The organism is Nocardioides alpinus (genome assembly GCF_900112035.1).
GTDB lineage: Bacteria > Actinomycetota > Actinomycetes > Propionibacteriales > Nocardioidaceae > Nocardioides > Nocardioides alpinus.
Genome location: NZ_FOKC01000003.1, coordinates 226805 through 338028, shown reverse-complemented (window position 1 = coordinate 338028; position 111224 = coordinate 226805). Strand labels below are relative to the sequence as shown.

114 protein-coding genes (2 of these 114 running past the window's edge) are annotated in these 111224 nt (G+C 71.2%); 69 read left to right on the top strand and 45 right to left on the bottom strand.

The genetic code is table 11. The features are described 5' to 3' along the window. Positions 1-501, bottom strand: the 5' portion of a protein-coding gene (locus BM127_RS09365) for a TetR/AcrR family transcriptional regulator (protein ID WP_198554419.1). The gene continues 105 nt to the left of window position 1, outside the view; 501 of the gene's 606 nt are visible here — the first part of the coding sequence; the start codon lies at positions 499-501; its stop codon lies beyond the left edge, outside the window. Positions 502-713: 212 nt separating this feature from the next. Here BM127_RS09365 and BM127_RS09360 point away from each other — a divergent pair, with 212 nt between their 5' ends. The 11 genes from BM127_RS09360 to BM127_RS22535 all read left to right on the top strand — a co-directional run bounded on the left by BM127_RS09360 (position 714) and on the right by BM127_RS22535 (position 13190). Continuing rightward, the gene (locus BM127_RS09360) at positions 714-1769 is read left to right on the top strand and encodes a quinone oxidoreductase family protein (RefSeq protein ID WP_091197732.1); all 1056 of its coding nucleotides are present in this window, start codon (positions 714-716) and stop codon (positions 1767-1769) included. Beyond that, positions 1769-4087: a CocE/NonD family hydrolase gene (locus BM127_RS09355; RefSeq protein WP_091198000.1), complete on the top strand. Its 2319-nt coding sequence runs from the start codon at positions 1769-1771 to the stop codon at positions 4085-4087. The genes BM127_RS09360 and BM127_RS09355 overlap by 1 nt, the downstream gene beginning before the upstream one ends. Beyond that, a complete protein-coding gene (locus BM127_RS09350; protein WP_091197729.1) occupies positions 4084-5385 on the top strand; it encodes an acyl-CoA dehydrogenase family protein in 1302 nt (433 codons plus the stop codon). The genes BM127_RS09355 and BM127_RS09350 overlap by 4 nt, the downstream gene beginning before the upstream one ends. An 81-nt stretch (positions 5386-5466) precedes the next feature. Then, the gene (locus tag BM127_RS09345) at positions 5467-6450 is read left to right on the top strand and encodes an ABC transporter substrate-binding protein (protein WP_091197727.1); all 984 of its coding nucleotides are present in this window, start codon (positions 5467-5469) and stop codon (positions 6448-6450) included. Further along, complete coding sequence (locus tag BM127_RS09340) at positions 6431-7228, top strand: ABC transporter permease (RefSeq protein WP_091197724.1); 798 nt, start codon at positions 6431-6433, stop codon at positions 7226-7228. Before BM127_RS09345 ends, BM127_RS09340 begins: the two co-directional genes overlap by 20 nt. Further along, entirely contained in the window at positions 7225-8010 is a 786-nt protein-coding gene (locus BM127_RS09335) for an ABC transporter permease (protein ID WP_091197720.1), read from the top strand. The genes BM127_RS09340 and BM127_RS09335 overlap by 4 nt, the downstream gene beginning before the upstream one ends. Further along, positions 8007-8852: an ABC transporter ATP-binding protein gene (locus tag BM127_RS09330; protein WP_091197717.1), complete on the top strand. Its 846-nt coding sequence runs from the start codon at positions 8007-8009 to the stop codon at positions 8850-8852. Before BM127_RS09335 ends, BM127_RS09330 begins: the two co-directional genes overlap by 4 nt. Beyond that, the gene (locus BM127_RS09325) at positions 8849-10585 is read left to right on the top strand and encodes a CocE/NonD family hydrolase (protein WP_091197716.1); all 1737 of its coding nucleotides are present in this window, start codon (positions 8849-8851) and stop codon (positions 10583-10585) included. The genes BM127_RS09330 and BM127_RS09325 overlap by 4 nt, the downstream gene beginning before the upstream one ends. A 32-nt stretch (positions 10586-10617) precedes the next feature. Further along, positions 10618-11142 (top strand): nuclear transport factor 2 family protein, encoded by a 525-nt coding sequence (locus BM127_RS09320; RefSeq protein ID WP_091197713.1) that lies wholly within the window; start codon positions 10618-10620, stop codon positions 11140-11142. Between the two features lie 7 nt (positions 11143-11149). Then, positions 11150-12031 (top strand): NmrA family NAD(P)-binding protein, encoded by an 882-nt coding sequence (locus BM127_RS09315; protein ID WP_091197709.1) that lies wholly within the window; start codon positions 11150-11152, stop codon positions 12029-12031. Then, positions 12024-13190: a flavin reductase family protein gene (locus tag BM127_RS22535; RefSeq protein WP_091197706.1), complete on the top strand. Its 1167-nt coding sequence runs from the start codon at positions 12024-12026 to the stop codon at positions 13188-13190. The genes BM127_RS09315 and BM127_RS22535 overlap by 8 nt, the downstream gene beginning before the upstream one ends. Before the next feature lie 8 nt (positions 13191-13198). Here BM127_RS22535 and BM127_RS09305 read toward each other — a convergent pair whose 3' ends face one another. Next, entirely contained in the window at positions 13199-13945 is a 747-nt protein-coding gene (locus BM127_RS09305) for a FadR/GntR family transcriptional regulator (RefSeq protein ID WP_091197703.1), read from the bottom strand. 93 nt (positions 13946-14038) lie between these two features. Between BM127_RS09305 and BM127_RS09300 the strand changes: the two genes are divergently transcribed. The 5 genes from BM127_RS09300 to BM127_RS09280 are packed head-to-tail and all read left to right on the top strand — an operon-like array spanning position 14039 to position 19235. Continuing rightward, positions 14039-14911, top strand: a complete 873-nt coding sequence (locus BM127_RS09300; protein WP_091197701.1) for a fumarylacetoacetate hydrolase family protein — start codon at positions 14039-14041, stop codon at positions 14909-14911. A gap of 5 nt (positions 14912-14916) precedes the next feature. Further along, positions 14917-16527: a bifunctional 3-(3-hydroxy-phenyl)propionate/3-hydroxycinnamic acid hydroxylase MhpA gene (gene mhpA / locus BM127_RS09295; RefSeq protein ID WP_091197699.1), complete on the top strand. Its 1611-nt coding sequence runs from the start codon at positions 14917-14919 to the stop codon at positions 16525-16527. Then, positions 16524-16886: a cupin domain-containing protein gene (locus BM127_RS09290; protein ID WP_198554420.1), complete on the top strand. Its 363-nt coding sequence runs from the start codon at positions 16524-16526 to the stop codon at positions 16884-16886. The genes mhpA and BM127_RS09290 overlap by 4 nt, the downstream gene beginning before the upstream one ends. Then, positions 16883-18040, top strand: coding sequence for a DUF3500 domain-containing protein (locus tag BM127_RS09285; protein WP_091197697.1), 1158 nt, complete (start codon positions 16883-16885; stop codon positions 18038-18040). Before BM127_RS09290 ends, BM127_RS09285 begins: the two co-directional genes overlap by 4 nt. Continuing rightward, positions 18033-19235: a CaiB/BaiF CoA transferase family protein gene (locus BM127_RS09280; RefSeq protein ID WP_091197694.1), complete on the top strand. Its 1203-nt coding sequence runs from the start codon at positions 18033-18035 to the stop codon at positions 19233-19235. Before BM127_RS09285 ends, BM127_RS09280 begins: the two co-directional genes overlap by 8 nt. Before the next feature lie 523 nt (positions 19236-19758). On the opposite strand, the gene BM127_RS09270 is transcribed toward BM127_RS09280, so the two are convergent. The 4 genes from BM127_RS09270 to BM127_RS22530 form a co-directional block, all read right to left on the bottom strand. Continuing rightward, positions 19759-20070: an STAS domain-containing protein gene (locus BM127_RS09270; RefSeq protein WP_157829617.1), complete on the bottom strand. Its 312-nt coding sequence runs from the start codon at positions 20068-20070 to the stop codon at positions 19759-19761. Positions 20071-20307: 237 nt separating this feature from the next. Beyond that, entirely contained in the window at positions 20308-20643 is a 336-nt protein-coding gene (locus tag BM127_RS09265; RefSeq protein WP_139227700.1) for a hypothetical protein, read from the bottom strand. A gap of 129 nt (positions 20644-20772) precedes the next feature. Next, positions 20773-21666 carry an endonuclease/exonuclease/phosphatase family protein gene (locus BM127_RS09260; RefSeq protein ID WP_101228957.1) on the bottom strand — a complete coding sequence of 298 codons (894 nt, stop codon included), beginning with the start codon at positions 21664-21666 and terminating at the stop codon, positions 20773-20775. Positions 21667-21688: 22 nt separating this feature from the next. Next, complete coding sequence (locus BM127_RS22530) at positions 21689-23305, bottom strand: phosphatidylinositol-specific phospholipase C/glycerophosphodiester phosphodiesterase family protein (RefSeq protein ID WP_091197682.1); 1617 nt, start codon at positions 23303-23305, stop codon at positions 21689-21691. A gap of 213 nt (positions 23306-23518) precedes the next feature. Between BM127_RS22530 and BM127_RS09250 the strand changes: the two genes are divergently transcribed. From BM127_RS09250 to BM127_RS09230, 5 genes are all read left to right on the top strand, one after another. Beyond that, positions 23519-24541, top strand: a complete 1023-nt coding sequence (locus BM127_RS09250) for a GNAT family N-acetyltransferase (protein ID WP_175507363.1) — start codon at positions 23519-23521, stop codon at positions 24539-24541. Between the two features lie 48 nt (positions 24542-24589). After that, on the top strand, positions 24590-25348 hold the full coding sequence (locus BM127_RS09245; protein WP_091197994.1) for an alpha/beta hydrolase: 759 nt from the start codon (positions 24590-24592) through the stop codon (positions 25346-25348). Between the two features lie 67 nt (positions 25349-25415). Next, on the top strand, positions 25416-26504 hold the full coding sequence (locus tag BM127_RS09240) for a ferredoxin reductase (protein ID WP_091197677.1): 1089 nt from the start codon (positions 25416-25418) through the stop codon (positions 26502-26504). 55 nt (positions 26505-26559) lie between these two features. Further along, complete coding sequence (locus BM127_RS09235) at positions 26560-27777, top strand: fatty acid desaturase family protein (RefSeq protein ID WP_091197675.1); 1218 nt, start codon at positions 26560-26562, stop codon at positions 27775-27777. Next, on the top strand, positions 27777-28241 hold the full coding sequence (locus BM127_RS09230; RefSeq protein WP_091197673.1) for a hypothetical protein: 465 nt from the start codon (positions 27777-27779) through the stop codon (positions 28239-28241). Before BM127_RS09235 ends, BM127_RS09230 begins: the two co-directional genes overlap by 1 nt. Here BM127_RS09230 and BM127_RS09225 read toward each other — a convergent pair. Both BM127_RS09225 and BM127_RS09220 read right to left on the bottom strand, forming a co-directional pair. Then, entirely contained in the window at positions 28219-28992 is a 774-nt protein-coding gene (locus BM127_RS09225) for a dienelactone hydrolase family protein (RefSeq protein ID WP_091197670.1), read from the bottom strand. The two genes, BM127_RS09230 and BM127_RS09225, sit on opposite strands and share 23 nt — an antisense overlap. 37 nt (positions 28993-29029) lie before the next feature. Further along, a complete protein-coding gene (locus tag BM127_RS09220) occupies positions 29030-29908 on the bottom strand; it encodes an EamA family transporter (protein WP_091197992.1) in 879 nt (292 codons plus the stop codon). A gap of 83 nt (positions 29909-29991) precedes the next feature. On the opposite strand from BM127_RS09220, the gene BM127_RS09215 reads away from it, so the two are divergent. Then, positions 29992-30855 (top strand): LysR family transcriptional regulator, encoded by an 864-nt coding sequence (locus tag BM127_RS09215; protein WP_091197668.1) that lies wholly within the window; start codon positions 29992-29994, stop codon positions 30853-30855. A gap of 3 nt (positions 30856-30858) precedes the next feature. On the opposite strand, the gene BM127_RS09210 is transcribed toward BM127_RS09215, so the two are convergent. Further along, entirely contained in the window at positions 30859-31659 is an 801-nt protein-coding gene (locus BM127_RS09210; RefSeq protein ID WP_091197666.1) for an IclR family transcriptional regulator, read from the bottom strand. Between the two features lie 173 nt (positions 31660-31832). Here BM127_RS09210 and kduI point away from each other — a divergent pair, with 173 nt between their 5' ends. The 10 genes from kduI to BM127_RS09160 all read left to right on the top strand — a co-directional run bounded on the left by kduI (position 31833) and on the right by BM127_RS09160 (position 47752). Beyond that, positions 31833-32648, top strand: a complete 816-nt coding sequence (gene kduI, locus BM127_RS09205) for a 5-dehydro-4-deoxy-D-glucuronate isomerase (RefSeq protein WP_175507367.1) — start codon at positions 31833-31835, stop codon at positions 32646-32648. Next, positions 32645-33400 (top strand): 2-dehydro-3-deoxy-D-gluconate 5-dehydrogenase KduD, encoded by a 756-nt coding sequence (kduD, locus tag BM127_RS09200; protein WP_091197660.1) that lies wholly within the window; start codon positions 32645-32647, stop codon positions 33398-33400. Before kduI ends, kduD begins: the two co-directional genes overlap by 4 nt. A 145-nt stretch (positions 33401-33545) precedes the next feature. Beyond that, the gene (locus BM127_RS09195) at positions 33546-34631 is read left to right on the top strand and encodes a sugar ABC transporter substrate-binding protein (RefSeq protein ID WP_091197658.1); all 1086 of its coding nucleotides are present in this window, start codon (positions 33546-33548) and stop codon (positions 34629-34631) included. Between the two features lie 68 nt (positions 34632-34699). Continuing rightward, on the top strand, positions 34700-35647 hold the full coding sequence (locus tag BM127_RS09190) for an ABC transporter permease (protein ID WP_091197655.1): 948 nt from the start codon (positions 34700-34702) through the stop codon (positions 35645-35647). Beyond that, a complete protein-coding gene (locus BM127_RS09185; RefSeq protein ID WP_091197652.1) occupies positions 35644-37206 on the top strand; it encodes a sugar ABC transporter ATP-binding protein in 1563 nt (520 codons plus the stop codon). The genes BM127_RS09190 and BM127_RS09185 overlap by 4 nt, the downstream gene beginning before the upstream one ends. A 3-nt stretch (positions 37207-37209) precedes the next feature. Next, the gene (locus BM127_RS09180; protein ID WP_231263347.1) at positions 37210-38217 is read left to right on the top strand and encodes an ABC transporter permease; all 1008 of its coding nucleotides are present in this window, start codon (positions 37210-37212) and stop codon (positions 38215-38217) included. A gap of 92 nt (positions 38218-38309) precedes the next feature. Then, the gene (locus BM127_RS09175) at positions 38310-39800 is read left to right on the top strand and encodes an aldehyde dehydrogenase family protein (protein ID WP_091197648.1); all 1491 of its coding nucleotides are present in this window, start codon (positions 38310-38312) and stop codon (positions 39798-39800) included. Next, a complete protein-coding gene (eda, locus tag BM127_RS09170; protein WP_091197646.1) occupies positions 39797-40465 on the top strand; it encodes a bifunctional 4-hydroxy-2-oxoglutarate aldolase/2-dehydro-3-deoxy-phosphogluconate aldolase in 669 nt (222 codons plus the stop codon). Before BM127_RS09175 ends, eda begins: the two co-directional genes overlap by 4 nt. Continuing rightward, positions 40462-41559 carry a sugar kinase gene (locus BM127_RS09165; protein ID WP_091197643.1) on the top strand — a complete coding sequence of 366 codons (1098 nt, stop codon included), beginning with the start codon at positions 40462-40464 and terminating at the stop codon, positions 41557-41559. The genes eda and BM127_RS09165 overlap by 4 nt, the downstream gene beginning before the upstream one ends. 241 nt (positions 41560-41800) lie before the next feature. Next, positions 41801-47752: a LamG-like jellyroll fold domain-containing protein gene (locus BM127_RS09160; protein ID WP_231263346.1), complete on the top strand. Its 5952-nt coding sequence runs from the start codon at positions 41801-41803 to the stop codon at positions 47750-47752. Between the two features lie 109 nt (positions 47753-47861). Here the strand turns inward: BM127_RS09160 and BM127_RS09155 are convergent, their stop codons facing one another. Next, a complete protein-coding gene (locus BM127_RS09155; RefSeq protein WP_091197637.1) occupies positions 47862-48083 on the bottom strand; it encodes a tautomerase family protein in 222 nt (73 codons plus the stop codon). A gap of 141 nt (positions 48084-48224) precedes the next feature. On the opposite strand from BM127_RS09155, the gene BM127_RS09150 reads away from it, so the two are divergent. Together BM127_RS09150 and BM127_RS09145 are read left to right on the top strand one after the other, a co-directional pair. Beyond that, positions 48225-48818 (top strand): DUF1775 domain-containing protein, encoded by a 594-nt coding sequence (locus BM127_RS09150; protein WP_091197634.1) that lies wholly within the window; start codon positions 48225-48227, stop codon positions 48816-48818. After that, positions 48815-50464 (top strand): copper resistance CopC/CopD family protein, encoded by a 1650-nt coding sequence (locus BM127_RS09145; protein ID WP_091197630.1) that lies wholly within the window; start codon positions 48815-48817, stop codon positions 50462-50464. Before BM127_RS09150 ends, BM127_RS09145 begins: the two co-directional genes overlap by 4 nt. On the opposite strand, the gene BM127_RS09140 is transcribed toward BM127_RS09145, so the two are convergent. The 6 genes from BM127_RS09140 to BM127_RS09120 form a co-directional block, all read right to left on the bottom strand. Beyond that, entirely contained in the window at positions 50461-50802 is a 342-nt protein-coding gene (locus tag BM127_RS09140; RefSeq protein WP_091197627.1) for a DUF2200 domain-containing protein, read from the bottom strand. The two genes, BM127_RS09145 and BM127_RS09140, sit on opposite strands and share 4 nt — an antisense overlap. 98 nt (positions 50803-50900) lie before the next feature. Continuing rightward, positions 50901-51062, bottom strand: coding sequence for a hypothetical protein (locus BM127_RS22225; protein WP_157829618.1), 162 nt, complete (start codon positions 51060-51062; stop codon positions 50901-50903). 7 nt (positions 51063-51069) lie between these two features. Continuing rightward, positions 51070-53757, bottom strand: coding sequence for an FAD/NAD(P)-binding protein (locus BM127_RS09135; RefSeq protein WP_091197624.1), 2688 nt, complete (start codon positions 53755-53757; stop codon positions 51070-51072). Positions 53758-53838: 81 nt separating this feature from the next. Next, complete coding sequence (locus BM127_RS09130) at positions 53839-54453, bottom strand: DUF305 domain-containing protein (RefSeq protein ID WP_091197621.1); 615 nt, start codon at positions 54451-54453, stop codon at positions 53839-53841. A gap of 72 nt (positions 54454-54525) precedes the next feature. Continuing rightward, positions 54526-54915, bottom strand: coding sequence for a DUF6153 family protein (locus tag BM127_RS09125; protein ID WP_091197618.1), 390 nt, complete (start codon positions 54913-54915; stop codon positions 54526-54528). A 4-nt stretch (positions 54916-54919) separates the two neighbouring features. Continuing rightward, positions 54920-55528 carry a GNAT family N-acetyltransferase gene (locus tag BM127_RS09120; protein WP_091197615.1) on the bottom strand — a complete coding sequence of 203 codons (609 nt, stop codon included), beginning with the start codon at positions 55526-55528 and terminating at the stop codon, positions 54920-54922. A gap of 48 nt (positions 55529-55576) precedes the next feature. Between BM127_RS09120 and BM127_RS09115 the strand changes: the two genes are divergently transcribed. After that, complete coding sequence (locus tag BM127_RS09115; protein WP_231263345.1) at positions 55577-56278, top strand: aspartate/glutamate racemase family protein; 702 nt, start codon at positions 55577-55579, stop codon at positions 56276-56278. On the opposite strand, the gene BM127_RS09110 is transcribed toward BM127_RS09115, so the two are convergent. Genes BM127_RS09110 through BM127_RS09100 form a run of 3 tightly spaced genes read right to left on the bottom strand, consistent with a single transcriptional unit; the run spans position 56271 to position 58865 of the window. Then, complete coding sequence (locus BM127_RS09110; protein ID WP_091197612.1) at positions 56271-57122, bottom strand: phosphotransferase family protein; 852 nt, start codon at positions 57120-57122, stop codon at positions 56271-56273. The genes BM127_RS09115 and BM127_RS09110 overlap by 8 nt on opposite strands. Positions 57123-57147: 25 nt before the next feature. Next, on the bottom strand, positions 57148-58188 hold the full coding sequence (locus tag BM127_RS09105) for a 1-aminocyclopropane-1-carboxylate deaminase (protein WP_091197610.1): 1041 nt from the start codon (positions 58186-58188) through the stop codon (positions 57148-57150). Then, on the bottom strand, positions 58185-58865 hold the full coding sequence (locus BM127_RS09100) for a GntR family transcriptional regulator (RefSeq protein WP_091197608.1): 681 nt from the start codon (positions 58863-58865) through the stop codon (positions 58185-58187). The genes BM127_RS09105 and BM127_RS09100 overlap by 4 nt, the downstream gene beginning before the upstream one ends. Positions 58866-59045: 180 nt before the next feature. Between BM127_RS09100 and BM127_RS09095 the strand changes: the two genes are divergently transcribed. Further along, on the top strand, positions 59046-59972 hold the full coding sequence (locus BM127_RS09095; protein WP_231263344.1) for a cation diffusion facilitator family transporter: 927 nt from the start codon (positions 59046-59048) through the stop codon (positions 59970-59972). A gap of 7 nt (positions 59973-59979) precedes the next feature. Beyond that, positions 59980-61002, top strand: coding sequence for an LLM class flavin-dependent oxidoreductase (locus tag BM127_RS09090; RefSeq protein ID WP_091197601.1), 1023 nt, complete (start codon positions 59980-59982; stop codon positions 61000-61002). Between the two features lie 7 nt (positions 61003-61009). Here the strand turns inward: BM127_RS09090 and BM127_RS09085 are convergent, their stop codons facing one another. Then, positions 61010-61996 carry a TIGR03557 family F420-dependent LLM class oxidoreductase gene (locus BM127_RS09085; protein WP_091197598.1) on the bottom strand — a complete coding sequence of 329 codons (987 nt, stop codon included), beginning with the start codon at positions 61994-61996 and terminating at the stop codon, positions 61010-61012. 107 nt (positions 61997-62103) lie between these two features. On the opposite strand from BM127_RS09085, the gene BM127_RS09080 reads away from it, so the two are divergent. Both BM127_RS09080 and BM127_RS09075 read left to right on the top strand, forming a co-directional pair. After that, positions 62104-62328 carry a hypothetical protein gene (locus BM127_RS09080; RefSeq protein WP_091197596.1) on the top strand — a complete coding sequence of 75 codons (225 nt, stop codon included), beginning with the start codon at positions 62104-62106 and terminating at the stop codon, positions 62326-62328. Beyond that, complete coding sequence (locus BM127_RS09075) at positions 62325-62981, top strand: SDR family oxidoreductase (protein ID WP_091197593.1); 657 nt, start codon at positions 62325-62327, stop codon at positions 62979-62981. Before BM127_RS09080 ends, BM127_RS09075 begins: the two co-directional genes overlap by 4 nt. A 4-nt stretch (positions 62982-62985) precedes the next feature. Here BM127_RS09075 and BM127_RS09070 read toward each other — a convergent pair whose 3' ends face one another. From BM127_RS09070 to paaZ, 3 genes are read right to left on the bottom strand one after another with little or no spacing between them, the layout of a single operon-like run. After that, on the bottom strand, positions 62986-63201 hold the full coding sequence (locus tag BM127_RS09070; protein ID WP_091197592.1) for a PLDc N-terminal domain-containing protein: 216 nt from the start codon (positions 63199-63201) through the stop codon (positions 62986-62988). Between the two features lie 28 nt (positions 63202-63229). Further along, entirely contained in the window at positions 63230-63529 is a 300-nt protein-coding gene (locus BM127_RS09065) for a hypothetical protein (protein WP_091197590.1), read from the bottom strand. A gap of 16 nt (positions 63530-63545) precedes the next feature. Then, a complete protein-coding gene (paaZ, locus tag BM127_RS09060) occupies positions 63546-65576 on the bottom strand; it encodes a phenylacetic acid degradation bifunctional protein PaaZ (RefSeq protein ID WP_091197587.1) in 2031 nt (676 codons plus the stop codon). Positions 65577-65699: 123 nt separating this feature from the next. On the opposite strand from paaZ, the gene paaA reads away from it, so the two are divergent. From paaA to paaI, 6 genes are all read left to right on the top strand, one after another. Then, positions 65700-66659: a 1,2-phenylacetyl-CoA epoxidase subunit PaaA gene (paaA, locus tag BM127_RS09055; protein ID WP_091197585.1), complete on the top strand. Its 960-nt coding sequence runs from the start codon at positions 65700-65702 to the stop codon at positions 66657-66659. After that, positions 66656-67018, top strand: coding sequence for a 1,2-phenylacetyl-CoA epoxidase subunit PaaB (paaB, locus tag BM127_RS09050; RefSeq protein WP_091197583.1), 363 nt, complete (start codon positions 66656-66658; stop codon positions 67016-67018). The genes paaA and paaB overlap by 4 nt, the downstream gene beginning before the upstream one ends. A gap of 91 nt (positions 67019-67109) precedes the next feature. Next, positions 67110-68048, top strand: coding sequence for a 1,2-phenylacetyl-CoA epoxidase subunit PaaC (gene paaC / locus BM127_RS09045; protein WP_091197580.1), 939 nt, complete (start codon positions 67110-67112; stop codon positions 68046-68048). Continuing rightward, positions 68045-68563 carry a 1,2-phenylacetyl-CoA epoxidase subunit PaaD gene (paaD, locus tag BM127_RS09040; protein WP_231263343.1) on the top strand — a complete coding sequence of 173 codons (519 nt, stop codon included), beginning with the start codon at positions 68045-68047 and terminating at the stop codon, positions 68561-68563. The genes paaC and paaD overlap by 4 nt, the downstream gene beginning before the upstream one ends. 4 nt (positions 68564-68567) lie before the next feature. Next, positions 68568-69623: a 1,2-phenylacetyl-CoA epoxidase subunit PaaE gene (gene paaE / locus BM127_RS09035; RefSeq protein ID WP_091197577.1), complete on the top strand. Its 1056-nt coding sequence runs from the start codon at positions 68568-68570 to the stop codon at positions 69621-69623. Further along, positions 69616-70041 (top strand): hydroxyphenylacetyl-CoA thioesterase PaaI, encoded by a 426-nt coding sequence (paaI, locus tag BM127_RS09030; protein ID WP_091197575.1) that lies wholly within the window; start codon positions 69616-69618, stop codon positions 70039-70041. The genes paaE and paaI overlap by 8 nt, the downstream gene beginning before the upstream one ends. Here the strand turns inward: paaI and BM127_RS09025 are convergent. Further along, positions 69974-70630, bottom strand: a complete 657-nt coding sequence (locus tag BM127_RS09025; RefSeq protein ID WP_091197573.1) for a TetR/AcrR family transcriptional regulator — start codon at positions 70628-70630, stop codon at positions 69974-69976. The genes paaI and BM127_RS09025 overlap by 68 nt on opposite strands. A 71-nt stretch (positions 70631-70701) precedes the next feature. Between BM127_RS09025 and paaK the strand changes: the two genes are divergently transcribed. From paaK to BM127_RS09010, 3 genes are all read left to right on the top strand, one after another. Further along, a complete protein-coding gene (gene paaK / locus BM127_RS09020) occupies positions 70702-72009 on the top strand; it encodes a phenylacetate--CoA ligase PaaK (RefSeq protein ID WP_091197571.1) in 1308 nt (435 codons plus the stop codon). A 205-nt stretch (positions 72010-72214) separates the two neighbouring features. Further along, entirely contained in the window at positions 72215-74329 is a 2115-nt protein-coding gene (locus tag BM127_RS09015) for a DEAD/DEAH box helicase (RefSeq protein WP_091197568.1), read from the top strand. Between the two features lie 62 nt (positions 74330-74391). Next, positions 74392-74859: a DUF5709 domain-containing protein gene (locus BM127_RS09010; protein WP_091197565.1), complete on the top strand. Its 468-nt coding sequence runs from the start codon at positions 74392-74394 to the stop codon at positions 74857-74859. A 13-nt stretch (positions 74860-74872) separates the two neighbouring features. On the opposite strand, the gene BM127_RS09005 is transcribed toward BM127_RS09010, so the two are convergent. Then, the gene (locus BM127_RS09005) at positions 74873-75406 is read right to left on the bottom strand and encodes a cupin domain-containing protein (protein ID WP_091197562.1); all 534 of its coding nucleotides are present in this window, start codon (positions 75404-75406) and stop codon (positions 74873-74875) included. A gap of 35 nt (positions 75407-75441) precedes the next feature. Here BM127_RS09005 and BM127_RS09000 point away from each other — a divergent pair, with 35 nt between their 5' ends. The 4 genes from BM127_RS09000 to BM127_RS08985 all read left to right on the top strand — a co-directional run bounded on the left by BM127_RS09000 (position 75442) and on the right by BM127_RS08985 (position 80053). Next, on the top strand, positions 75442-76101 hold the full coding sequence (locus BM127_RS09000) for a TetR/AcrR family transcriptional regulator (RefSeq protein WP_091197560.1): 660 nt from the start codon (positions 75442-75444) through the stop codon (positions 76099-76101). 10 nt (positions 76102-76111) lie between these two features. Then, a complete protein-coding gene (locus tag BM127_RS08995; RefSeq protein ID WP_139227699.1) occupies positions 76112-76549 on the top strand; it encodes a hypothetical protein in 438 nt (145 codons plus the stop codon). A gap of 252 nt (positions 76550-76801) precedes the next feature. After that, positions 76802-78025, top strand: coding sequence for an HNH endonuclease signature motif containing protein (locus BM127_RS08990; protein WP_091197555.1), 1224 nt, complete (start codon positions 76802-76804; stop codon positions 78023-78025). A 582-nt stretch (positions 78026-78607) separates the two neighbouring features. Then, positions 78608-80053: a PD40 domain-containing protein gene (locus BM127_RS08985; RefSeq protein WP_175507362.1), complete on the top strand. Its 1446-nt coding sequence runs from the start codon at positions 78608-78610 to the stop codon at positions 80051-80053. Between the two features lie 52 nt (positions 80054-80105). Here BM127_RS08985 and BM127_RS08980 read toward each other — a convergent pair whose 3' ends face one another. From BM127_RS08980 to BM127_RS08960, 5 genes are read right to left on the bottom strand one after another with little or no spacing between them, the layout of a single operon-like run. Then, on the bottom strand, positions 80106-80849 hold the full coding sequence (locus BM127_RS08980) for an SDR family oxidoreductase (RefSeq protein ID WP_091197551.1): 744 nt from the start codon (positions 80847-80849) through the stop codon (positions 80106-80108). A gap of 21 nt (positions 80850-80870) precedes the next feature. Next, positions 80871-81539: a histidine phosphatase family protein gene (locus tag BM127_RS08975; RefSeq protein ID WP_091197547.1), complete on the bottom strand. Its 669-nt coding sequence runs from the start codon at positions 81537-81539 to the stop codon at positions 80871-80873. Beyond that, complete coding sequence (locus BM127_RS08970; protein WP_091197544.1) at positions 81536-82621, bottom strand: phosphotransferase family protein; 1086 nt, start codon at positions 82619-82621, stop codon at positions 81536-81538. Before BM127_RS08970 ends, BM127_RS08975 begins: the two co-directional genes overlap by 4 nt. Beyond that, complete coding sequence (locus tag BM127_RS08965; RefSeq protein WP_091197541.1) at positions 82618-83424, bottom strand: SDR family NAD(P)-dependent oxidoreductase; 807 nt, start codon at positions 83422-83424, stop codon at positions 82618-82620. The genes BM127_RS08970 and BM127_RS08965 overlap by 4 nt, the downstream gene beginning before the upstream one ends. Then, a complete protein-coding gene (locus BM127_RS08960; RefSeq protein WP_091197537.1) occupies positions 83421-84674 on the bottom strand; it encodes an acyl-CoA dehydrogenase family protein in 1254 nt (417 codons plus the stop codon). Before BM127_RS08960 ends, BM127_RS08965 begins: the two co-directional genes overlap by 4 nt. A gap of 40 nt (positions 84675-84714) precedes the next feature. Here BM127_RS08960 and BM127_RS08955 point away from each other — a divergent pair, with 40 nt between their 5' ends. Next, on the top strand, positions 84715-85323 hold the full coding sequence (locus tag BM127_RS08955) for a TetR/AcrR family transcriptional regulator (protein WP_231263342.1): 609 nt from the start codon (positions 84715-84717) through the stop codon (positions 85321-85323). Here BM127_RS08955 and BM127_RS08950 read toward each other — a convergent pair. Next, positions 85313-86890, bottom strand: coding sequence for an MXAN_6640 family putative metalloprotease (locus BM127_RS08950; protein WP_139227698.1), 1578 nt, complete (start codon positions 86888-86890; stop codon positions 85313-85315). The genes BM127_RS08955 and BM127_RS08950 overlap by 11 nt on opposite strands. A 73-nt stretch (positions 86891-86963) precedes the next feature. Next, entirely contained in the window at positions 86964-87359 is a 396-nt protein-coding gene (locus BM127_RS08945; RefSeq protein ID WP_091197532.1) for an FAD synthase family protein, read from the bottom strand. A gap of 53 nt (positions 87360-87412) precedes the next feature. Here BM127_RS08945 and BM127_RS08940 point away from each other — a divergent pair, with 53 nt between their 5' ends. After that, the gene (locus tag BM127_RS08940; RefSeq protein WP_231263341.1) at positions 87413-88687 is read left to right on the top strand and encodes a DUF445 domain-containing protein; all 1275 of its coding nucleotides are present in this window, start codon (positions 87413-87415) and stop codon (positions 88685-88687) included. Between the two features lie 4 nt (positions 88688-88691). Here BM127_RS08940 and BM127_RS08935 read toward each other — a convergent pair whose 3' ends face one another. Then, positions 88692-89891 (bottom strand): phospholipase D-like domain-containing protein, encoded by a 1200-nt coding sequence (locus BM127_RS08935; RefSeq protein ID WP_091197527.1) that lies wholly within the window; start codon positions 89889-89891, stop codon positions 88692-88694. Between the two features lie 81 nt (positions 89892-89972). Between BM127_RS08935 and BM127_RS08930 the strand changes: the two genes are divergently transcribed. Then, positions 89973-90230, top strand: coding sequence for an RNA-binding S4 domain-containing protein (locus BM127_RS08930; RefSeq protein ID WP_091197525.1), 258 nt, complete (start codon positions 89973-89975; stop codon positions 90228-90230). Between the two features lie 6 nt (positions 90231-90236). Here BM127_RS08930 and BM127_RS08925 read toward each other — a convergent pair whose 3' ends face one another. Then, positions 90237-91055 (bottom strand): ABC transporter permease, encoded by an 819-nt coding sequence (locus BM127_RS08925; RefSeq protein ID WP_091197522.1) that lies wholly within the window; start codon positions 91053-91055, stop codon positions 90237-90239. Beyond that, on the bottom strand, positions 91052-91948 hold the full coding sequence (locus tag BM127_RS08920; RefSeq protein WP_091197519.1) for an ABC transporter ATP-binding protein: 897 nt from the start codon (positions 91946-91948) through the stop codon (positions 91052-91054). Before BM127_RS08920 ends, BM127_RS08925 begins: the two co-directional genes overlap by 4 nt. A 138-nt stretch (positions 91949-92086) precedes the next feature. Here BM127_RS08920 and BM127_RS08915 point away from each other — a divergent pair, with 138 nt between their 5' ends. Next, a complete protein-coding gene (locus tag BM127_RS08915; protein ID WP_091197516.1) occupies positions 92087-93265 on the top strand; it encodes a sensor histidine kinase in 1179 nt (392 codons plus the stop codon). Beyond that, positions 93262-93963: a response regulator transcription factor gene (locus BM127_RS08910; RefSeq protein WP_231263340.1), complete on the top strand. Its 702-nt coding sequence runs from the start codon at positions 93262-93264 to the stop codon at positions 93961-93963. The genes BM127_RS08915 and BM127_RS08910 overlap by 4 nt, the downstream gene beginning before the upstream one ends. Before the next feature lie 7 nt (positions 93964-93970). On the opposite strand, the gene BM127_RS08905 is transcribed toward BM127_RS08910, so the two are convergent. The 3 genes from BM127_RS08905 to BM127_RS08895 form a co-directional block, all read right to left on the bottom strand. Further along, on the bottom strand, positions 93971-94312 hold the full coding sequence (locus BM127_RS08905; RefSeq protein WP_091197981.1) for an FKBP-type peptidyl-prolyl cis-trans isomerase: 342 nt from the start codon (positions 94310-94312) through the stop codon (positions 93971-93973). Between the two features lie 53 nt (positions 94313-94365). Further along, positions 94366-94797, bottom strand: a complete 432-nt coding sequence (locus tag BM127_RS08900; protein ID WP_091197978.1) for a CBS domain-containing protein — start codon at positions 94795-94797, stop codon at positions 94366-94368. Positions 94798-94886: 89 nt separating this feature from the next. Then, the gene (locus BM127_RS08895; protein WP_091197976.1) at positions 94887-95786 is read right to left on the bottom strand and encodes an inositol monophosphatase family protein; all 900 of its coding nucleotides are present in this window, start codon (positions 95784-95786) and stop codon (positions 94887-94889) included. Positions 95787-95827: 41 nt separating this feature from the next. On the opposite strand from BM127_RS08895, the gene BM127_RS08890 reads away from it, so the two are divergent. Then, the gene (locus BM127_RS08890) at positions 95828-96289 is read left to right on the top strand and encodes a DUF2231 domain-containing protein (RefSeq protein ID WP_091197507.1); all 462 of its coding nucleotides are present in this window, start codon (positions 95828-95830) and stop codon (positions 96287-96289) included. A gap of 37 nt (positions 96290-96326) precedes the next feature. Here the strand turns inward: BM127_RS08890 and rsgA are convergent, their stop codons facing one another. From rsgA to BM127_RS08870, 4 genes are read right to left on the bottom strand one after another with little or no spacing between them, the layout of a single operon-like run. Next, positions 96327-97334, bottom strand: a complete 1008-nt coding sequence (gene rsgA, locus BM127_RS08885; RefSeq protein WP_091197505.1) for a ribosome small subunit-dependent GTPase A — start codon at positions 97332-97334, stop codon at positions 96327-96329. Next, complete coding sequence (aroA, locus tag BM127_RS08880) at positions 97331-98626, bottom strand: 3-phosphoshikimate 1-carboxyvinyltransferase (RefSeq protein WP_091197502.1); 1296 nt, start codon at positions 98624-98626, stop codon at positions 97331-97333. The genes rsgA and aroA overlap by 4 nt, the downstream gene beginning before the upstream one ends. A gap of 18 nt (positions 98627-98644) precedes the next feature. Beyond that, positions 98645-99175 carry a DoxX family membrane protein gene (locus tag BM127_RS08875; protein ID WP_091197499.1) on the bottom strand — a complete coding sequence of 177 codons (531 nt, stop codon included), beginning with the start codon at positions 99173-99175 and terminating at the stop codon, positions 98645-98647. Between the two features lie 57 nt (positions 99176-99232). Continuing rightward, positions 99233-101098 (bottom strand): sigma-70 family RNA polymerase sigma factor, encoded by a 1866-nt coding sequence (locus tag BM127_RS08870; RefSeq protein ID WP_175507361.1) that lies wholly within the window; start codon positions 101096-101098, stop codon positions 99233-99235. A gap of 177 nt (positions 101099-101275) precedes the next feature. On the opposite strand from BM127_RS08870, the gene BM127_RS08865 reads away from it, so the two are divergent. The 9 genes from BM127_RS08865 (at position 101276) to BM127_RS08830 (ending at position 108063) form a co-directional block, all read left to right on the top strand. After that, positions 101276-102034, top strand: a complete 759-nt coding sequence (locus BM127_RS08865) for a hypothetical protein (RefSeq protein WP_157829547.1) — start codon at positions 101276-101278, stop codon at positions 102032-102034. A 133-nt stretch (positions 102035-102167) separates the two neighbouring features. Further along, entirely contained in the window at positions 102168-102905 is a 738-nt protein-coding gene (locus BM127_RS08860; protein ID WP_091197490.1) for an SOS response-associated peptidase, read from the top strand. Then, positions 102902-103564, top strand: a complete 663-nt coding sequence (locus BM127_RS08855) for an alpha/beta hydrolase family protein (RefSeq protein WP_091197487.1) — start codon at positions 102902-102904, stop codon at positions 103562-103564. The genes BM127_RS08860 and BM127_RS08855 overlap by 4 nt, the downstream gene beginning before the upstream one ends. A gap of 96 nt (positions 103565-103660) precedes the next feature. After that, entirely contained in the window at positions 103661-104347 is a 687-nt protein-coding gene (locus tag BM127_RS08850) for a sigma-70 family RNA polymerase sigma factor (RefSeq protein WP_091197974.1), read from the top strand. Then, a complete protein-coding gene (gene rsrA, locus BM127_RS08845) occupies positions 104344-104616 on the top strand; it encodes a mycothiol system anti-sigma-R factor (protein ID WP_231263339.1) in 273 nt (90 codons plus the stop codon). Before BM127_RS08850 ends, rsrA begins: the two co-directional genes overlap by 4 nt. 77 nt (positions 104617-104693) lie before the next feature. Continuing rightward, a complete protein-coding gene (locus BM127_RS23150; protein ID WP_369759046.1) occupies positions 104694-104768 on the top strand; it encodes a 50S ribosomal protein bL37 in 75 nt (24 codons plus the stop codon). Positions 104769-104874: 106 nt separating this feature from the next. Continuing rightward, a complete protein-coding gene (locus BM127_RS08840; RefSeq protein WP_091197481.1) occupies positions 104875-105885 on the top strand; it encodes a glycosyltransferase family protein in 1011 nt (336 codons plus the stop codon). Next, positions 105882-107156 (top strand): glycosyltransferase, encoded by a 1275-nt coding sequence (locus BM127_RS08835; protein WP_091197972.1) that lies wholly within the window; start codon positions 105882-105884, stop codon positions 107154-107156. The genes BM127_RS08840 and BM127_RS08835 overlap by 4 nt, the downstream gene beginning before the upstream one ends. Further along, positions 107149-108063 carry a WcbI family polysaccharide biosynthesis putative acetyltransferase gene (locus BM127_RS08830; protein WP_091197478.1) on the top strand — a complete coding sequence of 305 codons (915 nt, stop codon included), beginning with the start codon at positions 107149-107151 and terminating at the stop codon, positions 108061-108063. The genes BM127_RS08835 and BM127_RS08830 overlap by 8 nt, the downstream gene beginning before the upstream one ends. Positions 108064-108110: 47 nt before the next feature. On the opposite strand, the gene BM127_RS08825 is transcribed toward BM127_RS08830, so the two are convergent. Beyond that, positions 108111-108497: a thioesterase family protein gene (locus BM127_RS08825; protein ID WP_175507360.1), complete on the bottom strand. Its 387-nt coding sequence runs from the start codon at positions 108495-108497 to the stop codon at positions 108111-108113. A gap of 100 nt (positions 108498-108597) precedes the next feature. Between BM127_RS08825 and BM127_RS08820 the strand changes: the two genes are divergently transcribed. Then, the gene (locus BM127_RS08820) at positions 108598-109128 is read left to right on the top strand and encodes a SigE family RNA polymerase sigma factor (RefSeq protein ID WP_231263338.1); all 531 of its coding nucleotides are present in this window, start codon (positions 108598-108600) and stop codon (positions 109126-109128) included. Then, positions 109125-110570: a hypothetical protein gene (locus BM127_RS08815; protein WP_091197473.1), complete on the top strand. Its 1446-nt coding sequence runs from the start codon at positions 109125-109127 to the stop codon at positions 110568-110570. The genes BM127_RS08820 and BM127_RS08815 overlap by 4 nt, the downstream gene beginning before the upstream one ends. Here BM127_RS08815 and BM127_RS08810 read toward each other — a convergent pair. Both BM127_RS08810 and BM127_RS08805 read right to left on the bottom strand, forming a co-directional pair. Next, positions 110567-111046: a GNAT family N-acetyltransferase gene (locus tag BM127_RS08810; protein ID WP_091197470.1), complete on the bottom strand. Its 480-nt coding sequence runs from the start codon at positions 111044-111046 to the stop codon at positions 110567-110569. The genes BM127_RS08815 and BM127_RS08810 overlap by 4 nt on opposite strands. 5 nt (positions 111047-111051) lie before the next feature. Beyond that, positions 111052-111224: the final stretch of an acetolactate synthase gene (locus BM127_RS08805; RefSeq protein WP_091197468.1), read on the bottom strand. 1498 nt of this gene lie beyond the right edge of the window; 173 of the gene's 1671 nt are visible here — the last part of the coding sequence; the start codon falls outside the window, past its right edge — the gene reads right to left on this strand; the stop codon is at positions 111052-111054.

Here is a 111224-nt window from a genome sequence, read left to right as displayed (position 1 = left end):
CTGAGGCAGGTCCCCGCGGATGGCCAGTTCGTGGCGGCCGAGGTCGAAGGGGAGGGCTAGGACGGCGGTCGGGATGTCGGCCGTGCCGAGCTCGCCGCGGGCGCGGGCGCTGTGGATCGCTGGCTCGACCAGGTGCGCGCCCCACTGAGAGATGAGCTCGCCGATCGAGGCGGCCGAGTTCTCGTCCAGCTCGGCGAGGAGTCCGAGCATGGTGGCGCGGCCGGTGCCGAAGTTCTCCCGCATGGCGTGCAGTAGGGCCTTGAGGTCTTCGGCCAGGTCGCCGTGGTCCGGCGTCGTCACCACCTCCGTTCCGGTGGTCATGACCGCGGCCAGGACCATCTCCGCCCTGGTCGCCCAGCGCCGGTAGAGCACGGGCTTGCTCGTGCCTGCCCGAGCGGCAACGCCGTCGTAGGTGATCCCCGAGTAACCGCGATCGGCGAGCTCTGCGAGGACGGCTGATGCGATTGCACGCTCCAGCACCGCTCCGTGCCGACGACTCATGAAACTCCCTCGTTAGAAACGTTGCGTATCTTGCGCGACGACCTTACGGTGTGACGTAAGACACGCAGCGTATCCAATGAGCGTGCCGGACGCCAGCCGGGTCGGGCGATAAACCACCCGACTATTTTCACCCAAAACCTTGACAGTGACCGCCGTCACTGCCCAAGATTCAAACACCCGAAACATCCGGGTAGTTTCTGAAGGAGGTCGTCGTGAGTGAGTCCCCCGCCACCACCGCGGCCTTCATCGACGCGCCTGGAGCCGAGCCGCGATTGGGAGAGCTTGTCCTCCCGGCGCGTGCCGCCGGCACGACGCTGGTCGAGGTCGTCGCCGCACCGCTGAACCCTCTCGACCTCGCCATCGCGTCCGGCAGCTTCCACTCGATGCGCCACGAAACGGCGTACGTGCCGGGCAGCGAGTGCGTCGGCACCGTGCTCGAGTCCGACCGCCACGCTGTGGGAACCCTCGTCTACGCCGAGTGCCACGCGTCCCCCGCTCGCCCCGGCGCGCTGGCGACCCACGTCATGGTGGATGACGCCAACGTCCTGGTCCTGCCCAACGGCCCCGACCCCGTCCGGGCGGCAGCCGTCGGCAACGCCGGTGTCGCCGCCTACCTGCCGCTGATCGAGCGGGCGTCGCTGATGGCGGGGGAGCGGGTGCTCGTCCTCGGCGCCACCGGCGCCGTCGGACAGCTGGCCGTCCAGATCGCCCGCCTCAAGGGCGCGGGCCGGGTCGTCGGTGTGGGCCGCAACCCGCAGGCCCTCGAGCACCTGCGTGCGATCGGCGCCGACGCGACCGTCGACCTGCGACCCGACGAGAGCGCCGAGGAGCTGACCGTCAGGTTGGGAGACGAGATCGGCACCGCCGACGTCGTCCTCGACGGCCTGTACGGCACCCCGCTCGAGGCCGCACTGCAGGTCTGCGCCCCCGGCGCCCGCATCGTCAACATCGGCAACATGGCCGGCCCCACCGCCCACGTGCCGGCCGGACTGCTCCGCGGCAAGCAGCTGACGCTCACCGGCTTCGCCGGACTGCACACCTCGCTCGCCGACAAGGAGCCCGCCCTGCGGTGGCTCTGGTCCGTTCTCGCCGCCGGCGACCTCCACGTCCAGGTGCAGATGCGCCCCCTCGACGAGCTCCCCGAGGCCTGGCGCGCACAAGCAGCCTCACCCCACGCGAAGTGCGTCCTCCTCCCCGGAGACCACACCGATCGAACCACCACCCCTGCCCGTCGGGACGTCCCGGCCAGCCTTGGAAGCGAGAAGTGATGAGCACCCACCAGTCAGCCACCGAGCAGCTCACCGGAGTCTTCGCCGGCCCGATCTGTGGCCTGAGGTACGAGACGCCCACCGAGTCCGGTCTCACCAACGACCGCGGCGAGTTCCACTACCGCGAGGGCGAGGCCGTCACCTTCTTCGTCGGAAACCTGGTCCTCGGAGCCGTGGCGGCAGCCCCCCGGCTCACCCTCGCCCACCTGGTTCCCCGCGTGGACGGCAACATCGACAAGCTCCACGACCCGATCGTCACCAACCTCGCCCGCTTCGTGCAGACCCTCGACGAGGAGGGCAACGGTGAGGGCGGCGTGCGCATCTCGCCGGTCGTCCACGAAGTCATCGGCGTCAACGCCCTGAACTTCAACCAGGCCGACACCGACGCAGCCGACGTCGTGGCCACTGATGGCGGGGGAGGAGATGCCAAGCAGATGGTCGGTTTCTCGGGGGACAACACCATGACCTTCGCGAGCGACGCGCTGGTCGCCGGCTTGCTCGAGAAGCTCAACGCCACCGAAGGCGTCTTCACCGCCAACCAGCCGCGCACCCTGCGCGACGCCGCCGCTGCCCGCAACGAGCTGCGACGCAACATCCGCGGCATCGTCAAGATGACCGACGTCGAGATCCCGCTCCGGGACGGGTCGTACGTCCTCGCCGACGTGTTCCGCCCGGCCGACGACGGCCAGCACCCCGTCGTCATGAACAAGGGCTTCTACGGCAAGAGCTTCGACCACGGCGTCATCGCCGACGACGCGAGCGCAGCCCAGAAGGAGAAGCTGGAGGACCGCTACTTCTCCGGCAACCCCGACGGCCTGCAGTACGAGAACCACGAGAGCGTGGACTCCGCGACCTGGGTCCCCGAGGGCTACGTCTGCATCCGCGTCGACTCACGGGGCGTGGGCCGCAGCCCCGGTCTCCAGGCGCCCTTCAGCGTCCAGCAGGCCGAGGACTACTACGACGCCATCGAGTGGGCCGGCACCCAGCCCTGGTCCAACGGCCACGTGGGCCTGTGGGGCATGTCCTACCTCGCGATCACGCAGCACACCGTCGCCAGCCTCCAGCCCCCGCACCTCAAGGCCATGATCGCCCTCGGCACTGACGCCGACCTCTACAACGAGGCCTTCTACGGCGGCGGGCTGTTCGGTGAGGGCTTCTGGATGTGGTGGCGCAAGGCGATGGCCGGCCACAACTTCGTCGGCGAGCGCCAGGAGACCGACTGGTTGGAGCAGGTCCTCAAGACGCCCTTCAACGACCCGGAGGCCTACGGCCACAACGGCTCGGTCTTCATGCGCCCCCAGCTCGAGAAGGCCACCGCGCCCGTGTGGATCGTCGGCCCGCAGACCGGCGTCGTCATCCACCAGGCCGGCAGCAGCGAGACCTTCATCAACTCGTCCGGTGTCACCGACAAGAAGTTCGACTTCGTCGACGCCTGGTTCCCGCACAGCTACACGGCGAACACGGTCGCGGAGCACATGCAGTTCTTCGACCACTGGCTCAAGGGCGTCGACAACGGAGTCATGGACAGCGCCCCGATCCGGGTGCAGGTGCGCACCGGCAACGGCGGCCACTTCGTCTCGGAGGAGTCCGAGTGGCCCATCGCACGAACCGACTACCGGCGCTGGTACCTCGACGCGACTCCCGCCGAATGGGCGGGGGACGGTCGCCGCGCCGACTTCCTGCGTGTCAGTGCCTCGCCGCCCACCACCGCAGCCAGCACGACGTACGACGCCCACCTCGACGTCGGCCACCCCTCCATGGCGCCGGTCGGTCCCATCGGTGGCACACCCCGATGGTCCACGGGAGCGACGTTCATCAGCGAGCCGATGACCGAGGACATGGTCCTTGCCGGCTACGGCAAGGCCGGGCTCTGGGTCTCCTCCACCAGCTTCGACATGGACGTCTTCGTGTCCCTGCGCGTGATCGACGAGAACGACCGTGAGATCCGCTACGAGAGCCTCGTGCCTCCCGTGGACCCGTCCAACATCCACCCCGCCTGGACCGGACTGCTGAAGGTCTCGCACCGCGCGCTGGACGAATCGCGGTCCACCGACTACTGGCCGGTGCACACGCACCTCGAGGCCGACCACGCGCCGCTCGAAGCGGACGAGGTCGTGGCCATCGAGGTCGGGCTCCACCCGAGCAGTGCCCGGATTCCACGCGGTGCCCGTCTCCGCGTCGACATCCAGCCCTACACGCCGGCCGGCGTGCCCTCTCGGGCGTACGACACCAGCTACCACGTGGACGCCACCAACACCGTCCTCACCGGCCCCGACCACCCGAGCTACATCCAGCTGCCGATCGTGCCCGCGCGATGACCGCCTACCTGCAGGAGACGCCCACGATGACCGAGACCGACACCCGTGCCGAGCGGGTCGCCACGATCCTCGAGAAGGTCCGTGCCCTCGGACCCACCCTGCGTGATCGCGCCGTGGAGGCCGAGCGAGCGGGACGCCACTCCGACGAGACGATCGCCGACCTGCACGCCACTGGTGCGTTCGACATCGCGAGCCCCAGTGAGTACGGCGGCTACGAGCTGACCGTGCGCCAGCAGCTGGACGTGGTCGCCGAGGTCAGCAAGTGGGACGGCTCGGCCGGATGGATCGTATGGGGCGGCTGCTCGACGAACTGGCTGCCAGTCGGCACCGGCGCCAAGGTCGTGGAGGAGGTGTACGCCCCTGAGTGGGTCGGTCCCCGCGTCTCCGGCTCCAGCCACTTCCCGGCGTCGCGCGGAAAGGCCGTGCGCGTCGCCGACGGCTGGGTCCTCTCCGGCGGCCCGTGGACCTTCGCGACCGACTCCCTGTGGTCGCCGTTCACCAACCTGGGCTGCATCGCCGACGACGGCGAGGGCCCCTACCTCGTGGCCGTCCAGGTGCCGCGTGACGAGCTCCGGTTCCTCGACGACTGGCACGTCGCCGGCATGAAGGGGACGGGCAGCGTCTCGGTCGAGCTCAAGGGCGACGACCTGTTCGTCCCTGCCTACCGCGGCGTCGACTTCCGCGAGATTGCCGCCGGCACGCACGACAGCGGGCTCAGCGGGTCGCTGTGGCACGTCCCCTCCCTCGGCTGGGCCTTCAGCACGATGGCCGGGATGTCGATCGGCTTGGCGAAGGGCACACTGGAGCGCTTCCTCGAGCGATCCAAGGGCCGACCGATCCGCGGCACGACGTACAAGAACCAGCTCGACGCGCCCCTGACCCACCTGATGCTCGCCGAGGTCCACACCAAGATCCAGGCCGCGACCCTGATGGCGCAGGCCAACGCCGACGAGACCGACCGACTCGGCGAGCTCGCCGCCGCCGGCACCCCTGCGTCGCCCGAGCACATGCAGGACTTCATGGCCCGGGTGCTCCTCGAGACGTCGTACGCCGCCAAGTGCTGCGCCGAGGCCATCGAGCTCCTGCAGCGCAACTCCGGCTCGACCGCCATCCAGGACAGCGAGCCGATCCAGCGCGCTTGGCGCGACGCCCGCGTCATCACCCTGCACGGCGCCCTCAACCTCGAGGCGCTCTCGGAGAACTACGGCCGGCTCATGGCCGGAAGCGAACCGCACAAGGTTGCGGGGATCACCACCTTGGACCGCTTCGCGCCGGCACCGCTGGCACAGGTCCGCTGATCTCTCGGACACACCGCCCTCGTCGACCGACGAGGGCGTGGCTCGACGCACCCTCACACACCCACATGAGACGAGACACCCATGAAGATCCGCACCATCCTCAGTCCCGCCCTGGTGGCGATGCTCGCCTTGAGCACCGCGGCCTGTGGTGGTGGAAGTGACGACGAACCGGCAGCGGCAGCCGCAGCCGAGGGTGGCCTCACCAAGGTCAACCTCACGAGCCTGGCCATCGGCCAGGTGGCGCCCTTCGTGCTGGCCGAGAAGGAGGGCATCTTCGAGGACCACGGCATCGACCTCGAGATCTCCTTCGTCGAGCCCGCCGCCCTCGTGCCGACGCTGATGAGCGGCGACGCCGACCTCATCTGGGGCAACCCGCCGGCGCTGATGGCCGCCCGCGCCAACAACGTGCCGATCAAGTCCGTGACCACTGTCTCCACTGCCGGCGACGACCCGAGCACCTTCCCGATCCAGGTCATGGTCTCTCCGGACAGCGACATCAAGACGCTCGAGGACCTGGCCGGCAAGAAGATCGCGACCGCATCGCTGTTCCAGCTGCCCGACCTCGCGCTCATGGAGTCCCTGGACCAGGCCGGTGTGGACGCGTCGAGCGTCGAGTTCGTCGAGATCCCGTTCCCCAACATGGGCGAGACCCTCGCCGCCGGTCGCGTGGACGCCATCATCTCCACCGAGCCCTTCGTCACCATCCTGAAGGGCAGCGGCGCCGCAGTTCCCCTCGTGTCGGTTTCGGAGGGACTCCCCGCGACGACGCCGATCTCGGCCCTCCTCGCCTCGGAGAAGTGGATCTCCGACAACTCGGACGTGGTCGACGAGTTCCGTGCGGCGGTCGACGAGGCCACCGAGTATGCCCTCGCCCACGACGATGAGGTGCGCGCAGTGATCCCGACGATCACCGAGGTGCCCGAGGACCTCGCCGGCGTGATCTCGCTCGCCCCGATGGACACCACCGACGACGCCGCCGGCTGGGACGCATGGGCCGACCTGCTCGTCCAGGTCGGTGTCATCGACGAGAAGCCGGACTCAGCAGATGCCTTCCTTGCTGACTGACATCCCCCGGCCCGTCCGGCGCACGCTCCAGGCGTGCGCCGGGCTGGCCACCCTCGTCCTGCTGTTCGAGGGGATGCGAGCGGTGGGCCTGCTGCCCACCACCAGCGTCCCGTCGACCGGCGAGATCCTGGGCGCGCTGCGCACCTCGGTGGTCGACGGCGACATGGTGTCGGCGATCGGCTACACCGTCCTCGCCTGGCTCCTGGGCCTGCTGGTGGCCACCGCCATCGGCATCCCCAGCGGCATCGCCGTAGGACTCTCGCGCTGGGCGGACCGGGCGACCCGCAGTGCCGTCGAGATCCTGCGCCCCGTCCCCGCCGTGGCGCTCGTCCCCGTCGCCATCGTGCTCTTCGGCATCGAAGTGCCCATGCAGGTCTTCCTCATCGCCATCGCCTGCGTCTGGCCGCTCCTGCTCGGCGCCCGCGGCGGCGTGCGCGCCGTCGACCCGCTGCAGGTCGACACTGCCCGCTCCTTCGGGCTCGGCCAGCTCGCCATCATCCGACGGGTGGTCCTGCCCGCGACCGTCCCCGCGATGGTGACGGCGCTCCGGCTCAGCGCGAGCCTCGGCGTGGTCGTCGCCGTCGGAGCCCAGCTCATCTCGGGCAGCCCCGGACTCGGCAGCCTGCTGGTCAGCAGCCAGAACGCCGGCAAGAACGACGTCGTGTGGGCCTGTCTCCTGGTCACCGGGGCGCTCGGCGTCGTCATCAACCTGCTCCTTGCCTCCGCCGAGCGCGGCATCGCCGGCTGGCAGGCACTCTCGACGGAAGGACGACGATGAAGGCCCCGACGTTCCGCTCCGTCACCCACCGCTCCGTCGGCTGGATCTTCGTACTGGTGCTGATGGGCCTGTGGGAGATCGCCGGACGGCGCGACGCCAGCGGGCTCTTCCCTCCCTTGTCCGAGGTGCTGACCGAGACCCTCGAGGTGCTTCGGTCCGACGCCCTCACCAACGACATCCTCCCGTCGGTCGCCCGCGCGCTCGCCGGCTTCGTCCTCGGTTCGGCGGCCGGTATCGCGCTCGGGGTCGTGCTCGGCTGGTGGCGTGCCCTCGAGCCCTGGACCACCGCGCCGCTCGAGTTTCTCCGGGCTGTACCGGTGCCCGCCCTCGTCCCGCTCGCGGTCGCCCTCTACGGATCGACCGACCCGATGAAGGTCGGCATCATCGCGCTCGGCGCCTTCTGGCCCGTCCTGCTCAACACGGTGGACGGCATCAGGCGGGTCGACCCCGGCTACATCGAGAGCGCTCGGGTCTACACCTCTGGCTCCAGCTTCTCCATCCTGCGCCGCGTGGTCCTTCCCGCGGCGACGCCGCAGATCACGACCGGGCTCCGCATCGGCCTGGCCATCTCCCTGATCCTCATGGTGGTCAGCGAGATGTTCGGCGCCTCGTCCGGGCTCGGCTACCTGGTCCTGCAGTCCCAGCGCCTCTACGCCATGACCTCCATGTACGCCGGTGTGGTCATCCTCGCGCTGGTCGGTCTTCTGCTCACCGCGCTCTTCTCGGCCGTCGAGAAGCGCGCCATGTCCTGGTTCGACGGAATGAAGGGCCGCACCTCATGACCATCTCCACCACCACCTCACCTGCCCCGGTCCTGCTGTCGGCCGACGGGATCGGCAAGACGTACGTCGGCGAGAAGGGCGCCCAGGTCGAGGCCATCGGCGACGTGTCGTTCACCGTCGCCGAGGGCGAGTTCGTCGCCATCGTCGGACCGTCCGGCTGTGGCAAGACCACCCTGCTGCGCACCATCGCCGGCCTGCTGAAGCCGAGCCGCGGCGAGATCCGGTTCGACGACAAGGCCGTCCGCCGCGTCCCCGACGGCTTCGGCATCGTCTTCCAGGAGTACAACCGCAGCCTGTTCCCCTGGCTCACCGTCCGCAAGAACGTCGAGTTCGGGCTCAAGGACCTGCCCCGGCAGTTGCGCACCGAGAGGGCCGCGGAGGCGCTCGCGCGCGTCCACCTCGCCGGTGTGGAGGACCAGTACCCCTGGCAGTTGTCGGGTGGCATGCAGCAGCGGGTCGCGATCGCGCGTGCCCTGGCCACCCACCCGCGGGTGCTGCTCATGGACGAGCCCTTCGCCTCGGTTGACGCCCAGACCCGGATCAACCTCGAGCTGATGACCGCCGAGATCTCGGCGGAGCTCGGTCTGACGACCCTGCTGATCACCCACGACATCGACGAGGCGATCTTCCTCGCCGACCGCGTCTTCGTGCTCAGCGCCCGGCCGAGCCACGTGCTGATGGAGGTCGCCGTCGATCTCCCGAGGCCACGTGACGAGCTGGCCACCAAGGCCGACCCGCGCTTCCTCGACTACCGCCGCACGGTCTACGACGCGATCGTGCACCCCACCACTGACACCACTCCCATCGCCACCACCATCCCACGAGCAGAGGTCCTGACATGAGCCAGGTAGAGAAGCGCTACGAGCCGTCCCAGTACGCCGCCACCCCGGCGCACGGCATGACGACCGAGTTCAAGCCGGGGACGCAGACCCTGGCGCCTGGCTACCAGCTGGCCCCGATGTTCCTTCCGCTCTCGAGCGAGATCGTCTTCGAGAAGGACGTCGCAGTCACGCTGCGCGACGGCGTCACGATCTACGTCGACGTGTTCCGTCCTGCCGGCACGGAGCAGGTGCCCGTGATCGTCGCCTGGAGCCCCTACGGCAAGAGCCACGGATCCTCCCCGATGGTCCTCGGCCTGCTCGGCATGCTCGGGCTCGACAACTCGGCCCGCTCGGGCCTCGAGAAGTTCGAGGGTCCGGACCCGGCCTACTGGTGCGCCAAGGGCTACGCCGTCTGCAACCCCGACCCGCGCGGCATCGCCCACTCCGAGGGCGACAGCGCCATGTTCGGACGCCAGGAGGGGGAGGACTGCCACGACCTCATCGAGTGGCTGGCCGAGCAGGAGTGGAGCAACGGCAAGGTCGGGATGAGCGGCACGTCCTACCTCGCGGTCGCGCAGTGGTTCACCGCGGCAGAGCAGCCGCCGCACCTCGCCGCGATCAACCCGTGGGAGGGCTTCAGCGACATCTACCGCGACCTCGTGATGCGCGGCGGCATGCCGGACATCGGCTTCGGCGAGCGCCTGCAGAAGCAGAGCTACATGGGGCAGAACCAGCGTGAGGACATCCTGTCCGAGGTGGAGGAGCACCCCCTGGTCGACGACCTCTGGGAGGACAAGACCCCACGCTTCGAGCAGGTCACCGTCCCGGCATACGTCGTGGCCAGCTACTCCAACACCCTGCACACGGCCGGCACGTTCCGCGGCTGGCGAAGGATCGCCTCGACCGACAAGTGGCTGCGCGTCCACAGCACGCAGGAGTGGCCCGACTTCTACCGCGAGGAGAACGTCGAGGACCTGCGGCGCTTCTTCGACCGCTTCCTCAAGGGCGAGGACAACGGCTGGGAGCAGACCGCACGGGTCCGCTACAGCCTCCTCGACCTCGAGGGCGGCGACAGCGAGGGCCACGAGGCCACGGAGTTCCCGCCCACCGACGTGAGCTCGGTGAAGTACTACCTCGACGGCCGCACGCGGTCCCTCACCACCGACACGCCTGCGACGGAAGTGCCGGCCGAGTACGACGTCGCCATGGGCCCGGGACTGGTGTCGTTCACGACCCGATTCGCCGAGGAGACCGTGCTCGTCGGCTACCCCAAGGCGCACCTGTGGGTCGAGGCCAAGGGGTCCGACGACATGGAGCTGTTCGTCCTGCTCCAGAAGCTCGACGCCCAGGGCACCCCGCTCCAGGAGTTCACGGTGCCGAGCCGGAGCGCGGTCCTGCACGACCTCACCGAGAAGGGCTCGTCCGTGCTGCGCTACAAGGGCTCGAACGGGCGACTCCGGGTCTCGGCGCGACACCTGGACGATGCGCTGTCGACCGACGACGTCCCCGCGCACTCGTTCGACCGGGTCGAGAAGCTCGAGCCCGAGCAGGTCGTCGAGGTCGAGATCGACCTGCTGCCGATCGGGCTGGTCCTCCACGCGGGGGAGCAGGTCCGTGTGGTCATCAGCGCGCAGAACCCGCTAGGCCCGCACATGCCCATGACCCGCGACTACGTCGCCCAGAACAAGGGGCAGCACGTGATCCACACCGGCGGCTCCCGCCCCTCGTACGTGCAGCTGCCCGTTCGCTCCTGACACTCCCCGCCGACACAGACAAGGACACCCGCATGACCAGCAACGACGACAAGGCCGAGATCATCGAGGCGCTCAACATGTACGGCTTCGCGCTGGACGCCCGCGCCTGGGACCTGTTCGACCGCGTCTTCACCCAGGACGTGGAGGCCGTCTTCGGCCCGGCAGGCGCGGCGTGGGTCGGCCTCGACGTCTTCAAGAAGTCCTTCGCCGAGTTCCACGACACCCTCGACAGTCACGTCCACACGATGATGGGCCAGCTCGTCCACGTGGACGGCCACACCGCCAACGCCTTCAGCTACGGCAACTGGCTGCTCGTGCGCCACGCGGCCGAGGGCGGTTCGTCCTGGCTCGGCACGGGCTACTACGACGACGAGCTGGTCCGCACCCCGGACGGCTGGCGCATCAAGCGCCGGGTCTGCCGCCTGCTGTCCTGGAGCGGCAACCCGTCGGTCCCCGAGCCGCAGCGCGAGCACCAGCCCGACATGACCTCCAAGGGCCTGCACCAGTTCGCCGAGGAGGGCGACATCGCGTTCCTCCGGGCCGTCACGGGCAAGTAGCGCTGTCGTGATCCTCGTGACCGCCGCCAACGGCAACCAAGGCAAGCTGCTGGTGCCGCGACTGGTAGCTGCCGGCGCCGAGGTCCGTGCCTGGGTGCGCTCGGAGTCCTCGGCCGACGCGCTGCGGGCCGCCGGCGTCGCCGAGGTCGTGGTCGGCGACCTCTCGGCGCCGGGCGCGATCGCTGCGGCCGTCCGCGGCGCGGACTCCGTCTACTACGTGGGACCCGCGCTCCACCCCGACGAGACTGCGACGGGAGTCGCGGCAATCGACGCCGCCCGCGAGGCCGGCGTGCAGCACTTCGTCCTCAGTTCCGTCCTGCACCCGAACATCCCCGAGCTCGTCCAGCACCAGTCGAAGCTGGAGATCGAACAGCACCTGGTCTCGTCGGGACTGGAGTTCACCATCCTTCAGCCGGCCAACTACATGCTGCGGCACCGGCTGGTGCCGGCCTTCGAGCACGGCGTCTTTCGACTGTCTTGGTCCTTGGATCGACGGCAGTCCATGGTCGACGTGGACGACGTGGCAGAAGTGGCGGCTTCGGTCCTCCTCGACTGCCAGTCCCACGCCAGCGCCACGTACGAGCTGGTCGGTCCCGGGCGCTTCACGGCACACGACCTGGCGAGGATCATCGCCGAGGTGACCGGACGCGAGGTGGAGGCGGAGCAGATCGACCCCGACACCTTCCTGAAGGCGGCTCTAGGCGTCGAGAGCCTGGATGCGTTCCCCTACCAGGCGCGGGTGCTGCGGGCGATCGGTGCGAGGTACAGCAGCCATGACTTCGTCGGCAACCCCCACGTCCTGAGCTGGTTGCTCGGGCGCGAGCCCACGACCTTCGAGCAGTTCGTACGCCGCGAGCACGAGGCCTACCGAGGAGCAGCACATGTCTGAGAGGACCGACTCCATGTCACAGGCGATAGATCCCGCGCTCTTCCGAGAGACCCTGGGCCACTACCCGACCGGTGTCGCCGTGGTGACAGCAGTGGGGGAGGACGGCAGCCCGGACGGCATGGTCGTCGGGACCTTCTCCTCGGTCTCGCTCGACCCGCCCCTCATCGCCTTCTTCCCGGCCATCGGCTCGGGCAGCTTCACGCGGCTCAGGTCGGCGGAGACCTTCTGTGTCAATGTCCTGGCCTCGGACCAGGAGCCGCTGTGCCGGCAGATCGCGATGCGCCAGAAGGGCAAGTTCGACGGCGTGAAGTGGCGGCCGGGACCACTCGGCTCTCCCATCCTCGAGGACGCGGTGTCGTGGATCGAGTGCACCTTCGAGGACGTCCGCGAGGCGGGAGACCACTACATCGTCCTCGGCCGGGTCCACCACCTGGCCGTCGAGCGGTCGACTCTGCCGCTCCTGTTCTTCCAGGGCGGCTACGGCCGGTTCTCGACCGGCTCGTTCATCGCCGCCCCCGACCCCGAGCTGATCCAGGCCGCCCGGCTGGCGGAGACGGTCCGCTCCGAGGTCGAGAGCCTCAGCACGGAGTTCGGCGTCAACGTCAGCGTGCTCGCCAAGATCCGCAACGACGCCGTCCAGGTGCTTGCGGCCACTGGGGGAGACGTGGCCGAACCCGTCCCCCTCGGGCACCGCCAACCGATCATCCCCCCGCTCGGCGCCGTCTTCATGGTCGGCTCGACGACCGACGAGGTCGACGACTGGCTGGGCCGGGCGCCGAAGGACGGGACCGATCGGCGGGAGCGGTACGGCGTGCTGCTGGAGAAGGTGCGCGAGCGCGGCTACTCGCTGCTCGCCGCGGAGCCGGACGTGATGGAACGACACGAGCAGGCGCTGTCCGAGTTCGAGAAGTCCGACCGACTGCCTCGCCACGAGCGGGCCGTCCAGCAGGTGACGGCGGAGCTCGCCGACCTCTTCTGCCCCGACCTCGTGCCCGGCGAGACGTACGACGTCGCGTCGATCGTGGTCCTCGTGCCACAGGTCGAGGGCGTCCCCCCGATGGCCGTGCGTCTGACCGGCCTACCCCCTGCCGCGTCGACGACGCAGATCGAGGAGTGGGTGCGACGGCTCCACGAGGTGGCTGCCTCAGCCGGCGGGTGAGAGATCCGTCAGGGCACGAGTGCCGCATCGGGCGAGGACGGCCGATCGGGCGCCTCCTCGACCATGTCGGCACCCACGCTGATCCCGCGGTGCGCCTCGACGGCGTCGCGCGTGCGGTCGAGGTCGCCGGAGATGATCGCTTCCACGAGCTGCGTGTGCACTGCGACGCGGGACGCGAGGTACTCCTCCGCGTCCTCCTTCTCCTCCGTCTGCGCATGCACGGTCAGCTCGGCGACGCAGCGGATCGTGCCGACATACACCGCGCGCGCGAGCTCGTTGGGCGTGACGGCCGCGATGCGTTCGTGCAGGGTCCAGTTGGCCGCCATGAAGGCCGACCAGTCGTCGCCGTGGTCAGCCATGGACTGCATGCACCGGCGCAGGTCGACGACGTCCTCCGGCGTGTGGTGCCGGGCCGCGTCGAGCGCGATCAGCTCCTCCAGGGCCTCCCGCACCGCGATGGCGTCACTGACCGTCGACTGGCCGTCCGTCACCGTCAGCAGCGTGCGACGCAGCCGTACGACCGGGCTGATGGACGCGACGAACAGGCCGCCGCCCCGCCCGGGCCGGATCTCGACGGTGCCCCGCTCGGCGAGCAGCCGGGCCGTCTCGCCGATGGTCGCGCGGCCGTAGCCGGTCGCCTCGCGGAGCTCTTCCATGTTCGCGATGCGCTCACCGGTCTGCAGCCCGCGCTGGACGATCGACTGCTCGATCTCGGTCGCGAGCTGCTGGGCGCGAGCGGGCGGCTTGGAAAACATACGGGCAGTTTAGCGGCTTCCCTTGACAGACATGGGCAACGTGCCCAAGATCTAACTACCCGAACCATCCGGGTAGTTTATGGACGGAGAGACATGCGACTGACAGGCATCCGGCACGAGGGACGCGTGGTCGTCGCCGCCGTGACCGACGAGGGACTGCGGCTGCTGGCTGAGGTCGCTCAGTTCTGGCAGGACCCCTACCGGTTCACCAACCTCTCGTACGTCGCCACGTGCACGGTCGTGCCACGCGGCGGTGCAGAGCTGGTGCCGCCGGTACGCCCGGACGCCCGCATCCTCTGCGTGGGGCTCAACTACGCCGAGCATGCCGCAGAGGGCTCCTTCGCCTCGGTCGCACTGCCCGAACACCCCACCGTCTTCGGCAGATGGACACCGTCCCTGGCCGTCTCCGACCACGAGGTCGTCGTCCCCGTCGACGAGCCCGGCCTCGACTGGGAAGCAGAGCTCATGGCCGTCGTGGGCAAGCCGCTCTCGGTCGCCACCCTCGACGAGGCAGCCGACGGAGTCTTCGCCTACGCCTGCTTCAACGACATCACAGCCCGTCGCGCCCAGAAGCTCACCACCCAGTGGACGATCGGCAAGAACGTCGACGCCAGCGGCCCCATGTCGGACCTGGTGACCGTCGACGAGGCCGGCGACCCGTCCAGCGGCCTGCGGATCACCGCACGCGTCAACGGGGAGCTGACCCAGGACGGCCGCACCGACCAGATGATCTTCCGCGTGCCGGACCTGCTGGCCTTCCTCAGCCGTTCGTTCACGCTCCGCCCGGGGGACCTCGTCGCCACCGGCACTCCCAGCGGTGTCGGCTATGCGAGGACGCCGGCCTGGCTGCTGCACGACGGAGACAGCGTCGAGGTCGAGATCGAAGGCATCGGATCGGTCCGCTCCCACGTGGTGGCTCATGCGAGCGCAGCGCGTACGTCCGCTGAGCACGCCAAGGTCGGGTAGTCGCGGTGGCCGTTTACCAGGACCCCGAGGTCGACACGGTCGACTGCGTGGTCGTCGGCGCCGGCCCAGTGGGCCTGCTCACCGCCCTGCTGCTGGGCAGGGAGGGGTGGCGCGTCGTCGTCGTCGAGCGCTGGCCGGCGAGGTATCCCCTGCCGCGTGCCTGCACCATCGACCACGAAGCCCTCCGCATCCTCCAGTCCGCCGGAGTGATGTCGGAGCACGCCGACCTGTTCGAGCCCTCGAGGGGCGAGCGCGGTGGCTACCAGATGCGCAATGCCGACGGGGAGCTGCTCAAGGCCATCAACTGGAACCGGGCGGCAGAGTCGGGCTGGGCCAACACCAACGGGTTCTACCAGCCGGACCTCGAGGCGGCGCTCGAGCGCATGGTCGAGGACCTGCCCTGCGTCGACCTGCGGCGCGGCTGGACGGTCGCCGACGTCGACGACACCGGTGACCACGTCCTCGTCGAGATGTCCGGCACCGACGACGAGACCCGCCGAGAGACCGTCCGCGCGGACTGGGTCGTCGCCGCCGACGGCGCCAACAGCGTCGTACGCCAGCTGCTCGGCATCGAGAGCACCGACTCCGGCTTCGAGGCGGACTGGCTCGTCGTGGACTACCAGCCGCTGGTCGACCGTGACTGGGACGCCTTCGTCACCCAGCACTGCGACCCCGCCCAGCCGGCGACCGCGGTCAAGAGCGGCCCCGGGCGCCGACGCTTCGAGTTCATGCGTCGTGAGGACATGAGCCTGGACGAGCTGGGCCGCGCGGAGACCGCATGGCGGCTCATGGAGCCGTGGGACGTCACTCCCGACAACGCACTGCTCGAGCGCCACGCCGTCTACACGTTTCGTGGCCGCTGGGCCTCGGAGTGGAGCCGTGGACGCGTCTTCCTGGCGGGCGACGCGGCACACCTCATGCCGCCCTTCCTCGGACAGGGGCTCTGCGCCGGGCTCCGCGATGCGCGTGCCCTGACCTGGCGGCTGCTTCTGGTTCAGCGGGGCCTGGCCGATCGCCCGCTCCTGGATTCCTACGGTCCGGAGCGTCAGGAGCACGTTCGCGTGATCATCGACGAAGCCGTCACCGTCGGACGGGTGATCTGCGAGACCGATCCCGAGCGCGCAGCCCTGCGCGACGCTGAGATGCGAGCCGAGCTCACGGACCCCTCGGCGCTCACCGTCGAGCCTCCGCACCCGCGGCTCGGCGAGCCCTCCCTCACCATCCCCAGTGGCGGCGCCGAGGGCAGGCTCTCGCTGCAGGGGCGGGTGGAGGTCGACGGGCGGGCCGGGTTGTACGACGACCTCGTCGGCGCGGGCTGGCAGCTGATCGGTTGGGAGGCCGACCCCAGCGCCGGGCTGACCGCGGACGACCTGGCGTGGCTCACCAGCATCGGCGGCACCGTACGAGCCGTCGGTCCGGACGGACCGGTGCGTGACGTCGACGGGGCGTACGCCCGGTGGTTCGCCGAGCACGAGTGCTCGCTCCTCCTCGCCCGCCCCGACTTCTACGTCTTCGGCACCGGCACCCCGGCCGACGCCCCGCGGCTGCTCGCCGCGCTCCGCTCCATGCTCACTCCGATCCGCCACCAACACCCAGAGGACGTTCTGACGCCATGACCATGCGCATCACCCGGCTCGCCGACGCCGAGCCCTTCAGTCCCGTCGGCCACGAGGGAGTCGGACCCGTGCGCCTACAGGGTGGGGACTCGTTCCCGACGACCGAGTTCACCGTGGTCCTGTCCCACTACCTCCCCGGCGCCTCCGCAGCGCTGTCGCCCCAGGTGGCCGAGACCGTGTACGTCGTGCTCTCCGGCGCGCTCGTGATGGCGAGCGAGGGGGAGGAGGCATCGCTGGAGCGCCTCGATTCGGTGCACTTCACGCCGGGGACGAAGCGCACGGTGGAGAATCGCACGACCGAGCCGGCCAGCATGCTCGTCATCCGGTCGCTGCACGAACCCATGGAGGTGCCCGAGTGAGCGCGACGCACGACCACCCCGCACCTGCCGCGGGAGCGTCCGAGTCGGCGCGCCAGCACCCGCCGGCGCACCGATCCGTCCCGGGTGACTTCAATGCCACCCTGGTGACGTTTGCTGCCATGGCGCTCTACGACCACCTCGACGGTGAGCAGCGCACCCGTGCGGTCGTGCCCCTGGGCGACGACAACCGCACGCACTGGAACTTCCTGCCCGAGTCCGGGCGCCGCGGCGTGCCGCTGCGCGACATGAACGACACCCAGCGCTACCTCGCGCACCGACTGATCGCGCAGTGCCTCTCCGTCGAGGGCTACGCCCAGGTGGTCCAGGTCATGTCGCTCGAGCACGTCCTGCGCGAGCTCAACGCCCCGGTGTTCGGTCTCGCCGCGTCGCACTTCCGTGACCCCGAGGGCTATTTCCTCACCTTCTTCAACCAGCCGCAGCCGGACAGCGACTGGGGCTGGCGTCTCGTGGGCCACCACCTGTCCCTCAACTTCACCGTGGCGGGCCAGGACGTGATGGCTGCGACGCCGCTGCTGCTCGGGTCGGAGCCCGCGCGGCTCGGCCCGTTCCGCATCCTCGGTACGGAGGAGGACCTTGGCTTCGCGGTGCTGGGCCAGCTGGACGACGACCAGCGGGCCACGGCGACGATCCATGCCACGCCCCCGCCGGACTTCGCGAGCCGGTGCGTGCCCGTCCTCGGTGACGAGGAGTGGCCGGACGTCCATGGGGTGGGCCGACGCGACGCCCCCATCACCGATGCTGACCGCGAAGCGTTGAAGTGGGTGCGCAACCAGCCGCGCGGCCTGTCCCGCGCACGTATGGGTACTTCTCAGAAGGAGGCCTTCGACGAGCTGACCGAGTCGTTCGTCCTGAGGCTCAAGCCCGAGCAGGTGGGCCGGGAGATGGACCGGATTCGAAACGCCGGCCAGGACGACCTGCACTTCGTCTGGGCGGGCTCGCACCGCATCGACGAGCCGCACTACTTCCGGCTCGAAGGCCCCGTGACCCTCGTCGAGTTCGACAACACCGAGGACAACGCCAACCACGTGCACTGCGTGTGGCGCGACCCCACCAACGACTTCGGTGTCGACATCCTCGCCCAGCACCGAGCCGCCCAGCACGCAGGACCCGCCAGCTCGTCGCACGATGGCTAAGGCCCGTACGGGCGGCGCAGGACCACTTGCTGGAGTGCTCGTCGTCGACCTGTCCCGCGCCCTGGCCGGCCCCCACGCCGCGATGATGCTGGCCGACATGGGCGCCCGCGTCATCAAGGTGGAGTCACCGTCCGGCGACGACAGCCGCGGCTGGGGCCCTCCCTTCGTTTACCCCGGAGACGGACTGCCCGCGGAGGCGACGTACTTCCTCTCGGCCAACCGCAACAAGGAGTCCGTGGTCCTCGACCTGAAGACAGCGGCAGACGGCGCCGTCCTTGCGGACCTGGTCCGGCGCGCTGACGTGCTCGTCGAGAACTTCCGCCCAGGCGTCCTTGACCGGCTGGGTTTCGGGACCAACGAACTGTTCGAGCTCAACCCGGGCCTCGTCCTGCTGTCGATCACGGGCTTCGGCCACGACGGCCCCGAGGCGCCGCGGGCCGGATACGACCAGATCGCCCAGGGCGAGTCCGGCCTCATGTCCATGACCGGCGCCGGGCCCGACGACCCGCAGAAGATGGGCGTGCCCATCTGCGACCTGCTGGCCGGGATGAACGGAGTCTCGGGCGTTCTGGCGGCGCTCCTCGAGCGGGAGCGGACCGGGACCGGGCAGGTGGTGCGTACGTCTCTGCTCGCAGCCGGCATCTCGGTGCACGCCTACCAGGGGACGCGTTGGACCGTCGGGCGGGAGGTGCCGCAGGCCGGGGGCAACCACCATCCCTCGATCGCGCCGTACGGCATGTTCCGTTGTGCCGACGGTGCCGTGCAGCTGGCCGTGGGCAGCCCGCAGCTGTGGAAGCGGCTGTGCGATGCCTTCGGCCTCGACGCTGCCGATCCGCTCTTCGCGACGAACGACGACCGTGTCCGAAACGGGGCGGAGCTGGTGGCTGCGCTCGAGGTGGCCTTTGCCGACATCGCTAGTGCCGACCTGCTGTCGCGGCTGTCCGAGGCGGGTGTCCCCGCCGGTCGGGTCCGCACCCTCGACGAGGTCTACGACTGGGACCAGGTCGAGAGCCAGGGGCTCAAGGTGTCGGTCGACCATCCCCGACTGGGACCGGTCACGTTGTCGGGACCCCCGCTGCGGTTCTTCGATCCGGCAGGGGAGGAGATCACAAAGGTCGACCACCAGGCACCGCCGGTGCTGGATGCACACGGAGCAGCGGTCCGGTCATGGCTCGAGGGAGACGTGTCGTCATGAACGCCGACGACGGGATGCTGCGGCGGTCTCCGGCTCTTGCTTGGGTCGTGCGTGCACTCATCCGCCACGGCTGCACGGTGTCCTGTATCTCGCCGGCGCGGTGCATTGGGCTCGGGCGACCGTTGGCTGTGCAGGCGTACGCGAGGGCGGGACTCCGGGAGATCGAGGACTTCCTGCAGCGCCGGAGCTGAAGCGCGGGCATAGGCGTCGATCACACCGGATTCCGCTCGCTGTCACAAACTAGCCACTTACGGTCCGATCACGTCCATGCCAAGGCACTACACTCCGAAGTGAAGTGCAACGTCTCCCCGCGTGAACCCGAGGAGATCCGCGATCATCCAAGCCGTTCCGCAGCGCTCGATCTCTTCCAGAGGTCGCAGGTTCAAATCCTGCCCCCGCTACAAAGTTTCAGGCCCGGAGATCACCGATCTCCGGGCCTGAAGGCATTTGAGACTTGATCCGACTGTCACAAGCCCGCCAGAGGCCCCGCCTCGAGACCACTCCGAGGCGCACCGGTGGTCGCTCAGACCGATCTGGCCACCCGCGCCAGACGCGCCTGAGACTGAATCGGGTCGCGCGGACTCCCTACCTCCACGTCGGCGAGGTCGGCGCGGAACGGGCGGCTGCACCCGGTCAGGGCCAGGACGATTCCGGATGCGACCGCCGCGTCGCAGCACCGCTTGAGACCCTGCACTCCGTCGACGTCGGCCGAGGTCACTCTCGTGAGGTCGATCCCCACGAAGTGGGAGCCCTGCCGTAGCGCCACGTCGAAGCAGCATTGCAGGTCATACGCGGCCACGACGTCCAGAGTGCCGTCGACCTCGATGGAGGTCACTCCTGAAGAGGCAGAGGAAGTGATGTGGTGCATCCGACGACTCGGCTTCGGATAGGGGGCTGGTGTGGTTGCGTACGACACCCACTGTAGGAGCCGAGGGCGCCTCATCCACGTGTCTTCTCGATATGTTCACGCGCACGACACACAGCTCGCTGCGCACTTCGTCAGTGGCGGGAGCAGCAGGAGATCGGGTGTCGCGCCTCGAGCGCGGCCGGCAACACGAGACAGCGAGGTCGGTCAGGCGTGGTCGCGCCACCGTTGTCGAACGTTGACCTCGACGTTCACGTCCTCGACGAAGCCCTCGGCACTCTGCAGATCCTTGCGTCGGAGCTTGACGGAGAACGGATCATCCCTGTGATGCGCCGGCGCCGGGTTCCCACGCACGGCGACCCTGACCACGGGCCGGCCCTTGCGGGTGAGTGCGAGCGACGCACCCAGGACATCGCCCCACCCGACGCGCCTGACCCGTTCGATGCCGCGCTTGGAGGACCGTCTCTGCGACTGGACGAAGGTCAAACCGTCCAGGTCCGCATCTATGCGAGTGTGACGGCTGAACACCTGGGTGACTGGCACGCGCGAGTGGACCACACTCAGGTGAACAAGATGCCGAGGTGGCCACGAACGCATCGGTCAGCACGTGCCGAGTCGACGCGCCACAGCGAGCTTCGCCGGCCGACCACCCCTGTGCACGAGGTGCGGGGTCTAGGGGGTGATGCGGGCTACTGCGGTGATCAACGGGTGGTCGGTCGCGAGCCGCGTGCTGTAGGCGTCCTTGAACCTGGAGAAGGCCACGTCGGAGGAGCCCATGATCCAGTCGATGCCCTTGTTGAACGACGGTGCATCGCACACACCGTTGACGTGGGAACCTCCGGCTGCTGCGTGCATGTCACCCGACTCGGTGAAGGCGCAGAAGAACGTGGCCCGGGCGTTCATGTCACCCAGGACGACGACCGGGACAGGGTCGGCGGTGTGGCGGTAGCGCAACACCTCGGCGAGCTCTTGTTGGGTGGCTTCGTCGCGGAGCGCCTCGGCAGGGCCTCTGACGTCGGCTGGGTTGTGCACCGACATGACGACCAGGTGTTGCCCTGTGGCGCGTTGGCGCAACGTGACGACGGGGGTCCGTGCCAGCCGGCCGTGATAGGTGCGGGTTCGGATCGTGTGTCCCTCGATGAATGTGAAGTCATCCATGCGCCAGACCACTGCCTTGTTGCTCGCATCGAAGATGCGGTACTCAGGGGCGAGGCTCCTGAACTTTCGGCGTGCGGAGCGCTCGAGCTCCTGAAGACCAGCGATGTCGATGCCACTTCTGCGGAACAGCTTCACGGTCCGTCTGGTGCGCACCGTGGAGTGGGGAAACTGAGCACGTCTGGGATTGCGCCCGTCGGTGTGCGAGGCGAACAAGGAGTTGTAGGTGGCCACCTTGAACGGTGGACCGAGGTGTGACGCGGCCGCTGCCGTCGAGCTGGCTTCGCCTCTGGAGGGATCGGGCAACACCACGCCCGATGCGGCGCTCGGAACCATCGCCACGGAGACAACGATCGAGGTGAGCAAGAACGCCCACGCAGCCGTACGCGTGGTGGTGCGCGTCGTCGTCACGGTCCGGTCCTCCAACGGATGCTCATGTCCTCAGGCGTGTCAGCCGGGAGTCCGCGCGGAGGAAGTCGTGGTCGGTGTAGGCGGCTGGTACGACCGTGCCGATGGGCGAAGTGAGGCGCTGGTTGCCGTAGACGTGCTGGATGCCAGGAGCCTGGGCCGCCGCGGCGTCAGTCAGGGTCCACCAGGCGTCGGGCGCGCATGGCTCGAGTCGGTTGACGTCTCCGCCGAAGACCACCGCGCCGTCGTACGACGCCAGCACGGTGGCCAGCTCCGCACACTGTGCGTCGTTGGCGGCCTGCGCGTCGGTGGTGCCGCGTGTGCTGAGGTGGGCCGAGCACGCGGTCACTCCCCGAACGGTGGTGGCGCAGATCCAGCCTCGTTCCTCGACCCCGGCCTGGGCGACGAAAGCCCGGTCTCCTGAATCGACGATGCGCTCCTTGGTCAGCACCGCGTTGCCGAACACGCCGCGTCCCTCGGGCTCGACACACAGCAGCTCGGCGCCGCGGTAGACGACCGGGGCGAACCGCAGGTGGTAGCCGGCTCGGCGGGCGATCTCGGCGGCGTCGCCGCTGCACGCCTCGTTGAGCGAGACCGCTTCGGCGTCCTGCTGCTGGATCGTCGTGACCGCCTCGTCGACGACGGCCGGGTAGGCGGTCTTCGCGTAGCAGCCGGCGAGGCCAGAGAGGCAGAGGTTCATCTGGAGCATCGTGTACGGCGCGCCGATGCCCGGTCGGGTGGAGCTGACAGGCACGGCCCCCGCTGTTGCCTCACCGCTCCGGGCACGGAGGAAGGCCTCGAGGCCGGCGAGGTCGTCGGTGTTGACGTGGTCGACGCCGGCGTCCAGGAGCTCGTCCCACACCGCGTCGCGCGCCGGGCCGGCTACGTCCGGCGTGGCCCAGAACCGGATGCGGTAGCCGGCTGCGTGGGCCCGGTCGACGATGTCATGGAGCTGGGTCCGCTCCGTCCCGGGCATCGGGCCGACGCCCTGCCAGGTGAAGAGCTTGGTCCAGTTGTCGCTGAGCAGCGGGAGGTCGGAGGCGGGCAGCCCCGACGCGAGGTCTCCGATGCGGCCGTCGTAGCCGGCGTACCGGGTGCGCTGGGCCTGCATGGCGGGCAGGTCGCGATTGCCGCTGATGACCGCGGTGACGGCGTCGTGCTTCACCGCGCCCTTGCTGAACCTCGTCATGATCCGGCGGTGCTCGGCGAGCGCGTCGTGCACGGCAGCGTACGTCGGACCGGCCGCGCTCTTGACGTCGATGAGCAGCTGGAAGACGTCGTCGTAGCCTCTGTACACCTGGCCGCCGTCGCGGCGCACGCGCTCGACCAGTGGGTCGAGGTAGAGCGACTCGAGCGTGCGGGACGGGTCGACGTCGGCGAGGTCGTGCGCGACGAGCAGCTCGCCGTCGACGAGCCAGACGTCGGCCTCGACGCTGGTGAAGCCGTGGGACAGGGCGTCGTGGAGTGGCCGGGCGTGCTCGTAGTCGTTGTGGGCGTGGGCCTGCGGCAGCGGCTGGACCGACGTCCGGCTTGGGGCGTCGTAGGCGCGCTCTGGAGGCAGGGCGGTGGCGGGGGTCGGCGCGAAGGCGATGAGGGGGACGGCGAGGAGCGGCGCGAGGGCCAGGCGGGGGATCCGAGACATGGCTCCACCCGACCCGCGGAATGCGAACTGCGGGTGTCCGGGCCACGCGCCTTGCGGCGAGGCTGGATGAACTCTGCGTGCTCCAGGACCAAGAACCTGTCCTGTCGTGGGGCCTTCCGCATGGGCGCTCCCTGCAGTCGGCTCGGATCCGGATCGCAGCTGAGTCGCGACGTCGCCATTGCCGCCGTTCGCGGGTTGTTGGAGTCTGGGTGCGTGAGCGAGTCCCCGTATCCGATGAGCACCGAGCGGTTGACCCTCCGCTTCCCGCGGGCGGAGGACGTGGGCGCGCTCACGGCCTGTCGCAACGACCCGGACGTGGCGGCGCTGCAGGACTGGGACCTGCCCTATCCAGAGCAGCGGGCGCGCGAGCTCGTCGCCGCGCACGAGGGGATCACGGACCTCGCGGCCGGGCGCGGGTGCCAGGTCATGATCGAGCGCGACGGACTGCCCGTCGGCGACCTGTACGTCGGGCTCCACGAGCACGGAGGGGTGGCCGAGATCGGCTTCACGCTCGCCCGGTCGGCGCAGGGGCAGGGCATCGGTCTCGAGGCGGCCAGCGCGGTGGTGGACGACCTCGTCGAGCGGATCGGGGTGCATCGGATCGCCGCCGAGCTCTCACCCGAGAACCTCTCCTCCGCACGGCTGCTCGAGCGGCTGGGCATGACCTTCGAGTCCCACACGCTCCGGTCCGTCCGGGTGCGCGGCGCATGGGACGACAGCCTCCAGTACGGCATGAGTGGCGACGAGTGGCGGTCGTGGCGTGACCGGGTCCGGACGCCTCCGGTCGACGTCCGGCTGGTCAAGATCACCGACGACACCTTCCGCCCCTGGACCTGGATGGACGTGCACCGCTCGCAGCAGCGGTTCGTGGCGACCGTCGAGGACTCGTTCGTCGATGCCCTGTTCCCCGGCACGCGCTACGGCGTGCCGCTCGTGCCACAGTTCCGCGGCATCGAGGCCGACGGCCAGCCTGTCGGCTTCATCATGTGGTCCGAGGTCGAGCCTCGGCCCTACCTCTGGCGCTTCCTCGTGGACCGGCGCCACCAGGGACGCGGCATCGGGCGCCGAGCCATGGACCTGTGGTCGCACGCCATGCGCGACCTCGGCCACACCGAGGCGGAGACGAGCTGGGTGCAGGCCAGGGGAGGACCGGAGGCGTTCTACCTCGCCCTCGGCTTCGTGCCGACCGGTGAGTACGACGACGGCGAGGCGCTCGCCCACCTGCGCCTCGGCTGAGTGACCGGGCACGGCGTCGTCGTACGCCGGTGTCCCTACAGTGGCCCGATGGCTCTCCTCACCTGCGACTTGTTCTCCGAGACCCTCCAGCGGGGCACCTCGATGACCGTGGTCCTGCCGCAGCCCACCACGGAGCAGATCGGGGTCAGCGGTGCTGTCCCGGACGGTCCGGCGCGGGTGCTCTACCTGCTGCACGGGCTCTCCGACGACCACACCGCGTGGCTGCGCTACACCTCGATCGAGAGGTACGCCGCCGCCCGCGGGTTCGCGGTCGTGATGCCGGCCGTGGACCGCTCCTTCTACGCCAACGAGGCGCACGGCCACGCCTATTGGGACTTCGTGTCCGAGGAGCTCCCGCAGGTCGTTCGCCGCTTCCTCAACGTGTCGCACGACCCCGCCGACACCTTCGTGGCCGGACTGTCGATGGGGGGCTACGGGGCGCTCAAGCACGCGGTCACCTTCCCGGAGCGCTTCGCCGGCGTGGCCTCCCTGTCCGGGGTCACCGACATCCTGCAGCTCGGCGCCCGGCTCGAGCGGTCGGAGATCGTGGAGCGGGTCTTCGACGGCACCTTCGGCCCCCAGGACGACCTGTTCGGGCTGCTCGAGGCGGTGGACCCCGCCACCGCGCCGCGGCTCTACATCGGGTGCGGGACGGGGGAGGACCGGCTGCTGCCGCCGAACGAGCGCTTCGCCGAGGTGGCGCGGGCGCGGGGACTCGACGTCACGACCGACTTCCGGCCCGGGGTGCACGAGTGGGGACTGTGGGACGCCCAGGTCCAGGACGTCCTCGACTGGATGCTGGGGTAGCCCCCGTGCGGGAGGCCTGCGCCACACCCCGTTGACGACTTGAGTAAACAAGTGTTCACTGGATCCCATGGCAGTGACCACCACCATCCCGTGGGACCGGGTCCGGCGAGCGGGCTCCAAGCTCACCACCCCGCTCCACCCCGATGACTACCTCAGGCTCGTCAACCCGCTGTGGACCTCGCGCGAGCTGCGCGGCCGGGTCGAGAAGGTCGTGCCCGAGACCGAGGACGCCGCGACGCTGGTCATCCGGCCGGGATGGGGCTGGCGATGGGACCACCGCCCGGGCCAGTACATCGGGATCGGCATCGCTGTCGACGGGAAGTACCAGTGGCGCTCCTACTCGGTCAGCTCGCCGACGAAGCAGGGCCGCACCATCGCCATCACGGTCCGGGCGATGCCCGAGGGCCTGCTGTCCTCGCACCTCGTCAACGGGCTCGAGCCCGGCACCATCGTCCGGCTGGCCGCGCCCGAGGGTGACTTCACGCTGCCCGATCCGCCTCCGGCGCGGATGCTCTTCCTGGTCGGCGGCAGCGGCATCACCCCGGTGATGTCGATGCTCCGCACGCTCGACAGGCGCGGCACGCTGGGCCCGGGAGGACCCGACGTGGTCCTGCACTACTCCTCGACGACCCCGGAGCGGATGATCTTCCGCGACGAGCTGGTCCGTCTCGAGGAGGCGCACGAGGGGTTCTCCCTCCACCAGCTGCACACCGACACCGACGGCATGCTCGACCTCGCCGACCTCGACGCGGTGTGCCCCGACTGGCGCCAGCGCGAGACCTGGGCGTGCGGTCCCTCACCGATGCTCGACGCGATCACCGCGCACTACGCGGAGGCCGGGCTCGAGGAGCAGCTCCACGTCGAGCGGTTCTCGCTGGAGCTCGGCGGTGGTGGGGGAGAGGGCGGCACGCTGACCTTCCGCAACTCCGGCAGGACCGTCGAGGTCGACGGCGCCACCACGCTCCTCGAGGCCGGCGAGCAGGCGGGCGTCGGGATGCCGTACGGCTGCCGCATGGGCATCTGCCACACCTGCACGGTCACGCTGGTCTCGGGATCGGTCCGTGACCTCCGCAACGGCGACGAGCTCGGACAACCGCACGAGCAGATCCAGACCTGCGTCACCGCCGCCGCAGGCGACTGCACGCTCGACATCTAGAGGTTGCGAGGCTCGCTGAGCTCGCACCTCAACCACCGAAAAGGAGCCTGGTCACATGGCCATCTCGGACGTCAAGGAATACACCCACCTCAGCGCGGAGGAGGTCGAGCAGCTCGGCCGCGAGCTCGACGCGATCCGCCAGGAGGTCGAGGAGTCGCGCGACGCCGGCGACGCCGCCTACATCAACCGGATCATCCGGGTCCAGCGCGGTCTGGCCGCCGGCGGTCGCGTCGCGATGCTGGCCAGCGCGTACTCGAAGCGTGCCGGAAGGCCAGCGCTGGTCGCCGGTGCCGCCATGCTTGGGATCGCCAAGATCCTGGAGAACATGGAGATCGGCCACAACGTGATGCACGGCCAGTGGGACTGGATGAACGACCCGGAGATCCACTCCAGCAACTGGGAGTGGGACACCGCGCAGCCGGCCGAGCAGTGGAAGCACTCGCACAACTACATCCACCACCAGTTCACCAACGTGCTCGGCCACGACAACGACATCGGCTACGGCATCCTGCGGATGGCGCGCGAGCAGAAGTGGCACCCGATGAACCTCGGGCAGCCCGTCTACAACGCGCTCCTCGCCAGCCTCTTCCAGTGGGGCGTCGCCCTGCACGACCTCGACATCGAGCGGATCCGCAAGGGCGAGAAGGACCCCCAGGAGATGAAGCGGCAGCTGCGCCAGATCCTCCGCAAGGGCCGCAACCAGGTGCTAAAGGACTACGTCGTCTACCCCGCGCTGTCGGGGCCAGCGTGGAGGTCGACGCTCAAGGCCAACATGAGCGCCAACGTCGCGCGCAACCTCTGGTCGTACGTCATCATCTTCTGCGGGCACTTCCCCGACGGTGCCCTCCACTTCACCGAGGAGGAGCTCGAGGACGAGACCCGCGCCGAGTGGTACCTCCGCCAGATGCTGGGCTCCGCCAACTTCGAGGGCGGCCGCACGCTGCACATCCTCAGCGGCAGCCTCGGCTACCAGATCGAGCACCACCTGTTCCCCGACCTGCCGAGCAACCGCTACCCCGAGATCGCGGTCAAGGTGCGGGCCCTGTGCGAGAAGTACGACATCCCCTACACGATCGGCCCGCTGCACCAGCAGTACGGCCAGGCGCTGCGCACGATCATCAAGCTGTCGGTCCCCAACGGCTGGACGAGCAGCGACCAGCCGGAGCCGCCTTCGCCGGTGCGGGACCGTCGGCGCCGGTCGGACGCCGAGCGGCCCTCGCGCCGCCCGGAGCTCGGCGGCTGGTCGCGCAGCCGTGAGCGGAGCGCCGGCTGATGGATGCTGCTCCCCGCACCTTTGACGAGCTTCCTGTCGACCCCGAGCTGCACGTGCCCGTGCCGTTCGCGGCCGGCACCGACGTGGGGTACGGCGATCGTGCGCCCGGAGCCGCCCTGTCGGTCCGCGACCTCGATGTGCGCCGCGTGACCCAGTGCGCGCTGAGCCGGATCTGCGGGGTGTGCGGGGCCGGCCTCGGCCGACCGCTGGCCTTCGTCGGGTCGCCGCGCGACGTGGACCGGCTGGCGTTCCGGTTCCCCGCGAGCCACGTCGACTGCGCCGAGGCGCTGCTGGCGTCGTACGCCGACGTGGTCGAGCCGGTGCTGGGTCAGGACTCGGTGCCGGGGGAGTGGGTGCTGGTCACCACCGCGAGCTTCGAGTTCGTGCGACCGTCCAAGGACGACCTCGACCGTCGGCCGTTCTTCCAGCCCAACGGTGTGCTCACGTCGGTCCGCTCGGCCTGAGCGTCCGGGCGAACAGGTCCTGCAGCTCGGTGAAGTGGCGCTCGGCTGCCGCCTCGTCGTACATCGACGTGTCGGACATGGTGTAGCCGTGCGGCGCTCCGGCGTACACCGCGGTCGTGGCGGTGACGCCGGACGAGCGGAGGGCGTCGTCGAAGGCGGCCACGGCCTCGGGTGACATCGACCCGTCGTTGTCGGCGTGGCCGGCGACGATCTCCGCGCGCACGCGGGGGACCACGAGGTGGGGGCTGTCGACCGCGTCGGTGACGATGCCGCCGCCGTGGAACATGCCGACCGCGGCGACGAGGTCGGGCAGCTGCCCCGCGGCTCGGAGGGCCAGGCGGGCGCCCATGCAGTAGCCGGTGACCCCGAGGGTGCGCGGGTCCACTCCCGGCTGGTCGGCGAGGGCGGCGACGTAGGCGGGCAGGTCGCGCGCCGCCTCCTCGCTCGTGTGGCTCGCGACGAGGGGCATGACAGTGGGGAAGAACTTCTCGCGCTCGCCGGGTAGCCGGAGGTCCGTCGTGGGAGCGATGTCGGCGACCGAGCCGTGCCGGTGGAAGACGTTGGGCGCCAGGACGACGTAGCCCCAGCCGGCGATCCGGTCGGCCATCTCCTCGATGCGGGGACGCACCCCGATGGCGTCCATGAAGAAGAGCACTCCGGGGACCGGTCCGTCCTGGGTGGTCGGCGAGGTGAGGTAGGCCTCGGCGATGCCGTCCGGGGTGGTGATCTCGATCAGCTGTCCACGTGTCATGAGGGCCAGTCTTCCCGGCGGGTGGTGGGGTCGGCCGTCAGGCCGGCAGTCGTTCGACCACGGCCGGAACCTCGGTCCCCGTACGCGCTCCGCTCCGCTCGGCCCCGATCCCGGCGGCGACGACGAGGGCGATGCCACCCACGGCGAGGCCGTTGGGCACCTGGCTCAGGGCGAGGAACCCGATGATCAGCGCGAAGGCAGGCTCCAGCGCCATCAGGGTCCCGAAGGCACCCGTGGTGAGCCGTCGCAGGGCGAGCAGCTCGAGGGCGAACGGCACGACGGGCAGCAGGATCGCCAGCCCGAGGCCGACCACCAGCAGCTCCGGCGTCATCTCGCCGAAGACGCCGGGACCGGCGACGACCGTCGCGACCAGGGCGGCCACCGGCATGGAGATGGCAAGCCCGCCGAGCCCGCTCACCGCATCGCCGACGCGCTGCGTGAGCAGGATGTACGCAGCCCAGCACACGGCGGCGCCGAGCGCGAAGGCCACCCCGACCGGGTCGGCGTCGCCGGTCCACGGCTGGGTGAGGAGCACGACCCCCACGGCGGCCAGCAACGCCCACGCACGTCCCGCGCCCCGGCTGCGGACCACCGCGATCGTCAGCGGGCCGAGGAACTCCAGCGCACTGGCGGTGCCGAGGGGGAGCCGGGCGACGGCGGCCATGAAGAGCACGGTCACCCCACCCGTGGCGACGCCGAGCGCCGTGCCGGCCCACAGCGCCTCGCGGCTGTAGTCACGCAGCCGCGGCCGCACGATCACCAGCAGCAGGATCCCGGCCCAGAACAGCCGCAGCCACGCGGCCCCGGTCGATCCGATGTCGTCGATCAGGCCGACGGACGCAGCCAGGCCGAGCTGGACGCAGAGCATCGAGGCGACGGCCATGGAGGCGCCGGTGCGGGCGGGGGAGAGGGACATGTTCTCAGTGAAGGACATCCGCATCGTTCGCGTCCACGTGACTTTGGTGGACATACCGTTCGCGAAGTCGACACAATAGGGCAATGGATGTGCGACGGCTCCGGATGCTGCTGGAGCTCTCGCGGCTCGGAGCGATGCACGAGGTGGCCGACGCGCTGTCCACGACGACGTCGAGCGTCTCGCAGGGGATCGCCGCACTGGCGCGGGACGTCGGGACGCCGCTCGTCGAGCCCGACGGGCGCCGGGTGCGCCTCACGCCGGCCGGTCGCCGGCTCGCCGACCACGCCGTCACGATCCTGGCCGCGGTGGAGTCGGCGCGGCTGGACCTGGACCCGAGCGCCGAGCCGGTCGGGGTGCTGCGGGTCGCCGGCTTCGCCTCGGCCATCCGGCGCTCGCTCCTGCCCGTCGTCGGCGACCTGCGCAGCGCGCACCCCGGCATCGAGGTGCGCATCCACGAGCACGAGCCGCTCGAGGCCTTCGACCTGCTGGCGCGCGACGAGGTCGACCTCGCGCTCGTCTACGACTACGACCTCGCGCCGGCGGACTGGCGCGACGACCACGAGGTGACGGCGCTGTGGGAGGTGGAGTGGGGAGTCGGCGTGCCGACGCGGGACCGCGGGCTGGTGCTGGCCGACCTCGCCGACCGGGACTGGATCGTCAACTCCCGCAACACCGCCGACGAGGACGCCCTGCGGACGCTGGCGTCGCGGGCGGGATTCGTGCCGCGGGTCGTGCACCGCATCGACTCCCTCGAGCTCCTCGACGACCTCGTGGTCGCGGGCCGGGGGGTCGGGCTGCTCCCGCGCGGGCGCACGTCGCGTCGCGGCGTGAGCGTCGTACGCCTGCGCGACCCGGAGGTGCGACTGCGCGCGTTCGCCGTGACCCGCCGTGGACGCGACGCGTGGGCGCCCCTGCGGGCGGTCGTCGGACGACTGGCGCGGGAGTGATCCTCAGCGCACCAGGCTGTTGCCGTGCACGGCGGCGAGCCGCGCCTTGACGCTGAGCAGCGTCTCGATGATGAGGTCCTCGCGCCCGTCGACCAGGCGGCTGATCGGCACCGCGACGCTGAGCGCGTCGACGGCCTGGTGGGTGAAGGGGAGCGCCACGCCGAAGCAGCGCACGCCCATGCACGACTCCTCGCTCTCGGTCGCGTAGCCCTGGTAGGCCGCCTGCTCGATGATCTCGAGCACGGCGTCCTTGTCGGTCGTCGTGTTGGGGGTGATCCGCGCGATGTGCTCGGGCACCATGTCGGCGCGCGCCTCGACGGGCATCTCGGCGAGGAGGGAGCGCCCCAGCGACGTGGCGTACGCCGGGAGCCGGCGACCGACGGCGGAGTGCATGCGCAGCGGGTGGATCGACTCGCGCTTGGCGGTGTAGATGACGTCGGAGCCGTCGAGGCGTCCGAGGTGGACGGTCTCCTCCGTGGCGGCGGCCACCTCGTCGAGCACCGACGTGGCGCGCGCGAGGACGGGGTCGCCGTCGAGGTAGGCCGAGCTGACGACGAGGGAGTGGATGCCGAGCTGGTAGACGCTGCCGGTCGGGTCGGTCTGCAGCCAGCCGCGGTCGACCATCGTGCGCAGCAGCGCGTGCAGGCTGCTCTTGGGGATGCTCAGCCGGGTCGACAGCTGGAGCTGGGTGCCCGGGCCGTGGGCCGCGATCTCGTCGAGCAGGTCGAGCGCGCGGGCGGCCGACTTGACCGGTCCGGCGGCAGTGCCGTTGGTCGCGGCACTGATGTCTGTCTGGAGCTGCATGCGTCTTCTCTTCTCCGTGGTGGAGCGAGACCCCCGCCTCGCTCGGCCATCGTAGCGCTAGTTCGCATACATGGACAGACGTTCAACCCCTTGACCAGTGACGGGAGTCACGTCTATGGTCCTCGTAGTTCACATCTACGAACGCAGTTCATAACACCAAGGGGTGCCGCGTGATGCAGGTCCGATATTCGACAGCTCCGACCAGTGCGGAGACTGCCACCACGGCCGACCTCCGCGAGAACTTCCTGGTCCAGGACCTCTTCGTCGCCGGCGAGGTGAACGCGACCTACACCCACGAGGACCGGATGGTCATCGGCGGCGCCGTGCCCGGCACGGGTCAGCTCGACCTGCCGGCCTGGACCGAGGTGCTCGGCACCGAGTCCCACCTCGAGGCACGTGAGCTCGGCGTCATCAACGTCGGCGGCGCCGGCCACGTGATCGTCGACGGTGAGAAGTTCGAGCTGCAGCACCTCGACGGACTCTTCGTCGGCCGGGGGAGCGACGTCGCCTTCGCCGGTGCCGAGGCCGCCTTCTACTTCGTCTCCGCCGGTGCCCACGCGACCTACCCCGCGCAGCAGCTGACCCACACCGAGGTGGAGCCGCTGGCCCTCGGGTCGGCCGACTCGGCCAACGAGCGCAGCCTCTTCCGCTACGCCTGGGGCCAGGACCTGCAGACCTCGGTCCTCCAGTTCGGTGTCACCGTGATCGCCAACGGCTCGGTGTGGAACACCTTCCCCCCGCACCTGCACGCGCGTCGCACCGAGGTCTACTGCTACGTCGACCTCGCCGAGGACGACCGGGTCTTCCACTTCATGGGCGAGCCCGGCTCCACCCGTCACCTCGTCGTCAAGAACCGTGAGGCCGTCATCTCCCCGCCGTGGTCCATCCACTCCGGCGCCGGCACCGGGGCGTACGCCTTCATCTGGGCGATGGCCGGCGAGAACAACTGCTACACCGACCTGAGCCCCGTGGCGGTGGAGGACCTGTGACCTCCCCGTTCGACCTGCAGGGCAAGTGCGCCGTGGTGACCGGAGCCGGTCGCGGGATCGGCCGCGCGGTCGCCCTCGGCCTGTCCCGCGCCGGCGCCGACGTCGTCCTGCTCGGTCGACCGGGTGCGCAGGACGCCACCCGCGACGCCGTCCGTGAGCTCGGCGGCACCGTGGACGTGATCGACCTCGACGTCAGCGACCTCGACGCCGTCGAGCGCGTCGGGTCCGACCTGACCGGGTCGCGCCAGGTGGACATCGTCGTCAACAACGCCGGCATCATCGACCGCGAGGACAGCGTCGCCGTCGGTCGCGACTCCTGGCAGCACGTGATGGACGTCAACCTCAACGGCATGTTCTTCCTCTGCCAGCAGCTCGGCCGACCCATGGTCGAGCGGGGCCACGGCAAGATCGTCAGCATCGCCAGCCTGCTGTCCTTCCAGGGCGGCGTCCGTGTCGTGTCCTACGCCGCCAGCAAGCACGGCGTCGCGGGCGTCACCAAGGCGCTCGCCAACGAGTGGGGACCCCACGGCGTCCAGGTCAACGCGATCGCGCCGGGCTACATCTCCACCGACAACACCACCGCCCTGCGCGAAGACCCCGACCGGTCACGCGCCATCCTCGAACGGATCCCGGCCGGACGCTGGGGCTCGGCCGACGACATCGCCGGTGCCGCTGTCTTCCTCAGCTCGTCCGCGGCCGACTACGTCAACGGCCACGTCCTGACCGTCGACGGCGGCTGGATGGCCCGATGACGGAGACCCGGAGACCCACCCCAGGACCCACCCAGAACCGCACACAGCAGCATCCGCACCAGCACCACCCACTCCTCGGGGCAGTACCTGACCCAGTCAGTCCCACCCGCCGATCACCGGCACTGAAAGAGAATGAGGATCGACCATGAAGTTCACCTCTCGTCCGACCGCAATCGTGCTCGGCCTGACCCTGGCCGCAGCCGCTCTCGCAGGCTGCAGTGAAGAGGCCGGCGGCAGCAGCAGCGGCGGCTCCGAGGCCGGTGCCTGTGCCCCTGAGGACGTCACCCTCGTCGGCCAGGTGCGCAACGAGTCCAACCCCTACGAGGCCGCGTGGCTCGATGGTGGCGACGCGTTCGCCGAGCAGGTCGGCCTCACGCAGGACCGCCTCACCTACGACGGCGACTCGACGCGCCAGCAGGAGCAGATCAGCCAGCTCCTCGCCGGCGACACCGAGTGCCTCGTCATGAACATCCTGCCCAACGGCGACTCCGACACCCCGCCGATCGTCGAGGGTGCGGAGGAGGCCGGCGCCTACCTCGTCACCCAGTGGAACAAGCCGGCCGACCTCAACGTCGCCGACTACGACCAGTGGCTGAGCCACATCACCTACAACGGTGTCGAGTCGGGCAAGCAGATCGGTGACGCGCTCGCCGAGGCCATCGGCGGCTCGGGCGGCATCGTCGCCCTGCAGGGCATCCTGGACACCGGCGCCGCCAAGGACCGCTTCGCCGGTCTCGAGGAGTCGCTGGCCGCCAACCCGGACGTCGAGCTGCTCGACGACCAGACCGCCAACTTCTCCCGTGACGAGGCGCTCGCGGTCACCAAGACGCTCCTCACCAAGCACGGGGACGACCTCAAGGGCATCTGGGCCGCCAACGACGACATGGCGCTCGGCGCGCTCGCAGCGCTCGAGCAGGCCGGTCGCACGGACGTGGCCGTGGTCGGCATCGACGCCGTCCCGGACGCACTGACCGCCATCGAGGACGGCACCATGACCGCGACCGTCTCGAGCGACGGCCCGTGGCAGGGCGGCATCGGCCTGGCCATCGGCTTCTGCGTGGCCACCGGTGAGCTCGCCGTCGAGGACATCGCCGACGAGGACCGCGCCTGGTTCGCCGAGCAGTTCCTGATCACCGGCGACAACGTCGGCGACTTCACCTCTCCCGAGGTCGACGCCGCTGACTTCGAGTGCGACAACGTCTTCAGCCGCTCGCAGGGCGCGATTTCGTGACCATGACATCCCCCGCCGGCGCCGACACAGAGGTCGTGCTCCCGCCACGCCCCCAGCCTCGGCGGGGGGTGTCGCTCAGGGACGCAGGTCCCCCGATCGCACTCGCAGTCATCTTCTTGCTCTTCGCGCTGATCAGTCCCGGATTCCGGACGATCGGCAACGTGCAGAACATCATGGACGCGGCGGCAGTCCTCGCCGTCGTGACCTGCGGCATCACCTTCGTGCTGATGATGGGGTCGATCGACCTCTCCGCCCCGGGCGTCATGGGGGCCGCCGCGATCGCGGTGTCCCTCCTGGTCGCCAACAACCGCAACGGCAACGACTGGGGACTTCTCGGGGTCCTGGTCGCGGTCCTCCTGGCTGCGGCACTCGGCTGCCTGAGCGGGCTCGCCCTGGTGCTGCTCAAGGTGCCGTCCTTCATGACCACCCTCGGCGTCTCCGCCGTGGGCCTCGGGGTGGCCACGCTCCTGTTCGGCGGGGTCCAGCCCAACATCTCCGACGAGATGCTGCGCGGATGGGCCATCGAGCGGTTCCTCGGTCTGGCCTACCTGACCTGGATCGCCTTCGGCTGCGTGCTCATCGGCTGGCTCATCCAGTGCTACTCGCGCCTGGGTCGCTACGCCTTCGCCATCGGCGGTGCCGAGGAGGTGCTCGCCCTGTCCGGGGTGAAGGTCGCCCCCTACAAGGTCGCCGTGTTCACCCTGGCCGGTGCGTTCTACGGCCTCGCCGGCGTGATGGTCACCAGCCAGCTCAGCGCCGGCCTCGTGCAGGCGGGCAAGGGCTACGACTTCGCGGCCATCACCGCCGCCGTCGTCGGCGGCACCCTGCTCACCGGCGGTCGCGGAGGCATCCTCCACTCCGCCGTCGGTGTCCTGCTGGTCACCGTGCTGACCAACGGCCTCGTCCAGGTCGGCGTCAGCCCCTACTGGCAGGGCGGTGTCCAGGGCCTCATCGTCGTCGCGGCCGTCGCGGCAGCAGTCATCCCCCAGCGTCGTAGGAACCAGGTGACGAAGTGACCACCCACCTCCAGTCGCAGCCCGACGCGCAGGCGTCGGCCCCGGTCCACGCCCTCGAGGTGCGTGGCCTGGTCAAGCACTACCCGGGCGTCAAGGCGCTCGACGGCGTCGACCTGGTCGTCCACCAGAACGAGGTGCTCGGCCTCGCCGGCGAGAACGGTGCCGGCAAGTCCACCCTCCTCAAGGCACTGGTCGGCCTGGTCCGTCCGGACGCCGGCGAGATCTGGGTGCGCGGCGAGAAGGTCCGCCTCCGCAGCGTCGTCGAGGCGGCCGACCACGGCATCGGCATGGTCTTCCAGGAGCAGTCGCTCGTCCCCAACCTGACGGCCGCCGAGAACATCGTGCTCGGCAGCGAGGGGGCCGGCGTACGCCGTGGTCTCTACCGCTGGGACACGATGCGCAAGCTCGCCCAGGAGCAGCTCGACAAGATCGGGTCGCAGATCGACCCGCTGGCGCGCACCGACACGCTGACCTTCGCCGAGCGCCAGATGGTGGAGATCGCCAAGGTCCTCCGGATCGAGGAGCGCACCTCCCACCCGCCCGTGATCATCCTCGACGAGCCCACCTCGGTGCTGGAGTCGGCGGAGATCGAGACCCTCTTCACCCAGGTGCGCCGGCTGCGCGAGTTCGCGTCCGTCATCTTCGTCTCGCACCGCCTCGACGAGGTGCTCGACGTCTGCGACCGCGTCCTCGTGCTCCGCGGCGGCCAGTCGGTGGGGGAGGTGTCCACCGCGAGCGCCGCTCCGGCCGAGCTGCACCGCATGATGATCGGCTCCACCGGGTCCGAGGACCACTACCACGACACCGCGGCCGAGCGGTCCGACCAGCCGCTCCAGCCCCGCCTCGTGGTCAAGGGCCTGTCCGGTGCCACCTTCCGTGACGTCGACCTCGACGTGCACGCCGGGGAGATCGTCGGCATCGTCGGCGTCCACGGGTCCGGTCGCGAGGACGTCTGCCGTGCGCTCTTCGGCGCCGAGCCGATCGAGGCGGGCGAGGTCACCCTCGACGGCGACAAGCTCGACCTGTCGGGCACCCGTGCGGCCTGCGCCGCCGGTGTCGGCTACGTCCCGGCCGAGCGCAAGATCGAGGGCATGGTCGGGCCGATGTCGGTCGCGGACAACATGACCCTCACCAAGCAGAAGTCGCGGTGCTCCGGCCCGCTCGTCATGCCGCAGAAGCAGGCGACCCTGGTGGACAAGTGGATCGAGCGCCTCTCGATCCGCACCCCGCACCGTGGCACCGCCATCCAGCGGCTCTCCGGCGGCAACCAGCAGAAGGTCGTGCTCGCGCGCTGGCTGGTGGCCGGCGACATCCGGCTGCTGCTCCTCGACCACCCCACCCGCGGCCTGGACATCGGCGCCCGCTCCGAGGTCTACCGGCTCATGCGCGAGCTCGCCAACAGCGGTGTCGCGACCGTGCTGCTCGCCGACAGCCTCGAGGAGGCCATCGGCATGTCCGACCGGATCATCGTGATGAGCGACGGCCGGGCGACCGCGGAGGTCGGCTGCCCCTCGGGCGCCAAGCCGACCCCCCTCGACCTCGTGAAGGAAATGGTCTAAGTCGTGAGCACTCCCGTCCTCGCCACCCCCGACGTCGGCCCGACCGGCGACACCGCCCCCGTCAAGGGCGGTCCGACCCTGGGCCAGCGGCTGACATCCTTCATGCCGGTCATCGCGCTCGTCGTGCTGCTGGCCGCCCTGACCATCGCCGACCCCGACTTCCTGACCCAGCGCAGCCTCACGGCCGCGGTGCGTACGTCGGCACCGCTGGCGGTGCTCGCGGCAGGCGCCACGCTGGTGGTGCTGTGCGGCGGCATCGACCTCTCCATCGCCGCCCTGTGCTCGCTGACCACGGTCCTGTTCGCGATGTGGCTGCCGGACCTCGGGGGGCTCACCACGCTCGCCGCGATCGGTGTGGCGGCGGCGATCGGTGCGGTGCAGGGCCTGGCCCACGTGGTGCTGAGGATCCCGTCCTTCATCGTGACCCTCGGCGGGATGAGCATCTTCTCGGCCGTCGCGCTGGTGATCTCCGACGCCGGACCGATCCGCATCGTCGACCGCGACGCCACCAAGTGGCTCACCCTCTACGTCGGCGGCGTGGTCCCGATGTCGTTCTTCGTCGCCGTGCTCGTGGTCGCCGCCATCTCGCTGGTCCTCAAGCTCACCCCGCTGGAGAGCTTCGTCCGGGCCACCGGCTACTCCGAGTCGGCGGCTCGCCTGGCCGGCACGCCGGTCGACCTGGTCAAGGTGGCGGCGTTCACGGTGTCCGGCGCGTGCGCCGGCCTGGCCGCGATCATGCTGGTCTCCCGCAACTTCAGCGGCAGCCCGACCATGGCCGACAACCTCCTGCTCCCGGCCGTCGCGGCCATCGTGGTCGGCGGCACGGCCATCACCGGCGGCCACGGCAGCCTCTGGCGCTCGCTCGTCGGCGCCCTCGTCATCACCCTGCTCCGCGTCGGGCTCCCGATCGTCGGTGTCCCGTCGGCCTACGAGCAGATCCTCTACGGCGCGATCATCGTCGCCGCCGTCGCGCTCACCCTCGACCGATCCAAGGTGCTGATCATCAAGTAGCCGTCCACTCGTCTCCCTCTCGCGCACCACTGTCTCCCGTACGACTTCCTCCCCGCACCACCACGACTCCCGCTCTCCATGGAAGGACTCCCATGTCCGAGAACTCCTCGCTCCTGCCCGCCGTCTCCTCGTTCCTGGCCTCGACCAAGCAGCTGCTGATCGACGGCGAATGGGTCGACGCCAAGGACGGCGCGACCTTCGACACCGTCAACCCGGCCACCGAGCAGGTGCTGGTCCAGGTGGCCCAGGCCTCCGCCGTCGACGTCGACCGCGCCGTGGTCGCGGCCCGCAACGCCTTCGAGGCCGGCTCGCCGTGGTCGAAGTTCAGCCCGCGCGACCGCTCGCACCTGCTGTGGCGCATCGGCGACCTGATCGACGAGCAGGCCGAGGAGTTCGCCCAGCTCGAGTCGCTCGACAACGGCAAGAGCCTCGCCTCCGCCCGCGGGGACGTGGGCGTGGCCGCCGAGCTGTTCCGCTACTTTGCTGGCTGGGCCACGAAGATGGAGGGCACGACGATCCCGATGTCGGTGCCCGGTCGCGAGTTCCACGCCTACACCCGTCGGGAGCCGCTCGGCGTGGTCGCCGGCATCGTGCCCTGGAACTTCCCCCTGACCATGGCCGCCTTCAAGATCGTCCCGGCGATCACCGCGGGCAACACCGTCATCCTCAAGCCGGCCGAGCAGACCCCGCTCACCGCGCTGCGCCTGGGCCAGCTCCTCCTCGACGCCGGCCTGCCGGCGGGCGTCGTCAACGTCGTCACCGGCTTCGGCGAGACGGGCGCCGCGCTGGTCGAGCACCACGGTGTCGACAAGGTCGCCTTCACCGGCAGCACCGAGGTCGGCAAGAAGATCGCCGCAGCGGCAGCGGGCAACCTCAAGAAGGTCTCCCTCGAGCTCGGCGGCAAGGCACCCAACATCATCTTCGCCGACGCCGACCTCGACGCCGCGATCGCCGGTGCCGCCCTCGCGGGCTTCTTCAACGAGGGCCAGTGCTGCGTCAACGGCTCGCGCCTCTACGTCCAGCGCGAGGTCTTCGACCAGGTCATCGAGGGCGTCGCGAAGGCGGCGAAGGCCATCCAGGTCGGCGACGCGTTCGACCCCGCCACCACGATGGGTCCGCTGGTCTCGCAGGAGCAGCACGAGAAGGTCATGGGCTACGTCCGTGGCGCGGTCGCCGACGGCGCCACGCTCGCCGCGGGCAGCGCCGACCCGGCGGCCGACAACGGCTACTTCTTCGCACCGACCCTCATCACCGGTGTCACCGAGCAGATGGCCATCCAGACCGACGAGATCTTCGGCCCGGTCATCACCGCCATCCCGTTCGACACCGAGGACGAGGTCGTCGCCGCGGCCAACAACACGGTCTACGGCCTCGCCGCCGGTGTCTGGTCCAAGGACCTCGGCACCGCCCACCGCGTCGGCAGCAAGCTGCGCGCGGGCACGGTCTGGCTCAACACCTGGCACGCGGACGACGTCACCCTGCCGCGCGGTGGCTTCAAGCAGTCCGGCTGGGGCCGCGAGCTCGGGTCGTTCGGCCTGGACGACTACACCGAGCTCAAGACCGTGATCGCAGAGCTGCGGTGAGCCCCCACCTCGACCCCGTCGACGTGCTGGACGGGCACCGGGTCGTCCCGGTGGTCGTCCTGGACGACCCCGCCCGGGCCGATGCGCTGGGGGCCGCCCTCGTGGAGGGCGGCCTGCCGGTCGCGGAGGCGACCTTCCGGACCCCGGAGGCCGCGGCAGTCCTGCGGCAGCTCGCCCGGCGCGACGACCTGGTCGTCGGTGCCGGGACCGTGCTCACCGAGCGCCAGGTCGACGAGGCGCTCGACGCGGGTGCCAGGTTCATCGTGTCGCCGGGCCTCAGCGCGGTCGTCGTACGACGCTGCCAGGAGGCCGGCGTGCCGGTGATCCCGGGCATCAGCACCCCGACCGAGATCATGCAGGCGCTCGACCTCGGCCTCGACACCGTGAAGTTCTTCCCGGCCGAGGCCAACGGGGGCCTGCCCACGATCAAGGCGCTCGCCGCCGCGTTCCCGCAGGTGCGCTTCATGCCCACCGGCGGCATCACCGTCGACAGCGCCCCCGCCTACCTGGCCCACCCGTCCGTCGTCGCCGTCGGCGGCAGCTGGATGGTCGCCGCCGACCTGCTCGCAGCCGGTCGGTGGGACGAGGTGGCCGCCCGCTGTGCCGCCACCGCCGCCCTGTCCACCTCGCAACGCGCCCCGATCCGAGAAGGAGCCCCCGCATGATCGAGACCCGTCCGGCCGAGGAGTGCGAGCTCGACATCGTCGCGCTCGGGGAGGTGATGCTGCGCCTGGACCCGGGGGAGGGTCGCATCCGCACCGCCCGCCGGTTCGAGGCGTGGGAGGGCGGCGGTGAGTACAACGTCGCCCGCGGCATGCGCAAGGTCTTCGGCCTGCGCGCCGGCGTCGTCACCGCCCTCGCCGACAACGAGATCGGCCGCCTCGTCGAGAACCTCGTGATGCAGGGGGGTGTGGACACCTCGCTCATCCGCTGGGAGTCCTACGACGGCATCGGGCGCAGCGTGCGCAACGGCCTCAACTTCACCGAGCGCGGCTACGGCGTGCGCGGTGCGGTCGGGGTCTCCGACCGGGCCAACACCGCCATCGCCCAGATGGCTCCGGGCACCGTGGACTGGGACGACCTGTTCGGTCGTCGCGGGGTCCGCTGGCTGCACACCGGCGGCATCTACGCCGCCCTGTCGGAGAACGCCGCCGCGGTCGCCGAGGAGGCGATGGCAGCTGCGCAGAAGCACGGGACCGTCGTGTCCTTCGACCTCAACTACCGCCCCAGCCTGTGGGCCGGGATCGGTGGCACGGAGTTCGCCCGCGACGTCAACACCCGCCTGGCGGGCCACGTCGACGTGATGATCGGCAACGAGGAGGACTTCACCGCCGCCCTCGGCTTCGAGGTCGCCCACGTCGACGAGCACCTCAGCACGCTGCCCATGGACAGCTTCGAGGCGATGGTCGGCACGGTCGCGGAGAAGATGCCGTGGTTCAAGGTGATCGCCACGACCCTGCGCACCGTCCACTCGGCCAGCGACAACGACTGGCAGGCGATCGCGTGGTCCCCGGAGACGGGCGTGCTCGCGTCGAAGGCACGTGACCACCTCGGCATCTTCGACCGCGTCGGCGGGGGAGACGGGTTCGCCTCCGGCCTGGTCTACGGCCTGCTCGAGGGCGAGCCCCTCCAGCAGTGCCTCGAGCTCGGCGCCGCCCACGGTGCGCTGGCGATGACCACGCCGGGCGACACCTCGATGGCGACGGCAGCGGAAGTGCGCGCCCTCGCCGGAGGTGGGAGCGCGCGCGTACGGCGCTGAGCCGGGTCCGAGGACCAGCCAGCGTCACCCAGAGCCAGGTCTGGGTGGTCGGCCCCGTGCGGGGGATCGGCCACCCAGGCCTGTTTTTCATGTACATGAACCTGTAGGTAAAGACGTTCACAATTCTGGACAGAGTTCTTGACTCTGTGTGATGCGCGTCATAGCGTCGTCCCATCTCGTGAGCGCTGACCGCACCCGCCGCCCGCCGAGCTCCTCTCCAGTCGAGCCAAGGGAAACGTAGATGAACGTGCTCCACAGATCTGCCCGCCGGCGCATGTCGCGGCGCCTCCGTCGCGCGTCGGCGCACCTGGTGGCCGTCCCGGTCGCCCTGGTCGTCGCCCTGCCGCTGGTCGCCGCCGGCGCCGCGCAGGCCGCGCCGGTCGTGACTGCCGCCCCCGCGGCCCCGGCGGCCGCAGCTGCGGCGGACGACGACGTGCTGAGGGTCCTGCTGTTCTCCAGCGGAGACGGTGTGCACGGCTCGGTCGCCAACACCCGCGCCACGGTCCGCGAGATGTCCAACTCCCTCGCCGCCGAGTACGGCCTCGACAACTCCACCGGTGACCCGCTCCAGGCCGTCGCCGACATCCAGGAGACCACCAACGCTGCCGCGTTCACGCCGGAGAACCTGGCCACCAAGGACGTCCTGGTCTTCGCCCACACCGCGGGCGTGCTCTTCAACACCGAGCAGCGCGCGGCGCTCGAGGCCTACATCCGCGGAGGCGGCGGGTTCGTCGGCATCCACTACACGTCGTGGTCACCCGACCAGACCGAGCACGACGTGAACCCCTTCTACCGTCGTCTCGTGGGCGCGGCCTCCACCGGTCACCCCGAGCCTGCGGGCGGCCAGCGCGGGACGGTCGCCGTCAGCGACGCTGCCCACCCGCTGACCCAGGGCATCACCTCGCCGCTCTCCTACACCGACGAGTGGTACGAGTGGGACGTCAACCCGACCCAGAACGTGCGCACCCTGGTGACGGTCGACGAGTCGTCGTACGCCGCCGGTGCGCGTGCCGGTGAGGAGGGCACGACCCACCCGGTCACCTGGTGCCAGACCATCGACCAGGGTCGCTCGTGGTACTCCTCGCTGGGGCACCACGCCTCGGCCTGGACCGCGGCCGACGACGGCGGCAACGCCAACGACAACCAGGCCGACGACTTCGTGCGGGCCCAGTTCCGCAAGGGCCTGGCCTACTCGGCGGCCCTGCTCCCCGCGGACTGCTCCCCGCCGGCCAAGGACCAACAGGGCTCCTGGAGCGGCGTCACCCCGTGGCCGCTGGTCCCGATCAACGCTGCCCTCACCTCCGACGGCAAGGTCCAGTCCTTCGGCTCGGTGACGTCCGGCTGCACCGACCAGACCCCCTACGACTACAGCGGCAACAGCTGCCTCACGCAGGGCGGCCAGATGGAGATCGACGTGTGGGACCCCGCGGTGGTCCGCACCGTCGCCAACGTGGTCTCCGGCGTCATCCCCAACGCGACCTACACCGACCTGTTCTGCTCCATGCAGGTGCAGATGCCCCACCGCCGCTCGACCATGACGGTGGGCGGTGACGACGGCCTCGGCGGCAACGCGCCCAACGACTCGGCCATCGGCGTCACGAGCTACTCCACCAACTCGGGCCTGCGCAACGAGGCCCCGATGAACTACCCGCGCTGGTATCCCACCGGCACCACCACGCCCGACGGCTCCGTCGTCGTGCAGGGTGGCGCGCTCCGGGGCGGCCCCGGCGGTCCGGGCGTGCTGACGCCGGAGATCTACGCGCCCGACCAGGGCAGCTCGTGGAAGCTCCTCACCGGCGCCACCAGCGTCCAGGCGTACGGCAGCGGCGGAGGCGCCGCCAACGGCGGCGAGAACCGCTGGTGGTACCCCCGCGCCTTCGTCGCGCCCACCAACGGCAACATCTTCACCATCACCGGCACGCAGATGTTCGAGCTCGACCCGTCCGGTGACGGCGCGATCACGATGCGCGGGAACCTCGGTGCCGGCACCGGCAACCAGGGTGGCCTCGGCAACCCGGTCGGTGCGACGTCCACGGCGACGATGTACCGCCCCGGCAAGATCCTCCAGGTCGGCGGCGGCACCTGGTCCAACGGCGGCGGCCCCGCCGGCGCCCGGGCCGGCATCAACGTCGACATCACCGGTGGCACCGCCAACCCGGTGGTCACCGCGACCGACCCGATGAAGTACGCCCGCCACTGGGCCACCTCGACGGTCATGCCCGACGGCAACGTCATCGTCACCGGCGGGTCGCGCGCGAACAACGACCTCGGTGGCTACGTCACCAACGCCGAGATCTGGGACCCCACCAAGCCGAGCGGCCAGCAGTGGACCGAGGTCAAGGTGCCCTACGAGCACTCCCGCCTCTACCACTCGATCGCCCTGCTGCTGCCCGACGGTCGCATCATGATCGGCGGCGGCGGTGCGCCCGGTCCGCACAACTACACGGACGTGGAGTACTACTCCCCGGCCTACCTGTTCGACGGCGACGTCGCAGCGACGCGTCCGCAGATCAGCAACGTCCCCAAGAAGGTCGGCTACAACGGCACGTTCAACGTGACGTCGAACAGCCCGGTCGACCGGGTCACCCTGGTCCGCAACGGTTCGGTCACGCACGGCTTCAACAACGACCAGAACTTCCAGGACCTGAACTACACCCAGAGCGGCAACACGGTCACGATCACGTCGCCGACCAACGCCAACTTCGCACCTCCCGGCGCCTACATGGTGTTCGTGTGGAGCAACGGCACGCCGTCGGTGGCCAACATCGTGCAGATGGACCCGCAGGTGAAGATGGACTCGCCGGCCCCCCAGGTCGTCGACCAGTTCGAGTACCCGCGCCTCCCGGTCAACTGGCAGGGTGCCAACCCGCCCGCCACCTTCGACGTGGCTCCCGGCAACGGCCGGATGTCCCCGTGGGAGGTCGACAGCCAGGTCCAGCTGGTCCGCGCCGCTGCCGGCGGCATGGGTGGCCTCGGCCTCACCGGCTATCACCTGGCCGTGGGCACCGGCGGTGACCTGACCCGCACGCTGACCGGACTCGACCCGGGCAAGGAGTACCGCCTGTCGGTGCGCTACGCCCGCGACAGCCGTACGGCCGGCACCGCACCCGGCACGGCCGACCTGACGGTCGGCGACGAGCTGTTGACGACCCTGTCGGCAGGCACCACCCAGTCGTCCACGACGGCCTTCGGCACCTATGTCGGGACCTTCACCGCGGGCGGACGCCAGCAGCCCCTGACCATCTCGGCCGGTGACTCGGGAGCGGGCCTCGTGCTCGACGACCTCGTCGTCGTGGCGAGCGATGCGGGTGCCTCCGACGTCCCGGTCCACTACGAGTTCGAGGAGGGCACCGGAAGCTCGGCGGCCAACACCGGGACCGACGGCACCGTGGGCGCAGCCCAGCTCACCGGGACCACCGGCTGGAGCCCGGACGGCATCCACGGCGGCGCGCTCGACATGAAGGGCGGCACCAACGCCAACACCGTCGACCTGCCGGACAACCTGCTCCAGGGAGAGGCCAACTTCTCCACGTCGTTCTGGGTCCGCGCGGACACCAAGGGCAACTGGATCAACCTGTTCCACATCGGTGACGGGCTGGGCGACCCAGGCAGCTTCTTCCAGATCCAGATGCAGACCCAGGCCGCCGGCAACACCGGTCTGGCCGCCACCTTCAAGAAGAAGGGGAGCACGCTCCAGGAGCGGATCTACGCGACGCCGACCAAGGACATCGCGATCAACCAGTGGAACCACGTCGCGTTCACGCGTGCCGGGTCCACCGGAACGCTCTACCTCAACGGTGCGCAGATCGCGCAGCGGACCAACCTGACGCTCACCATGACCGACGTCGGTCCGACGGCCAACAACTGGCTGGGCCGCAACGGCTACCCGGACCCGTCGTTCGACGGCCTGATGGACGACGTACGCCTCTACACCTCGTCGCTCACGAGCGCCGACGTGGCAGCGATGTACGCCGACGGCACCGCGCTCGACACGACCACGACGGTCGACGTCACGCCGGCCTCCCCGTCGCCGTTCGGTGAGCCGATCACCGTCTCGGCCACGGTCGCCGACTCCGCCGGGGCCGACCCGGCCGGTGTCGCCGAGCTCTGGGTGGACGGCGCCCGCCAGGGCGGCCAGGAGCCCGTGGTCGAGGGTGCGGTGGCGTTCGACGAGCTGTCGCTGTCGCCGGGTTCGCACGAGATCGAGGTGCGCTTCTTCGCCGCCGAGGGTTGGCGGGACTCCACCACGACCGTGACCCACACGGTCGACCGTCCCCCGGTCGGTGAGGGCGTGCCGGTGCACTACCGGTTCGACGAGGGATCCGGCACGACCGCGGCGAACTCGGGCACCGACCCGTCCATCGGCGCGGCCACGCTCCAGGGCAACGCCGGATGGACGCCGACCGCGAAGTTCGGCGCAGGCGTCAACCTGCCCGGCGCCGGTCACGTCAACCTGCCCAACAACATCACGGCCGGCATGGACCAGGAGATCACCGTCTCCACGTGGATCCGTCCGACCGCGCTGCCCAACTGGACCACCCACCTCCAGATCGGCAAGAGCACCCAGGAGTACCTGCTCCTGCAGTCGTCGACGCTCAACGGCGACCGCGGCTTCGCGGCCACGCTCCGCGTCGACAACGGCATCGACCAGAGGATCCAGCTCCCGGGTGAGACCGACCTGCCGCTCAACCAGTGGACCCACGTGGTCCTGACGCTGGGGCCGTCGCCGACCGGCGGTGGCACGACCGGCAAGATCTACTTCAACGGTGTGCTCGGTGTGACCCGGGACAACATCCCGATCGACATCGGAGACGTCGGAGAGGGCGGCACCACCGCCAACTTCATCGCCAACGGCAGCTACAACGACCCGCGTCCGACCGAGCAGGTCGACGACTTCCGGATCTACGGCTACGAGCTGGACGCTGCCGACGTGGTCGAGCTCTTCGAGACCGAGGAGGTGGTCAACGCGGCACCGGTCGGTGTCGCCGACGCCTACACCACGACGGAGGACGAGACGCTCGCCGTCGACGCCCCCGGGGTCCTGGCCAACGACACGGACGCCGAGGACGACACCCTCACCGCCACCGGGCTCACCCAGCCGGCCAACGGTGTGGTGACGCTCGAGGACGACGGTGCGCTCGTCTACGTGCCCGACACCGGCTTCTTCGGGACCGACACCTTCACCTACCAGGCCAACGACGGCACCACGTCGTCCGCGGCCACCACGGTCACGCTGACCGTGGAGCAGGCGGAGACCCCGCCGAACGTGGCCCCGGTCGCGACGGACGACGCCTTCAGCACGGTGTCGGGGGAGTCCCTCTCCCTGGCGGCACCGGGCGTGCTCGGCAACGACACGGACGCGGACGGTGGCACCCTCACCGCGACGCGCCTGAGCGAGCCGGTCAACGGTGAGGTCACCCTGGCCGCCAACGGCTCCTTCACCTACACGCCCGACGCGGGCTTCGTGGGCAAGGACCAGTTCACCTACGAGGCGAGCGACGGGACCGACACCTCGGCCCCTGCCACGGTGACCCTCACCGTGAAGCCCACGGGTGGCACGGGTGGCGGCGGTGGCGGAGGCGGCACCGGCGACGGGCTGCTCACCTCCGCGGTGGCGGGCGCCTCGGCGCCGTTCACCTTCGGCAAGGTCGGCACGGTCGTGGTCGGGGTCTCCCCGGCGGCAGCCACCGGCACGGTCGAGGTGCTCGACGGGACCAAGGTCCTGGCCTCGGCCACCCTCGCGGCAGGGCAGGCCGCGCTCGCGCTGCCGGCCACGAGCCTGCAGCCCGGCACGCACCAGCTCACCCTGCGCTACCTCGGAGACGCCGCCCACAAGGCGTCGTCCTCCCAGCTGCAGGTGTCGGTCGACAAGGTCGTCGCGGAGATGACCGTGAGGGCGCCGAGCGCGGTGAAGAAGGGCAAGCGCGCCACGGTCAGGGTCGTCCTCCGGGCGCCTGACGGCGTACCGGTCACGGGCGACGTCGAGGTCGCGATCGCCGGCGGCAAGTCGATTGCCGGCACGTTGAAGGACGGCCGGGTCTTCATCCAGCTGCCCAAGGCTACCGGGAAGCGGCTGAGGCTCACCGTGACCTACGGAGGAAGCACGCTGGTGGAGTCCACCAGCGAGCAGCTCACCGTGAAGGTCATCAAGCCCAGGAAGAACAAGTCGGGCAAGCGGGGCAGGAACAACTAGCCCCCGACACAGGACGGGCCCGGAGGAGCAATCCTCCGGGCCCGTCCTGCGTCTCGCTCCGGCCGGCCAGGTGGTTCAGCCGGCCAGCTTGTTCAGTCGGCCAGCTTGTTCAGTCGGCCAGGGCGGCGACCACGCCGGCCCGGCTGTCGTCCTCGCTGGCGAGGACGCCACCGTTGGCCACGATGTCCGGGGTGATCTCGCTGAAGACCATGCGGACGTCCTGGCGGCGGGCGCCCAGGATCTCCACGGCGCTGTCGGCCACGGCCTTGGCGAAGTCACGGCGCTGCTCGACGGTGCGGCCTCGCAGCAGCTCCACGGTGATGTTGGGCATGGGGGCCTTCGCTTCCTTGCACGTTCACACGTGCGACTCGGATTCAGTGACCTGACTCACGGTACGCACAGTTCACATCCTTGACAACAGTTCGGCATGCTGGTTGTGTGAGGACGGTCACCCGCTGACCCAGGAGCCTCCATGAACCGCACGCGCACGGCACGTCGTGCTGCGCTGGCGAGCCTGGCGACGGGTGCGGTCACCAGTGGCCTGCTCGCGCTGGCGGCGGCCCCCGCGGCTGCCCACGTGACGATCACGGCCTCGACCACAGAGGCCGGCGCCACGGCCGTCGTACGCCTGGTGGTGCCGCACGGTTGCGCGGGCGCGGCCACGACCGAGGTCGCGGTGCGGATGCCCGACGGGGTCAGCGAGCTGGTGGCGGCGAGCACCGAGCAGTGGAGCGTCGAGCGGACCGCCGGGGGCGTCACGTACCTCGCAGACGCGCCCCTGCCCGACGCCACGCGTGACGAGGTGGCCTTCACCGTGCGCCTGCCCGACGACGTCGGGGCGGAGCTCGTGTTCCCGGTCGTCCAGCGCTGTGAGGACGGCGAGTCGGCGTGGACCGAGGTCGCCGAGGACGCAGCGAGCCGCGAGGAGCTCGAGATGCCGGCGCCCGTGATCGTGGTGACGGGAGACCCCGCCCGGCCGGTCATGACGTACGGCGCGGTCGGGGCGCTCGCCGCAGGCACCCTCGCGGCCGGAGCCGTCCTGCTGCTGCGGCGCCGGCGCGCATGACGCGGCACCCCGCGCGCCGACGCAGCGCCGCCTGGCTCCTCCTGGCCTGCCTGTCGGTCCTCCTCCTCCTCGGGTCCGCGTCGCCGGCCTCCGCGCACGCCACCCTGGTGAGCACGGACCCCGCCGAGGGGGCGGTCCTCGAGGCAGCGCCCGAGCAGGTGAGGTTCACCTTCAACGAGTCCGTGATCGGCGTGCCCGCCGGGATCCAGGTCTTCGACGCGACCGGCGACGCCGTCGCCTCCTCGGCGTCGGTGCGTGACTCCCAGCTCGTGGTCGACCTCGACGAGGAGGTCGGCGAGGGCACGCTCGTCGTGGTCTGGCGCCTGGTCTCCGCGGACGGGCACCCGATCGGTGGCTCGCTGAGCTTCTCGGTGGGTGCAGCCAGCGACGTCGTGGACGTGCCGACGTCGACCGCGGACGCCGACACGGAGGCGCCCCTGGTGCTCACCGTGGTGCGCTGGCTGGGCTACCTCGGCCTCCTGGTCGCCGCAGGCGTGGCGGCCTTCTCGGTCCTCTTCCTCCCGGCCCGGCCCGACTCGCCGGCCGCCCGGGCACGCCTGCGCACGGCTGCGCGGCTCGCTGCGGTCGTGGCGGCGCTCGCGTGGTGGGCGGCGGTGCCGCTGGTCGCGCTCTACCAGCTCGGCCTGCCGGTCTCCGCGCTGGGCGACGGCCCGACCTGGTCCGCTCTCGCGGCGGCGGAGTACGTCGTACCTGCCGCCTTGGTGCTCGGCCTCGCGCTGGCAGTCGTGGCGACGCGACCCCCACTCGTCCTGCTCGGGTGCGTGCTCGCCGTGGCTGCGCCGTCGCTGACCGGCCACACCCGCGCGGTGACCCCCGAGGCCCTCGTGATCGCGGTGGACGTGCTCCACCTCGCCGCGGGCGCCCTCTGGCTCGGTGGGCTGGTCGCCCTCTCCCTCGTGCTCGGGGACCTCGCTGCACGCGACGACGCCGGCGCGGTCGTCCTCTCCCGCTTCTCCACCTGGGCGGCCGGCATCCTCGGCGTGCTGGTGGTCGCGGGTTCTGTCCTGGCGTGGCGGATCGCGGGCTCGTGGGAGGCGCTGCTCGACACCGGCTACGGAGGATTCCTCCTGGTCAAGGTGCTCCTCGTGCTGGTGGCGATCGCCCTCGCCGCGTGGAACCGGTGGTCCCTGCTGCCGCGCCTGCGCACGGCCGGCCGACGCCGCGAGCGTCGCGACGCTGCTTCGCTGGTCGTGCGGACGACCGTCGCGGAAGCGGGCGTCCTCGTCGCCGTGCTGCTCGTCACCGGCTTCCTCGTGGACCGCAGCCCCGAGGTCGACGCACCGGTCAGCGCCGCGGCCCCGGCCGCGGAGACCGCCGCGGAGACGGTACGGCTCGACGACATCACCGCCGAGGTCACCCTCGACCCGCTCGGGGTGGGGCCCAGCACGGTGACGATCACGATGACCGACGACGCCGGAGAGCCGGCCGAGGGCTTCGCGGCGCCCCGGCTGAGCCTGTCGACGACGGACGTCGACCTGGGCGAGGTGGTGCTGACCAACCTCGGTCCCGGGATCTACGCCGGGGACGTGGTGCTGCCGACCACGGGGGAGTGGGAGGCGCAGGTCTCGCTGCGTACGACCGAGTTCGACAACCCGGTGAAGACCGTGGAGCTCGTCGTCCCCTAGCTCCGGAGCACCTTCTCCATCGGGCGGCCCTTGGCGAGCTCGTCGACCAGCTTGTCGAGGTAGCGGATCCGGCGCATCAGCGGGTCCTCGACCTCCTGGACCTTCACGCCACACACCGAGCCGGTGATCTGGTCGACGCGCGGGTTGAGGGTGGCGTCGTCGAAGAAGTCGGCGAAGGTCGTCTCCTTCTCCAGGTGCGCGTGCAGGGCCGCGTCGTCGAAGCCCGTCAACCACGAGATGACCTCGTCGAGCTCGGCCTTCGTGCGGCCCTTGCGCTCGACCTTGGTCACGTAGTGCGGGTAGACCGACGCGACGCTCGTGGTGAAGATCCGGTGCATGCCCTGAGGATAGGCGCGGGAGCTGCGGGGTTCCACGGCTGCCAACTGACGAGTGGGCGGACCAACTGGTGAGTTGGCGACTCGGGGCCGTCCAAGACTCAGTCCTCGCACACACCCGGCTCCCGCGCCGCCGGCTCCCGTAGGACCCACCACGCCGCGATCCACGCCGCCGAGCCCGCGACCAGCTCGACGTGGAGCTCGGTGAGGGCGAGGGCGATCATCGTGGTGAGGGCGACCGATGTCAGCGCCTCCTGCGGCACGGGCGGGTCACCGACCCGAGTCCGCCGGCGTCAGGCCGGCCCGCTCCGGATCAGGGGCAGCGCTGACCGCCGCCCGACGCCGGGCGTCGAGGGCCGACGTGCGCCGCGACAGCCGGGCGTCGAGGAGGTCGGCGGCCTCCGTGGTGCGCCCGGCCATGGCCAGCGCGTGCACGAGGGTGTCCTCGACGACCTCGCGCTGGGCCTTGCTGCCACCCAGCGGTGCCATCGTCGCGACGACCCGCGACAGGGTGGCGGACGCGGCGTTCCACCGTTCCTCGACGACCGACGCGAGCCCGGTGCACAGGGGTGAGACCACGTCGCGGAAGACCGGGTCCTGGCTGCGTGCCGCCTGGTCGGCGAGGCCGGTCAGGGCAGCGGCATCACCGTCAGCGGCGAGCAGCACCGCGCTGTGCATCGCGGCGAACGCCGTCGGCGGGGCGGTGAGCCACTCCGTCGGCGCCTGCGCGCGCACCTCGGCGACCGGCAGGTCGTCGGTCCAGGCGCCGGTCACCCGGCCGCGCCACAGCAGGGCACCGCTGTCGACGACGACCCGGCTGCCGCTGACCACGGACGGCGACAGCTCGCGGTGGTAGCGGCGGCGGACGGCCTCGACGTCGTCCTGCATCAGCTCGTGGAGAGCGGCGTGCCAGGAGAAGTGCGAGCGGTGGTTGGCCTCGGGACCGCGGGTGCGGATCCACTCGTCGAGCCAGGCGAGCCCGGCCGCGTGCTCGCCGGTCTCGTAGAAGACGTGGGCACGGGCGTGGACGGCGTGACCGGAGGCCGGCTCGACCGAGAGGGCGAAGGAGGCGAGCTCCTCGGCCTCGGCCCAGCGCTCCTGGTCCTGCCGGACGAACGCCAGCTGTCCGGCGTACCACCAGTCGTCGCCGTAGGACCGCCCCAGCGACTCCACCAGGGCGGCGGTCTGGCTGCCGCTGGTGAGACCGCCGAAGGCCACGGTCGGCACGGCGACGCTGACCGCGAGCGCGTCGCGGGGGAAGAGGCGTACGTGCCGCAGCAGGGCCGCTGCACCCGTCGGCTCGTCGGACCGGAGCCGGGTGGTGACGGCGTCGAGGAAGGAGCTCTCGCGGTCGTCGAGGTGGCGCTCGGCCGCAGCGCGGTGCGCGGCCCGGAGCGAGGCGTGCCAGTGGTCGTTGGTGCCCCACTCGTGGCCGAGGAGCGCGAGGGCGGCGTGGGCCTGGACGAAGCCCTCGTCCTCGGCGACCGCCTGGAGGAGTCCTTCCTCCACGCCGTCCTGGAGGCGGAGCAACCGACCGAGGGCGCCGTTGTAGCGCTCGGCGGCCGTGCTGCTGGTGGAGAGGGTGAGGCCGTAGGGGTCGACCGGGCGCTGGCGGGACTCGCCGTGCATGGAGCGGCTGACGATGCGAGCCACGTCGTAGGCCTGCTCGCGGATCTCCGGCATCGCCGTGGACTCCCACAGGTTGCCGCGCCGCAGCGATCCCACCGCGAGGAACGGCAGGCCGGCGGGCAGGGTGCCGACGATCCGGCCGTCGTCGGTGGTGTCGATGCCCAGCCCCGCGGGTCCGGGGCGGACGAGGCCGGTCTGGGCGAGCCTGGTCAGCAGCGGGTCGGCGGCGATCGAGCCGACCGGGCCCGTGCAGTTGACGACCGCGGCGACCCGCAGGGTGGTGCCGTCGTCGAGGGAGACGTGGAGGGCGTGCTCGCCGGCCCGGACCCCGGCGAGGGTGCCGCGGTGGCGCCGGAGGCGGCCCTCGTCGGCGATGGCGTCGAAGCGACGGGCGGTGGCCGGCGCCATCCGGTGCCGGTGCACGTCCCAGGTGCGGGCGTCCTCGGCGATGAAGCGACGCTTGTCGGCCTCGGACATCCCGCGCCAGAGCTGGGCGGTCACGGGGCGGATCCCGTCGATCGCGGCACGCCAGTCGCCGGTGCTGTCGACGGTGTGCTCGACGTGCGCGGCCAGCGCGGAGCGCAGGGCGTCGAGGCCCTGGGTCCGGGTGATGCCGGGCGGCGGCGGCACCGGGGGAGTCGTCGGCAGCACGTGCCGTCCCGGCACGACGTCGTTGCGGGACACGACGTGCACGGTGCGGTCCGGGCGGTCCGCGCTGATGGCGAGGTCGACCATGGTCAGCCCGGAGCCGAGCATGAGGACATCGCCGACCTCGGGGATCCCCTGTGTCCACGGGTCGGCGATGAGTCGCGGGTCGGCGGCCAGCTCAGCGGGTGCCCACTGGGTGCCGGGTCGGCTGCTGGTGGCCAGCACGACGGCCCGCGCCTCGATGCGCTCGCCGTCGGCCAGCTCGACGACGAAGCCGTCGCCGGACCCGGCGACGTCGACGACCTCGGCCCGACGGCGTACGAGCCGGGCGTTGCCGGGAAACTCGGTCGCGGTCGTCAGCAGGCTCTCGACGTAGCGCCCGAAGACCGCGCGCGGTGCGAAGTCGTGGGGCTGGAAGCCGGGGTCGTGGTGGTTGCGCAGCCAGCGCAGGAAGTGCTCCGGGTCGCGCGGGAAGGCACTCATGCCCGAGGCGGGCACGTTGAGGAGGTGGCGGTCGTCCGTCGTGGAGTAGGCCTGGCCGCGTCCCGTGCTGGGCGCCGGGTCGACCAGCTCGACGCGGAAGCGGGAGGAGAGTGCGGTCACCAGGTGGGTCGCGACCAACGTGCCGCCGGCACCCGCACCGACCACGACGACCCGACAGTCACCCTCGTTCGTCCCCATGCCGCCACCCCATCCTGTTAATGCACTGAGTTACGTGACTAAAGGTAGCAAGGGTGGCGGCCGGGGAGCGAGTCGGCGCGCTCAGCCGTCGAGCATCTGCTCCATCAGCGTGATCTCCACGGTCTGGTCGGCCTCGATCGACTCGGCGAGCGCGAGGGCGCCGGGGTGGAGGCCCGACTCCTGCTCCTCCTGCGCCATCTCGATCGCCCCCTCGTGGTGCTCGATCATCATCGTGAGCCACCTGTCCTCGAAGGCGCTCCCGTCGGCGTCCTCGAGCATGGCCAGGTCGTCGCCGTCCATGCCCATGTCCGCGCCGTCGGAGCCCATGTCGTGGCTGTTGACATGGTCGCGCGAGGTCTCCGGGACCTTCTCGCCCCAGGCCGTGAGCCAGTCGGCCATCTGCTCGATCTCCGGGGCCTGGGCGGCGCGGATGTCCTCGGTCAGCTGGGCGAGCTCGGGGGAGAGGTCGCGGCCCTGCGTCATGTCGACCATGACCAGGGCGTCGGCGTGGTGGGGGATCATGTCGCTCGCGAAGGCGACGTCGGCATCGTTGAAGGTGTCGCCGTTGGCGGCGGTGCGCTCGGCCGCGGGGGCGGCGGTCGGTTCGTCGCTGCCGCAGGCGACGAGGACCGGGGTCAGCGCGAGGAGGAGGGCGTACGCGGTGGCGCGGCGCGCGCGGGTGCTGCGTGTGGACATGGGTGTCTCCTGTCGGGGGACGTGCTGGGTGGGAGTGGGTCGGGACCGGACAGCGGTCCGGCGGGACCCCCCTCAGCAGCGCAGGACCGACAGGGCGTGGAGGTCGGGTGGGGCGTGCTCGGTGCGTACGCCGACGGGGTGGGACGTCGTGGTGACCGCGCGAGGCGCCAGGCCGAGGATCCCGGACCTGGGTCGACCGAGGCCGACCAGCAGCAGGATCGCCGAGGTGGCGAGGACTGCGGCACAGAGGCCGAGGACGGCCATCTCGTGGCCGTGCTCGCCGTGGGCCGGCGTCTCGCCTGCCGCGACCGGCGAGTCGTCGGCCGCCATCGCGGCGTGCCCGACGTGGGACGTTGCTGCGGCCGCCAGCGGCCGCGGGTCGGCGGACCCTGCGTGCGCGGCCAGCCCGTGCATGGCGACGATCGCCAGCAGGGCGGCAGCTGCCCACAGGGTGCGGATCACGTCGTCAGCCTAGGTCGTTCCTGCGCATGATCACGCGGGGGAACCCGGCCGACGTGGCCTCGGTCGCTGCGGCCATCGCGAAGCCGGCGTCCTCGAAGAGCTTGCGGGTGCCGACGTAGGCCATGGTCAGGTCGACCTTCTCGCCCCGGTTGTCGACGGGGTAGCCCTCGACGGCCGGGGCGCCGCGCTCGACGGCATAGGCCACCGCTCCCTCGAGCAGCAGGTGGGAGATGCCGCGGCCGCGGCGGCCGGGCCGCACCCGGAGGCACCACACCGACCAGACCGGGAGGTCGTCGACGTGCGGGATCCTGGTCGACCGGGCGAACGGCAGGTCGGCGCGAGGGGCGACGGCTGCCCAGCCGACGACCTCGCCGCCGTCGTAGGCCAGCACGCCGGGCTTGGTGCGCCGGCGGGTCAGCGCCTCCACGAAGTCGGCCCGCGCCTGTCCGGCCAGCTCGCGGTTGTCCTTGGCCGGGATGCGGTGGCTCAGGCACCAGCAGACGCTCGACGACGGGTCCTTGGGGCCGACCATCGTGCGGACGTCGTCGAAGCGCGCGTGCGTGGCGGGGTGGACGGTCAGCCCGTCGGACCTCACGAGGGGAGTCGTGGCCATGGTGGGCACGCTAGCCGTACGCGCCGACAGCCGGTGTTCAATGGCGGCATGGCACCGACGATGCGCAGGATCGGCCTGCTCGGGGGGATGAGCTGGGAGAGCACGGCGCTCTACTACCGCCTCCTCAACGAGGAGGTGCGGATGCGCCTGGGCGGCTTCCACTCCGCCCGCCTGGTGCTGGCGTCAGTGGACTTCGCCGACGTCGAGGCGATGCAGGCCGCCGGCGACTGGGCGGCCGCCGGTGCGCTGCTGGCCGACGAGGCCCGCAACCTGCAGGTGGCCGGCGCCGAGTGCCTGGTGCTCTGCACCAACACGATGCACAAGGTCGCCGACGCGATCGAGGCGGCCGTCGACATCCCGCTGCTGCACCTGGCCGACGTCACCGCCGACGCCGTGCGGCACGCGGGTCTCGAGCGGGTGGCGCTGCTGGGCACGCGGTTCACCATGGAGCAACCCTTCTACGTCGACCGGCTGCGCGGGCACGGCATCGACGTGCTGGTGCCGGACGGAGACGACCTCACGCTCGTCCACCACGTCATCTACGACGAGCTGGTGCTGGGCGTCGTGCGCGACGAGTCGCGAGCGGCGTACGTCGACGTGGTGCGGCGGTTGGTCGAGCGGGGTGCGGAGGGCGTGGTGCTCGGTTGCACCGAGATCGAGCTGCTGATCGGACCCGACGACGTCACGGTGCCGGTCTTCGCCACCACGCGGCTGCACGCGCTGGCTGCCGTCGACTTCGCGCTCAGCTGAGGCTGCGGACCAGCCGGTCGAGCCAGGAGTCGAGCCGCGCGAGCTGGGCGGGGTCGCCGAACATCGGCGACTTCCCGGGCGGCGGCAGGTAGCCGACCGCGTCCATCACGAGCCAGTGGGCCTGCGGGTCCGTCCCCGACGTGACCGCCCAGCACTCCACGAACGCTGCGGCCAGGTCGTTCCCGAAGCCGACGGCCAGGTTGGACGCGGCGTGTGCCGCATCGAGCCACGCCGGCCCGGTCGAGGTCTCCACCCAGTCGACGACCCCCGTGATCGTGTCACCGGTCCACAGCAGGTTGCGGTGGCCGAAGTCGCGGTGGAGGAAGGTCGGCTCGTACGCGGGGGCAGGCGCGGCGAGCAGGTCGAAGGCGCGCCGCCACGAGTCGGGGTGCTGCGTCCACCCCGGGACCACCCACTTGGCCTCCCACGCCCAGGACTGGAAGGTGCGGAACGGCGCGGCAGGCCGGACGGCGTGGATCGTGGCGAGCAGGTCCGCCATCGCCTGCAGGGCAGCGTCGTCGACCGTGCCCAGGGGCGCGCCGGGGAGCCGGGACATCAGGTGGGCAGCGACGCCGGCGGCGGCACCCTCGGCGTCGAGGCCGAGGGTGATCGGTGCAGGCACGTCCGTGCCGGCCAGCGCCAGCTGGGCCACGTGCTCGCGTGTCGTCAGCTCGACGCCGTGGGTCCGCCACGGCTCCTCGGTCATCAGCCTGAGGACCGACTCATCGCCGGAGCTGTCACGGAGCGCCAGCATGGTGGACGTCAGGCCGCCGTCCAGGCGCTCGTGCGCGACGACCGGTGCGCCCAGGACGTCTCCCGCCCAGGCCAGTGCGTCCTCGATCACGGCGCCGAGGTTAGCGGCTCTCGCCTCAGCCCTGCGCAGGCCAGAGCGAGTGGTACGCGTTGATCGCGGGCTGCCCGCCGAGGTGGGCGTAGAGCACGTGCGAGTCGGCCGGGATGTCGCGGGACTCGACGAGGTCGATCAGTCCGGCGAGCGACTTCCCCTCGTAGACCGGGTCGGTGATCATCGCCTCGAGCTGGGCGCCGAGGGCCATCGCCTCCATGGTCGAGTCCACCGGGAGGCCGTAGAGCTCGCCGGCCCAGCCCTCGAGCACGGTGATCTCGTCGTCGCGCAGGTCGCGGCCGAGCTCGATCAGGTCGGCAGTGTGGCGCGCGATCCGAGCCACCTGGTCGCGAGTCTTGTCGAGGGTGGCGCTCGCGTCGATGCCGATCACGCGACGGCGTACGCCGGTGAGGTCCTCCAGCGCCGCGAAGCCGGCGATCATCCCCGCGTGTGTCGAGCCCGTGACCGTGCAGACCACGATGGTGTCGAAGGTGATGCCGAGCGTCTTCTCCTGCTCGGCCACCTCGAAGGCCCAGCTGGCGAAGCCCAGGCCGCCCAGCGGGTGCTCGCTCGCGCCGGCCGGGATGGCGTACGGCGTGCCGCCGGATGCCTCGACCTCGCTGATCGCGTCCTTCCACGAGTCGCGGATGCCGATGTCGAAGCCGTGCGGGTCGAGGCGTGAGTCGGCGCCCATCATCCGGCTGAGCAGGATGTTGCCGACCTGGGTGTTGGTCGGGTCGTCCCACGGCACCCACTTCTCCTGCACCAGGCGGCACTCGAGGCCGAGGTGCGCGGCGACCGCGGCGACCTGGCGGGTGTGGTTGGACTGGAAGCCGCCGATCGACACGAGCGTGTCGGCGCCGCTCGCGAGCACGTCGGGGACGATGTACTCGAGCTTGCGGATCTTGTTGCCGCCGTAGGCGAGGCCGCTGTTGACGTCCTCGCGCTTGGCCCAGACCTGCGCACCGCCCCCACGCGCCGCGAGGTGGTCGCTGAGCCGTCGGAGGTGGTGGACGGGGGAGGGGCCGAAGGTCAGCGGGTGGCGGGGGAACTGGTCGAGCTTCACGGGGTCTCCTGGACTGCGGTGTCGGGATCGGGGATGAGGTCGGCGAGGTTCTGCCAGGTGCGGAAGGCGACGTCGGCCGCGGCGTCGACGTCGCCGTCCGCGCAGGCCTGCACGAGCCGGTCGTGCAGCGCCACGGACTCTTCCCCGGCATGCGAGGCGAAGCGGAGGCGCTCGAGGCGTCGGACGACGGGGCTGAACTGGTCGAGCACCGTCGCCAGCGCGCGGTTGCCGGACGCGCTGACAGCGACGCCGTGGAAGTCGTCGTCGGCGGTGAGTGCCGCGTCGGTGTCGTGACGCGCGATCGCGCCGGCGAAGCGCGCGTTGGCGGCGCGCATCGCGTCGAGGTCGGCGCCGGTGAGGTGGGCGACGGCCTCGGCGACGGCGAGGCGGTGCATGGACACCACGACCGCGTGAGCCTCCCTGATCTCGGCGAGGTCGATCTCGGCCACGACCGTCGACCGGCCGGGTGCGGCGCGGACCAGCCCGGTCTCGCCGAGCCGGAGCAGCGCCTCGCGCACGGGCGTACGGCTGACCCCGAGCCAGGTGGCGAGCTCGGTGTCGCGGACGACCTCGCCCGGCGCCAGCGTGCCGTCGACGATCGCGTCCCGCACCCGGTCGTGGACGGTGTCCCGCAGCAGCGCGGTGCGGAGGGGAGCCTCGGCGGCGGGGATCGGCATGCAATATATTGCACATCGATCGAGCGTCCGCGTCAAGGGGTAGTCCAGTGGCGGATGGTCGTCATCCGAGGTCCGGGACGACCATCCGTCACTGGACTACCGGGGCAGAAGAGCCACTCCTCACTGGACTACCCCGGGCGAGGGCAGACCGCGCCACCCGCCGTGGGGCACTCTGGTCGGGTGCTCACCGTCGTCATCGCGCTCACCGCCAACACGGTCCTCGCCGTGCTCAAGAGCATCGTCGCCGTCCTCACCGGATCGGCGTCGATGGTCGCCGAGGCCGCCCACTCCTGGGCCGACGCGGGCAACGAGGTGTTCCTGCTCATCGCCGAGCGCCGCGCTGAGAAGCCCGCCGATGCCACCCACCCGCTCGGCTTCGGTCGCGAGGCGTACGTCTGGTCGATGATCGCGGCCTTCGGGTTGTTCGGCGTGGGTGCCGCCGTGTCGGTGTGGCACGGCATCCAGTCCCTGACGGCCGAGGAGGCGGAGGCCGACTACCTGTGGGCCTACCTGGTGCTCGGCGCCGCGTTCGTCCTGGAGAGCATCTCGTTCCTCCAGGCCCGACGAGAGGTGCGCCGCGGTGCGCGCAAGGCGGACGTCAGCCGGGTGACGTTCCTCGACAAGACGTCCAACCCCACCCTGCGCGCCGTCTTCTTCGAGGACGCCGCTGCCCTGATCGGGATCGCGATCGCCGTCACCGGCCTGGTCCTCCACCAGGTCACGCACGAGCCGGTCTGGGACGCCATCGGCTCGATCCTGGTCGGCCTGCTGCTCGGCTTCGTCGCGATCTACCTGCTGCGGCGCAACATGGACTTCCTCGTCGGGCAGATAGCGGACCCGCGCATCCACGCGGCCGTGCTCGGCTGGCTGCGCGAGCGGCCCGAGGTGGAGAGCGTCAGCACGCTGCACCTGGAGTACGTCGGCCCCGGCAGGATCTTCCTCGTCGGCTCGGTGGACCTCGTCGGTGACGACACCGAGAGCCACGCCGCCGAGGAGCTGCAGCGCCTCGAGGACCATCTCGAGGAGCGTTCCGAGATCGCCCGCGCCGTGCTCTCGCTCGCAGCCCCGGGGAAGCAGCCGGGAACATCGACGGTGGTTGAGCGTTGAACCAGTCATGAAGAAGATCGGTTTCCTCAACTTCGGCCACTGGACCGACTCGCCGCAGTCGGCGGTCCGCTCCGCGTCCGACACCCTGCTCCAGTCGATCGACCTCGCGGTCGCCGCCGAGGAGCTCGGCGCGGACGGGGCCTACTTCCGGGTCCACCACTTCGCGCGCCAGCTCGCCTCGCCGTTCCCGCTGCTCGCCGCGGTGGGCGCGCGCACCAGCCGGATCGAGATCGGCACGGGCGTGATCGACATGCGCTACGAGAACCCGCTCTACATGGCGGAGGACGCCGGCTCCGCCGACCTCATCTCCGGTGGCAGGCTCCAGCTCGGCATCAGCCGGGGATCACCGGAGCAGGTCATCGACGGGTGGCGCTACTTCGGCTACCAGCCCGCCGAGGGCGAGGACCAGGCCGACATGGCGCGTCGCCACACGGAGGTCTTCCTCCAGGTGCTGGAGGGCGAGGGCTTCGCCGAGCCCAACCCGCGCCCGATGTTCCCCAACCCGCCCGGCCTGCTGCGGCCCGAGCCGCACTCGCCCGGTCTCCGCGACCGGATCTGGTGGGGTGCCGCGTCCGACGCCACCGCCCGCTGGACCGCCGAGAAGGGCATGCACCTCATGTCCTCGACGCTCAAGGCCGACGAGACCGGCGAGCCGTTCCACGTCCAGCAGCGCAAGCAGATCGAGGTCTTCCGCGACGCCTGGCGCGAGGCGGGGCACGAGGGTGAGCCGCGTGTGTCGGTGAGCCGCTCCATCATGCCGATCACCACCGACCTCGATCGGATGTACTTCGGCCGCGAGGGCACCAGCTCCGACCAGTTCGGCCAGATCGAGGCCAACCTGCGCGCGGTCTTCGGCAAGACGTACGCCGCGGAGCCGGACATCCTGGTCAAGGAGCTCGCCGACGACGAGGCCGTCGCGGCCGCGGACACCCTGCTGCTCACGGTGCCCAACCAGCTCGGCGTCGACTACAACGCCCACCTGCTCGGGACCGTGCTCACCCAGGTGGCGCCGGACCTCGGGTGGCGCTGACCCGGACCTAGGGGGCGGCGGCCCGCAGCTTCTCGAGCAGCGGGCCCGCCGCCTCGGCGAGGAACCGGTCCTGCCCCTCGTCGCCGATCTGCACGAGCGCGACGTCGGTGAAGCCCGCCTCCCAGTAGGCGGAGACGGCGTCCACGACCGCGTCGAGGTCGGGCCCGCAGGGGATGGACCCGGCCACGTCCTCGGGCCGGACGTACGCCGTCGCGCCGGCGAACCCGGCGGGGGTGGGCAGGTCGGCGTTGACCGACCAGCCGCCACCGAACCAGCGGAACTGCTCGTGGGCGCGGGCGACCGCTGTCTCCCGGTCGGGATCCCAGCAGATCGGGATCTGGCCGACGGCGCGGGCGTCGCGGCCGATGCGCGGTGCACCCTCGACGTCGTTCCAGGACTCGATGATCTCGGCCTTGGGCTCGACCGCGACGAGGTGGTCGGCGAGGGGTGCGAAACGCTCGATGGCGCGGTCGCCCGCGACGGCCACGCCGATCTCGACGCCCTCGTCCGGCATGTCCCAGATGCGGGCGGAGTCGACCTGGAAGAACTCGCCCCGGTGGTCGGTGAGCTCGCCGGTGTGGAGCGCGCGGATCACCTCGATGGCCTCGCCCAGCATGTCCTGGCGCTGCGCGAGGGACGGCCAGCCGTGGCCGACGACGTGCTCGTTGAGGCTCTCACCGCTGCCGAGGCCGAGGGTGAAGCGGCCCTCGGCGAGGATCTGCAGGGTCGCAGCCTGCTGCGCCACGACAGCCGGGTGGTAGCGCAGCGTCGGGCAGGTCACGTAGGTCATCAGCCCGACCCGCTCGGTGGCGTGGGCGACCGCGCCCAGGGTCGTCCAGGCGTGGGGCGCATGTCCCTGCTCGGTCAGCCACGGTGAGTAGTGGTCGCTCATCACCTCGAAGTCGAAGCCGACCCGCTCGGCCGCGACGGCGTACGACACCAGCTCGCGCGGGCCGCTCTGCTCGGTCATCAAGGTGTATCCGAAACGCGTCATCCTTCGACCGTAGCCACGGCACGCGCGACGGCCACCACCCGCTCAGGTGAGCCCGGGCCTTGGCCGCCCTGCTTGTGTGGAGGGGACCGACACGACGAGGAGCAACGATGACGCAGGACAGCAGCAACGAGCAGGACCAGCCGACCGACCGGGACGGCAACGCGGGCCAGGTCTCCGAGGTCGCGGCCGGGGGATCAGGCCCCGAGGCGGTCAGCGCCGGCGACTCGGTGGCCGGTCAGCCGGACCAGGAGTCGGGCGAGGTGCAGGAAGGAGCCCAGGGCCCCAACGCGATCCCCGAGGACGAGACGGGCGAGCACCCGCACCAGACATGAGCAGCCCTGTGATCCTCGTCGTCGGTGCCGGACCCGGCGTGAGCGGCTCGGTCGCGCGCCGCTTCGCCGACGAGGGCTACGACGTCGCGCTGCTGGGCCAGGACCAGCAGGTCATCGACGACCTCGTGCCCGACCTGGAGGCGCGGGGTGCGACCGTCGGACATGCCGCCGTCGACGTCACCGACGAGCAGGCCGCGCGCGACGCCGTACGCCGCTTCGGTGAGCACACCGGCCGCATCGACGTGCTGCACTTCAACCCGAGCGCCTTCCGCGAGAAGGACCCGCTGACCCTGACGGTGGCCGAGCTGCTCGAGGACGTGGCGCTCGGTGTCGGTGCGCTGCTCACGGTCGTCCAGGCGGCGCGCCCGTTCATGTCGGACGGGGGCCGGGTCAGCGTCACCGGCAGCATCGCCGCCGACGACCCCTGGGAGGGCGCGGCCTCGCTCGGCGTGCAGAAGGCCGGCGTGCGCAACCTCGTGCACAGCCTCGACAAGACCTTGGCTGCCGACGGCATCCGGGCAGTGTCGGTGACCGTGCGCGGAGCCCTGTCCCGCGAAGGCGCCTTCACCCCCGACCGGGTCGCCGACGCGATCTGGGCGGCCGTCACCCGCGACGCGGGGGAGTGGTCGAGCGAGGTCCCCTACAGCGGGTGAGCGGTCAGCGCCTGCGACCCCACGCGAGGTAGGCGATCGGCCCGACGGGCTGCACCGACATCGCAGGGACCCACAGCGCCTTGGGGCCGCGCACCAGCTCGGCCGGTCGCTGCTTGAGGTCGCGCAGGCACCACGTGGTGACGGCGATCTCGACGATCGCGCTCACCACGACGATGTTCTTCTGGGTGGGGGTCATGTCGGACCACGACTTCTTCGCCATGGCAGCACGCTATCGCTGACCGCCGACGTCAGGCGCCGCGGATCCCGTTGAGCAGGAACCAGAAGACCAGCACCCCGACGAGGGCAGCCAGCAGTCCCCACCAGATCCCGGTCCGTGCACGTCGACTCGTGCTGTCGCCCTCGCGCGCCAGGGCGGGCAGCGCGACCGTGACCGCCGCCCCGGTCACGGCCATGGCGAGCAGCTGGACCGGGATGATCCAGCTGCCGGAGCTCTCGGCGTCGAAGAGGAACGCCGACACCGGGAGGCTCAGCATCCCCGCTGCGAGCAGGACGGCGATGCCGATGGCGCGCTGCACGGTGGGGGACATGCACCGACCGTAGTGCTCAGGCTTCCTTGGCCACCAGCGTCAGCACGTCGTACGTCGCCACGGGCTCGTCGTCGGCGTTGGCGACGAGCGCGTCCCAGCGCACCTCGCCGTAGTCGGCCGACGACCGCGGGGTGATCTGCTTGACGGTGAGCGTGACCCGGATCGAGTCCCCGGCCTTCACCGGCGTGAGGAAGCGCAGGCTGTCGACGCCGAAGTTGGCGAGCACCGGCCCAGGTGCCGGGTCGACGAAGAGCCCGGCCGCCATCGACACGATGAGGTAGCCGTGCGCGACGATCCCGCCGAACAGCGGGTTCTGGGCCGCCGCCGCCGGGTCGGTGTGGGCATAGAACGTGTCGCCGGTGAAGTCGGCGAAGTGGTCGATGTCCTCGAGCGAGATCACCCGCGGCTCGGAGGCGATGGTGTCCCCGACCTGCAGCGTCGCGAGGGAGTGACGGAACGGGTGCTCCGGCGTGATCGTGCGCTGCGAGCCGCGGGTCCAGCGGCCGGTGATCGCGGTGAGCATGTCGGGGGAGGCCTGGATCGCCGAGCGCTGCATGTGGTGCAGGACGCCGCGTACGCCGCCGAGCTCCTCGCCGCCGCCCGCGCGCCCGGGGCCGCCGTGGACGAGCATCGGAAGCGGCGAGCCGTGACCCGTGGACTCGGGCGCGTCGTCGCGGTCGAGGACCAGGATCCGGCCATGCCACGGTGCGAGGCCGAGCACGAGGGTGCGGGCGACGGCCGGGTCGTGGGTGACGACCGACCCGACGAGCGATCCCTTGCCGCGTGCGGCCAGCGTGACCGCGTCGTCGAGGGAGTCGTACGACATCACCGTCGACACCGGGCCGAAGGGCTCGACGTCGTGCGGCTCGACCGCACCCGCGTGGGCCCGGAGCAGCACCGGCGCCATGAAGGCGCCCCGCTCACCGTCCCCGGCGAAGCCGGTGGTCGCGGACGGGTCGCCGAGGACCACGTCGGCGGAGGAGCGCAGCGCCTCGACCGCCTTGCGGACCTCCTCGCGCTGACCGAGCGAGGCCAGGGGCCCCATCCGCACCGACTCGTCGCCGGGGTCGCCGACGGTGATCGTCGCGAGCTTGGCGCTGATGGCCTCGGTCATCTCGTCGGCGACGGCCGACGGCACGATCACGCGACGGATCGCGGTGCACTTCTGGCCGGCCTTGGCGGTCATCTCCGTGACGACGCCCTTGACGAAGAGGTCCCACTCGGGCTCGCTCGACGTGACGTCCGGGCCGAGCACGGAGCAGTTGAGCGAGTCGGCCTCGACCTGCAGCGTCACGCCACCGTGGAGCACCGAGGGGTGCTGGCGCAGGATTCCGGCGGTGTGCGCGGAACCGGTGAACGCCACCGAGTCCTGCACGCCGAGGTGGTCGAGCAGGTCGCCCGCCGAGCCGGACAGCAGCTGCAGCGAGCCTTCGGGGAGGATCCCCGACTCGATGATCCGGCGCACGACGAGCTCGGTGAGGTAGGCCGTCTGGCTGGCGGGCTTCACGAGCGAGGGGAGGCCGGCGATGAAGGCCGGCGCGAGCTTCTCGAGCATCCCCCAGACCGGGAAGTTGAAGGCGTTGATCTGCACGGCCAGTCCGGGCCGCGAGGTGTAGACGTGCTGACCGAGGAAGACGCCCGTGCGGCCGAGCTGCTCGAGGTCGCCGTCGCACACCACCGTGTCGTTGGGCAGCTCGCGGCGCCCCTTCGAGGAGAAGCTGAACAACGTCGCGAAGCCGCCGTCGATGTCGATCATCGAGTCGCGCCGCGTCGCCCCGGTGCGCAGCGACAGGTCGTAGAGCTCGTCCTTGAGGCCGGTCAGGTGGGTGGCCAGGTCCTTGAGCAGCAGCGCGCGCTCGTGGAACGTCATCTCGCGGATCGCGGGCCCCCCGACCGTACGTGCGTGGTGGGCCATCGCGCCGAGGTCGAGACCCGCGCTCGAGATGCGCGCGACCTCCTCGCCCGTGGCGGCGTCGAGCAGCGGGTCGCCCTCGGCGGGTGCGGCGTACCAGCGGCCGGCGGCATAGCTCTCGAGCAGACGGGTCACGGGGTTCCCCTTGGGATCGTCGGGTGGATCGTAGGACATGTGCAGGCCGGTGTTTGCGTGCCAGAGTGACGGGTGACACACTAATACCAGACCGATCGGTCAGTAAATGTGGAGGCAACACGGATGACCCTCACCGAGACCCCGCTCGACGCCGGCACCCAGGCCGACCTGGAGAGCCACTTCGAGGCGACGATCGCCCGCAACGACCGCATCGAGCCGCGTGACTGGATGCCCGACGGCTATCGCAGGACCCTCGTGAGGCAGATCGCGCAGCACGCGCACAGCGAGATCATCGGCATGCAGCCCGAGGGCAACTGGATCTCCCGCGCGCCGAGCCTGCGCCGCAAGGCGATCCTGCTCGCCAAGGTGCAGGACGAGGCAGGTCACGGGCTCTACCTCTACTCCGCGGCCGAGACCCTCGGTGTCTCCCGGCTCGAGCTCACCGAGATGCTGATCTCCGGTCGGCAGAAGTACTCCTCGATCTTCAACTACCCGACGCTGTCCTACGCCGACGTCGGCAGCATCGGCTGGCTCGTCGACGGCGCCGCGATCTGCAACCAGGTGCCTCTGTGCCGCACGTCCTTCGGCCCGTACGGCCGCGCGATGATCCGCGTCTGCAAGGAGGAGTCCTTCCACCAGCGGCAGGGCTACGAGCTGCTGACCACGATGATGCGCGGCACCGACGAGCAGCGCGCAATGGTGCAGGAGTCGGTGGACCGCTTCTGGTGGCCGGCGCTGATGATGTTCGGCCCGCCCGACGCCGACTCGCCCAACACCGCGCAGTCGATGGCGTGGGGGATCAAGCGCAACACCAACGACGAGCTGCGCCAGAAGTTCGTCGACATGTCCGTGCCGCAGGCCGAGGCCCTCGGCGTGACGCTGCCCGACCCAGACCTCGCGTGGAACGACGAGCGCGCCCACTACGACTTCGGCCAGCCCGACTGGGACGAGTTCATGCAGGGGGTCAAGGGCAACGGTCCTTGCAACGCCCAGCGGCTGGCCCACCGCCGCCGCGCCCACGAGGACGGCGCCTGGGTGCGGGCCGCGGCGACGGCCTTCGCCACGAAGGAGGCCACCGCATGAGCAACCTCTCCGCCGAGGGCGGTCACGGAGCAGTTCCGCTGGCAGGCGTGCCCACCGGGGTCGACGTCCCGGCACCCGAGCCCGAGTGGCCCCTCTACGAGGTCTTCGTCCGCGGCAAGCGCGGCCTCAACCACGTCCACGTCGGCTCGCTGCACGCCGCCGACGACCGGATGGCGCTGCTGCACGCCCGCGACGTCTACACCCGCCGCAACGAGGGCGTCAGCATCTGGGTGGTCCGCGCCGACGCCATCACCGCGTCGAGCCCGGACGAGAAGGACCCGATGTTCGCGCCGAGCGGCGACAAGGTCTATCGCCACCCGACGTTCTACGACATCCCCGACAACGTCCCTCACATCTGAACACCCCACGACGTTCTTCCTCCCCCGCTGCGCTCCTCCAGAACAACGCCGCGGGGACCCCGTTCCCTCCGACGATCGGCGGCCAGAGCTGATGCCAGATCACGTACACACCTCCGCAGAGGACGAGCACGACAGCGCCTACGCCGGGCTGCTCGTCAATGACGCCCACTGGGCCTTCGGCACCGACTTCGAAGACCCGCTGGCCGGCGTCGACACCACCATCCCCGAGGGGATCGACGCGCCCACGCTGGCGGCGTACGCCCTGATGCTGGGCGACGACTCCCTCGTCATGTCGCACCGGATCGCGGAGTGGACCAGCAACGCCCCCGACCTCGAGGACGACATCGCGCTGTCCAACATCGCGCTCGACCTCCTCGGCCAGTCCCGGTTGTTGCTCGCCCGGGCCGCGAAGGCCGACGACTCCGTGGTGCCGGCCCTGCCCGAGGGCTCGCCCGCGCCGCCGGAGGATGCGCTGGCCTTCTTCCGCGAGGCGCACGAGTTCCGCAACGTGCGCTTTGCCGAGGTCGTCAACGGTGACTTCGCCGAGGCGACCGTGCGGGTGCTGCTGTTCTCGGTCTGGCGGCTGGCGGTCTGGGAGCGGCTCCGCGCCAGCACCGACCACGTCCTGTCCGCTGTCGCGGTCAAGGGCGTCAAGGAGCTGACCTACCACCGCGACTACGCGGCCCGCTGGTTCGTCACTCTCGCCCAGGGCACCGAGGAGTCCCGCTCCCGGTTGCTCGCGGCGCTCGACGAGCTCTGGCCGCTGTGGCCGGAGCTGTTCGACACCCACCCCGTCGAGGCGGCCGCCGCCGCGTCCGGTGTCGGGGTCGATCCGGCGACCGTGCGTGAGGCGGCGGAGGCGGTCCTCGACCAGGTCCTGACTGCCGCCGACGTGCCCCGGCCCGAGGTCGCCCGCCGCTCCGGCGTGCTGGGTCGCACCGGGCGCGACGGCATGCACGGCGAGGCACTGAGCCGGATGCTCGCCGAGATGCAGTCCGTGGCCCGCGCCCACCCGAGGGGGCAGTGGTGAGTGTCCGCACGTCGCGGCGTCCTCTCGACCGGGCCCGGTCCGTCGCGGAGCGCGTCACCGACCCCGAGCTCCCGATGCTCACCCTGGCCGACCTCGGCGTCCTGCGCGACGTCGACGTGGTGGGCGACTCGCACGTCGTCGTCGACATCACCCCGACCTACTCGGGCTGCCCCGCGATGGCGGCGATGCGCGACGACCTCGTCCGCGAGCTGCAGGCTGCGGGCTTCGACCGGGTCGAGGTGCGCGTCAGCCTCCACCCCGCCTGGACGACCGACTGGATCACCCCGGCCGGACGGGCCGCGCTGCTCGCGGCGGGCATCTCGCCGCCGGGTCCCGCGCCTTCCACACACGGCCCCATCCCGCTCACGCTGCTCCCCACGGCCCGCCAGGTCCGCTGCCCGCAGTGCGACTCACCCGCGACCGAGCTGGTCTCGGAGTTCGGGTCGACGTCGTGCAAGGCGCAGTACCGCTGCACGACCTGCCTCGAGCCGTTCGACCACCTGAAGGAGATCTGAGGCCATGGCCACGGCCTTCCACGAGCTCACGGTCCGTGACGTCCAGCCGCTCACGGACGACTCGGCGGCCGTCACCTTCGACGTGCCCGACGACCTGCGCGAGCTCTTCGCCTTCGAGCCGGGCGAGTCGCTGACGCTGCGACGGGTCGTCGACGGCGTCGAGCACCGCCGGACGTACTCGATCTGCGCGCCCGCCGGCGCCGCACCGCGCATCGGCGTGCGCGCCATCCCCGGTGGGATGTTCTCCTCCTGGCTGATCCACCAGCTCGCGCCGGGCGAGACGGTCGAGGTCGCAGCCCCGTCCGGGAGCTTCCGCGCCGAGCCGGCCCTGCCCGGACGCCACCTGTGCATCGCCGCCGGCTCCGGCATCACGCCGATGCTGTCCATCGCAGCCTCCGTGCTGGCCAACCCGGCGAGCACCGTGACGATGCTCTACGGCAACCGCGAGACCACCTCGGTGATGTTCGCCGAGGAGCTCGGCGACCTCAAGAACCTCCACGGCCCGCGCTTCGACCTCGTCCACGTGCTGTCCCGTGAGCCCCGCGACGTCGAGCTCTTCTCGGGTCGCCTCGACGCCGCCCGGCTCCGTCGGCTGCTGCCGATCAAGGTGGCGCTGGACGCCCTCGACCACGTCTGGCTCTGCGGCCCGCTGGGCCTGATCGAGGACTCCCGCACCGTGCTCGAGGAGCTCGGTGTGCCGTCGGAGAAGATCCACTTCGAGCTCTTCTTCGTCGACGAGCCGCCGCCGACCCTGCGCCATGCCGACCGCGTGGTCGAGGGCGTGACCAGTGACGTGACCGTCGTGCTGGACGGACGTACGACGACGACGGCGATGGCGCGCGACGCGACGCTCCTCGACTCCGCGCAGGCCGTGCGCAGCGACCTGCCGTTCGCCTGCAAGGGCGGGGTCTGCGGCACCTGCCGCGCCAGGGTGGTCGACGGCGAGGTGGAGATGGTGCGCAACTACGCCCTCGAGCCCGCCGAGGTCGCGCAGCAGTTCGTCCTCACCTGCCAGTCCTTCCCGGTGAGCGACGCCGTCACCGTCGACTTCGATGCTTGAGACCGCCCACGCGATGTGGGCCGCGGACCGGGCCAGCGCGATGCTCGGCATGGAGGCCGTCGAGGTTGCACCGGGGCGCGGGACGGTCTCGATGGTCGTGCGCCCCGACATGGTCAACGGCCACGACCTGTGCCACGGCGGGGTGATCGCCAGCCTCGCCGACTCAGCCTTCGCCCTCGCCTGCAACTCCCACGGACCGGTGGCGGTCGCGGCGGGGTTCACCATCGACTTCCTGCGGCCGGGACGGCTCGGCCAGACGTTGTACGCCGAGGCCCGCGAGGTGTCCCTCCGCGGCCGGTCCGGGCTCTACGACGTGACGGTGCGTGCCGACGACCCGGAGACCGGCGAGGTCATCGCCGAGTTCCGCGGTCGGAGCCGGAGCCGGAGCCTGCCGGACCGGGGAGAGCCCCGTGCGTGAGGCCGTCGAAGGCCAGCGCGGCCAGCGACGCGGCGAGGGCGTCCTCGTCGACGTCCGGGCGGACCCACTCGACCAGCGAGTTCACCATCCCGAAGAGCAGCCGGCTGATGACCAGCGGGTCGAGGTCGTCGCGCAGGACGCCCTCGTCGACGGCCTGGCGGACCATGTCGGCGAGGCGCTCGTCGATCCCGCGTCGCCGGGCCAGGGCGGCCTTCTCGACCGGGGTGTTGCCGTGCACCCGCAGCAGCAGGGTCACCGCCGGCAGGTGGCGTACGAGCACGGTGACGCTGCTGCGCACCACCTCGCGCAGACGTTGCTCCGCGTCGAGCCCGTCGGACGCCGCCACCGTGTCGAGTGCCGCCGTGAGCGCGTCGAGGGCCTCGTCGATCGCGCTCTGGAGCAGGTGCTCCTTGCTGGGGACGTGGTGGTAGATGGCCGACTTCGTCAGTCCGAGCTCGCGCGCCACGTCGCCGACGCTGGTCGCGTCGTAGCCCTGCCGGTTGAAGAGGTCGACCGCCACGCGCAGCACGTCGCGCTGGTCGTGACCGGGACGACCGCGGCGCCCGGCGCCCTCCGCCCTCGCTGTCATGACAGACACCTTCCCACGACCGATCTCCCGACCGATCTCCCGACCGATCTCCCGACCAGGAGGACCACACCGTGCTCGACCTGACTCCCCGGCCCGGCGACCTCGACCCGATCGAGACCGCACCCGTCGAGCAGCTGCGGGCCCTCCAGCTCGAGCGACTGCAGTGGTCGGTCCGGCACGCCTACGACCAGGTCGCCCACTACCGCGCCGCCTTCGACGAGGCCTCGGTGCACCCCGACGACATCCGGTCGCTCGACGACCTCGCCCGGCTGCCGTTCACGACCAAGGCGACGCTGCGCGACCACTACCCGTTCGGGATGTTCGCGGTGCCGCGGGAGGAGGTCGTACGACTCCACGCCTCGAGCGGCACGACCGGCAAGCCGACCGTCGTCGGCTACACCCGCGACGACCTCGACATGTGGGCCGACGTGGTGGCCCGCTCGATCCGCGCAGCCGGCGGCCGGCGCGGGATGATCCTGCACAACGCCTACGGCTACGGCCTGTTCACCGGCGGCCTCGGCGCCCACGCCGGTGCCGAGCGCCTCGGGTGCACGGTCGTACCCGTCTCCGGAGGGATGACGCAGCGCCAGGTGCAGCTGATCCTCGACTTCGAGCCCGACATCATCATGGTCACGCCGTCCTACATGCTCTCGATCATCGACGAGCTCGAGGCCCAGGGCGTCGACCCGCGCTCCACCTCGCTCAAGGTCGGCATCTTCGGCGCCGAGCCGTGGACCAACGACATGCGTCGCGAGGTCGAGGAGCGGATGGACATGCACGCCGTCGACATCTACGGCCTGTCCGAGGTCATCGGGCCCGGCGTGGCGAGCGAGTGCGTGGAGACGAAGGACGGCCTCCACATCTGGGAGGACCACTTCTACCCCGAGATCATCGACCCGGTCACCGGCGAGGTGCTGCCCGACGGGGAGGAGGGCGAGCTGGTCTTCACGACGCTGACCAAGCAGGCGATGCCGGTCATCCGCTACCGCACCCGCGACCTCACCCGGCTGCTGCCCGGCACCGCGCGCACCATGCGGCGGATGGAGAAGATCACCGGTCGCACCGACGACATGATGATCCTGCGCGGGGTCAACCTCTTCCCCACGCAGATCGAGGAGATCGTGCTCGGCCTGCCGGCGCTCTCGCCGCACTTCCAGTGCCACCTCGACCGCAGCGGCAACCTCGACACCCTGACCGTCCGCGTGGAGCGCCGGGAGGCCACGACGCCGCAGGAGGCGGCCGCTGCGCAGGCCGAGCTCACCCAGCGGATCAAGGATTCGATCGGGGTGAGCGTCGCCGTCGACGTCGTGGAGGTGGCGTCGATCGAGCGGTCGGTGGGCAAGATGCGGCGCATCGTGGACCACCGGCCGCCGCGCTGAGCCACGCCGTCGGCGGACAATTGCCCCCATCGCCCACGCGGGGGTTACAGTGGGTGCAGCGTCCCGACGCCGTGCCGCATTGATCAGCCATGATCCACCGGCCACGACCACGACGCCTCGCTCCAACCTCTACGCCGTGGTGTGCAGGTCAGCGCCGACCCAGGCTCGCCTGCTCCGCGACGCGTACCCAGTCCCGGAGGACCCCTTGGCCCAGCGCCAGCGATCACGCGGCAACCGCCGCACCCCCGCGCACGCCCGCCACAAGGACAACGAGGGCATCGTGCCGGTCCTGGCCCGGGCCGTGCGCGAGCTCGAGTCGGCCGTCCAGCGAGGTCCGCTCGCACCCGGCCAGCGGGTGCGCTTCCAGGTCGTCGCGCTGCTGGCGCGCGAGCACCGCACGGACGTACGCGCCTCGACCGAGCTCACCGACGCCCAGAAGGCCGACGAGCTCAAGCGCCTCGACGGCATCGCGACGATCCTCGCCAAGACCGCGACCCGCGATCCCTCCCTCTTCGGGCTGCTGTCCGAGGAGTCCAGGGTCACCGACAGCGCCCGCGACCTGCGCCTGGAGCTGCTGCGCAAGGCCGGCATCGAGACCGTCCCCGACGAGCCCAAGCCCGACGACGAGTCCGGCCCCGGCCTCCTCGAGCGCAAGGTCATCCCGCAGTCGGTGATCCAGCACCAGCTCGCCAACCCGTTCCTGGTGCCCGACTTCGACATCGGCAACGAGCGCCGCAGCACCCACGGCCGGCTGGCCACCTGGGAGCTGCTCGGCCCGCTGTTCCGCTCCTTCGAGCTCGGCGGCTCGTCGTCCTGCATGGCCCTTCCCGAGGCGACCTCGCTCAAGGCGCCCGGCAAGCTCGAGCTGATGCCCCACCAGGCCCGGATGATCGAGTCCGCCGCCGAGGGCCACCGCACGTTCCTGCTCGCTGACGAGCCCGGCCTGGGCAAGACCGCCCAGGCGCTGCTGGCCGCGCAGGCCGCCAACGCGTTCCCGCTGCTCGTGGTGTGCCCCAACGTCGTCAAGACCAACTGGGCCCGCGAGACCGAGCGTTGGATCCCGCGTCGCCGCGCGACCGTGATCCACGGCGACGGCGACCAGGTCGACGCCTTCGCCGACGTGATCATCGTCAACTACGAGATCCTCGACCGGCACGTCGGCTGGCTCGGCGAGTTCGGCTTCCGCGGGATGGTCGTCGACGAGGCGCACTTCATCAAGAACAAGACCTCGCAGCGCTCGCGCCACGTGCTGGAGCTCTCCGAGCGGCTGCGCGCCCGGACGGCCCGCCCGCTGCTGATGGCCCTCACCGGCACGCCCCTCATCAACGACATCGAGGACTTCCGCGCGATCTGGCAGTTCCTCGGCTGGATCGACGACCGCAAGCCGATGCCGCGCCTGATGGAGTCGCTCGAGGAGACCGACCTGACCCCGGCCGACCACTCCTTCTACCCCGCGGCCCGCAAGGCCGTGATCGACATGGGCATCGTGCGTCGTCGCAAGGTCGATGTCGCCGCCGACATCCCGGCCCGCCGCATCGCCGACATCCCCGTCGAGCTCGACGACGAGGACGCCCGCTCGATCCGCTCGGCGGAGAAGGAGCTCGCCCGTCGGCTCGTCGAGCGCTACAAGGCCGCGCTGGAGACCCGTCGTACGGGCTCCGTCGTCGACGGCATCGACCACGAGCTCGTACGCCGCGTCGCGACGTGGGAGCGCGAGGAGATGGACTCCGGCACGTCCGGGGAGAACGTCTTCTCGATGTTCCGCCGCATCGGCCGCGCCAAGGCCGGCCTGTCCGCCGACTACGCCGCCCAGCTGGCGCGCAACGTCGGCAAGGTCGTCTTCTTCGCCCGCCACATCGACGTCATGGACGTCGCCGAGGACACCTTCACCCGCCGCGGCCTCAAGCACGTCTCGATCCGTGGCGACCAGTCGGCCAAGGCGCGCGAGAAGGCCATCACGTCCTTCGTCAACGATCCCGACGTGCAGGTCATCGTCTGCTCGCTGGCCGCCGCCGGCGTCGGCGTCAACCTCCAGGTCGCCTCCAACGTCGTGCTCGCCGAGCTCTCGTGGACCGACGCCGAGCAGACCCAGGCGATCGACCGCGTCCACCGCATCGGCCAGAGCGACCCGGTCACCGCGTGGCGGATCATCGCCGCGCAGACGATCGACACCCGGATCGCGGAGCTGATCGACTCCAAGGCCGGCCTGGCGGCGCGCGCGCTCGACGGCTCGGACGAGGAGGTCTCGTCCTCGGCCAACATCCAGACCGAGGCCCTGGTCGCGCTGCTCACCGACGCGCTGGAGCGCGAGCTCGGCTGACGGCTCACCCCTGGGGACCTTGGCCCCTTGTCCTGCCCCGGCCGACCCGGTAGGCAGGAGGCATGAGCGAAGACCGCGAGACCTACGGCGACCTGTCCGTCGACGACGAGGACCAGCTGCAGCCGGGGGACACCCTGGACGACGGTGACCTCACCGACGTGCTGGATCGTGGCTACTCGCCGCCGGACCACCCGCCGAAGGGCTACGAGGACTACCCCACCGAGGCCGAGCGCCTGCAGGGGGAGTCCCTCGACGAGAAGCTCGCCGAGGAGGAGCCCGACGTCGACCCCTACGCCGAGGAGGAGGCCGACCTGGACTCCGACCGCGAGGACGAGAACGCCCTCGACGAGCAGCTCGGACTCGACGAGGCCGATGCCCGCTCGGGCCGCCTCGTGCAGCCCGACTCGGGTCTCGGCGCGGATGTCGACTCCCAGGAGCTCGCCACCGACGTCGGCATCGACGGAGCCGGTGCGTCCGCCGAGGAGGCGGCCATGCACATCACCCGGGAGCCGGAGCCGCCGACCGGCTGATCGCTGCCCGGTCCTACTCAGGGATGCCCGGCCCCACGACCTCGAGCCCGTAGCGCGGACCGACCTCGCCCCATCGAGGCAGCTCCTCCTCGGGTGCCAGTCCGTCAGCGCCCGGCAGCCGTCGCTCGCGCGCGGGGATGCCGACCTCGTCGTAGAGACCCATCAGCCCGCCCGGCGCGGTGAAGGCCACGAACCTGGCGGGCGAGGTGCCACGGATCCGGAACGCGTGCGGCACCGACCGCGGCAGCCAGATGAAGCAACCGTCGTCGAGCTCGTACGTCTCGTCGCCGGCGCGATAGCTCACGTGACCCTCGAGGACGAGGAACGCCTCGGCCTCGTGCGTGTGCCGGTGCAGCGGGGTCGCGATGCCCGGTGGCTGGGTGACGAGGGAGACGCCGAGCAGCCCGTCGGTCTCCTCCGCCCCGACGAGGTGCTCGAAGAGGGAGCCCATGGCCCACGTGGCCGCACCCTCGCCGGGACGGCGTACGACGACGCCGGTGGAATCGTCAGCGGTAGGGGAGCCGACCATGACACGACCTCGATTCATCCGAAGACGCTTCGGATGAATGTAAGGTACGACTCGTGCCTGACGAGGTCAAGAGGTCCTACCGCTCCGAGCGACGCGCGGAGCAGGCGGCCGCGACGAGGGCCGCAGTGCTGCGCGCCGCGCGTGAGCACTTCACCTCGCAGGGGTACGCCGCCACCGGTGTCGCCGACATCGCCTCGGCTGCCGGGGTCAACGTGGACACGGTCTACCGGGTGGTGGGACGCAAGCCGCAGCTGGTGCTGGCCGTCATCGACATGGCCCTGGCCGGCGCCGACGAGCCACTCGTCGCGGAGCAGCGCGACTACGTGCAGGCGGTGCTCGCCGCGGAGGGCGGCCGCGCCAAGCTCACGACGTACGCCGACGCGCTGGGCCGGGTGATGCCGCGGGTCACACCGCTCTTCGACTCCCTCGCGCAGGCCGCCCTCACCGAGCCGGACTGTGCCGCGGTCCGCGACAGCATCGGTGAGCGGCGCCGGGCCAACATGCTCAAGCTGGCCGAGGACCTGCGGACCACCGGTGACCTCCGCGACGACCTCACCGACGACGAGGTGGCCGACCTGCTGTGGACGACGAACGCGCCGGAGTACTACGCCCTTGCGGTCGCGCGCGGCTGGTCCCCGACGACGTACGCCGAGCGGCTGGGGGACCTGTGGACGCGGCTGCTGCTCGCGCAGCCGCTTGCGCCCCGGCGGTAGCGTCGGCCCGGTGAGGACTCTCATCGCGACGACCGCCTTCGTCGTCGCCGCGCTCGCGGGCGGCTGCACGGGAGCCAGTGAGCCACGGGAGAGCGACGCGCGGCCGAGCGCGGAGACCTCCGAGTCCTCCGGGGCCGAGACGCCCGTCGTCGACAGCGAGGCGTGCGAGGAGGTGCGCACCGGCATCGATGCCTTCAACCTCGGCGACTTCGACGAGACCGTGGAACGATTCGAGGCGGCACTGCCCCTGGCGGAGGAGCAGGACGACGGGTCGACGAGGGCCCGTGAGCTGGTCGAGGCGGTGCGCTACTACGCCGAGCTCGACGCGGAGGCCTACCCGGAGGCGGCGCGGACCTCACCGGAGTTCGCGAAGTACAAGGCGATCACGCTGGGCCAGTGCGTGCCCGTCGGCAGCGATGCGCCGGAGTCGCCGGGGACGGACGTCTGACCGAATTGCCCCTTGTGGTCATTTTCGAACAGGTGTACGATGGCGTGAGCACGCCGATCCGGAACGGTTCCATCGTCTGAGGTGACGAGGAGCCCGGGATCGGGACAGTCACCCATAGAACCCGTCCTGGTGCTGGCGGGATGCCTCACCGGGCTCTCGGGTGACGACCTGGCAACGGTGCCACCAGTCATGCCTCACTGCTCCGCCCCAGACCTGGGTGGTGTCCTGTGAGTGCGTGCGAGGAGGTGGCCAGTGCATCCGATCATCGAGTGTGCCGCCGACCTCCGCGGTGCCCTGAAGGACGTGGCGTCGGTCGAGCCGGCGTTCATGGCGACGGAGGACAAGCAGGCGGCGCTGGTGGCGCTGACCGAGGTCCGCTCACAGCTCGACGCCCTGAGCGCGCGCCTGCTCGCCGCGTCGGACGACGTCGGCGAGCTGCACGGGCTGCGCGACGCCGCTGCATGGTTGGCAGTGGAGACGCGTACGACGCGGCGCGAGACCCGCCGCGAGCTCGCGCTCGGGCGGGCGCTCGACCAGCACTCCTCCATTGCCGCGGCACTCATGTCGGGAGAGCTGCGCACGGAGCAGGCGCGGGTGATCGCCGAGGCGGTCGACGCCCTCCCGGCCGAGGTGGACAGCGACACGCGCGATCGGGCGGAGTCGGTGCTGCTCGAGCTGTCCCACCGCCACGACGCCCGCGACCTCAAGCAGATCGGCAAGCGGATCCTGGACGCCGTGGCCCCCGAGATGGGGGAGTCCCACGAGGCGGATGCGCTGGAGAAGGAGGAAGCCCGCGCCGCCGCTGGTGTCGAGCTCACCTTGCACGACGACGGCGAGGGTCGGTGCCACGGCCGGTTCACCGTGCCGTCCCACGTGGGCGCGATGCTGAAGCGTCACCTGCTGGCGCTCGCCAACCCCGCCCGCCACACCGAGGCTGAGCTCCGCGACGAGTCGGGCGAGTGGAAGTCGCTGCGACGCCGCCTCGGCGAAGCGTTCATGGAGTACGTCGAGCGTTACCCGGTCAAGGCCACGCCACAGACCGCGGGGGTCAGCGCGACGGTGGTGGTGACCATGACGCTGGAGCAGCTCCTGGCCGCGCAGGCGACGGCGATGCTGGACGACGGCTCCCGCATGTCTGCGGGGCAGGCGCGTCGCCTGGCGTGCGAGGCCGGCATCATCCCGGTGGTCCTCGGCTCGACGTCCCAGCCGCTCGACATCGGGCGCGCGGCACGGCTCTACACCAAGGCCCAGCGCGTCGCCCTCGGTCTGCGCGACGGTGGGTGCACTGCTCGCGGGTGCGAGACGTCCGCCTCGGGCTGCCACGCCCACCACGACGACCCCTGGTCGCGTGGGGGACTCACCGACCTCGCCAACGGGCGGCTCCTCTGCCCGCGACACCACCGGCTGGCCCACGACTCGCACTACGCGATGACCGTCCACGCCGACAACACGGTGACCTACGTCCTGCGGACGTGAGGGACGGTGGGATTGTCGTGGTGGCCGGATGCGACGCGGCCGAAGCGCCCAGACTGCAAGGTTCGGATCGGCTTCCGCCACCTGATGCCAGGCGGGGACAGACTCATCCGGTCCCGGGGGTTCACGGTACGGGCTAGACCACGGAGACGAGGCCGCCGCCGGTACGTATGGTCAATATTCCGGCCCCCCGGTTCTGGTGTCTGTGCTCTCGCCTGCCGAAGAGAGGACGTTCTCATGCGCGTCTTCAGCCAACGCCGCTTCGCTAGCGGGGCATTTGCTGCGGTCCTTGTTGTCGCCATGACCGGGACGTCGTACGCCGCGAGCCCTCGCGACGGTTCGTATGGAGGGGAGGCGCAGGACTCGGAGCCTCGGACCACTCGATTGATCGCGTACTCAGGATCCGGTCTCGAGGGCCGACAGCCCCAGATCTACACGATCCGAACCGACGGATCGCACCGACGTCAACTCACAACCACCGGTGGGTACAACCCCATCTGGTCTCACGATGGAGCCCAGATCGCTTTCCAGCGAAACGACTGGATATGGCAGATGAACGCTTCAGGAGCGTCGAGGAAAAGACTCGTGCAGGGATACAGTCCGGCGTGGGCGCCGGATGGCAAGCGGCTCACCTACTCCTGCAGAGAAGGTGTCGGCCTGTGCGTCTTGGACGTGGCGACCGGCGCCGAGACTCTCATCGTGGCGGCGACGGATACGTGGTCCGGCGCTGACAGTTCCACATGGTCACCCGACGGCACCTGGATCGCATTCACACGCATCAGCACTGATGGTGACGAGTACACCCAGCATCGACAGCTGTTCCGGGTCAGGGCCGACGGTAGCGAGCTCGTGCCGATCCCTCACACCTACCCGCGGGCCACCTCACCGGATTGGTCCCCCGACGGGGCGACCATCCTCTACACCGACGTCTACTCCGGTCGTGGCGGCGAGGAGAGCGGCGACATCTGGTCTATCCGCCCTGACGGCACCGGCAAGCGACGGGTCACACGCACCGCGGGCAGCCAAGTTTCTGGGGCCTGGTCCCCTGATGGGGACCGAATCGCCATGTACAACGGCCCTGAGTTCCCCTACGCCAACATGGATGGCGTCTGGACGACGAAGGCGGACGGCACGGGCCGAAAGTTCGTCGTACGCGCAGCCGGGGCACCGAGCTGGCATCCAACAAAGGCTTGGGCTCCAACACCCGTCCCCGAATCAGGCTCGGCGTCGGGACAACGCATCGCGTTCGTCGCAGCGAGCGAGGCTGGGTACGACCTGTTCACAGTGCACCCCGGGAGCCAGTCAGTAGAGCAGCTCACCACTACGGGAACGGCGCATTCGCCGACCTGGTCACCGGATCACACGCAGATCGCCTACGGGTCGCACAGCGACTCCGGGATCTGGTTGATCGATGTTCGTACTCGGACCAGACATCGTGTCGCCGACCTGAGCTACCCATGGCAGTTCAGCATGGCTTGGTCTCCCGACGGCCGCCAGATGGTCTGGCCAGACGCCAACGAGCTGATCGTGTTCGACCTGCGCACCCGCCAGCGGACCACCATCACGCTTGAGACTGACGGTGCCTCCTTGTACCCGACGTGGTCACCGAACGGACGCCAGATTGCCTTCGCGCTGCAGTCCTCGCTCGGACGCTGGGACATTGCGGTGGTGAGCGCTCGAGGTGGAGACGTCAGGCGCGTCATCCGTCTACCCGGCGTCGAGACCCACCTGAACTGGTCCCCCGACGGCCGACGACTACTCTTCGCCCATCGCAGCGGACCCTACTGGGCCGAAACGACCAGCCTGTTCAGTGTGCGGCCAGACGGAAGCGACGTGCGTGAGTTGAAGAGCACGCCGGGGCTCGACGCCGAGCCAGCTTGGTCTCCGGACGGTCGACACTTCGCCTACTACAGCGACGGACCGGCGCCGTACGGGAAGGCGCCTCAGCCAGGTATATGGACCGCCGGGCCGTACGGGGGATCTCCTCGGCTCGTGCACCGCGACAGGGCCATCACAGACGTCGACTGGTGACGATCCCGCTCATGGCTTGGATCAGAGCCGCGTCCACCCGGCGCCCATGCCCTCAGCTCATCCGCCGCAGCACCCCGACCGGCACGTGCTTGACCACGAACCCCAGCGGCGCCCAGGGCCAGGCCGGCACCCGGGCGGACTTCTTCTCCTTCTCGATCGCCTCGACCATCGCGCGTACGCCCTTCTCGGTGGACGCCATGAGCGGCGTCCTCGCCGAGGTGCCGGACATCTCCGAGACGATGTAGCCGGGGTAGAGCACGGTGACCTTGATCGGGGTGCCGTGCACGTCGGCGCGGAAGCCCTCGGCGAGGTGCGCGACCGCGGCCTTGGTGGCGGCGTAGGTCGTGATGTTCCTGGGCATGCCGCGCAGCGCGGAGAAGCTCGAGACCATGACCAGGTGTCCGGCGTTCTGGGCGCGGAAGATCTGGGCGGCCGCCTCGGTCTGCGCGAGGGCGCCGATGAAGTTGGTCTCCGCCGTCTCGCGGTTGGCGTCGAAGCGCCCGGTGCCGAGGGGCTGGCCCTTGCCGAGCCCGGCGTTGACGATCACCTTGTCGAGGCCGCCGAGCTCGTCTCGGAACTCCTCGAAGACCCGGAAGACCGCGTCGTGGTCAGTGACGTCGAGCGCCTTGACGACGACGTGGGCGTCGGGGCGGATGGCGAGGATCTCGGCCTTGAGCTCGTCGAGGCGCTCCGTACGCCGTGCGCACAGCGCCAGGTCGTGGCCGAGCGCGGCGAACTGGCGGGCCATCTCGGCGCCGAGGCCGCTGCTCGCGCCGGTGATGAGGATCGTGGACATGGGGTCTGCTCCTGGAAGGGGCTAGCGGTAGGTGAGGAGTTCGGACGAGAGGTGGTCGTGGGCGTTGAAGGTGACGAGGGTGGTGCCGCTGGCGCCGCACACCACCGTGGAGACGCCGGTGTTGATCGACACCGGGTTGAGCCGGAGCCACAGGTCGGTGCGAGCGCGGTCGTCCTCGGCCAGCAGGGACGCGGCCGCCCAGGCGATCGGTCCGCCGCTGGTGAGCACGACGGCGGTGCCCTTGCGCGGCAGTGCGTCGACGAGGCGGGTGAGTGCGGCCTCGACGCGGGAGGTGAAGGCGGCGAAGGACTCGTCGTAGAGCGCGTCGTGCTCGCCCGACGTCCAGCGCAGGGTGGCTTCCTCGAACCACCGCTGGAAGGCCACCTTCTCCGACTCGCCCTCCACCGACGTCGGCTGGTCGTGGACGGCCAGCACCTGGAGGTGGTCGAACTCGTTCCAGCCGGCGTCGACGTCCACGTCGGCGGTCCAGCCCGAGCCGTCGAGGACGGCCGCGGCGGTCTGGGCGTGCCGTGTCATCTCCCCGGCCACCACCACGTCCGCAGTGATCCCGCGGGCAGCGAGGGCAGCGCCGAGGACGCGCGACTGCTCATGCCCGGTGGGGGAGAGGTTGTCGTAGTCGGCCGCGCCGAAGGACGCCTGGCCGTGCCGGACCAGGAGGATGCGACTCACGCGGTCGTGTCCGAGGAGATCAGTCCGTCGAGCCGGCGCCCGATGATCTGCACGGCCGGCCCGAAGAGGGCGTACATCTCGTTGGTGGTCTGCCCGTGGAAGAAGCGGTAGTAGATCTGCTGGGCGATGGCGGCCATCCGGAAGAGCCCGAAGACCTCGTAGAAGCGCCACTGCTCGGGCGTCACGGTGCGGCCGGTGCGCTCGGCGTACGCCGCCACGAACTCGTCGCGGGTCAGCATCCCGGGCAGGTGCGTCGGCACCCGGCGCATCATCTGGAACTCCTCGGTGTCGTCGGCCTGCACCCAGTAGGCCATCGAGCCGGCGAGGTCCATCAGCGGGTCGCCGAGGGTGGCCATCTCCCAGTCGAGCACGCCGACGACACGGGTGACGTCGTCGGCGTCCAGGACGAGGTTGTCGAGCTTGAAGTCGTTGTGGATCACGCACGTGGCGACGTCGTCGGGCTGGTGCGCGTCGAGCCACGCCATCACGCCCTCGAGGTCGGGCACGTCCTGGGTGCGGGCGTTGCGGTAGCGCGTGGACCAGCCCTCGACCTGGCGGCGTACGTAGCCCGCACCCTTGCCGAGGTGGCTGAGACCCGCGGCCTCCGGGTCGATGCCGTGGAGCTCGGCGAGCACGTCGACGGCGTCGAGGCACAGAGCGCGTGCCTGCTCGGGCGACAGGGGTACGTCCTTCGGCCACTCGCTGCGCGGGATCACGCCGGCGATGCGGTCCATGGCGTAGAAGTCGCCACCGACCACATCGGGGTCGTCGCAGAAGGCCACCATCGGCGCGACGTAGTCGAAGACCGGCGCGAGCGCCGACTGGATCACGTGCTCGCGGTGCATGTCGTGCGCACCCTTGGCCTTCGTGCCCTGCGGAGCCCTGCGGACGATCAGGTCGCGGCCGGACGGAAAGCGCAGCAGGTAGGTCAGGTTGGACGCGCCGCCGGTGAACTGCCGCACCTCCGGCTCCCCGTCGAGGCCGTCGGGGTCGTCGGCGTGGGTGCGGAGCCACTCCGCCACCTGTGCGACGTCGAACGCATCCTCCTCACGCACCTCCCGTGCGCCGGGGACGGCCGTCACGACAGCGCTCCACGGTCGGCCGCCTGCAGCTTGGCGGCCTGGTCGCGCATGACCGCGTCGTAGGCCGGGCGGTCGGCCCACTTGAGGAAGTAGGCCTGGCGCGCGGCCTCGTCGGGGACGATCACGTCGTCGCCGGCGTCGAGGCCGGCGAGCACGGCGGCGGCGATGTCGTCAGCGGTGACCTTCGAACGCTCGACCAGCCCGCCGACCACCTGCCCCACCAGCTCGTCGCTGCCCTGCATCGAGTCCATCAGGTTGGTGCGGAAGTAGGACGGGCAGACCACGCTCGCCCGGATGCCGTACGCCGCCAGCTCGTGGCCGCAGGTCTCGGTGAACGCCACGACCGCGGCCTTCGTCGCGTTGTAGGAGCCCATGCCGCCCGGGTGCACGAGGCCTGCCAGCGAGGCGACGTTGACCAGGTGGCCGGAGCCCTGCTCCTTGAGCATCGGGACGAACGCCCTGGTGCCGCGCACTAGTCCGAAGAGGTTGATCTCGGTGATCCACTGCCACTCCTCGATCGTGCAGCGATCGACCCGGCCGCCGCCGGCCACGCCGGCGTTGTTGACCAGCACGTCGAGGCCGCCCCACCGCTCCCGTACGGCGTCGACGGCCGCGGCCCAGTCGTCGTCCGAGGTGATGTCGAGGACCAGGTCGACGCCTGACCTCGAGGCTTGCTCCGCTCCCGCCTCGACCGGCGCGGGGAGGTCGGTGGCGAGGACCTCGTCGCCGCGCGCCCGGAACGCCGTGACCAGCGCGGCGCCGAGACCCGAGGCGGCGCCGGTGACCAGGATGCGGCGGCTCATGCCGTGTGCTTCCCGAGCTCGATCTTGGCGATCACGTTGCGGTGCACCTCGTCGGGTCCGTCGGCCAGCCGCAGGGTGCGGGCGCCCACCCAGGCCGAGGCCAGCATGGTGTCGTCGGACATCCCGGCGCCCCCGTGGAGCTGGATCGCCATGTCGATCACGTCGAGCGCCATGTTGGGCACCTCGACCTTGATCTCGCTGACGGCCGAGTAGGCCTCGCGGCTCATGCCCTGGTCGAGCAGCCACGCGGCGTGCATGACGAGCAGGCGCGAGCGGTTGATCGCGATGCGGGCGTCGGCGATCCGCTCGCGGTTGCCGCCGAGGCTGGCGATCGACTTGCCGAAGGCGGTGCGGTCGAGGGCCCGGGCGCAGCCGAGCTCGAGGGCGCGCTCGGCCAGGCCGATGGCACGCATGCAGTGGTGCACGCGGCCCGGACCGAGCCGGCCCTGGGCGATCTCGAAGGCCCGGCCGGGACCCAGCAGGACGTTGGCGGCGGGGACCCGCACGTTGTCGAAGGACACCTCACCGTGGCCCAGCGGCTCGTCGTAGTAGCCCATCGTGGTGAGCATCCGCTCGACCGTGACGCCCTCGGCGTCACGGGGGACCAGCACCATGGTGTGGCGCGAGTGCCGGTCGGCCTCGGGGTCGGAGAGGCCCATGAAGACGAAGATCCTGCAGTCGGGGTTGCCCACGCCGGTGGACCACCACTTGCGACCGTTGATGACGATCTCGTCTCCGTCGACCTCGGCGGTGGCCGCCATGTTGGTCGCGTCGGAGGAGGCCACTGCCGGCTCCGTCATGCAGAACGCGCTGCGGATCTCCCCGCGCAGGAGCGGCTCGAGCCACTGCTCCTTCTGCTCGTCGGTGCCGTACTTGAGCAGCACCTCCATGTTGCCGGTGTCGGGCGCGTTGGAGTTGAAGACCAGCGGGGCGAGGAAGGAGCGCCCCATCTCCTCGGCCACTGCGGCGTAGTCGACGTTGGAGAGGCCCTCGCCCCCGTCGGTGCCGAAGTCTGCGGCGTAGCGGCCGGCGTGCGCCTGGGGGAGGAACAGGTTCCACAAGCCCTGCGCGCGGGCCTTGGCCTGCAGCTCCTTGATGATCGGGTCAGGCGTCCAGTTGTCGCCGCCCGACTCGCGCAGCCGGGTGGTGCGCGCGTGCGCGGCGGCCTCGATCGGCAGGATCTCGTCGGCGACGAACGCGCGTACGCGCCCCTGCAGGTCGGCGGCACGAGGGGAGAGGGAGAAGTCCATGGGATTGACCCTAACCGCCTGTTGAGCAATGCTCAACAGTGTGTCCGATCGTCTCCCCGGCGGGGAAGTGCCGCCCGTACGCCGCCGGCTGAGCGCGGACGACCGCCGTCGCCAGCTCGTCGGCATCGGGCTGGCCAAGATCGTCGAGAAGCCGATCCAGGACCTGTCGCTGGACGACATCGCGGCCGAGGCGGGCATCTCCCGCGGCCTGCTGTTCCACTACTTCCCGACCAAGACCGACTTCTACCTCGCCTGCATCGCGGCCGCCGGGCGGCGGATGCTGCGGACGACCGCGCCGGACCCCGACCTCCCGGGTGAGGCGCAGGTGGAGGAGATCACCCGGCTGATGGTCGAGCAGATCGAGCGGCGGCGCGACTTCTACCTCGCGCTCGTCCACGGTCACGCCGTGGCCGACCCGCGCGCCAGCGAGGTCATGGACTCGGTCCGCGACGGCAGCACCGACCGGGTCGTGCTCGCCCTCGGCGTGCCCGGGAGCCAGCGCGACGTCGTACGTGCGTGGTGGGCCTACACAGAGGACCGGGCGCTCACCTGGTCGGCAGTGCCGACCGGCGAACGCCCGGTCTCGTTGGAGGGACTGGTCGCGGAGTGCGTCGCCGCGCTCCACGCCCTGCTGCGCATCAGCCCTTGACGACGCGGCCCTTCACGGCGAAGCGCGCGTTGTCGTCGAGCGGACGGCCGCCGCAGGCCACTGCCGAGCTCCCGCCGCACTTGTAGCGCGTCGAGCCGTTGACCAGCGTCACCGACACCGCGCTCACCGAGCGGTTGTCGAAGCTGACCTTGATCCGGCCGTCGCCGCGCTTGTTGAGCTTGACCCGCTTGGTCTGGCGCGAGCCGTCGCCCATGTGCACGACGACCACTGCTGCCGGCGAGGTGCGCTTGACGGGACCGGTGACGCCGAGCGAGAGCTTCCACTTCCTGCCGTCGAGCCCGTTGCCGGGGAGGTAGACGTATGAGGCAGAGGCGAGGTGGTCGATCTTCACCCCGAAGCGCTTGCTGCGCTTGCGCTTGCTGAGCTCCTTGCCGCCGCGGACCTTCGGGAAGACGTACTCAGCGCCCTCGGGGAAGTTGGCCGCAGGTGTCAGGTTGCCGGCGGCGTAGGTCGAGTAGACCTTGGTCAGCCCGCCCTTGCTCTTGAGCACCTTCTGGAGCGCGGTGATGCTGTACTTGCCACCGTCCTTCTTCAGCGACCCGGCCTGGTCCCAGGCCTTCTTGACGATGTCGGTGCCGTACTTGGTCGAGAGGTACTCCCAGAAGACCCAGTTGCCGTACTGGTAGCCACCGGTGCGGCTGAAGAAGTCGAGCGGCAGGTAGGGGCGGTAGATCTGGCTGAGCGAGAGGTACTGGCGGTTGTCGTTGACCGTGGTCGCGATCCGCTCCTCCATCCACGTGGCGGTGGACTCCATCATCCACGGGTCCTCGGCGTAGTCGTAGGCGAACTGCACCGCGTGGAAGAACTCGTGACCGGCGGTCACGACCAGGTTGTCGTCGGGGGTGGCGTTGGGGAACTGCGCGGTCGCGAAGTCGTTGTCCAGGACGCAGAAGCCCGACCCGGTGCGCTTCTTGACCCGCTTCTCCGGTGCGCAGAGGCCGTAGAGGTCGCCGCCGAGGTCCTTGAGGTAGACGTCGAACTGCGGGCTGCCGCCCTTGGCGCCGTCGGTGAGGGGCGCGCGGTAGCCGAGCTGGTCGACGATCGCGGTCCACACCGAGTCCATGACGGCCAGGTTGTGGGCAGGCCACTCGGCCGACGGCGGCGCGTCGGTGCCGGTGTTGACGTAGTGCAGGCACAGCCGCGCGTTGCACAGCGGTGCGGCCTCGGGCGCGGTGTAGCCGAAGCCGTACTGGTCGGCCACGCCGTCCGACGGCCGGGCGAGCAGGCCGTCGGCCTGGCGGCGCTCGGTGCCGCGGAGCTGGGTGCGCTTGAGCCAGAGGTCGCGCAGCGCGAGGGTCGCCGACGGGTCCCTCGGCAGGGCGCTGCCCGACGTCACCCGTCGCGCGACGGCGAGGGCGTCGGAGGCGCTCAGCTTGCCGAGGTCACGGACGGGGTCGTCGGAGACCTGCAGGGGCTCCGACGGGATCGGTGCACCCGTCGTGCCCGGCACGGTCGGCTGGTCCTGGTCGGCGGCGACGGCGGGCGCAGAGAGTGCCGCGCCGCCCATCAGTGCAATGGCCACAGCAGTGGTGACGATTCGGCGCATGGTTCCCCTCGTGGTTGTCATCTCGCAGGTGAGACTAACCCGCCGGGGTGACAGGCAAACCCATCGAGGAGGCCTAGAGGTCCGCGATGTGCTCGATGATCGCCGTGGTGGAGATGGCCGGGGTGCGCTCGAGGTAGACGACCTCGCACGCGTCGGCGTACTCGTCGAACTTGCCGGCCCAGTCGTCGCCCATCACCAGCACGTCGGCACCGTGCTCGACGATGTAGTCGCGCTTCTGCTCCAGGCTCTCCTCGACGAACACCGCGTCGACCACCTTGAGGGCGCCGACGATCGCGAGCCGCTCCTTCTCGCTGAAGATCGGGGCACGGCCCTTCTTGCGCTCGTTGAGGGCGTCTGCCGACACGCCGACGACCAGTCGGTCGCCCAGCGCTGCCGCGCGTTCGAGCACGCGGAGGTGCCCGACGTGGAACACGTCGAACGTGCCGAAGGTGATCACGGTGCGAGACATGCGGGGCATTCTGGCACGCAGGATGTGAGGGGGCTTGGGGGAGGATGGCCCGCATGGCTTCCACCTCGCCCAGCATCTCGCTCATCACGCCCGACCCGGGCGCGGACGAGGCGCGCCGCCGCGGGCTGCGGCAGATGCGGACCGTGGCCGTCGGGCTCCTGGTCCTCGCTGCCGTGGTGTACGTCGCCACGCTGGGGCTCGACGGGTTCTGGGGTTTCGTCAACGCCGGCGCCGAGGCGTCGATGGTCGGCGCCATCGCCGACTGGTTCGCCGTGACCGCGCTCTTCAAGCACCCGCTCGGCATCCCGATCCCGCACACGGCACTCATCCCCAAGCGCAAGGACGAGCTGGGCAAGGGGCTCGAGGAATTCGTGGGGGAAAACTTCCTGCAGGAGGACATCATCCGCGAGCGGGTGGCTGCCGCCCGGATCACGGCCCGCGTGGGCGACTGGCTGCGCGAGCCCGCCCACGCCCGCCGCGTCGTCGACGAGGTCTCCGACGTCGCCGCGATCGCGCTCGGCAAGGTGCGCGACGAGCACATCGCCGACCTCGTGACCGAGGCACTGGTGCCGCGGTTCCGGGAGGAGCCCATCTCCCCGCTGCTCGGCTCGACGCTGATGGAGGTCCTGCGCGACGACCTCCACCACGGAGTGGTCGACCTGGTCGTGGAGGAGATGCACCGCTGGCTCGTCGACAACCCCGAGACCTTCGCCCGCGTGCTCGGCGAGCGCGCCCCGTGGTGGGCGCCCACCAGGCTCAACGAGACGGTGACCTCACGCATCCACCTCGAGGCGATCAAGTGGGTCGAGGACATCCGCGACGACCCGCACCACCGGGCCCGCGAGGCGCTCGACTCGATGTTGGGCCAGCTCGCGCACGACCTGCTCAACGATGCCCAGACCCAGGCCCGCACCGAGGCCTTCAAGGTGCGCCTGCTCGACCACCCGCAGGTCGTCACGACGGCGATCTCGCTGTGGAAGGCGATGCGCGCCGCCCTGCTCGGCTCGATCCAGGACCGCGAGGGCGCGGTACGCCAGCGCCTGCTGGAGGAGCTCAACCTGTTCGCCCAGCGGCTCCAGGAGGACGCCGAGCTCCGTGAGCGCCTCGACCGCAGGGCGGCCGACCTGACCGTCTTCCTGGTGTCGCGCTACGGCGCCGAGGTCACCACGGTGATCACCTCGACCATCGAGCGCTGGGACGGCAAGGAGGCGGCCCGCCGCATCGAGCTCCACGTCGGGCGCGACCTGCAGTTCATCCGGATCAACGGCACGATCGTCGGCGGACTCGTGGGCGTGGTCATCCACGCGGTGAGCCTGCTCGTGGGGTGACGGCTCAGCGCCGGCAGGGCCGCATCACCGGCATGATCCGCGAGCGGCTCTGGTGCGAGTGCGCCCAGGCGTCGTCGAAGTGCGCGAGGTACTGGTCGTGCAGCCAGCGCTCGTCGACCACGCGCAGCATCACCTCGTCGTTGTAGAGCAGGCCCCCACAGGTCGTGTTCGACGTGCCCGTGACGACGAGCCGCGTCGGCCGGCCGCGGAACCGGGCGTGCGCCACCAGCATCTTGTCGTGGGTCAACGTCGTCCGTACGGCGGAGCCGGCGAGGCGACCGCCGGGCAGCTCTGCCTGGAGCCAGTTCTCGATCGTGTCGCGGGTGGTCACGACGCGCACCCGGCAGCCGTCGTTCGCGAGCCGCGCGAGCTCGGCGCGTACGTCCGCGCGCTGGATCACCGCGAACATCGCCGACACCTCGCGCGCACCCCGGACGCACGTGAGGTCGCGGAGCGTGGAGAGCAGCAGGTCGCTCCGGCTCGGATAGACGGCGGCGGTGACGGAGCCGGACTCGAAGACCTTGCGTCGGTCGTCCCACCTCTGTCCGCCGGCGCTGAGGCTCTGCTCGAAGAGCCGCGTGAAGTACGCCGTACCGAATCCGGCCAGGGCGGTGTCGTCGATCTTCAGCAGCGAGTTGTACTGCCGGTACTGGCGGTCCTCGAGGTTGGCCGAGCTGGTGATGAAGGACTGCACCCCGCCGATGTCGGTCACGTAGAACTTCAGGTGCTGCACGTTCTGGCTGTCGGGGAAGGGGCCGGGTGCTCGCCACGGCAGGCATGCCCCGTCGCAGATGGTGACGTTGCGCCGGGCGGTGTCCTGCGCCTCGAGCCGCTCGATGAGGCGGCGGCCACGCGAGTTGAGGCGCAGGTCCTCGTCGCCCACGAGGTAGACGACGGCCCCGCGACGCTGGGCGGCGAGCAGCGCGGCGGTCGGTGCCTGGATGTCCCACCGGAACATGGCGACCCGGAGGGTGTCGCCCGGTCCGGCCGCGTCGAACAGGGTGGTCGGGCGGTCGAGGACGGTCGGGTCGTCGGCGCGGGTCGGCGGCGAGGAGAAGCACACCTCGAGGCCACCGCGGACCTCGCACCCGCTCTTCCCCGAACGGTCCGCTCCGTCCCGGGCACCCGCGGGTGCGCCGAGCGTGAGCACGGACGCCAGCAGGATCAGCACCGCCACGACCTGGGTCCGGCTTCGGCTCGTCATCTCGTGGTCCTCCGGCGGGAGCGGGTCGGTCGGGCGGGCGGTCGGAAGGGCCCACCCTAGGCCGACTGGTTCACTTCTCCCATGGCCTCCCAGTCGCACGACCCCGTCGACGTCCCGATCCGCGACGAGTCGATCCGGCTCGGGCAGTTCCTCAAGCTCGCCAACCTGGTGGAGACCGGCGCCGAGGCGAAGCCGGTGATCGCCGACGGCGCGGTGCGGGTCAACGGCGAGGTCGAGACGCGACGAGGCCGCCAGCTCGCCCAGGGTGACGTGGTCACCCTGGGTCCACTGGCGGCCCGGGTCGCCACCGGAGAGGTCGAGATCGACGTCCCCTGGTAGGCGGGGCTACTTCACCTCGCGGTTCAGCACCCGGTAGGTGCCGATCGCGAGCGGCAGCAGCACCCATGCCGCGACCCCCGTGGCCAGCTGGGCCCAGTCCTTGCCCGCCATCTCCCCGGCGAACAGCGGCACAGTGACCCGGTCCAGGTTGAGCCACTGGCCGATCTCCTCGAGCGAGCCGACCAGCTGCGTGGCGATGCCCCACACGCTGGGCAGGACGAGGACGGCGACGATGGCGATCGGCGTGTTGAGGAACAGCAGTCCGAAGGCCACGCCCTGGAGGACGTAGAGCATCAGGGCGAGCACGATCCCGCCGGCCGCAGCGGCCGACAGGTCCCACGTGCCGGTTCCGGCGACCACGTTGACGAGGGCCGATGCCGCGACCGCAGCGACGAGGACGACGAGCGCGAAGAGCATGCTGGCCAGCGCCTTGGCCACCACGATGCGGCCGCGCCGCGGCTCCAGGGTGAAGGTGACGAGGCCGGTGCGCTGCGACCACTCGGCGGTCGCGGCCATGATGCCCAGGATCGGCAGCACCATCGCGAGCGGGAGCGTCGCGACCTCCAGCAGGCCGTTGAACGTGGCGTCCTCGGCGGAGCCCCAGATGACGAAGGCGGCCAGGATGATCGCGGCCAGGCCCGTCATCACGATGATCATCCAGAGGCCGGCACGGGTGTCGACCATCTTGCGGAGCTCGGCCTGCAGGGTGCGGCCGAACGGGACGCCGGGGCGACCCGCGAGGGCGGTGGGCACCGTGGACGCGGCGCCTCCGCCGACGACGGGTGCCGAGGTGGTGGTGTCAGTGGTGTCGGTATCGGTGCTCATGCTGCGTCTCCTTCACGTGAGGTCGCGGCCGTGAGGCCGAGGAACATCTCTTCGAGGCCTTCGGAGCCTCCGGACCGCAGCTCGAGGAGCACGACGCGCTCCGCGGCGGCGATCTCGCCGACGACACCGGGCTCGGCATCGACGACCAGGCCCGAGCCGGTGCGGGTCACCGGCACGTCGGCCTTCTCGAGCAGCCCGGCGAGCCGGATGTCGTCGGTGGAGTGCACGGTGGTGCCGCCGCGGCTCAGCAGCTCGTCCTTGGAGCCCATCGCGACGATCCGGCCGCGCCCGATCATGACGAGGTCGTCGGCCACGATCTGCACCTCGTGCAGCAGGTGGCTGGACAGCAGCACCGTCCCGCCGCCGTCGGCGAAGCGCCGCAGCAGGCCGCGCATCCAGTGGATGCCCTGAGGATCGAGGCCGTTGGCCGGCTCGTCGAGGATCAGGACGTGCGGATCTCCCAGCAGCGCGGCGGCGATGCCGAGGCGCTGGCGCATGCCGAGGGAGTAGTTGCGGACCCGGCGACCGGCCTCCTCGTCGGTCAGTCCGACGAGCGCGAGCACCTCCTCGACGCGTGAGCGGGACACCCCGACCGAGATGGCGGACACCCGCAGGACCTCGCGACCCGTACGTCCCGGGTGCTGCGCGGAGGCGTCGAGCATGACGCCGACCTGGCGGCCGGGGTTGTGCAGCTCGCGGTAGGTCTGGCCCAGGATGGTCGCCCGTCCGGAGGTCGCCGGGGTGAGGCCGGTCATCATCCGCATGGCGGTGGACTTGCCGGCGCCGTTGGGGCCGAGGAAGCCGACGACGCTGCCGGGACGCACCTGGAACGAGATGTCGTCGACGGCGGTGAAGGCGCCGTAGCGCTTGGTGAGGTTCTCCACTGTGATCATGGCTCCAGCCTCGTCGGGGCCGGGGCTCCCCACATCGGGCCGAGGGCTCGGCCGGGTCCGACCTGGGTATCGACCGCGCCGCGAGGACGAGACCTCGGTCGGACGCCGGAGGGGTGCCGGTGGGCCTAGCCTCGGGCCATGCCACTGCTGGAGGACGACCGGACCGGCCGGATGGCCGTCCTGTGGCGCTACGCCCTGGCGCTGGCGATCAGCGCCTTCGTGTGGGGAGCTCCGCTGGTCAGCGCGGGGGAGCGTACGTCCGACGCGACGCTCATGTGGGTCCTCTACGGCGACCCGGTGCTCGGCGTCGTGTCGTTCGTCCTCGTCCGGTGGCGACACCGCTACCCGGCCCCCGTCGCGCTCGTGGTGACCGCCTTCGGGTGCGTCTCCGCCTCGAGCGCCGGTCCCGCCTCGTGGGTGATCGGCTCGCTGGCCTCGCACCGGCGCTGGCGGTTGCTGGCGGTGGTGGGTCCGCTCAGCGTGCTGTCCGGGGTGGTGCTGGAGCGGGTCGGGATCTCCGAGGACTCCCTGCCGCTGTGGGTGGCGCTGGCGTTCGGCGTGCTCGTCACCGGCATCGTCGTCGCCACCGGCTACGCGATGGGCTCCCAGCGCGAGCTCGTCGACTCCTACCGTGACCGGGCGGAGACCGCCGAGCGCGAGCAACGGGCCCGCGTCGCGCAGGCACAGGCCGCCGAGCGCACCCGCATCGCCCGCGAGATGCACGACGTCCTCGCCCACCGGATCTCGCTCATCGCCATGCACGCGGGCACGCTGAGCTATCGCAGCGACCTGTCGGCCGAGGACCGGGCGATCGCCGCCCGGTCGATCGAGGACAACGCCCACCGGGCGCTCTCGGACCTGCGCGCCGTCCTCGGGGTGCTGCGCGACCCGACCCAGCCCGCGGACGCGACGCCGGAACGTCCCCAGCCGGGCCTCGACGACATCGCCGGGCTGGTCGAGGAGGAGGCCGCCGGCGGGATGCGCGTACGCCTGGCCAACCGCGTCGTGGCCCGGGTGCCCCCAGCCCTGGGCCGCACGGCGTACCGGATCGTCCAGGAGGCGCTCACCAACGTGCGCAAGCATGCGGTCGGCACGGCCGTCACGATCGACATCGAGGGCACCCCCGACGACGGGCTGGTCGTCGAGGTGCGCAATGCGGCGCCGGTCGGACCTCCGCGCACCTCTGCCCTTCCCGCCTCCGGGCTGGGGCTCCTCGGTCTCACCGAGCGGGCCACCCTCGCCGGCGGCCGGATCGACCACGGCGTCGACACCACCGGCGGCTACGTCGTCCGGGCATGGATACCGTGGGAGTCGTGAGCCCCGACGCCGGTCCCGGTCCCGGCCCCGTCTCTGGCCCCGTCTCCCTGGCGGTCGTCGACGACGACCCGATGGTGCGGGCCGCGCTGGGCATGATGCTGGGCGGCAGCTCGGGGATCACGGTCGTCGCGGAGGCCGGTGACGGCGAGGAGGCCCTGACCGTCGTGCCTGCCTCGGGTGCGGACGTGGTGCTGATGGACATCCGGATGCCCGTGCGCGACGGGCTCAGTGCGACCGAGGAGCTGCTCCGCAGCCATCCCGCCCTGAAGATCATCGTGCTCACGACGTTCGACACCGACGACATGGTGCTCCGCGCACTGCGCATCGGTGCGGCCGGATTCCTGCTGAAGGACACCCCGCCTGCCCGGCTCGTGGAGGCCATCCGCACGGTCGCCGCGGGTCAGCCGATGCTGTCGCCGAGCGTGACCGCCCAGCTCATCGCCGCCGTCACCGGCGCGGACTCCGCACCGGGGGCCGACGAGCGGTCCCGGTCGGCCCGGTCGGCCATGACCGGGCTGACCGACCGCGAGCGGGACGTCGCCGAGGGAGTCGCGCGCGGTCTCAGCAACGCCGAGATCGCCGCCGAGCTGTTCATGGGCGTGCCGACGGTCAAGACCCACGTCGGACGGCTCTTCACCAAGCTGGGCGTCGAGAACCGGGTGCAGGTGGCGATCCTGGTCCACGACGCCCAGGGGTGAGGGACGGCTAGCGGACCTCGAGCAGGTCCACCACGAAGATCAGGGTCTCGCCCGGCTTGATGGCGCCGCCGGCGCCACGGTCGCCGTAGCCGAGGTGCGGCGGGATGACGAGACGACGACGGCCGCCGACCTTCATCCCCTGCACGCCGGTGTCCCAGCCGGAGATGACCTGGCCGATGCCGAGGCGGAACTGGAGAGGCGTACCGCGGTTGTAGGACGCGTCGAACTCCTCGCCCGAGGAGTGGGCCACGCCGACGTAGTGGACCGAGACGGTCGAACCGGACGTGGCCTCTGCACCGTCGCCCTCGACGAGGTCGGTGACCTCGAGGTCGGCGGGCGCATCGCCCATGTGGGGGTCGACGTCAGGCTTCTGGCTCACAGCTGTGCTCCTTGAGGTGGGGTTCAGGTCTGGTGGACGTAGCTGTCGAGCTGGTCGCGCTCGAACTCGAGCTCACCGATCCGGTTCTTGACCACGTCACCGATGCTGATGATGCCGGTCAACCGTCCGTCGGCCACCACCGGGACGTGTCGGATGCGGTGCTCGGTCATGGTCTGCATGAGGTCGGTGAGCCCGTCCTCACCGGCGCAGGTGCGCACCTCGGCGGTCATGATCTGGCTGACGGGGCTCTCCAGCACGGCCTCGTCGGCGTGCAGGCGACGTACGACGTCGCGCTCGCTCACGATCCCCGAGACCCGCTCGCCGTCGTCGCTCACCACGAGGGCACCGACGTTGTGCTCGGCGAGCAGCGCGATCAGCTCGCGCACGGTGGCGTCCGGGCTGATGGTCACCACGGCCTGCTTCGACTTGGCGTGGATGACGTCGTTGATCTTCATCGTGTGCACCTCTCGTCCGGCTGTGCCTGTGACTGTGAGGTCACCGTAGCCAAGCCGGAGGTCGAGCGACAGGGCCGAAGGACCGGGCCTCAGTCCAGGACGGGCGGCGCCTGCCGGTCGCGCAGGCTGCTGACCGTCCCGGGGCCCCGTCGCGGCACGTCGGGGTCGAGCTCGTCGTCGTCCATCGACCCGAGGAAGGACAGGGCGGCGTCGTGGAGGTGGCCGTTGGTGGCCAGCGCGTTGCCCCCCCACGGGCCGTCGGTGCCGTCGAGGGAGGTGAACCGGCCCCCTGCCTCACGCACGATCACGTCGAGGGCCGCCATGTCGTAGACGGCGAGCTCGGGCTCGGCGGCGATGTCGACGGCGCCCTCGGCGAGCAGCATGTAGGACCAGAAGTCGCCGTAGGCGCGGGTGCGCCAGCAGCGCCGCGACAGGGAGATGAAGTCGTCGAGCCGGTCGCGCTCGTCCCAGCCGGAGAGCGAGGAGTAGCTCAACGACGCGTCCTCGAGGCGGCGTACGTCCGACACCTCGCACTTCGTCGCCTTGAGCAGGGACCGCCCGGTCCAGGCGCCGTGGCCGGCCGAGGCCCACCAGCGGCGCTGCAGCTGCGGCGCCGACACCACGCCGAGCACGACCTCGTCGTCGACGGCGAGCGCGATGAGGGTGGCCCACACCGGGACGCCGCGGACGTAGTTCTTGGTGCCGTCGATGGGGTCGACGATCCAGCGGCGCTGGCTGTGGCCGGTCGTGCCCTGCTCCTCGCCGATGACGGCGTCGCGCGAGCGGACCCGCGAGAGGGTGCGGCGGATGCCCTCCTCGACCGCGGAGTCGGCATCGGTGACGGGGGTGAGGTCGGGCTTGCTCATGACGTGGAGGTCGAGGGCCTTGAAGCGCGCCAGCGTCAGTGAGTCCGCGTCGTCGGCCAGGACGTGCGCCAGGCGCAGGTCGTCGGTGTAGTCGTGCGGGCGGGCCGAGCCGGTGATGGGCATGTCCACAGGCTATTCCCAGCAACGCGCCCTACTGTGCACGCATGGAACTCAACGGTGTGCCGCTGCACCCGCTCATCGTCCACGCGGTGGTCGTCCTCGGTCCGCTCGCCGCCCTGACGGGTCTGGCGTACGCCGCCGTCCCGCGCTGGCGCTGGCTGCTGCGCTGGCCGCTCGTGGTGCTCGCCGTGGTCACGGCCGTCGCGGCCGTCCTGGCCGCGCAGGCGGGGGAGTCGCTGCTCGAGTCGCGGCCCCAGCTCGCGCCGCTGGTCGAGGAGCACGAGGAGCTCGGCGAGCTGCTGCGCACCGTCTCGCTGGGGTACGCGGTCTTCGCGGCACTCGCCGCCTGGGCGCTCGGTGGGGTCTCGGCCCTGGCATCCGGGCGCGGTGCCCGGGAGACCCGCTTCGGGATCCCCGTGGCCGTGCTGCTGGCCGCTGCGTCGGTCGGCCTGATGGTCGTGATCTACCTCGCCGGCGACTCCGGCGCGCAGGCCGTCTGGGGCTGAGCGCCACTCGCCCACTTACCAGGCCACCTACCAGTCGCTACCAGTCGCTGGAGGCCTCACGCGCGGCGAGCAGCCGGCGGAACGACTCGACCCGGTCCGGGTCCGCCTGCCCGGCGAGCACCGCCTCGTCGAGCCCGCACTCCGGCTCGCCCGTGCCGTGCGAGCAGCCACGGGGGCACGTCTCGATCATCTCGTCGAGGTCGGGGAAGGCCTCGATGAGGTTCTCCGGCTGGACGTGGGCCAGCCCGAAGGAGCGGATGCCGGGGGTGTCGATGATCCAGCCGTCGCCGCGGGGGAGCTCGAGCAGGTAGGCGCTGGTGGAGGTGTGGCGCCCGCGCCCGGTGACGGCGTTGACGATGCCGACCTCGCGGTGCGCGTCGGGGATGAGCGCGTTGACGAGGGTGGACTTGCCGACACCGCTGTGGCCCACGAGCACGCTGGTGCGTCCGCGCAGCCGGTCGAGCAGCTCGCCCAGGTCGCCGGCACCCTCGCCCCTGAGCTGCGTGACGACCCACGGCACCCCCAGGGAGCGGTAGGTGGACAGCAGCGTCTCGGGATCGGCCAGGTCGGCCTTGGTGAGGCACAGCAGCGGCGCCATCCCGGCGTCGTACGCCGCCACGAGCGCGCGGTCGATGAGGCGCGGGCGCGGCTCGGGATCGGCGAGCGCCGTCACCACGACGAGCTGGTCGGCGTTGGACACGATCACCCGCTCGACCGGGTCGTCGTCGTCGGCCGTACGGCGCAGGGTGGTGGTGCGGGGGACCACCTCGACGATGCGGGCCAAGGACCCGTCGACGCCGCTCATGTCGCCGACCACCCGCACGTGGTCGCCCACGACGACGCCCTTGCGGCCGAGCGGACGCGACTTCATCGCCATCACCCGCCTGCCCTCGAACAGCAGGGTGAAGCGGCCGCGGTCGACCGTCACGACGCGGGCGTCGACCGCGTCGTCGTAGGTGGGCCGGTCCTTGGTGCGGGGACGGGTGCGGCGCCGGGGACGCTCGTAGTGCTCGTGGTCGTGGTCGGAGTAGCGGCCCGTGGTCACGCGTGCACCCCGTGCACGGCGAGGGTCCAGGCGCCGGCGAAGTCGGGGAAGGTCTTCGCCGTCGTCGCGATGTCCTCGACCAGCACGTCGTCGACGGCGAGGCCGAGGATGACGCCCGCGTGGGCCATCCGGTGGTCGGCGTAGGTGCGGAAGGTGCCGCCGTGCAGGGGCGCCGGACGGATCGAGAGCCCGTCCTCCCGCTCGGTGACGTCAGCGCCGAGCCGGCCGAGCTCGGTGGCCAGCGCGGTGAGCCGGTCGGTCTCGTGCCCGCGGATGTGGGCGACGCCGCGCAGGTGCGAGGGGGAGTCCGCCAGCGCGCACAGGGCGGCGATCGCCGGGGTGAGCTCGCCGACGTCGTGCAGGTCGAGGTCGACGCCCGAGAGCCGCTCGGGTCCGACGACGGTGAGCCCGGCGGCGTCGAGGGTCACCTCGCACCCCATGAGGGCCAGGACCTGGCGGAGCTCGTCGCCGGGCTGGGTGGTGCTGGTCGGCCAGTCGGCGACGGTGACCCGGCCCCCTGTCACCGCGCCGAGGGCGAGGAAGGGTGCGGCGTTGGAGAGGTCGGGCTCGATGTCGCAGTCGATCGCCGCAACGGCGCCGGGAGCGACCGCCCACCGGTTGGCGTCGCTGTCGTCGACCTCCACCCCGTGCTGGCGCAGCATCTGCACGGTCATCTCGATGTGGGGCAGGGACGGCACGGGCTTGCCGATGTGGCGTACGTCGACGCCGAGGTCGTAGCGCGCGCCCGCCAGCAGCAGCGCCGAGACGAACTGCGACGACGCGCTGGCGTCGATGGTGACGGTGCCGCCGGGGACGGAGCCGCTGCCGTGCACGGCGAAGGGGAGCGCCCCGCGGCCACCGTCCTCGATCCGGATGCCCAGCGCACTCAGCGCAGCCAGCATCTGGCCGACGGGCCGCTGACGCATGTGCGGGTCGCCGTCGAAGTGCACCGTGCCGCTCGCGAGCCCGGCGACCGGCGGCACGAACCGCATCACGGTGCCGGCGAGCCCGCAGTCGACGTCGCCGTCGCGGTCCCACGAGCCGGGTGTGACGGCCCAGTCGCCGTCACGGTCCTCGAGACCGGTGCCCAGCGTGGACAGGGCTGCAGCCATCAGGAGGGTGTCGCGCGAGCGCAGCGGACGGCGTACGACGCTGGGGCCGTCGGCGATCGCGGCGAGGAGCAGCGCCCGGTTGGTCAGCGACTTGCTGCCCGGCAGCGACACGACCCGGTCGACCGGGTCGTGGGGTCGCGGCGCCGGCCAGAGGTCGGGGGAGGGTGCGGGGTCACTCACCCGCGCACCCTATCGAGGTCAGCCGAGGTGGGCGCGCGCCAACTTCGCTTCGCGGCGGGCGTCCTTGGCGACCTGCTTGGCCTCACGGCGGACGTCCTTGGCCGCGCGGCGCGCGCGCCAGGCCAGGCCGGGCTTGCCCTCGGTGTCGACGCCGGCGAGGAGGAGACCACCGAGGATCGAGGTGTTCTTGGCGAACTGCAGGCGCTGCATGGTCGTGGCCTGGGGGTCGGTCTCCTCCCAGAAGCGGTGCCCGGCGAGGGTGGTCGGGACCAGCGACGCGGCCAGCACGGTGGCGCTGAGGCGAGGGGCCCGGCCGGTGGCCAGGGCGGCTGCGGCGAGGATCTGCGCGCCGGCGTTGATCCGCACGAGGGTGGCGGCGTCGGTCGGGATGGGAGCACCCGGCACCGCACGCTGTGCCAGTGGCACGACGCGGTCGGTCACGGGCTTGGCCTTGGCCGCGTGGCCCTCGGTGTTGCGCAGGGCGTTGACGCCGCCCACGACGAAGATGGACGCGAGCATCGGACGGGCGAGCAGCCGGGTGATCGTCATGGACCCTTGTCTACACGAAGGGTCGAGGGGCCGCCTCGTCCGCAGGGGTGCGGTGAGTCAGCCGAGGTCGGCGCGCCACACGTTGTTGCCGGGCACGGGGTCGGGGTCGGTGAGCACGAGGGAGGCCGTGATCGACGCGCCTGACGGTGCGACCACGTTGACGCGTACGACGGACGTGGTGCCGCCGGTGAGGGTGCAGGTCATGCCGGTGCGGTCACCGGAGCACGCGTCGTGGTCGGTCCACAGGACGACGACCTGTTCGCTGGTCACCACGAGCTGGGCGGTGCGGCCGGCAGGAAGGTCGGCCACCTGCAGGTCCACGCGGAACAGCGGGGCGTCGCCGCTCACCGAGCCGCCCACCGACACGTCCGCCGGGGTCGACGTCGGGGTGGGCGTGGGAGTCGGCGTGGGGGTGGGCGTCGGCGTGGGCGTGGGGGTGGGCGTCGGCGTGGGCGTAGCGGTCGGCGTCGGCGTCGGCGTGGGCGTGGGGGTGGGCGTGGGCGTCGGTGTCGGGGTGGGCGTCGGTGTCGGCGTCGGCGTTGGCGTCGGGGTGGGCGTCGGCGTCGGCGTCGGGGTGGGCGTCGGCGTCGGCGTCGGGGTCGGGGTGGGCGTCGGCGTCGGGGTCGGGGTCGGCGTGGGCGTGGCGGTCGGCGTGGGGGTGGCCGTGGGCGTCGGGGTGGCGGTCGGCGTCGGGGTCGCCGTGGGCGTCGGGGTGGCCGTGGGATCCATGTCCGGCGTCGGGGTGGCCGTGGGGCTCGGGTCCGTGGTCGGGTCCGTGGTCGGGGTGGGCGCCGCCGTGGTGTCCGGCGCGAGGACGACCACGTCGCCCGGTGTCAGCACCACCGTCGGGGGCACTGTGGCGACCCGTCCGCGGGGCTCACGCGCGCGGTCGGAGCCGGTCGAAGGTCGCTCGTCCCCACCTGCGGTCGCCGGCGCGGTGGCGACCAGGCCCGGCTGGAGGGCCGACGGCTCAGCGGTGACACGGTCCGCGTCGGCGAGCCCGACGGCCACCACCGCTCCGCCGACCACGGCGACGCTGGCGGCGACACCGGCCACCGCCGCGACACCGCTGTTGGCAGCGACCGCGTCGCGGACCCGACCGACGACCATGCCGAGCCCCATCGGCAGCGACCCCGCGGCGACGCTGGTGCCGAGGTAGGCGGTGGCGACGCCGCCGAGCAGGAGCGGGGCCAGGAGCGCGCCGAGGTTGGAGTTGACCTCCGTGAGCTCGAGGTAGATCGCCATGCAGGAGCGGCACTCACCCAGGTGCTGCTCGACCTTGGTGGCGTCGCGCCGGGAGGTGGCGCTGCGGACGTAGGCGCCGAGCTGGCTGTGGGTCCACCGGCAGGTGTCCTCCTCGAGCTCCGCGGCGTGCTGGATGAGGAAGGCCTGACGCAGCCCCTCGCGGGCCCGGTAGGCCAGTGCGGAGACGGAGTTGGCGCTCATCCCCAGCAGCGGCGCGATGTCGGCCGGCTTGTCGCCCTCCACCTCGGTGTGCCAGAGCACGAGCTGCCAGCGCTCGGGCAGGGACGCGAACGCCTTGGCCGCGGCGGCGCTCTCGAAGCCCTCGACGGCGGTGTCGACGAACGGCACGCCCGGGTCGAAGGCCTCCATGTCGTCGGTGGTGTGCAGCTTGGCGCCCGCTCGGAAGCGGTCGACCTGCAGCCGGCGTACGGAGGTGAGCAGGTAGGCGCGGAACGCGACGTCGGGCCCGCCGCCGCGCTGGATCACGCCGAGCACCTTGACGAACGCCTCGGAGACCAGGTCCTCGGCGTCTCCGGCCGGGACGAGCTGGCGCGCCAGGCGGCGGGCCGCCTCCACGTGCCGCTCGAAGAGCGTGCCGTAGGCATCGATGTCCCCACCGCGGACCGCCGAGATCAGCTCGGCGTCCCCCGGCGCGTCAATGCTGGTCGCAATGCTCATGTCGTCCGACGCATCCGTTGCACGTCCTGGCGGGCGCCAGGTCCCTGCCGACTGTAGTCCTCGGCGAGGGACGGGGTCGGGGCTTGGGCAAAATCGAAAAATCGTGGTCTGGTCCGCGTCATGGGGGGCCATGACTGCCGTCACAACGGTGAGCACGACGAGAAAAAGGGGGTAGCCGTGAAGATCTTCGCCACACGTGGGCGACGGCTCGCGGCTGCCGATCCTGAGGTGGACGGGTCTCTGTCTCTGAGCATGCGGTCGGGGTTGCCGCACCGGTTCGAGGCCGTGGGGGAGACGCTCATCTCAGGATCGGACGTGCTCGACGTCTGCTCCGTCGCGGGCCAGGACATGGCCCGCGACGGAGCGTCGGTCGAAGAGACGCTCGATGGACTGCGCGCCACCTGGCGGCAGGTGAGGGGCACCGATCCGTCGTACGAGGTCGTCACCGCCACTGTCAGCGCCTGGAGCGAGACGACGTTGGGCTACCTCCACCAGCTTTCCTGCGACGACCCGCTCACGGGTCTCGCCAGCCAGGCCCACCTGCGGAGCAGGCTCTCGGAGATCTACCGGCTCGCGCCGGACGGCGCGGTCCCCGAGCACGCGCTCGTGGTCTGTGCGATGCCTCTCGGGGACGATCCGTCGGAGGAGTCAGGTGACCACTTCACCCGAGCGATGCGGGTGGCGCGGATCGGTGAGCTCGCTCGTACGGCGTTCGCCCGCGACGAGACGATCGCGCGGGTCGGCATGCACCGGGTGGCCGTCCTGGCCCGCCGCGACGACGTGCTGGCCCGCCGCGTGCGGGTGCTGCGGACGCTGCTCGACGGGGTGGAGGCGGAGGCACCGCCGGGAGCGTCACCGCTGAGGGTCTGGATCGAGGGCCTGCCCACCTCCGACGCGAGCGCCGGGATGCTGCTCGACGAGCTGGCTCGCAGCTGAGCTTCCTCGTGTCGAGACGCTCTCCAGGTGGGTTTCGACACACGGTCGCGAGCTCGCAGGCTCGCTCGCGCGCTTGCTCAACCTCCCGACCCACGCCGCGCGCGACTCCGTCGCGCCCGGCTAGGGTCGTGACATGTGCGGCCGCTACGCCTCGTCCCGGCAACCCGACGACCTCATCGAGGAGTTCGAGGTCGTCGAGAGCCGGATCGCCGCGCCCCTGGCCGCCGACTACAACGTCGCACCGACCAAGGACGTCTACGCGATCGTCGAACGACCACCGTCCCGCGAGTCCGAGGAGCCGCCGCAGCGGCAGCTGCGGGTCCTCACCTGGGGCCTGGTGCCGTCGTGGGCCAAGGACCCCTCCATCGGCAACCGGATGATCAACGCGCGGATGGAGACGGTGGCCGACAAGCCGGCCTACCGCAAGGCGTTCGCCACCCGTCGCGCCCTGCTCCCCGCCGACGGCTACTTCGAGTGGTACCCGACGTCGCAGACCACCGCCCGCGGCAAGCCGGTCAAGCAGCCGTTCTTCATCCGCCCGAAGGACGGCGGGGTGCTGGCGATGGCCGGCCTCTACGAGATCTGGCGTGACCCCACCAAGGGCGAGGAAGACCCGGACCGGTTCCGCTGGACCTGCACCGTCCTGACGACCGAGGCGGAGGACTCCCTCGGGCACATCCACGACCGCATGCCGCTGATGGTCGAGCGCGAGCGATGGCACGACTGGCTCGACCCGACGACGCCGGGGGACACGTCGCTGCTGGTGCCGGCCGCGCCGGGCCGGCTCGAGGCGTACGCCGTCCCCACCCTCGTCAGCAACGTGCGCAACAACGGTCCCGAGCTGGTCGAGCCGCTGGAGGTCACGTCGTGAAGAGGGCGACCATCCGCACCGTCGACACCGCCTACGGGGAGGGCCGCCTGCACACCCGCCGCGCGACCAGCCCGATCGCGACCCTGCTGCTCAGCCACGGCGCGGGCGGGGGGATCGAGTCCCGCGACCTCTGGGCGCTCGCGGACGCGCTGCCCGCGCAGGGCGTGACCGTGGTGATGTTCGAGCAGCCGTGGCGGGTCGCGGGTCGCAAGGTCGCGACCGCACCGCCCACCCTCGACGTCGCCCTCACCCGGGCAGCCGACGTGATGCGGGTCCGTACGCCGCTCGTCGTCGGCGGTCGCTCGGCAGGAGCGCGCTCGGCGGCCCGTACGGCGAAGGCGCTGGGCGCGTCGGGATGCCTGGCCCTCTCCTTCCCCCTCCACGCACCCGGGAAGACCGAGCCGACCCGCCTGCCCGAGCTGCGCGCGGTGGGCCTGCCCACGCTGCTGGTGCAGGGGGACCGCGACCCGATGGGGCGGCCCGACGAGTTCCCGGCCGAGCAGCCGGGCCTCGACATCGTCGTCATCCCCGGCGCCGACCACGGCCTCAAGGTGCCCTTCCGGGGCGAGGTGTCGCAGGAGGAAGCGATGGGGATCGTGGTCGAGTCGACCCTCGAGTGGCTGGTCCGCGAAGTCGTCGGGAATCCCCGGGGGAGGTGAGGTGTTGAGGACGGTGTGCAGTCACTGATCCTCGAACGCCCCCAGCCCCTGGAGCGCGGCTCGTCGTCTGCGCCCACGGCGGTACTGTGGGAGGCGATGACTGAATCGCTCACGGACGACACGTCCGCATCCGACACGCCCTTCGAGGAGGAATCCTCGGACGAGCGTTCCGCGCGCTTCGAGCGCGACGCCCTCCCGTTCCTCGACCAGCTCTACGGCGCGGCGATGCGGATGACCCGCAACCCCGCCGACGCCGAGGACCTGGTGCAGGAGACCTTTGCGAAGGCCTACAGCGCCTTCCACCAGTTCAAGCCGGGCACGAACCTGAAGGCCTGGCTCTACCGGATCCTCACCAACACCTACATCAACTCCTACCGCAAGAAGCAGCGCCAGCCGCAGCAGTCGATGTCCGAGGACGTCGAGGACTGGCAGCTCGCCCGCGCGGAGTCGCACTCCTCGACCGGCCTGCGGTCCGCGGAGATGGAGGCGCTGGAGCACCTCCCCGACTCCGAGGTGAAGGACGCCCTGCAGCGGCTCCCCGAGGAGTTCCGCCTCGCGGTCTACCTCGCCGACGTCGAGGGATTCCCCTACAAGGAGATCGCCGAGATCATGGACACGCCGATCGGCACCGTGATGTCGCGCCTCCACCGCGGTCGACGCCAGCTGCGCGACATGCTGGCCGACTACGTCCGCGCCAACGACCTGCTGCCGGCGACGTCGATGCCGGCCGCCACCGGATCCGGCGCGACCGGTTCGACTGCCACGGGGGTGAGCGGATCGTGAGCACCCACGAGCACGGTCGCGACGACTGCGTCGACTACATCGAGCGCATCGTCTACCTCATCGACAACGAGCTCGACCAGGCCGACTGCGCCGTCGTCGAGATGCACCTGCGCGAGTGCGGTCCCTGCTTGGAGCGACACGACCTCCAGAAGGCGGTCAAGCAGCTCGTCGCCCGCTCCTGCTCCGAGGCGGCTCCCGAGTCCCTGCGCGACCGGGTCCGCATCCAGCTCCGTGAGGTCGAGATCCGCCTCAGCGAGGGCGGGGCCTGACCGGCCTGCTCGACCCGATTGGCTCCTCCCGGGGTCATTTGAGAGACTGACCCGAGCACCGACTTCAGGAGGACCAGATGGGCAAGACCGGACGCAAGCGCCGCGCTCGCAAGAAGAAGGGCGCGAACCACGGCAAGCGCCCCAACGCCTGACGCGCACCGCACCAGTAGAAGTCCCCGCCGCGGCGGGGACTTCTGCATGTCCGGGCCACGCCCTTGGGGGGAGCACGGGGCTCGTCGACGACGGCGATGATGCACTGTGCTGTCACCGCTGGCCCACCGCGAGCCCGACCTCGCGGCCCCCCACCACCTGCTGCTGGGGTCGGACCTCCACGGAGTGACCCGCTATGCCGGCGAGGTGGCCGCTGCGGCGGGGGCTCCGGTCGTGCGCGACGTGGGCGACCTCGCCCCGGGCGTCGCTGCCCACCTCCACGTCACCGACCGCCTGATCCACCGCGACCCGTCGGTCGCGGCTGCCACGGTGGAGTCGCTGTCCCAGCACGTGCAGCTGACCGTGACGCTGCACGACGTGCCCCAACCCACCGACGGGCCGGGGTTCGGTGCCCGGGCCGCGGCGTACGGCCGGATGGTCCGTGCCAGCCACGCGTGGGCGACCAACTCGTGGCACGAGCACGCCCTCATCGAACGCTGGTGCGCCGCGGACGCCCGTGGCGCGGTGATCCCGCTGCCGGTGTTCCGCACCCCTGTGCCGGTCGGCGACGAGCCCGCCGGCCAGTCCGAGCCGGTGCTGGGGGTCTTCGGCTTCGTCTATCCCGGCAAGGGTCACCAGCAGGTCGCCCGGGCTGCGGCGGCGCTGCGCCGGGCGGGGACGCCGGCGCGGGTGCGCGTGCTCGGCGGCGCCGCACCCGGACACGACGACGAGGTCGAGGCGATGCTGCGGAACAGCCGTGCGCGCGGCGTGCCGGTCGACGTGACAGGTCGTGTCCGTGAGGCGGACGTGACCCGCGCCCTGCGAGGCGTCACCGTGCCTGTGGTCGCCCACCGCAACGTCTCGGCGTCCGGGAGCCTCAACTCATGGATCGCTGCGGGACGACGCCCGCTGGTCCGCGACGGCGCCTACGCCCGGGAGATGGCCGAGCTCCGGCCGGGCACGATCACCCTGTTCGACGACGCGACCCTCGTGCCGCGGCTCGAGGAGGCGGTGCGCCGGCCGGCCGGCACGTGGACGAGCGCCGACACCGACCTCGGGCCGGGCCTCGAGGACACCGCAGTCGCCTACCGCGCGTGGTGGGCCTCGGTGGGTGCATGAGCGCGCCGCCCTACGGCGCGAGCGTCACCGGCAACCGCTGGGACCAGGCGCCTTCCGGTGCGTCGCGGCGGACGGTCTCCGTGGTCGTGGCCCACTACGAGCAGCAGGCCCAGCTCGACCGCACCCTCGCCGCGCTGGCCCGACAGACGCGCCCGCCCGACGAGGTCGTGGTCGCCGACGACGGGTCGGAGGTCCCGCCCGTGCTGCCGGCCGGGGTGGTGCTCGTGCGCCAGGCCGACGACGGCTTCCGGGCGGCCGCGGTCCGCAACCTCGGCGTCGCCGCGAGCACGGGCGAGGTGCTGGTGTTCCTGGACGCCGACACGACCCCCGAGCCGCACCTGGTGGAGCGGATGGTGGCGCTGCCCGAGGCGCTGCCGGAGGTCCTCGTCGTGGGGCGCCGCCGGCACGCCGACCTCACCGGCACCAGCCCCGACGACGCGGTCGAGGAGGTCGGCCCGCTCCGGGAGCTCGACGAGCCGGAGTGGCTGCGCAGCGCGTACGCCGCCTCCCGCGACCTGCTGGACGCCGACGGGTCGGGACACCGCTTCGTCATCGGCGCGGTCCTCGCGTGCAGCCGGTGGTGGTACGACGAGCTCGGCGGCTTCGACGAGACGTTCCGCGCCTACGGAGGTGAGGACTGGGAGCTCGCCCACCGGGCGTGGACCGCGGGCGGGCTGCTGGCCCACCGCCGGGACGCAGTGGCCTGGCACGACGGTCCTGACGCCGCCGCCCGTGCCCGCGGAGCAGACCAGCTCCTGGCCGAGACGACGTCGGTCGCCGACCGGACGTCGGCCCCGGGCACGACGTGGCGGGGCCTCCTGCGCGGACCGGCCGACCTCGTCGTGACGCTCGACCCCGGGCTCGGGGACACGGAGCTGATGGTCACCGTCGACTCGTTGCTCGCGGCGCTGCCGCGCGCCGTCGTGCGGGTGGGGGAGCGGCACCGCATTCTGGTGGGCCACGACCCTCGCGTCGCCCGGGCCGAGGACGAGCTGCCCGCGACCGCGCGGCTGCACCTCGTGGTGCGACGGGGACTGTTCGGGGACGTCCAGGGCTGGGCGGAGCTCGTCAGAGAGATGGACGGCACCGCGGCCACCCGCGAGGTCGCGGGCGGCGGCGCCGAGCTGCAGGACCTGCGCCTGCTGCGCAGGGCCGCCCGGTGGGACCGTCCGGACCTCGCCCCCTCGGGACCTCCGGTCGTGACCCGCCTGCAGCAGTGGTCCGACGGCGTCACGCTGGCGTCGTGGCTGGGCGGGTGGGCCGGTGCCTGACGACCGCCCACGGCTCGTGGTGGTCGGCAACTGCCAGGCGGAGTCGTTCCGCCTGCTGCTGGAGGCCGACGACGTGCGCACCCGGCGGATCCCGGCGATCCACGAGCTGAGCGGCAACGACGTCGTCGAGCTGCACGCCCTGCTCGCCCGGACCGACCTGCTGGTCGCCCAGCCCACGAAGGACGACCATCGCGGGCTGCCGATCGGCACCCGCCAGCTGCGGGCCGTGCTGCCCCCGAGCGCGCGCGTGGCGCTCGTGCCCAGCCTGCGCTATGCCGGGTTGCACCCGTTCCACCTGCTGGTGCACCCGCCCGGTCTCGAGCGTCCGGACCCGCCGGTGGTGCCCTACCACGACCTCCGCACCGTGCTGGCGGCCGACGACCTCCGCGCGGGCCGACCGGCCAGGGTGCCGCTCGGGCTCACCCCAGCCGGGATCCGCGCGGTCGCGCAGGCGTCGGTGGACGAGCTCGCCCGACGCGAGCGCCACCACGGCACCGTCGTCGTCAGCGACCTGTTCGCGTCTCCCGGTGCCGACTCCATGCGCACCGTCAACCACCCCGGGAACGCCGTGCTGGTGCCGGTGGCCGCCCGGCTGCGCGAGGCGCTCGGTCTGCCGGAACGGACTCCGGGCATCGACCGCCCGCTGCTGGCCTCGATCCACGCCCCGCTGCTGCCGGAGGTGGTCGCCGCGCTGCGGCTCGACGCACCCGCCACCACCGCGTGGACCGTCGAGGGTCGCGAGGTGTCGACCGGGACCGTCAGCGCGGCCCACCTCGCGTGGTACGCCGACCGTCCGGAGATGCTCGACGCCGCCCTGTCGCGGGTCGGGCCCCTCCGCGAGCTGCTCGCCACCGCCCAGTCTGCTCAGGTCAGTCAGGCAGCACCTCGTCGAGCACGCCCTGCGTGAGCAGCGTCAGCGCCGCGACGTGGGGCAGGTGCAGGTCGGCGTGATGGTCACAGGCGGGACATGAACCGCTGTGCGTCGACGACGACGCGGGTGATCTCGCCGGCGGCCAGCACCTTGCCGCTCGAGGTGTCGCGGGCGCTCACGGTGAAGCGGTGCAGCCGCCCGTCGACGTACGCGCTCGATGCGCTCACCTCGACCTCGGCGCCGACGGGGCTCGCGGCGAGGTGCTCGACCTGCATGCGGGTGCCGACGCTGGTCGACCCCTCGGCCAGCACCGCCTCGAGGCAGGCGCAGGTGGCGGCCTCCAGCCACGCCAGCAGGCGAGGCGTACCGAGGACCGGCAGCGACCCGCTGCCCACGGCCACAGCGGTGTCGTCGTCGGTGACGGCGTACGTCAGGCTGGCGCTCGAGGGGGCGGGCTCGGGGTGCGACATGGGTGTCCCTTCGGGGAATCGGTGGGTGCGTGAGGCAACCTGAGTGCCACCCACACGTCTACCAGACATGAGCACGAGGACCGCAGGATCGGGGAAGGTGATGGACCCAGCAGTGGACATCACTGAGCTGTACGCCGCCCACCGGCTGCAGCTGGTCCGCCTGGCCGTCCTGCTGGTCGACGACTTCGCCTCGGCCGAGGACGTCGTCCAGGACGCGTTCGCGGCGCTCGCCCGTCGCCCCGACGCCGTGAAGGACCCGTCGAAGGCGCTGGCCTACCTGCGGGTCTCGGTGGTCAACACCTCGCGCTCGGCGCTGCGGCGACGGCGTACGGCCCGGGCGTACACGCCTCCTCACGACCTGTCGCCACCGTCCCCCGAGGACAGCGCGGTGCTGGCGGAGGAGCACCGGGCAGTCATCGTGGCGCTGCAGACCCTGGCGCCACGCCAGAGGGAGGTGCTGGTGCTGCGCTACTGGTCGCACCTGTCCGAGGCGGAGATCGCCCGGACACTCGGCATCAGCCAGGGCACCGTGAAGTCCACCGCCAGCCGCGCCCTCACGGCGCTGGAGAAGACCATGACGTCGACCATGACGTCGACCACGCAGACGAGCTCGGGCGAGGAGGAGCGATGAGCACGCCACCCGACACGAGGGCCGACCTCGAGGACCTGCTGCGCTCCGCCCTCGAGGCGCGCGCCGAGCTGGTGCGGCCCGAGGACCTGTCCCTGCTGGCCACGGCCGCCCCGCTGCGGCCGCGCTGGCAGTCGCCGTGGGTCCTGCTCGCGACTGCCGCAGTGGTGCTGCTGATCCTCGGTGTGGTCTTCCAGGGTCTTGCCGGGCAGCAGAGGTCGGACGAGATCGCGCCGAGGCCCGACCAGGTCGAGCTGCCTCCGAACGTCGGGCGCACCTGGGAGGTCAGCGAGGAGTCCTCGCCCGCGCGGCTCGACCTCGACGGCGACGGGGTCGAGGAGAGGGTCGAGTTCCTCGCCGAGCCGACACCGGACCACGACGGCCGTACGCGTGTGCAGACCACCCTGAGCAGCACGGGGGAGGAGACCTACGGCCTGGTCGAGCTCGGCTCGACCATCGGGGTCAACGCCCTCGGACCCATCGACGCCGACGCCGACGGCGACCAGGAGCTGGTGCTCTACACGAACGCACTCGACGGCGGGCCGAACGCCCCGTTCGAGCCGGTCGTGCTGGACCTCCGCGAGGGCCTGCTCGTGCAGGCCGTGTCGAGCAGCCCCGAGCTGCTCTCCGGCGGCGACGTGCCAGTGCCCGGCTCGGAGACGGACCACTACGACCTCTTCCACGCCCAGTCCTTCCTGGTCGAGGACGGTGCGCTGGTGTCGACCCGCTCGCGCAGCGCCTTCGCCCGTAGCGGCATGATCCAGCTCGCGCCCGAGACCTACGTCATGGACCGCTACGAGTGGTCGATGGACTCCGACGGCGTGCTGGTGGCGGGCGAGCCGGGCTGCCGGGTGCACGTTCCCGAGTCCTCCACGGCGTGCACCGCCGACTCCCGCGACGACCTTCCCTACGTCACGTCGCAGTCGACCGACACCATCGGCGTCGGCGAGGAGGTGGCGCTGGAGGACGGCGGCCTCGGCTACCGGGTGCGCGTCGAGGCGGGCGAGCCGCCGTCGGCGGTCGTCGACGGTCCCGGGGCGGACGGTCACGTCTTCGGCCTCGACCTGCCCGACCCGCGCGTGAGCACGATCAGCCCGACCGAGCTGGTGTCGTCGGACGGTGCGTCCCTGTTCGTCACGTCGGCCTCCGACCCGACCCTCGTGCAGGTGGTCGTCGAGACCGCCGACCAGGCGGGACTCGTCCGGCTCCAGCCGGTGGGTGACATCGCGTTCGGGACGGGCACCACTGACAGCGGACGCGCCTACCGGTCCTGGCTCACCGGGGCCGGGGTCACGGTCACCGTGGTCGAGGGCGCGGACGGTTCGTGGGAGGCGTGGCGCTGGGTGCGGGTCGGGTCGGCGGAGACCTTCGAGATGGCCGCCCTGCCGTGGGGCACGATCTGCTTCGACGACGTCGAGGACCCGACCACGGGGCAGGCCTGCTAGAAGGCCTTCGCGAACACGACCAGCTCCACCCCGGGCAGCGGCGACCAGTCGCGCCCGGGGTCGCGGGCATAGCCCAGGCGCCCGTAGATCCGGTGGGCGTCGGTCATCTCGGCGAGCGAGGAGATCGCCATCCCGACCGCCCCGTGCTCGCGCGCCCGCTCCTCGCAGTGGGTCGCGAGGGCGGTGCCGGCACCGGCACCGCGCGCGTCGGGGTCCACGGCCAGCATCCGGAACTCACCCTCGTGCGGACGGCTCACCTCGCGGTAGGCGGAGCCCGGAGGGCAGTACGTCACGTTGCCGAGCAGCCGGTCGCCGTCCACCGCGACCCACAGCTCGGCGCCGGCGTCCCGCGAGGCGGCGTCGCGGAGCCGCTCGACGTAGGGGTCTGCCGGGCCGAGGGTGAAGGCCGCGTAGGCCCGCACCGTCAGCGCGCCGACGCGCTCGAGCTCCGCAGGCGTCGCGCGGCGTACGAGCATCTGGCTCAGATGCCGAACGTGCTGCGCGGGTAGGCCGCCTCGACGTCGGTGATCACGTTGACGAGGTAGGGGACGCCGGAGGCGTAGGCGCGGTCGAGGGCCGGTCCGATCTCCTTCGGGTCGGTCACCGTCTCCCCGTCGCCGCCGAGCGCCTTGACCACGTCGTCGTACGGCGTGC

Coding starts and splice junctions, on each gene's coding strand:
- BM127_RS08915 (WP_091197516.1), top strand. CDS start 92,087: ATGCCACTGCTGGAGGACGACCGGACCGGCCGGATGGCCGTCCTGTGG.
- BM127_RS09215 (WP_091197668.1), top strand. CDS start 29,992: ATGGATGTGCGACGGCTCCGGATGCTGCTGGAGCTCTCGCGGCTCGGA.
- BM127_RS09100 (WP_091197608.1), bottom strand. CDS start 58,865: ATGCCGATCCCCGCCGCCGAGGCTCCCCTCCGCACCGCGCTGCTGCGG.
- BM127_RS09330 (WP_091197717.1), top strand. CDS start 8,007: ATGACCATCTCCACCACCACCTCACCTGCCCCGGTCCTGCTGTCGGCC.
- BM127_RS09080 (WP_091197596.1), top strand. CDS start 62,104: ATGACGCAGGACAGCAGCAACGAGCAGGACCAGCCGACCGACCGGGAC.
- BM127_RS09235 (WP_091197675.1), top strand. CDS start 26,560: ATGGCCATCTCGGACGTCAAGGAATACACCCACCTCAGCGCGGAGGAG.
- BM127_RS08925 (WP_091197522.1), bottom strand. CDS start 91,055: ATGAGCACCGATACCGACACCACTGACACCACCACCTCGGCACCCGTC.
- paaI (WP_091197575.1), top strand. CDS start 69,616: ATGCTTGAGACCGCCCACGCGATGTGGGCCGCGGACCGGGCCAGCGCG.
- BM127_RS08950 (WP_139227698.1), bottom strand. CDS start 86,890: ATGCGCCGAATCGTCACCACTGCTGTGGCCATTGCACTGATGGGCGGC.
- BM127_RS09230 (WP_091197673.1), top strand. CDS start 27,777: ATGGATGCTGCTCCCCGCACCTTTGACGAGCTTCCTGTCGACCCCGAG.
- BM127_RS09160 (WP_231263346.1), top strand. CDS start 41,801: ATGAACGTGCTCCACAGATCTGCCCGCCGGCGCATGTCGCGGCGCCTC.
- BM127_RS09225 (WP_091197670.1), bottom strand. CDS start 28,992: ATGACACGTGGACAGCTGATCGAGATCACCACCCCGGACGGCATCGCC.
- BM127_RS09150 (WP_091197634.1), top strand. CDS start 48,225: ATGAACCGCACGCGCACGGCACGTCGTGCTGCGCTGGCGAGCCTGGCG.
- BM127_RS09355 (WP_091198000.1), top strand. CDS start 1,769: ATGAGCACCCACCAGTCAGCCACCGAGCAGCTCACCGGAGTCTTCGCC.
- BM127_RS09070 (WP_091197592.1), bottom strand. CDS start 63,201: ATGGCGAAGAAGTCGTGGTCCGACATGACCCCCACCCAGAAGAACATC.
- BM127_RS08825 (WP_175507360.1), bottom strand. CDS start 108,497: ATGTCGCACCCCGAGCCCGCCCCCTCGAGCGCCAGCCTGACGTACGCC.
- BM127_RS09300 (WP_091197701.1), top strand. CDS start 14,039: ATGCGACTGACAGGCATCCGGCACGAGGGACGCGTGGTCGTCGCCGCC.
- BM127_RS09130 (WP_091197621.1), bottom strand. CDS start 54,453: ATGTCCACACGCAGCACCCGCGCGCGCCGCGCCACCGCGTACGCCCTC.
- BM127_RS08895 (WP_091197976.1), bottom strand. CDS start 95,786: ATGCCCATCACCGGCTCGGCCCGCCCGCACGACTACACCGACGACCTG.
- BM127_RS08810 (WP_091197470.1), bottom strand. CDS start 111,046: ATGCTCGTACGCCGCGCGACGCCTGCGGAGCTCGAGCGCGTCGGCGCG.
- BM127_RS08815 (WP_091197473.1), top strand. CDS start 109,125: ATGAGCACGCCACCCGACACGAGGGCCGACCTCGAGGACCTGCTGCGC.
- BM127_RS08870 (WP_175507361.1), bottom strand. CDS start 101,098: ATGAGCATTGCGACCAGCATTGACGCGCCGGGGGACGCCGAGCTGATC.
- BM127_RS08920 (WP_091197519.1), bottom strand. CDS start 91,948: ATGATCACAGTGGAGAACCTCACCAAGCGCTACGGCGCCTTCACCGCC.
- paaA (WP_091197585.1), top strand. CDS start 65,700: ATGACCCTCACCGAGACCCCGCTCGACGCCGGCACCCAGGCCGACCTG.
- BM127_RS22530 (WP_091197682.1), bottom strand. CDS start 23,305: ATGTCTCGGATCCCCCGCCTGGCCCTCGCGCCGCTCCTCGCCGTCCCC.
- BM127_RS09145 (WP_091197630.1), top strand. CDS start 48,815: ATGACGCGGCACCCCGCGCGCCGACGCAGCGCCGCCTGGCTCCTCCTG.
- BM127_RS09140 (WP_091197627.1), bottom strand. CDS start 50,802: ATGCACCGGATCTTCACCACGAGCGTCGCGTCGGTCTACCCGCACTAC.
- BM127_RS09335 (WP_091197720.1), top strand. CDS start 7,225: ATGAAGGCCCCGACGTTCCGCTCCGTCACCCACCGCTCCGTCGGCTGG.
- BM127_RS09290 (WP_198554420.1), top strand. CDS start 16,524: ATGACCATGCGCATCACCCGGCTCGCCGACGCCGAGCCCTTCAGTCCC.
- BM127_RS09120 (WP_091197615.1), bottom strand. CDS start 55,528: ATGGCCACGACTCCCCTCGTGAGGTCCGACGGGCTGACCGTCCACCCC.
- BM127_RS09085 (WP_091197598.1), bottom strand. CDS start 61,996: ATGACGCGTTTCGGATACACCTTGATGACCGAGCAGAGCGGCCCGCGC.
- BM127_RS09305 (WP_091197703.1), bottom strand. CDS start 13,945: ATGTTTTCCAAGCCGCCCGCTCGCGCCCAGCAGCTCGCGACCGAGATC.
- paaC (WP_091197580.1), top strand. CDS start 67,110: ATGCCAGATCACGTACACACCTCCGCAGAGGACGAGCACGACAGCGCC.
- BM127_RS09065 (WP_091197590.1), bottom strand. CDS start 63,529: ATGTCCCCCACCGTGCAGCGCGCCATCGGCATCGCCGTCCTGCTCGCA.
- BM127_RS08945 (WP_091197532.1), bottom strand. CDS start 87,359: ATGTCTCGCACCGTGATCACCTTCGGCACGTTCGACGTGTTCCACGTC.
- kduI (WP_175507367.1), top strand. CDS start 31,833: ATGCAGGTCCGATATTCGACAGCTCCGACCAGTGCGGAGACTGCCACC.
- BM127_RS09210 (WP_091197666.1), bottom strand. CDS start 31,659: ATGCAGCTCCAGACAGACATCAGTGCCGCGACCAACGGCACTGCCGCC.
- BM127_RS09220 (WP_091197992.1), bottom strand. CDS start 29,908: ATGTCCCTCTCCCCCGCCCGCACCGGCGCCTCCATGGCCGTCGCCTCG.
- BM127_RS09195 (WP_091197658.1), top strand. CDS start 33,546: ATGAAGTTCACCTCTCGTCCGACCGCAATCGTGCTCGGCCTGACCCTG.
- BM127_RS09165 (WP_091197643.1), top strand. CDS start 40,462: ATGATCGAGACCCGTCCGGCCGAGGAGTGCGAGCTCGACATCGTCGCG.
- BM127_RS08935 (WP_091197527.1), bottom strand. CDS start 89,891: ATGACGAGCCGAAGCCGGACCCAGGTCGTGGCGGTGCTGATCCTGCTG.
- BM127_RS09240 (WP_091197677.1), top strand. CDS start 25,416: ATGGCAGTGACCACCACCATCCCGTGGGACCGGGTCCGGCGAGCGGGC.
- BM127_RS09245 (WP_091197994.1), top strand. CDS start 24,590: ATGGCTCTCCTCACCTGCGACTTGTTCTCCGAGACCCTCCAGCGGGGC.
- BM127_RS09175 (WP_091197648.1), top strand. CDS start 38,310: ATGTCCGAGAACTCCTCGCTCCTGCCCGCCGTCTCCTCGTTCCTGGCC.
- BM127_RS09075 (WP_091197593.1), top strand. CDS start 62,325: ATGAGCAGCCCTGTGATCCTCGTCGTCGGTGCCGGACCCGGCGTGAGC.
- BM127_RS08930 (WP_091197525.1), top strand. CDS start 89,973: ATGGCCTCCCAGTCGCACGACCCCGTCGACGTCCCGATCCGCGACGAG.
- BM127_RS08850 (WP_091197974.1), top strand. CDS start 103,661: ATGACTGAATCGCTCACGGACGACACGTCCGCATCCGACACGCCCTTC.
- BM127_RS08960 (WP_091197537.1), bottom strand. CDS start 84,674: ATGGACTTCTCCCTCTCCCCTCGTGCCGCCGACCTGCAGGGGCGCGTA.
- BM127_RS09010 (WP_091197565.1), top strand. CDS start 74,392: ATGAGCGAAGACCGCGAGACCTACGGCGACCTGTCCGTCGACGACGAG.
- BM127_RS09025 (WP_091197573.1), bottom strand. CDS start 70,630: ATGACAGCGAGGGCGGAGGGCGCCGGGCGCCGCGGTCGTCCCGGTCAC.
- BM127_RS08890 (WP_091197507.1), top strand. CDS start 95,828: ATGGAACTCAACGGTGTGCCGCTGCACCCGCTCATCGTCCACGCGGTG.
- BM127_RS08965 (WP_091197541.1), bottom strand. CDS start 83,424: ATGAGCCGCCGCATCCTGGTCACCGGCGCCGCCTCGGGTCTCGGCGCC.
- BM127_RS08905 (WP_091197981.1), bottom strand. CDS start 94,312: ATGGGCGATGCGCCCGCCGACCTCGAGGTCACCGACCTCGTCGAGGGC.
- BM127_RS09115 (WP_231263345.1), top strand. CDS start 55,577: ATGGCACCGACGATGCGCAGGATCGGCCTGCTCGGGGGGATGAGCTGG.
- BM127_RS09280 (WP_091197694.1), top strand. CDS start 18,033: ATGGCTAAGGCCCGTACGGGCGGCGCAGGACCACTTGCTGGAGTGCTC.
- BM127_RS08860 (WP_091197490.1), top strand. CDS start 102,168: ATGTGCGGCCGCTACGCCTCGTCCCGGCAACCCGACGACCTCATCGAG.
- paaE (WP_091197577.1), top strand. CDS start 68,568: ATGGCCACGGCCTTCCACGAGCTCACGGTCCGTGACGTCCAGCCGCTC.
- BM127_RS09320 (WP_091197713.1), top strand. CDS start 10,618: ATGACCAGCAACGACGACAAGGCCGAGATCATCGAGGCGCTCAACATG.
- paaB (WP_091197583.1), top strand. CDS start 66,656: ATGAGCAACCTCTCCGCCGAGGGCGGTCACGGAGCAGTTCCGCTGGCA.
- BM127_RS09155 (WP_091197637.1), bottom strand. CDS start 48,083: ATGCCCAACATCACCGTGGAGCTGCTGCGAGGCCGCACCGTCGAGCAG.
- BM127_RS08980 (WP_091197551.1), bottom strand. CDS start 80,849: ATGTCCACGATCCTCATCACCGGCGCGAGCAGCGGCCTCGGCGCCGAG.
- BM127_RS08900 (WP_091197978.1), bottom strand. CDS start 94,797: ATGAAGATCAACGACGTCATCCACGCCAAGTCGAAGCAGGCCGTGGTG.
- BM127_RS08820 (WP_231263338.1), top strand. CDS start 108,598: ATGGACCCAGCAGTGGACATCACTGAGCTGTACGCCGCCCACCGGCTG.
- BM127_RS08875 (WP_091197499.1), bottom strand. CDS start 99,175: ATGACGATCACCCGGCTGCTCGCCCGTCCGATGCTCGCGTCCATCTTC.
- BM127_RS09345 (WP_091197727.1), top strand. CDS start 5,467: ATGAAGATCCGCACCATCCTCAGTCCCGCCCTGGTGGCGATGCTCGCC.
- BM127_RS09325 (WP_091197716.1), top strand. CDS start 8,849: ATGAGCCAGGTAGAGAAGCGCTACGAGCCGTCCCAGTACGCCGCCACC.
- BM127_RS09005 (WP_091197562.1), bottom strand. CDS start 75,406: ATGAATCGAGGTCGTGTCATGGTCGGCTCCCCTACCGCTGACGATTCC.
- BM127_RS09135 (WP_091197624.1), bottom strand. CDS start 53,757: ATGGGGACGAACGAGGGTGACTGTCGGGTCGTCGTGGTCGGTGCGGGT.
- BM127_RS22535 (WP_091197706.1), top strand. CDS start 12,024: ATGTCTGAGAGGACCGACTCCATGTCACAGGCGATAGATCCCGCGCTC.
- BM127_RS09090 (WP_091197601.1), top strand. CDS start 59,980: ATGAAGAAGATCGGTTTCCTCAACTTCGGCCACTGGACCGACTCGCCG.
- BM127_RS09350 (WP_091197729.1), top strand. CDS start 4,084: ATGACCGCCTACCTGCAGGAGACGCCCACGATGACCGAGACCGACACC.
- BM127_RS08835 (WP_091197972.1), top strand. CDS start 105,882: ATGAGCGCGCCGCCCTACGGCGCGAGCGTCACCGGCAACCGCTGGGAC.
- BM127_RS09340 (WP_091197724.1), top strand. CDS start 6,431: ATGCCTTCCTTGCTGACTGACATCCCCCGGCCCGTCCGGCGCACGCTC.
- BM127_RS08940 (WP_231263341.1), top strand. CDS start 87,413: ATGGCTTCCACCTCGCCCAGCATCTCGCTCATCACGCCCGACCCGGGC.